We start from the raw sequence: 114,182 nt of genomic DNA, 5'->3' as shown, positions 1-114,182 counted from the left end.
AACCGCAATAGGAGTCGCAGGGCGCTCGCCAGGGACAAGGGAGGATATATGGCACATGTGCAGTTGAAGCTCGCCACCCGTACACAGATTCTGCTGGTGGTGGACGACCGCCCGGAAAACCTGGTGGCCATGCAAGCTCTGCTGGAAAACGGCGACTGGCAACTGCGCTGTGTCGATTCGGGCGAAACCGCCCTGCAGTGCATGCTCGAAGAGGACGTTGGCCTGGTGCTGCTGGATGTGCAGATGCCGCACATGGACGGCTTTGAAGTCGCCCGACTGATGCGCGGTAACCCGCGTACCCGCTACACCCCGATCATTTTTGTCTCCGCCATCGCGCAGACCCAGGATTCGGTAATCAAGGGCTACGCCACTGGTGCAGTGGATTTTATGCTCAAGCCGTTCGATCCCAGCGTATTGCGCCACAAGATTCACGCCCTGCTTGAGCATGAGCGCAACCGCAGCGAGCTGCTGCAACTGACCCAGCAACTGGACACCGCGCGAGCGTTCAACGCCTCGGTGCTGGATAACGCCGCCGAAGGCATCATGGTGGTGGGTGAGGATGGCCGCATCAATTTCGCTAACCCGGCCATGGCGCGCATGCTTGAGGGCTCGATCAGCGATCTGGAAGGCAGTGAAATGCTTTCCTATCTGGTCAGCCCGCAAGTCACCAGCGACTGGCGTCTCTCCGAGTTTTACCTGCAATGGCGGCGTGGCGAGGCTTATCGCTTGCACGATGCCAGCCTACGCACGCTGAACGGTGGGCAGGTGCCGGTGGCGCTGTCCTGTTCACCCTTGCCGCGCCTGCAGCACGCGATGGTGGTGATGGCCCTGGATATGTCGGTGGTGCGTCATCTGCATCAGCAGCTGGAGTCGCAAGCGATTACCGACGCCTTGACGGGCCTGCTCAACCGGCGCGGCTTTTATCAGGCGCTGGAGTCGGCGCTGTCGCGGATCAATCGCAGCGGTCAGCGCATGGCGGTGCTCTATCTCGATCTGGATGGCTTCAAGCGCATCAATGATTCACTCGGTCACGATGTTGGCGACCGCTTGCTCAAGTTGGTCGGCGAGCAGCTCAAGGCCAGCCTGCGCCCCTATGACAGCCTGGCGCGGATTGGCGGCGATGAATTCACCGCCCTGCTCGACAGCCTGGAACACCCGGAAGACGCCGCACGTATCGCGGAAAAACTGATCGAGCAGGTGTCGGTGCGGCATAACCTCGACGGCATCGAGGTGACTCTGGGTGCGAGTGTGGGCATTGCCTGTTTCCCCGAGTGCGGGCAAACCGTGGAAGGCTTGCTGCGCGCCGCTGACATGGCCATGTACGAGGCCAAGCGCACCGGTCGTCAGCAGTACCGCTTCTTCTCCCCGGAAATGAACGGCCGCGCACGCTCACGGTTGATGCTTGAGGAAAGCCTGCGCAACGCCATCGAGAATGATGATTTTGTGCTGGTCTACCAGCCGCAGATCTACCTGGAGAGCGGGCGCCTGCGCGGCTTCGAGGCCTTGCTGCGCTGGCAGCACCGGGTTGCCGGCACCGTGGCGCCGGGGGTTTTTATTCCGCTGCTGGAAGAAACCCGTCTGATCAACCGCCTGGGTAGCTGGATTTTCCAGGCCGGGATCGAGAAATGCCAACAGCTGAGCCAGCAGTACGGCGACGAGCTGGTGCTCAGCCTGAATGTCAGCCCGGTGCAGTTTGGTATGCCGCAGCTGGTTAATGACCTGCGCCGGGTGCTTGAAGAGCACCAGTTGAACCCTCGGCAGCTGGAGGTTGAAGTCACCGAAAGTGCGCTGATGCAGGACCTGGAAACCAGCCAGGAGCAGCTGCGCCAGCTGCGTCAACTGGGGGTGAAGATCGCCATCGATGACTTCGGCACCGGTTACTCGTCGCTGGCTTATCTGCGTCATTTCGAGCTGGATACGCTGAAGATCGACCGCCTGTTTATCTCCAATATGCTCGACTCGCCGCGTGATGCTGCTGTGGTCAGCACCATCATCGACCTGGGCCGCAACCTGGGCCTGGAAGTAATCGCCGAGGGCGTGGAAACCATGGCCCAGCGCGATTGGTTGGCGGCGCATAACTGCGCAATCATGCAGGGTTTTCTGGTTGCGCCGGGGCTAAGTGCCGAGCAGGTCAAAACCTTCCCCGCGCAGCTGGATTGGCACAATTTGCCGTCAGCCAATGAAAAACCCGCCAGTTAGGCGGGCTTGAGGTTGCGGCTCTAAATGTAAAAAATGCCGCTTGCCCGTAACAGGCAAGCGGCATTTTTATTACCTGAACAGTATTACGCTGGCTTGGCTGGGTAGCGCTGCTTTAGCTCATCGAGCTGCGCATCCTTATCCAGCCACAACTGGTTGACCCACTGCTGGAACTGCAGGCGATAGGCTTCGTCCTGATCGTAGTTGCCGCCAATAAACTCCTCGGGAATCTGCAGCTGATCGAAGCGCACCACCACCTGGTCAATCCGCCCGCACAGCAGGTCCCAGAACCCTGGGGTGCCCTGCGGGTAATGAATGGTGACGTTGACCAGACTGTGCAGCTGCTCGCCCATGGCATCCAGTACAAAGGCAATACCGCCGGCCTTGGGCTTGAGCAGGTGCTTAAACGGTGACTGTTGCTGCGCGTGCTTGGCCGGTGACAGGCGCGTGCCTTCGAGGAAGTTGAACACCGACACCGGGTTGGTCTTGTAGCGCTCGCAGGCCTTGCGCGTGGTGGCCAGGTCCTGACCGCGTTTTTCCGGGTGCTTGGCCAGGTATTCCTTGCTGAAGCGCTTCATGAAGGGAAATTCCAGCGCCCACCAGCACAGGCCAATCACCGGCACCCAGATCAGCTCGCGCTTGAGAAAGAACTTCAGAAAGGGCGCGCGGCGGTTGAGCTGGTATTGCAGCACCAGAATATCCACCCAGCTCTGGTGGTTGCTGGTCACCAGGTAGGAGTGCTGCTTGTCGAAGCCACTGAGACCCGCCACATCCCAGTGCGTGCGGCCGACCAGGTTCATCCAGAATTTGTTGATGGAAATCCAGGCTTCGGCACTCGTGTGCATCATAAAGCGCAGGATGCGCTGTACCGCCGGTATGGGCACGAGCAGTTTCACCAGGGCCAGGATAAACAGCGGCCAACACCAGAACAGGGTATTGAGTGCCAACGTCAGGCCAGCAAGCAGGCCGCGCAGTGGAGCAGGCAGGAAATGCAGCATTGGGGCAGGTGCCTCCAGAAAATGGGTCAGGCTGTTTATGGCCACTGCTGTGGTGCTTGAGCGGCCTGATCACCGACTTATCTACGCCTGCGGTTTTGTACCGCAGATCGGTCGGCGCACAGGTTAACGTCTGCACACCGAACTGCAACCCCCTCGAAACACTGGTTATCGCTGCGATTCGCGGATGTTTAGCGCTTTTGCGCGGCCAGGGCGACCTTGGGCCGGCCCTGGGTTGCGCATCACTACTGCGGCAGATTGGCTGCCTGGATCGCGGTCAGGGCGATGGTGTAGACAATGTCATCGACCAGCGCGCCGCGCGACAGGTCATTCACCGGCTTGCGCAGGCCCTGCAGCATCGGCCCGACGCTGACGCAATCGGCGCTGCGTTGTACCGCCTTGTAAGTGGTGTTGCCGGTGTTCAGGTCGGGGAAGATAAATACCGTGGCGCGGCCGGCAACCGGGCTGCCGGGGGCCTTCTGCCGGCCGACACTTTCAATCGCTGCCGCGTCATATTGCAGTGGGCCGTCGAGCAGCAACTGTGGGTCGAGGGCCTTGGCCAGACGGGTGGCCTCGCGAACTTTCTCGACTTCCTCGCCGCTGCCGGAATCACCGGTGGAGTAGCTGAGCATCGCCACCCGCGGAATGATGCCGAAAGCGCTGGCCGAGGCTGCGCTTTGCAGGGCGATTTCTGCCAGTTCCACCGCGCTCGGGTCGGGGTTTACCGCACAGTCGCCGTAGACCAGCACCTGGTCGGGCAGCAGCATAAAGAACACCGACGACACCAGTTTGTAGCCCGGCGCGGTTTTGATCAGTTGCAGGGCCGGGCGGATGGTGTTGGCGGTGGTGTTGATTGCCCCGGACACCAGCCCGTCGACTTCATCCAATGCAAGCATCATGGTGCCCAGCACCACGGTGTCTTCCAGTTGTGCGGCGGCCATCGGCGCGTTCAGCCCTTTGCCTTTGCGCAGCTCGACCATGGGCTCGACATAGCGCTCGCGAATCAGGTCCGGGTCGAGAATTTCCAGCCCTTCCGGCAGGTCGATGCCGTGGGCATGGGCCACTGCGTGAACGTCTTCCGGCTTGGCCAGCAGTACGCAGCGAGCGATGCCGCGCGCCTGGCAGATGGCGGCGGCCTGTACGGTGCGCGGTTCGCTGCCTTCGGGCAAGACGATGCGTTTGTTGGCAGCCTTGGCGCGTTGCACCAGTTGGTAGCGGAACGCCGGCGGCGACATGCGTAGCTCGCGCGGCGTGCCGCAGCGGGCGAATAACCATTCGTGGTCAATATGGCTGGCGACGAAGTCGGCGACCTTTTCCGCGCGCTCCTTGTCGTCGACCGGAATTTCCTTGTTCAGGCGGTTGAGGTTGGTCGCGGTGTCGTAGGAGCCAGTGCTCACCGTCATCACCGGCAAGCCGCCCTGCAGTGCACCACGGCACAACTCCATGATCCGTGGGTCGGGGGCAAAGTCGCTGCACAGCAGCAGACCGGCCAGCGGCATGCCATTCATCGCCGCCAGGCTGGCGGCGAGGATGATGTCGTCGCGGTCCCCCGGCGTCACCACCAGCGTGCCGGGCTTGAGCAGTTGCACGGTGTTGGCTACGGCGCGGGCGCAGAGCACGATCTTCAGCATGCGCCGCTGTTCGTAATCACCGGCATTCAGCACCCGTGCGCCGAGCAGGTCGGCGATGTCACGGGTGCGCGGCGCGTTCAGCTCGTCCTGCCAGGGGATGCAGCCGAGTAGACGGAAGTCATCGCCCTTGAGCAGCGGCGAAAGCTCTTTCAGGCGATTGGCGAAGGCGTCGATGCCATCGTCACTGCGCACTTTGTTGAGAATCACCCCGAGCACTTTTTCGTCTTTCGGCCCGCCAAACAGCTGGGCCTGGATCTCCACCCGGTCGCTCAATTCGCTGAGGCTTTCCTGTTCCGGCGCAGAGACCAGAATCACCTCGGCATCCACGCTCTTGGCCAGGTGGAAGTTGACCCGCGCGGCGTAGCTGGCCTGACGCGTGGGCACCATGCCTTCGACGATCACCACGTCTTTGCCTTCCGCAGCCTGCTGGTAGAGGCTGATGATTTCTTCCAGCAGCTCATCCAGTTGGCCGTCGCCGAGCATGCGCTCGACATGCGCCAGGGCCAGTGGTTCGGGTGAGTGCAGGCCATGGGTGCGGGCGATCAGCTCGCTGGAACGCTCCGGGCCCATGTCGCCCTGATGCGGCTGGGCGATGGGCTTGAAGAAGCCAACCTTGAGCCCGGCACGTTCCAGGGCGCCGACCAGGCCCAGGCTGATCGAGGTCAGGCCGACACCGAAACCGGTGGGGGCAATAAAAAAGGTGTGCATGCTGTCTCCAGGTGTAGGTTGGCGCTGGGCGCAGCGAAGCCCAGCGGGATGCTTTGGCTCAGGCTTCGAGTAGCGCCAGGGTGTCGAGGGCAATCTGGCGTTCTTCATTGGTCGGTACGACCAGCACACGCGGGTGCCCGTCGGCCTGGATCGGCCCGGCGCCGCCGCGTACGGTGCGCGCGTTGGCCTGCTCGTCGAGGGCCAGGTTGAGCAATTTCAGGTGGGCGATGGTCTTGCTGCGGATCAGCGCCGAGTTCTCGCCGATGCCGCCGGTAAAGACCAACCCGTCGAGTTGCGGCAGGGCGCAGCTCATCGCCGCCAGGGATTTGGCCAGGCGGTAGCAGAACACCTCGATGGCCAGGGTGGCGCCGGCATGGCCCTGTTCACGGGCCTGCTCCAGGGTACGCATGTCGTTGGACAGACCGGACAGGCCTTGCAGGCCACTGTCTTTATTCAACATCGCGTCGATCTGCTCCAGGCTCCAGCCCAGGGTGCGCGCCAGATGGCTGTGCAGATTGGGGTCGACATCGCCGCTGCGGGTGCCCATCACCACGCCTTCCAGTGGCGTCAGGCCCATGCTGGTGTCGCGGCTTTGCCCGTTGACGATGGCGCAGGTCGAGCAGCCGTTGCCCAGGTGCGCCACCAGCCAGCTGCTGGCATTCACCGGCAGACCGGCCATTTCCGCCGCGCGCTGGCTGACAAAGCGATGGCTGGTGCCATGAAAGCCATAACGGCGCACGCCATGCTCACGGTACAGGTCGTCGGGCAGGGCGTAGCGGTAGGCGTGTTCGGGCAGGGTCTGGTGAAATGCGGTGTCGAATACCGCCACCTGGGTCAGGGTCGGGAACAGCTTGATCGCCGCTTCGATACCCAGCAGGTTGGCCGGGTTATGCAGCGGTGCCAGCGGCGCCGTGGCGCGAATTGCGGCGAGGCTCAGCGCATCCAGGCGGCAGGCCGCGGTGAAGTGCTCGCCGCCATGCACCACGCGGTGACCGATGCCATGCAACTGGCCGCCAGCGGCTGTCTGCACCAGGGGCAACACCTGGGCGAGGGCGGCGCGGTGATCGGCATGGGGCAGGATCAGGCTGTCTTTGCTGTCGCCCTGTTGCCAGTGCACTTGTGCATCCGGGCTGCCCAGGCGCTCGGCCAGGCCACTGAGGATAAAGGCGTCTTGGTCTTCGTTGATCAGGGCAAACTTGATCGATGAACTGCCGCAGTTGATCACCAGAATATTGCGCGCGGGCATTTACCGCTCCTTGTTCAAATCTTGGTTCGGGCGCGCTGTCAGCGCCTCGCTTGCTGCATGTTCAGTTGCGCACCAGCCGCAGAGGAAAGGTTTTTCCAGCTGCGCCTGACGCTGCTGCGCATCCAGCACCCAGGCGCGATTCTGCCAGGGCGGCTGGTGGCGCAGGTGCTGAGTATGGCCGCAGGACAATACTGCCAGCCAATCGCCGTGCTCATCCTGACGAAAATCAAGCACGCGCACTGAGGCCGCGCTTGGCCGTCCGTCTGTGTCCGGTTCGCTTTCGCGCGTGCCCTTGGGTAAACTTGCCCGCTCTTTATTTCCAAGCAAAAGGTCTCGCCCCATGCTGATCGCCGCCAATAAGGCCGTCTCCATCGACTATACCCTGACTAACGATGCCGGTGAGGTGATCGACAGTTCCGCAGGCGGCGCGCCGCTGGCTTATCTGCACGGTGCCGGCAACATCATCGGTGGCCTGGAAAAAGCCCTGCTGGGCAAGCAGGTTGGCGACGAGCTGGACGTTGCCGTTGAGCCGGAAGACGCCTACGGCGAATACAGCGCCGAGCTGGTCGCCACCCTCAACCGTTCGATGTTCGAAGGCGTTGATGAACTGGAAATCGGCATGCAGTTCCACGCCTCCGGCCCGGACGGCGGCATGCAGATCGTCACCATCCGCGAACTGGAAGGCGACGACGTGATCGTTGATGGTAACCACCCATTGGCTGGCCAGCGCCTGCACTTCAAGGTCAAAGTTGTCAGCGTGCGTGATGCCAGCGAAGAAGAAGTCGCGCATGGCCATATCCATGGCGAAGGTGGTCATCATCATTGATGGTTTAGCCTTATGCGGTAGCCGCGAGTCGACTTATGGTCGTATCAACCGCTGGTTCGACTGCTAAGCTGCAACAGAAGAAAGGCGCCTTCAGATAGGCGCCTTTTTTATGACCCGCCATCCTTGGCGGTCACCCTGCGGGCCGTCGCGGTGCGACGTTAAAAATGGCTCCCGGCCATTTTTTGTCCGCTACACGTAACCTGTGTGTTCTCAAGGAGTTAGCCATGAGTGCCTTTCACGACCTCAACCTGCGTGCACTGGATGGCCAAGAGCTGCCGCTGGCACCCTTCAAGGGGCAGGTGGTGTTGGTGGTCAATGTGGCCTCCAAGTGTGGTCTGACGCCACAGTACGCCGGCCTGGAAAAGCTCTATCAGCAGTACAAGAGCCAGGGTTTCAGCGTGCTGGGCCTGCCATGCAACCAGTTTGCCGAGCAGGAGCCCGACAGCGAGGAAGCTATTCGCGAGTTTTGCAGCCTCAACTACGGCGTAACCTTCCCCTTGGGCAGCAAGCTTGAGGTGAATGGGCCTGAGCGTCATCCGCTGTACCGCCTGCTGGCAGGCGAGGGCGCCGAGTTTCCGGGTGATATCACCTGGAATTTCGAGAAATTTCTGGTTGGCCATGACGGCCGCGTGCTGGCGCGTTTCTCCCCGCGCACCACGCCGGATGATCCGAGCATCATCCAGGCTATCGAAAAGGCCCTCGGCTAAGGCCATTTGCGCCAAGGCTGCGGACTATCCACCGCAGCCGCTTGTTCAGCACGCGGCATCGCGGCTTAATCGGGCGATCTGCCGAGGATGCCCTGATGAGTCTGTTTCCCGCCGACCCCGTAATCTCTCCCGCCACCCCCGCCGCGCTGCGTCAGCTGATCGAGAGTCGCCGCGCGGTACGTCGCTTTACTGCTGAAGCGGTGCCCGATGAGGTGGTGCGTGATTGCCTGGAGCTGGCGGTGCTCGCGCCCAACTCCTGCAATCTGCAGCCCTGGAGCTTTCAGGTAATTCGCGACCCAGCGTTGTTGGCGCGGCTGCACCCGGTGTGCATGAGCCAGAACGCCGCCAAAGCGCCGCTGATCATTGCCGTGCTGGCGCGGCCGGATACCTGGAAACAGGCCTGTCAGAACATCATCGACTATTGGCCGGAGCCGCAAGTGCCGGCGCGGATTCGCAGCTTCTACAACAAAACCGCACCTTTTCAGTACAACCAGGGGCCGTTCGGCCTGCTTGGGTTGCTCAAACGCCAGCTGCTGCGCGTGGCGGCCTGGCGCAAGCCGCTGATGCGCGCGCCCAACAGCCGCGCGCAGATGCGCATCTGGGCGGTGAAATCCACGGCATTGGCAGCGCAAAACCTGATGCTGGCCTTCCAGAGCCATGGCTATGCCACCTGCCCAATGGAAGGCTTTGATGAAGTGCGCCTGCGCAAAACCCTGAGCATCCCGCGCCAGGCTTTACCGATCATGCTGCTGGCGGTGGGCAAACAGGATGAGAAGGGCGTGTATAACCCGCGTCTGCGCTTTCCGTTGGAGCAGCACGTTACGTGGTTGTGAGTCGCGCAACGTGTTGGGCTTCGTTGCGCTCAACGCCAACCTACGTCGGCACCCGCATTAGCCAGTGTTAGAGAACACCTGCCTTTTTCCAGGCCAGATAACTGCTCACCAGCTGCGGCCCTAATTCGCTGGGCCGCGCATCCAGCACCGGCACCTTGTTGGCAATCAGGCGTTCGTGCAGGCCGGCGCGGGCGTTCAGGTAGTCGAGGGTGCCGCAGTAATCCAGCGCGCTGGACAGGTCTTGCACCGGGGTGTGGCGCAGGGTATCCAGCACTTCTTCACGCAGGCTGGCGACCAGCACGCGGTGCTGGCGGCTCAGGCGTTTGACCGCGCCGAGCAGGGCCTGATCGTCTTCATCGCGCAGGTTGGTCACCAGCACCACCAGGGCGCGGCGACGCTGGCGGCTGAGCAGGTTTTCCACGGCGGCAGTGAAGTCCGCCGGTTGCTGGGTGCTGCGCAGGTCGTACAGCGCATTGAGCAGCACATTCAGCTGCGCCTGGCCTTTGACCGGAGCAAGGAAGCGGTTCTGCTCGCCGGCAAAGGTCGACAGGCCCACCGCATCGCCTTGGCGCAGCGCCACGTAGCTGAGCAGCAGGCAGGCGTTGAGGGCGTGATCGAAGTGCGACAGCTCGCCGTCCTGGCTGCGCATACGCCGGCCGCAATCGAGCAGGAAGATGATCTGTTGATCGCGTTCGTCTTGGTATTCGCGGGCAATCGGCGTGCGTTTGCGTGCAGTGGCCTTCCAGTCGATTTGCCGCAGGGTGTCGCCGTCGCGGAATTCGCGCAGTTGGTGGAATTCCTGACCCAGGCCGCGACGTTGCTGCTGGCGTACGCCAAGTTGACTGAGCCAGTCATCCACCGCCATCAACTGCGCGCCATATAGGCGGGCGAAGTCGGGGTAAACGCGGGTTTCCGCAGCCAGCGGCAAATATCGCCGGGCGCGCCACAAGCCCATGGGGCTGGGCAGGCTGACTTCGCACTGGGGGAAATGAAAATGCCCACGCAGCAACGGTCGCACGCGGTAACTGACCTGAGTCTGCTCGCCGGGATGCAGATCGACCTTGAGCGGCAGGTGCTCGAAGGCCATATCGCCGGGCAGATGGTCGAACACCTCCACCTGCAGCGCACGGAGGTAGCTGTGGTGCAGATTCAGCCGCACTTCGCTCCAGCGTCCCAGCGGCAGGTTGCCGGGTAGCTGGCGTTCGATGCGCGGCGAGGGCACTTGGCGCAGCAGCAGGGCGTCGACCAGAGACAAACCGAGCAGTACCAGCAGCAGGCCCCAGTAAATCGACGTGAAGCTGCGCGGCACGGCGATGGCCAGGGCGCTGCAGACGCCCAGCACAATGCCGAGGACGAACAGGCTGGCGAGCAGCGCCAGCAGCGCGCGCGAGGGTTTCATGCGGAGGCGCCTTTCAATGCGGGCTTTTGCCAAGTAGGGGTCATAGGCGCGGTGCCGGAACCTGGTCGAGCAGTTGTTGCAGCACCTGATCCACCGACAGGCCTTCGATATCCAGCTCCGGCGACAGCCGTACGCGGTGGCGCAGTACGGCCAGGGCGCAGCCCTTGATGTCATCCGGCAGCACGAAATCACCGCCGCGCAGCAGGGCACGGGCACGGCCGCAACGTACCAGGGCAATCGAAGCACGCGGTCCGGCGCCGATGGCCAGGCCTGGCCAGGTGCGGGTGGCGCGGGCGATGCGCACTGCGTAGTCGAGTACCTGCTCATCAATCGGCAGATCGCTGGCGATCTTCTGCAGAGCCAGTACGTCGCGAGCCTGCAACAGGGTGCGCAGCGGGGTGACTTCGAGCATGTCGGCTTTGCTCGAACGCGCCACCTGACGAACCATGTTCAGCTCTTCGCTCTGCTCGGGGTAATCCATGCGCAGCTTGAGCATAAAGCGGTCAAGCTCGGCTTCCGGCAGCGGGTAGGTGCCTTCCTGCTCGATCGGGTTCTGCGTGGCCAGCACCATAAAGGGCAGCGGCACATTCAGGGCGCGGCCTTCCAGGGTGACTTGGCGTTCCTGCATGACTTCCAGCAACGCGGCCTGGGTCTTGGCCGGGGCGCGGTTGATCTCGTCCGCCAGCAGCAGGTTGGTGAACACCGGACCCTTGCGCAGTTTGAACTGCTCACTCTGCAGGTCGTACACGGCGTGGCCGGTGACGTCGCTGGGCATCAGGTCTGGGGTGAACTGGATGCGCGAGAACTCACCGCCAAAGCAGCGCGCCAGCGCGCGCACCAGCAGGGTCTTGCCCAGGCCGGGCACGCCTTCGACCAGTACATGGCCACCGGCAATCAGGGCGCTGAGCACATCGTCGATCACCGTCGTCTGGCCGATCAGGGCTTTCTGCAATTCAGCGCGCAGCGCTTGAGCCAGCTGGCTGGCACGTTGGCGCTGAGCATTTGGATTGGCCGCTGCGGCTGCCGGGGCAGCTGGCGCTGGTGCCGCGACGGGTGCCTCGGTGACGGGCTCAGTGGTTACGGCAGCGGGTTCGATTGCGCTGTCCGGCTGTTCGGGGGTGTGTTCGCTCGTCATAGGGCATTCCTGAGGGTTTGCAGGTTGGCGACCTGGCGGGTGAAGTCGGCGGCGGGCAGTCGCTGCTTGGGCAACGGCCGCATGGCTTGGCTGATAACGCTGGAAGGTTGGCGGGTCAGGCGGCTAAGGATCTGCCACTGCTCGGCTACCGCGAGGCGTTCAAAACCGGGGTGACGGTGGCGCGCGCGGCGCTGGATATCCTGTTGCAAGCCTTGCAGCAGGCTGTACTGGCCGTTGTGGCGCAGGAGGAAGTCGGCGCTACCGCGCAGGTGCTCCTGCAATTGGCGGCGATTGCGGCTGGCGGGCAACAGCAGCGGGCCCTGGCGCATGCCCAGGTGCCACAGGCCGAATGCCAGCAACAGTGCCAGGGCGACCAACGCCTGTGGGAAGTGCTCGAGCAACAGGCTGAACAGGTCATCGCGGTCGGCGCGGTAGAGCAGGGTGACCTGGCTGTCCTGGGTCATGTACCAGAGCAGCCAGGCGTTGTCGTATTCGCCGATGCTTTGGTTTTGCCAGATCCAGCTGTCGCTGACCACGCTGATCAAACCATCGCCATGGTAGAGCTGCAGCAAGTGCGTGGCCGCATCGCTGTTGGCCCAGGCGTGGGCGCGGTTCTCGGCATCGTAGAGGTGGAAGTCAGTGTCGAAGTTGAAGTAGGCCGGTGCCTCTTCGTTTTCCAGGTAGAGCTGAGTCAGTTCCGGGTAGGCGTTCTCTTCGTCTGCAGCGGCCGGGGTTTCTTCATCCTGAATGGGCTCGGCTTGCTGCTCGGCGTCGTGCTCGCTCTCTGCAGATACCGCTTCATCCGTCGCTTCGCTGGCGTCCTCATCGAGTTCTTCGCTCTCGTATTGCTGGATGCCCAGGCTGTCGAGCAGCAGGTCGCCGCTTTTACCTTCTTCTTCATCCCACAACCGCTCGGCAACAAACAGCAGGTGGCCGCCCTTGGCGGCCCAGGCCAGCAGGCGCTCGGCCTGCTTGGGTGTCATGCGGTTACGGTCACCGAGCAGCAGCAGGGTGTGCCCGGCGCTCGGCAGATCCTTCATGACTTCCAGGCCATCTGCGCGTTGCACCTGCAGGCCTTGCTTGCGCAGGAAGTGCTCGGCGGCCAGGTAAGGATTGGCCCGAGCCTCGGGGGCAGGGCCATGTTCGAGCGTTTCTTGATAAGGCGTGAGCTTGCCCAGCAGGTAAATGCCGAGCAGGCCGAGCACCAACAGCAGGCCTGCACCGAGGAAAAACTGGATGCGCCGGTTCATGCTTTCGCCCCTTGCTCGAACAGGCGCCGCCAGGCATTACACAGGCCCTGTTTAAGCGCAGCCGGCGGTAGCCGATGGCCGTAGGCGAGGTTTTGCCAGTGACGGGTCAGGGCCTGACTGAAGTGGCTGAGGTTTTTCTGCTGCAACGCCTGCACCAGTTGCAGCACTTCGGCTTCGGTGTGCGAGCTTTTTAGCGGCAGGCGTTGTTCATGCAGCATGCGGCTGAGCAGGGCGCGGTAAAGCAAGCCAAGGGCGGCGCGCGGCTGTTCATCCCAGAGCCGTTCAACTTCACCGGGAATATCGGCAGGCAGGCTTTGCGGCGCCACTTCCAGACCGAACAGCTGCTCTGGCGGTTGGTATTTGCGCGCTTGCGGCAAGCGCAGGCGCCCGGCAAAGGTGCTCAACCAGTCGCGGTAACGCCACAGCAGCCAGGCGATCAGGCTGAACAGCGCGGCCCACAGCAGCACCTCGAAGAACAGTGCCACTGCGTCGACGCTTTTCCACAGTTCGGTGAGTTTGAAGAACTTTTCCAGCAGTTCGGCCAGGGCCTTGGCGTCTTCCTCGCTCGGCTCCTTGGGCTCTTCGCCGAGGCGCCAGCGGGTGACGGTTTCGCGGTGCTCGAAGGGCGGCTGGTCGAGCAGCTGGCCGATGCTCTGTTGCGCTTCTGCGCTGGTCAGCGGCTGTTTGAGCAGGCGCTCGGCCTCTGGCCCTATAGGGTCTTCAATCGGCAGCGGGCAGCTGTTTGCGGTCGCGGCGGCCATGGCGCTGTTAGGTGCCTGCATTAACAGCAGGCCGCAGCCTAGGAGCAGGGCATAAGCCACGCCGGTCAGACGCTGGCGCAAGCGGCGGAATACCAGTTCGATATCCCAGGCTTCCAGGGCGGTGCGGCGGTTCAGGTAGAGGGTGAAGCCGCAGGCGACGTAGATCGGCTCCCAGAGAATCAGCAGTAGGACGTAAATCAGGTTGGACAGGTGCTCCAGCCACAGCCACTCGCCCGAGGCGGCATTGATCAGGCTTTGCCAGGTCCAGTTCAGCTCGATTTGCGCCGGCAGCAGCATGTAGAACAGGCTGATGATGCCGAACCACAGCGCCATTTCCAGGTGCACGCCGACGATGGTGAGCCAGCTGGCGCCACCGGCATCGCGCTGGCCAAGGACGATCAGGCGTTGGCTGCGCGCCTTGCCGGACAGGCCTTCCAGCTGCATCACGGGCAGGTCGAAGCTGCGTGTGGGGCTCAGTCGGCGCCAGGTCAGGCTGGCCAGCAATTGCGGTTTGAGCAGCCCAGGCAGGGCTTTCAGCGCTTGTTTGAGGCTCGGCGTAGCGCCGAACAGGGCATGCGAGAGGATATACAGCGGCAGGCGTTCGTAAGCCGGTTTTAGCCACCAGAAAATCAGCAGGGCGATGCTGGGGTAATCCCACAGCAGCAGGCACAGCAGGGCAAAAATTGGCACCGTTACCAGCGCCCAGCTGGCCATCAGCAGGCCGGCGTGCTGCTTGGCCAATAACACGCCGAGGTCGACGGCCTCCCAGGCGCTGCGCGGGCGAATGGCGACGCTGGCATCAGTCAGGCGCATGCACACCTCGGCCAGCTAGCAGCAGGTAGCTCAGCACCAGCAACCAGAGCGCGGCGCCGACTGCGTATTTGATCGCGGGGCTTGCCAGGTCCATGGACGACCAGTAGGCCTCAATAAAGGCCGCCAGCAGCAGAAACACGATCACCCCGCCGATCAGTCGCACGCTGCTGCCGGCGGCTACCCGCAAGGCTTCGCCGCGTGGCAGGCGGCCGGGCACCAGCAGCGCCCAGCCGAGTTTCAGGCCGGCGGCACCGGCCAAAGCAATGGCGGTCAGCTCGAACGCGCCGTGGCCAACGACGAACGACCAGAAGGTTTCGCCATGGCCGATTTGCGTCAGGTGGCCGGCCACGGCGCCAATCATCAGGCCGTTGAACAGCAGGAAGAACAGGCTGCCCAGGCCAAACAGCAGGCCGCTGGCAAAGGTCTGAAAAGCGATGCCGATGTTGTTCATGATGTAGTAGCCGAACATCATCCAGTCATCGCCGGAGTCGCGTTCGCTGAAGCGGCCGATGCGTCTGGCGTCGGGGTCGTACATCTTTTCCATCTCGGCCACTTGGTCGGGCGCCATCACCCCGTAGACCAGGTCGGGGAAGTGATACACCAGCGTGCCCATCAGCAGCAGGCTACCGAAGAAGAGCAGGCTGGCGGCGACGACAAAGCGCCATTCGGCGCGGACCAGGCGCGGAAAGCCGGCGAGGATAAAGCCAAGCAATTGGCCGCCCAGCGGGCTGCGGTGGCGATAGAACTGCTGATGGCCGCGCATGGCCAGCAGCTGCAACTGCTCGATCAGGTGGCTGCTGTAGCCGCGGCTCTGTGCCAGGGCCAGGTGCTGGCACAGGCTGCGGTAGTCGGCGGCAAAGGCCTTGCACTGCTGGCTGTCGGCCTTGCCGCGCTCAAGCGCTTCGAGCTGCGTATTAAAGGCTTGCCAGTCGGCCTGGTGCTGGTTTTCAAACTGGCTCTGTTTCATGTCGACCCCAACAAACCACGGGCAATACCGTGGATCTGCTGCTCGGCCTGTTCGGCAGGTACCTGCAAAGGGTCGGCAAGAATGCTCGCCAGCTCCTGACGCCGTGCACTGGACAGGCTCTGCGCGCGCTCGGCAAAGCTGAGCAGGGCGCGCTGTTCACTCAGGCTCATGCTGAACGGCGCACGCAGCGCTTCGGCGTGCGGCAGTTCGGGGGCTGTTGGGGCGTTATCGCGGTAGACCACCAGGGTGCCGGCGGCGATATCGCCCAGGCGTTTGAACGCCGGGTGATTAAGGCAGCTAAGAATGCCCAAGGTGTAGCCAAACGGTAGGATGTCGACGAAGCGCAGCAGGTTGCGGGTCAGCGAGGCGGCCCAGCCAATCGGCGTGCCGTCGTCATGGATTACCCGCAGGCCCATCATCTGCTTGCCCGGTGAGCGGCCCTGGTTGAGCACCTCAAACAGCACCATGTACCACCAGGTCACCAGAAACAGCAAGATGGTGCCCAGGCCCATGCCGAACTGGCCGAGCAAGGCGAGCACGGCAAACAGTGCGCCGAGCAGCGCACCGCGAATCAGCAGGTCGATGCTGAAAGCCAGGGCGCGCGGCACTAAACCCGCCGGACGCAGGATCAGGTCGATGCCTTCCGGTGTTTCCACCTTATAGCGGGTATCCAGCAGCGGGCGAGCGGCGACTGAAGCAGGGGTTGGCGTGGGCGACATCGGCAGACTGCGTCGAGGAAAACCCGATGCTAGCCAGCAGCAGGCAGGGAAGCAACCGGCTCAGTGATCTGAACCGGCGCAGCGGGGCTATTTAGTGAGGGTTATTGCGGCGCGGGCAGTACGCCGAAGATGGTGCGGTAGAGCACGCCCATGGCGATAACAAACAGCGGAATGGTCCAGACCAGTCCAATCCCCAGTGGAATGGCGCTGATGGCGGTGATTAGACCGAGCAGCAGGAACAGGCCGAAGACCTTGAACCAGTGCTGGGTAATCGCTTTGCGCGAGGTTTCCAGGGCTTGCCACGGCGTCAGGCCGCGTTCAACCACCAACGGGATGGCCAACATATAGGCGATGGCCAGGTACAGGCCGGGAATGATCAGCAGGAACATACCAAGGTAGATCAGCAGCATGCTGATAATCGCGGTAATCACCAGCGGCACGGTGCGGCCGAAGTGGCTGAATATGTCATTGAAGCTGATCGGCTGGTCGGCGGCGCGACGGATGCCGATCATGTTGATCCCAGCCATAAAGGGATAGGCCAGGGCCGAGGCCAGAATGCCGATGACCAGTTCGGCCACTACCGCGAGCATCGGACTTTCACTGACTACGCCCAGCAGGCCGAAGAACCCGCCAATTAGAAAGGACGCTGCGAGCAGCACGGCGTAGAACACCAGAAAACCGCCGATGATGATGCCTTTGGTGCCTTTTACTCGCTGCCAGGCTTCGCTGAGCAGGTCGCTGATGTTGAAATCATAGCCACGGCTCAAGGCCTCTTCGATGCTGGGCACCTGGCTGTCGCGTGGTGCTTCGTGCAGTGCGCTGGCAGGGGCGGCGTAGGGATTGCTGGGGTTGGTGTCACTCATGGGGCGTCCTTGTACAGAGTGGTTATTCGAGATTCTCACTTTAGTCGTCGTCAGGACGCCCTACAAGGCACGGCCCCCACGTGGGGCGTGCGCTGGCGCAAGGTTCTGCGCTTATCTGCGTGATGCATACAGGGTGATAGACTGCCTGCGCCTCAGCATCAGGACATGACAGTGACTTCCAGCCTCTTTTGGTACGACTACGAAACCACCGGTATTGACCCGCGGCGCGACCGACCGCTGCAAGTCGCGGGGATTCGCACCGATGAAGAACTCAATGAAATTGCTGAGCCGCTGAATATCTACTGCCAGCCCAGCGACGACATCCTGCCGCATCCGGCAGCCTGTCTGGTGACCGGAATTACCCCGAGCACGCTGGCGCAGCATGGCCTGGATGAGGCCGAGTTTATGAGCCGTGTGCATGCCGAGCTGTCGCAGCCAGGTACCTGCGGGGTGGGCTACAACAGCTTGCGCTTCGATGATGAGGTGACGCGCTACAGCCTGTATCGCAACTTCTTCGATCCCTACGCCCGTGAATGGCAGGGCGGCAATAGCCGCTGGGACCTGATCGATCTGGTGCGTACGGCTTATGCGTTGCGCCCGGAAGGTATCGTCTGGCCGCAAGAAGAGGGTCGGGTGACGCTCAAGCTTGAGCGCCTGACCGCTGCCAATGGCATCGAGCATGGCCAGGCCCATGATGCGCTGTCCGATGTGCGGGCCACCATTGCCTTGGCGCGCTTGCTGCGCAGCAAGCAGCGCAAACTCTATGACTACCTGTATCAATTGCGCAGCAAACAGCGCGTACAAGACCAGATACGCTTGTTGCAGCCATTGGTGCATATTTCCGGGCGCTATGCCGGGGCGCGGCATTACCTGGCGGTGGTGTTGCCGTTGGCTTGGCATCCGCGTAACCGCAATGCGTTGATTGTCTGTGACCTGCAGGCCGATATCTCGCCACTGCTCAACGAGTCGGCTGAGACATTGCGCACGCGTCTGTATACCCGCCGTGATCAATTGGTCGAGGGTGAGTTGCCGGTGCCATTGAAGTTGCTGCATATCAATCGTTGCCCGGTTGTTGCACCGATGAATGTATTGCGCGCGGAAGATATTCAGCGTCTGCAACTCGACGTGCCGGCTTATCACGCGCAGGCCGAACAATTGCGCGGTAATCCTGGGCTGTGGCAGGACAAACTTGTCCAGGTGTATGCCGAGGAGCAGTTCGCCGCTAATCAAGACCCTGAGCAGCAGCTATATGATGGCTTTATTGGTGATCGTGATCGCCGGCTCTGCGAACAGGTGCGGCGTGCTGAGCCACAGCGTTTGGCCGAGGCGGCATGGCCATTTGATGATGGGCGTTTACCGGAGCTGTTGTTTCGCTACCGTGCGCGCAACTTTGCTGCGACGCTGAATGCTGAAGAGCAACAACGTTGGTGGGCATTCTGCCAACAGCGTTTGAGCCAGCCCGAATATGGTGCGCCGAACACGCTCGAACAATTCAGTCAGGCACTTACTGCGCTACTTCCAGATATTGGCGCGCAGCAGCAGGCTATTTTGCTGGAGTGGCGAGATTATGCAGAGCAGTTACGCCAGCGTTATACCCTGTAATACGTGGGGGAAAACGCCCAGTGCGCTGCTGAAACAGCACCCATAAAAAAACGCCAGCATTGCTGGCGTTTTTGCTTAAAGCGTGTGGCAGGCTTAGCCCAGCAGGGTTGCCCAGCCTTCAACGACGTCACCGCCCCACTTGGCTTTCCACTCTTTCAGAGTCTTGTGGTTGCCACCTTTGGTTTCGATAACTTCGCCAGTATTTGGGTTTTTGTACTGCTTAACTTTACGTGCGCGCTTGGTGCCAGTGGTTTTGGTAGCGCGGGTGGCTTTGCTGCCTTTGGCGTCTGGGTCGAGCATGGCAATAATGTCACGCAGCGACTTCTGGTATTCACCCATCAGTGCGCGCAGTTTGCCTTCAAATTCCAGTTCTTTTTTCAGTTTGTCGTCTTGCGACAGATTTTTCAGGCGGTCTTGCAGTTCTTTGATGGCTTCTTCGGTGGCGCGATATTCGTTGATCAACGACATGTTGGGATACCTGTATTCGGGATTGACGATTAAGTGATAGCAATAGTAGTCAGGCACTTTTCACAAGTAAACCGCTTTGTTGGTATTTTTTATGAATTGTATTGTTCAGTAACTTGTTGAGTGCCTGGTCTGTTGTACATGTCTAGTTATTCGCCAGTTATCGCTGCGCTGTTTGCGCTATTTACCTGGCGGCAACTGTTCGTTCTTGCGCTAGAGCTGCGTGGGCAAGCGCTGTTTGAGTACTGCAGTTTTCCCCGGCTGTGACTAGAATGGCCGACTTTATTTGAGTGCTGGAGCGGTTGATGCGTACTTTTCGATTGGTCATTGCCTGTCCAGACCGGGTCGGCATTGTGGCCAAGGTCAGTAACTTTCTGGCCACCTATAACGGTTGGATTACCGAAGCGAGCCATCACTCGGATAACCAGAGTGGTTGGTTCTTTATGCGTCACGAGATCCGCGCTGACTCGCTGCCCTTTGATCTGGATGGTTTCCGTCAGGCCTTTGCGCCGATTGCCCGTGAGTTCTCCATGGAGTGGCGGGTGACCGATTCGGCGGTGAAGAAACGCGTGGTTTTGATGGCCAGTCGCGAATCACACTGCCTGGCCGATTTGCTGCACCGCTGGCACAGCGACGAACTGGATTGCGATATCCCCTGCGTAATTTCCAATCACGACGACCTGCGCAGCATGGTCGAGTGGCATGCCATTCCGTACTTCCATGTACCGGTCAATTCGCAGGATAAACAGCCGGCATTTGATGAAGTGGCGCGTTTGGTGAAAGCCCATGCCGCTGACGTGATTGTGTTGGCGCGTTATATGCAAATTCTCCCTGCACCACTCTGCGCGGAGTTTTCCCAGCGGGTGATCAATATCCATCACAGCTTTCTGCCGTCGTTTGTCGGGGCCAAGCCGTATCACCAGGCGTCGCTGCGTGGGGTCAAGCTGATTGGTGCGACCTCGCACTACGTGACCGAGGAGCTGGATGCCGGGCCGATCATCGAACAGGACGTGGTGCGCGTCAGCCACCGCGACAGCATCGAAGAGATGGTGCGCCTGGGTAAGGATGTAGAGAAGATGGTGCTGTCGCGTGGTCTACGCTATCACTTAGAGGACCGAGTGCTGGTGCACGATAACAAGACGGTGGTGTTCGACTGAGGTGCACGTTGCGGTTCGGTTCAGTACAGAAAGAGGGATTTACTGATGCTCAAGTCAATCAAAGTACGTGATTACATGACCCGCAATCTGGTGACTTTTCGTCCTGAAATGAACCTGTTCACCGCCATCAATCGCTTGCTCGAACACCGTATTTCCGGTGCGCCGGTGGTCGATGGGCAAGGGCATCTGGTGGGCTTGTTGTCGGAAGGTGATTGCTTGCGCGGCATCCTCTCTGGGGCTTATTACGAGTCGGCGGGTGGCGATGTCAGCGCCTATATGACCACTGAGGTTGAAGTGATTTCGCCTGAGGCGGATATCATCGAAATCTCCGAGCGTTTTCTGCGCGGACGGCGTCGGCGTTTGCCGGTGGTTGAAGAGGGCCGCTTGATTGGGCAGGTCAGTCGCAGCGATGTGCTGCGTGCGGTCAAGGAGTTCGCCCAGCATGACGAAGGTCATCTGGCGCTTAACTGAAGCCCGGCGAAGAGCATTGGGGGTGTTATGACTGATCCGCTTGCGCGTGCAACATCCAGCGCGCCACCTGTGCTCGGGGAGGGCTGTACGCAGCGCTATGATCCGCAGGCGCTGACGCCTGAGGACGGTACCGAGTTTGCCGATGCCGCTGAGCTGTGGCGGCAGTTGCAGCAAGACCAACAGCCGCCAACAAGCAGCGATAAGCAGAAATAGAAACGGGGCGCTCAGTGAGCGCCCCGTTTGTTTGTATGGCCTGCCATCCATGGCGGCCACCCTTGCGGGCCGTCGCTACGCGACGTTAAAAATGGCTCCCAGCTTTTTTACGCAATTGTTAAATGCGGAAGCTGTCGACCAGTTGCTTGAGGCGGCTGGCCTGCTGCTCCAGATCACCACAGGCGCGCAGGGTGGCATTGAGATTTTCCACGCCTTCCTGGTTGAGGGTGTTGATCTCGGTGATGTCGACGTTAAGCGACTCGATCACCGAGGTCTGCTCCTCGGTGGCGGTGGCTACTGACTGGTTCATGCCGTCAATCTCGCCGATACGTTCAGTCACGCTGCTCAGGCGTGCGCCGGCCTGGTTGGCGATCTCCACACTTTCTTCGCTGTAGCGCTGGCTTTCGGTCATGGTGGTGACCGACTCGCGGGAACCGACTTGCAGCTCCTCGATCATCTTCTCGATCTCCTGCGCTGATTCCTGGGTGCGGTGGGCCAGGTTACGGACTTCATCGGCAACCACGGCGAAGCCACGGCCGGCCTCACCGGCGCGTGCTGCCTCGATGGCGGCGTTGAGTGCCAGCAGGTTGGTTTGCTGGGAGATGCTTTTGATCACCTCAAGAATCTGCCCGATGTTCACCGTCTTGCTGTTGAGGGTTTCGATATTGCTGCAGGAGGCGCTGATCTTGCCGGACAGCTCATTCATCGCCTGGATGGTTTTTTCCACCACCTGACGACCGTCTTCAGCCAGATGACGCGCATCAGAGGCCTGATTAGATGCGTCGGCGGCGTTGCGCGCGATCTCCTGAGCGGCGGCGCCGAGCTCGTTGATCGCCGCAGCCACGCTGTTGGTGCGGCTGGCCTGCTCGTCGGAGTTGATCATCGACGAATTGGAGGCGCCGACCACCAGTTTCGCCACTTCATTGACCTGGCTGGTGGCGGACGACACTTCGCGGATCGAGCTATGGATACGTTCGACAAACTGGTTGAACGCGCTGGCCAGGCGGCCGAACTCGTCATTGGACTGAATGGTTAGGCGCTTGGTCAGGTCACCTTCGCCCTGGGCGATGTCTTCCATGGCTTTACCCATTACATTCAGCGGTTGCATCAGCACGCTGATCAGCATGCTCAGCAACAGCATGATCAGCACCACGGCGATAATGGTGGCAACGATTGCCGAGGCGCGGAACTCGCTGAGCATCGAATAGGCCTTGGCCTTGTCGATGGACAGGCCGACGTGCCAGTTCACCGAGGGCAGGCCCTTGACCGGGGCAAAGGTGAGGATGCGGGTTTCGCCATTGAGCTCCGCTTCGCTGAACTCGCCGCTGATGCGTGGGGTGTTTTGCGGGTAGACCTCACTGAGGTTCTTCATCACCAGGGACTTGTCCGGGTGCACCAGAATCTTGCCGTCAGCGCTGATCAGAAAGGCATAACCCATGCCGGCAAAGTCCAGCGAGTTGATGATGTCGACCAGGGTGTTGAGGCTCAGGTCGCCACCGACCACCCCGGCCGCTTTGGCGGGCGTGGCGATGGTAATGATCAGTTCGCTGGTGGCAGCGTCGACATAGGGTTCGGTGAGGGTGCTACCGCCAGCGGCCATGGCGTCCTTGTACCAGGGGCGCTGGCGCGGGTCGTAACCATCGGGCATGTCGCTGTTCGGCCGCATGGTGAAGCTGCCGTCGGCGCTGCCCAGGTAGGTAAAGGCGAAGGTGGAGGCCAGCACCTTCTGCTCCAGCAGGCCGGTCAGGGCTTCGCCGGAAGAGTCACGGGCGACCGACTGGGCGACGTTTTCCACCAGCAGGATGCGCCCCGACAGCCAGTTGGAAATGTTGCTGGCGGTGACATTGCCCATTTCTTTTAGATAGTTTTGTAGATCATCGCGGATGGCGTTGCGTTGTAGGTAATCGTTGTACAGGGTGAACAGCGAGAATGCGGCAATCACCACCAATGAGGCGGCGAGCAGAATCTTGTGGCTGAACTTCAGGTTGTTGGTCATGGCTTCTTGCGTCCGGTAAGTTCTGGCATCAGTCTTGTGCTGATGTAAGGCAGCGGCTGCGCCGACAGTGCGGCGATGCTGATTATGTCGGCCTAGTAGCAGTAAAGCTTTAACCATGGAGATAACAAGATGGCGCAAACCGATCAGTTTGTTGTGGGGGCCGATCTGCAGGGGCTGCCGGTGGGGCAGGCATTGCGTCTGGCCAACCGGCACGGGCTGATTGCCGGTGCGACGGGCACTGGCAAAACGGTGACTCTGCAGCGTTTGATCGAAACCTTCAGCGATGCTGGCGTGGCGGTATTTGCCGCCGATGTGAAGGGTGATCTTTGCGGCCTGGGGGCTGCCGGTGCACCGCAAGGCAAAGTCGCCGAGCGCATCGCCAGCATGCCCTGGCTTAACCATCAGCCGACGGCCTACCCGGTAACTCTGTGGGATGTGCAGGGCAAGAGCGGCCACCCACTGCGCACCACGCTCAGTGAAATGGGGCCTTTGCTGCTCGGCGCGCTGCTGGAACTGACCGACAGCCAGCAAGCCGCGCTCTATGCTGCGTTCAAGGTGGCGGACCGAGAAGGTTTGCTGCTGCTCGACCTGAAAGATCTCAAGGCGCTGCTGGCGCATCTGAAAAGTCACCCCGAGGTGCTCGGCGAAGACAGTGCGTTGTTTACCGCCAACTCATCGCAAGCCTTATTGCGCAAATTGGCCGGCCTGGAGCAGCAGGGCGCCGAAGCGCTGTTTGGTGAGCCGGCGCTGCAGCTGGAAGACATTCTGCACCCGGACCGCGATGGTCGCGGGCGCATTCACCTGCTCGACGCCAGTCGCCTAGTACATGAAGCGCCGAAGGTCTACGCGACCTTCCTGCTTTGGCTGTTGGCCGAGTTGTTTGAGCAACTGCCGGAGCGCGGCGACGCCGACAAGCCGCTGCTGGCGCTGTTCTTCGACGAAGCGCACCTGTTGTTTGCCGGAACGCCGAAGGCCTTGCAGGAACGCTTGGAGCAGGTGGTGCGGTTGATCCGTTCGAAAGGCGTGGGGGTGTATTTCGTCACCCAATCGCCGGGCGACTTGCCGGATGATGTGCTCGCTCAGCTTGGCTTACGTATTCAACATGGCCTGCGTGCTTTTACCGCGAAAGAGCAAAAATCGCTGCGTGCGGTCGCCGAAGGCTTTCGCCCTAACCCGGCTATCGACACGTTAGCTGTACTGACTGAACTCGGTATTGGCGAGGCGCTGGTAGGCACTATGGAAGCTAAAGGTACGCCCGCCATGGTGCAGCGCGTGGCGGTTGCACCGCCGCAATCGCGCATCGGGCCACTGAGCGATGCTGAGCGAACGGCCTTGATCCAGCAGTCGCCTTTGCGGGGACGTTACGACAAACCAATTGATCGGGAGTCGGCTTACGAGTTGTTGACTGCCCGCGCCGAAAAGATCGCTGCCCAGCAGGCCGAGCAGAGTAAACCGAGCGTTGCTAGCAAAAAGGCTGAGGCCGGTAGCGGTATAGGTGGTGCGGCCGGTGAGTTGCTTGGCGGTCTTGCCAGTCAGGTGATGAAAACGGCCATGCGCCAGGCGGCCAATCAGATTGGTCGGCAACTGGTACGCGGTCTGTTGGGTTCGTTGATGGGCGGTAAGGGGCGCTGAGTCAGCGGCCATCCCGATCAGGGATGGCCGCGTGATCTGACATCAAGGTTGCGGGGCGTCAGCCAGAGGCCTCGTCTGCCTTGGTTTGCAGCTCTTTTTCGATTTTTACCAGCTCTTTTTCAAACGCTTGGTCGAGAAGGTTAGCCTTCTTGCGCCACGGCTTGCGCTCGGGGTCCGGTTGAGCGGCGTAGGTAATCACTTCCCCGCCGTATACATCCTTGTAACGCTGCGCCTGGCGCTCGAGTTCGGCGCGCAGTTCGTCTTTCGTCACGTAGTTACCCATGGTCTTGAACAGAATATTGGCTGGATGCCAGGCATATGACCTGGGCACCTGAGACGGCCAAACAGTTTTAGCTCACGCATTTATTGCGCGTGGCGAATAGTTTTAATGACTATTACCGCGCTGGAGTGCCCTTTAAGTGTGGATGACCTGAACGAATTGTCAGGTTTGTTAAAGGGCTAATTTAGGTTGCGCCCGGCAATTATGGCGAAGCCAAGTTAAATGTCCAGCCTGCTTAATTGGCAGGATGTAGACCGTAGCGTTGCACAATGGTTGCAGGCAGGCCGTTAGTGCGCAGCATGCCCGGCCCGCGATTGAATGCCTGAAACTGCACTGGGGTGACTTTCTCGCGGCCGCCGAAGTGGCATTGCAGAACAAAATGGCAAACATGGAGCACATGGTGCGCAGCGGCACGGGCGAATCCCTTAGTTGCGATAAGTTGTGGCTGATGCTGCCTCGATCTTGTTGCTGTAACTGTGTTGTAACGCAGCCCCTGCCGCCGCTGTTAAATGTTGGCTCAAGGTGTATTTTCCAGCGCGCGGCAACTGGCGCTGTAGTTCTGCTGGCAAGCGCTGGTAAATAGGCGCCGGGCCTGATTGGTGTCCAGCGGCACACCTTGCTCGCCGCGCAGGTAGAGGTTGCCGAGGATGTGCTGGGCCATCGGGTTGCCGCCGGCGGCGGACTGGTTGAGGTACTTGAGCATCTGTGGCGGGTTGTTGAAGTCTGGATTGTCGCGGCCGGTATACAGGTAGGCCAGGCTGACGGCGGCCATGGCGTGGCCTTTGTCGGCGGCGAGCTTCCACCAGTACTCGGCCTGTTTGAGGTCCTTGTGCGGCTTGCCGACGAAGTACAGGCTGCCGAGCTGGAACTGGCTGTCGAGGTCGCCACGGTTGGCCTGGCTGCGCAGGTTGGCCTCGGCGGCGCTGTTTTCGCGGGGCGCATCGGCTTGCTGGGTGGGCTGTTCGGTCTGGCTTTGTTCCGGTTGGCTGGCGCAGCCGGCCAGCAGCAGGCATGCGCAGAGCAGCAACAACAGTGGGCGGTGGCGTTGTGGCGCAATATTCATGCGGATTGCTGCTCCCTTGATATGGCGTTGAGCGTTAAGTCGAACCTGTAGCGGGTACACACAAGACTACAGGCATGCTGGCAAGTTGCGCGGCGGTCGAGCTGTCGGCAGCCCGGCGGGTTGCAGATTCCATATCAGTTTGTCGCCTGCAGCGTTTCGCCCGCGCGCCAGAGCTGCGATTCTTGCTCATCTTCGCGTCTCTCCATGCATCCAGGCCTTCGAGGTATCCATGCAGATCAGCTCCAACTTCGACAGCGGCAATATTGAGGTCATCGACGCCAGCAACCCGCAGCAGGTGCAGCTGGCGATTCGCCCCGATCTCAACAGTGGGCATTTCCAGTGGTTTCACTTCAAGGTCGAGGGCTTGCAGCCTGGGCAGCGTTACGGCTTCAGCCTGGTCAATGCCGGGCAGTCGTCTTACAAGAATGCCTGGAGCGGTTATAACGCGGTGGCGTCCTATGACCAGGTCAACTGGTTTCGGGTGCCCAGCCGTTTTGAGGATGGCGCGCTGAACTTCGACATCGAGCCGCAGCACGGGCAGGTTTGGTTCGCCTATTTCGAGCCCTACAGCCGTGAGCGCCATGCGCTTCTGATCGAGGATGCGCAGCGTCTGGCTGGCGCCGAGCTGTTTGCCACGGGTAAGAGCATCGAGGGCCGGCCTATCGAGTTGCTGCGCATCAGCCGCAACCCGCAGGCGCCGCGCACGATCTGGCTGATCGCTCAGCAGCATCCCGGCGAGCATATGGCCGAGTGGTTTATCCAGGGGCTGCTTGAGCGTCTGCAGCGGCGTGATGACGCCGAGCTGAATGCTCTACTGGAGCAGGCTGATCTGTATCTGGTGCCGAACATGAACCCGGACGGCGCCTTCCGGGGTCATCTGCGCACCAACGTCGCTGGGTGCGACCTTAACCGCGCCTGGCAGTCGGCTAGTGAGACGGACAGCCCTGAGGTGTATTTCGTCCAGCAGCAGATGCGCGCCGTGGGCGTCGATCTGTTTCTGGATATCCACGGCGACGAGGAAATTCCTCATGTGTTTGTCGCCGGCTGTGAAGGCAATCCCGGCTATAGCCCGCGCCTGCAACGTCTGGAAAACCAGTTCAAACAGTTGCTGATCGATAACGGCGCCGAGTTCCAGACCGCCTTCGGCTACACCCCCGATCAGTTTGGCCAGGCCAACACCAGTCTGGCCTGCAACGCCGTCGGCATGGAGTTCGATTGCCTGGCCTTTACCATCGAAATGCCGTTCAAGGATCACGACGATCGTCCCAATCCGCATACTGGCTGGAGCGGTGCGCGTTCGATGCAGCTGGGCAAGGATGTACTGAGCGTGGCCGCCGCCATGGTTGGGCAGCTGCGCGAGTAGCGGAGCGGTTAACGAGTAGCCCGGATGCAATCCGGGGATGGCCGAATGGCCACCACCGATGCCCCGGATTGCATCCGGGCTACGTGCGGAGTTTAGCCGCGGTAGTAGCGCTGCGGTACGAACGGGGTTTTGGCGACTTTCATCGCCACGCGCTTGCCGCGCACCATGGCCCATACCTCGGTATCCAGGGCGATATGGCTGTTCTGCACATAGCCCATGGCTACCGGGGCAGCCAGGGTCGGGCCGAAGCCGCCGCTGCATACGCTGCCGATCACGTTGCCATCGGCATCGACGATTTCCGCGCCTTCACGTACCGGTACACGCTCCTGGGGCAGCAGTCCGACGCGCTTGCTGGCAACGCCTTGCTGTTGCTGGGCGAAGATCCGCTCGGCACCGGGGAAGCCGCCAGCACGGGCGCCATCGGCGCGACGTGGCTTGGACATGGCCCACAGCAGGCTGGCTTCAATTGGTGTGGTGCTGCTGCTCATGTCGTGGCCATACAGGCACAGGCCGGCTTCTAGGCGCAGTGAGTCGCGCGCGCCGAGGCCGATGGCGGCCACTTCAGGCTCGGCCAGCAGGCTACGCGCCAGGGTTTCGGTGTGTTCGGCAGGGACTGAAATTTCGAAGCCGTCTTCGCCGGTGTAGCCGGAGCGGCTGACATAGCAGTCGACACCGAGCAGGCGCACGGGGGCGAACTGCATAAAGGTCATCTGCGCCACTTCTGGGGCCAGGCGCGCCAGCACGTCGACGGCTTTAGGGCCTTGCAACGCCAACAGTGCGCGCGCCTCGAACAGGCTTTCGATCTCACACTGGTTGCCAATATGCTTTTGCAGGTGGGCCAGGTCTTGGTCCTTGCAGGCGGCGTTTACCACCAAAAACAGGGTGTCGTTACCCAGGTTGGCGACCATCAGGTCGTCGAGAATGCCGCCCTGGTCATCGGTGAACATGGCGTAACGCTGCATGCCCACCGGCAGGTCGATGATGTCCACCGGCACCAGAGTTTCCAGGGCCTTGGCGGCAGCTGCACCGCGCAGGACGATCTGGCCCATATGGGATACGTCGAACAGGCCGGCGGCTTCGCGGGTGTGCAGGTGTTCCTTCATCACCCCGAGCGGGTACTGCACGGGCATGTCGTAGCCGGCGAACGGCACCATGCGCGCGCCCAGTTCGAGATGCAGGGCATGTAGCGGGGTTTTCGCCAGGGTTTCAGTGGTCATGCGGTTCTCCATAAATGTGGTGGGTGGGGTCTATATCGACCCCTCTCCCTAGCCCTCTCCCCAGATGGGCGAGGGGATGATTTCAGTGTGACGGTTCAGATCGCAGCAAGTCGCGAGCACGCCATGGCGAATCAGCACTCGACAATATTTACGGCCAGGCCGCCGCGGGCGGTTTCCTTGTACTTGTTGTTCATATCGGCGCCGGTCTGGCGCATGGTGCGGATCACCTTATCCAGCGAGACGAAATGCTGACCGTCGCCGCGCAGGGCCATGCGCGCGGCGTTGATCGCCTTCACCGAACCCATGGCGTTGCGCTCGATGCAGGGTACCTGCACCAGGCCGCCGATGGGGTCGCAAGTCAGGCCGAGGTTGTGTTCCATGCCGATCTCGGCGGCGTTTTCCACCTGGTTGACGCTGCCGCCAAGCACTTCGCACAGGGCGCCCGCAGCCATCGAACAGGCCACGCCGACCTCGCCCTGGCAGCCGACTTCGGCCCCGGAGATCGAGGCGTTTTCTTTATAGAGGATGCCGATGGCGGCGGCGGTGAGCAGAAAGCGCACCACGCCGTCGTCGTTGGAACTGGGGATAAAGCGGCTGTAGTAATGCAGCACCGCCGGCACGATACCGGCCGCGCCATTGGTCGGTGCGGTGACCACGCGGCCGCCGCTGGCGTTTTCCTCGTTCACCGCCAGGGCATAGAGGTTGACCCAGTCGAGCACACTCAAGGCGTCACGCAGGCTGGCTTCCGGGTGTTTGCACAGCTGCCGGTGCAGATCGGCGGCGCGGCGTTTGACCTTCAGGCCGCCGGGCATGATGCCCTCGTTGCGGCAGCCAGCCTCGACGCAATCCTGCATCACCTGCCAGATATGCAGCAGGCGCGCGCGGGTTTCGGCTTCCGGGCGCCAGGCGGCCTCGTTGGCCAGCATCACCTGGCTGATCGACAGCTTGTGCTCGGCGCAATGCGCCAGCAGTTGTTTGCCGGTGGTGAAGGGGTACTGCAATGGGGTGGTGTCTTCGACGATACGGTCGGCACCGGCGGCCTGTTCATCGACGACAAAGCCGCCGCCGACTGAGTAGTACTCGCGCGAGCGGATTTGCAAACCGGCGGCGTCAAAGGCGCGAAAGATCATGCCATTGGGGTGAAAGGGCAGCGGCTTGCGGATCATTGCCAGGTGCTGCTTTTCGACAAAACGGATGGGCTTTTCGCCGAGCAGCTTGAGTTCGCCGCTGCTGCGAATCATCGCCAGGCGGGCGTCGACGCTGTTGGTATCGACCGTATCGGGCTGCTCGCCCTCCAGGCCCAGCAGTACGGCTTTGTCGCTGCCATGGCCCTTGCCGGTGGCGCCGAGGGAGCCGTATAGCTCGACCTTGATGCTGTCGGTGCTGCTCAGTAAATCATCGCGGCGCAGGCCATCGGCGAAGCGCAGGGCGGCCAGCATCGGCCCTACGGTGTGTGAACTGGAAGGGCCGATGCCGATCTTGAAGAGGTCAAAAACGCTAAGTGACATGCTTGCTCCGACTGCGTGTTTTGCTGCCGCCCTTGTGGAGCGGCGATGATGCGGCGCGCTGGATAACCGCGCCGCGAGTGGCAAAAACTGCGTACCGTTCTAGTCAGCGTAGACCGGGAAGCTGGCGCATAGGTTCGCAACCTGACCACGAACGCGCTCGACCACGGCTGGATTGTCCAGCTCATCGAGGATGTCGCAGATCCAGCCGGCCAGGGTGCGGCACTCGCCTTGCTTGAAGCCGCGGGTGGTGACTGCCGGGGTGCCGATGCGGATGCCGGAGGTGACAAAGGGCGACTGCGGGTCATTCGGTACGGCGTTCTTGTTCACCGTGATATGCGCCGCGCCCAGGGCCGCGTCAGCGGCTTTGCCGGTGAGGCCCTGCTTGATCAGGCTGACCAGCATCAGGTGGTTGTCGGTGCCGCCGGAGACCACGTCATAGCCGCGCGCAACAAACACTTCGGCCATGGCCTGGGCGTTGTCGATGACCTGTTGCTGGTAGGTCTTGAAGCCTGGTTCCAGCGCCTCCTTGAAGCACACGGCCTTGGCCGCGATCACATGCATCAACGGGCCGCCCTGGCTGCCGGGGAACACGGCGGAGTTGAGCTTCTTCTCGATCTCTTCGTTGGCCTTGGCCAGGATCAAGCCACCACGCGGGCCGCGCAGGGTTTTGTGGGTGGTGGTGGTGACCACATCGGCAAACGGCAGCGGATTGGGATACAGGCCGGCGGCCACCAGGCCAGCAACGTGGGCCATATCGACAAACAGCAGCGCCCCGACCTGGTCGGCGATGGCGCGGAAGCGGGCGAAATCAAGGGTGCGCGAATAGGCGCTGAAGCCGGCGACGATCATCTTCGGCTTATGTTCGACGGCCAGGCGCTCCACCTTGGTGTAATCGATCAGGCCCTGTTCGTCGATGCCGTATTGCACCGCGTTGTACAGCTTGCCGGAGGACGACACCTTGGCGCCGTGGGTCAGGTGGCCGCCGTGGGCCAGGCTCATGCCGAGAATGGTATCGCCGGCATTGAGCAAGGCCAGGTACACCGCGCTGTTGGCGGAAGAGCCGGAGTGCGGCTGCACGTTGGCATAGTCAGCGCCGAACAGCTGCTTGGCGCGCTCGATGGCTAGGGCCTCGACCTTGTCGACATGCTCGCAACCGCCGTAGTAACGCTTGCCCGGATAGCCTTCGGCGTACTTGTTGGTCAGGCCGCTACCCTGGGCCTGCATCACGCGCTGGCTGCAATAGTTTTCCGAGGCAATCAGCTCGATATGGTCTTCCTGGCGCTGCTCTTCGGCGTTGATTGCGGCGAGCAGGGCGTCGTCAAAGCCTTGCAGTTGGTCGTGCTTGCTAAACATGGTGAGGCCCTCTGGTTTTTATATGAGGTGCAGCTAACCCGCCTCGGGTAGAGGTGAGTCGAAATTCTTGGGTAAACAAAAACGTAGGATGGGTTAGCGGCGTATGGCACTGAGCATGCCCACAACACCGCTGTTGAGCGCCGCGTAACCCATCGATGATGGCCAGCGGCGTGATGGGTATCGCTGCGCTCAACCCATCCTACGTTTACATCGCCTTAGGCTTCCTGATACGCCTCGATGGACGGGCAGGCGCAGATCAGGTTGCGGTCGCCGAACACGTTGTCGACGCGGCCGACCGGCGGCCAGTACTTGGCCTCGATCAGGCTGGCCACTGGGTACACGGCTTGTTCGCGGCTGTAGGCGTGAGTCCACTCGCCGACCAGTTCCAGGGCGGTGTGTGGGGCGTTTTTCAGCGGGTTGTCGTTGGCATCCAACTGGCCAGCTTCCACCGCACGAATCTCGTTGCGGATGGCGATCATGGCGTCGCAGAAGCGGTCCAGTTCTTCCTTGGATTCGCTTTCGGTCGGCTCGATCATCAGGGTGCCGGCGACCGGGAAGGACATGGTCGGGGCGTGGAAGCCGAAGTCGATCAGACGCTTGGCCACATCGTCAACGCTGATGCCGCTGCTGTCCTTGATTGGGCGGATATCCAGAATGCACTCGTGCGCCACCAGGCCGTTGCTGCCCGAATACAGCACGGGGTAGTGCTCTTCCAGGCGGCGGGCGATGTAGTTGGCGTTGAGGATGGCCATCTGCGAGGCGCGCTTGAGGCCTTCACCGCCCATCATGCTGATGTACATCCAGGTGATCGGCAGGATACTGGCGCTGCCGAACGGCGCGGCGCTGACCGCCCCGATCTTGCGGGCCATATGGCCGTGGCCAGGCAGGAACGGAATCAGGTGCGCTTTGACGCCAATCGGGCCAACGCCTGGGCCACCACCGCCGTGTGGGATGCAGAAGGTCTTGTGCAGGTTCAGGTGCGAGACGTCGCCGCCGAACTTGCCCGGGGCGCAGAGGCCGACCATGGCATTCATGTTGGCGCCGTCGATGTACACCTGGCCGCCGTTGTCATGAATGATCGCGCAGATTTCGCGGATGCCTTCCTCAAACACGCCGTGGGTCGAGGGGTAGGTGATCATCAGTGCAGCCAGACGATCCTTGTGCTCTTCGGCTTTGGCCTTGAGATCGGCGATATCGACGTTACCGCTGCTGTCGCATGCCGTTACCACCACGCGCATACCGGCCATGCTGGCGGTCGCCGGGTTGGTGCCGTGGGCCGACTGCGGGATCAGGCAGATATCGCGCTGATCATCGCCACGGCTCAGGTGGTAAGCACGGATAGCCAAGAGACCGGCGTACTCGCCCTGGGACCCGGCGTTCGGCTGCAGGGAAATGCCGTCATAGCCGGTGGCCGCGCAGAGCATGGCCTCCAGTTCGGTGGTCAGCTGGGTGTAACCCTGGCTCTGCTCGACCGGGGCGAAGGGGTGCAGGTTGCCGAACTCGGCCCAGGTCACCGGGATCATTTCGCTGGCGGCGTTGAGCTTCATGGTGCAGGAGCCCAGCGGGATCATGCTGCGGTCCAGCGCCAGGTCCTTGTCGGCCAGTTTGCGCAGGTAGCGCATCAGCTCGGTTTCGCTGTGGTAGCGGTTAAATACTGGGTGAGTGAGGATTTCGCTTTCGCGCAGCAGGCCTTTTGGCAGCTGAGCGATTACGCCAGCCGCCAGTTCAGCGAAGGCTGGAACAGCTTTGCCTTCGGCGAAGACCGCCAGCAGCGCTTCAACGGCGACTTGATCGGTGGTCTCGTCGAGGGACAGGCCCAGGCGCTCGCCATCGATTTCACGCAGGTTGATCCCGGCTTTGCGCGCCGCAGCGTGCAGGGCTGCCGTTTTGCCGCCGGTGGCCAGGGTCAGGGTGTCGAAGAAGAATTCCTGCTCAACGCTGTAACCCAGGGCGCGCAGGCCTTTGGCCAGGATTGCGGTGAACTGGTGTACGCGCTGGGCGATCTGGGTCAGGCCTTTCGGGCCGTGGTACACGGCGTACATGCTGGCGATGTTGGCCAGCAGCACCTGGGCGGTACAGATGTTACTGGTGGCCTTCTCGCGGCGGATATGTTGCTCGCGGGTCTGCATGGCCAGGCGCAGGGCCGGCTTGCCGAAGCGGTCAATGGACATGCCGACCAAGCGGCCCGGCATATCGCGCTTGAACGCATCGCGGGTAGCGAAATAGGCGGCATGCGGGCCACCGAAGCCCAGCGGCACACCAAAACGCTGCGCGCTGCCCAGGGCCACGTCGGCACCGAACTCGCCCGGCGCAGTGAGCAGGGTCAGGGCCAGCAAGTCAGCGGCGACGGCAACCAGGGCACCGGCGGCGTGGAAGCGCTCGACCAGTTCGCGGTAGTCGAAGATGTCGCCATTGCTCGCCGGGTACTGCAGCAGCGAACCGAAATAGGCGCTGGCATCGGTAATCGCGGCTTCGTCGCCGACCACGACTTCAATGCCCAGCGGCTCGGCACGGGTGCGCAGCACGTCGAGGGTTTGCGGGTGGCAATGCTGGGAGGCGAAGAAGGCGTTGCTGGCCTTGTTCTTCGACAGGCGCTTGCAGAAGGTCATGGCTTCGGCGGCGGCGGTGGCTTCATCCAGCAGCGAGGCGTTGGCGATCTGCATGCCGGTGAGGTCGCTGATCAGGGTCTGGAAGTTCAGCAAGGACTCCAGGCGGCCCTGGGAAATCTCTGGCTGGTACGGGGTGTAAGCGGTGTACCAGGCCGGGTTTTCCAGCAGGTTGCGCAGAATCGGGCTTGGTGTGTGGGTGCCGTAGTAGCCCTGACCGATAAAGGTCTTGAGCTGCTGGTTCTTGCCGGCGATGGTCTTGATCTTGGCCAGGGCGTCGGCTTCCGACAGGCCCGGCAGAGAGCCCAGCACGCTGGTGCCCTTGATGCTCTCGGGGATGACGTTATCGGTCAGCGCGTCGATGCTGGCGTAGCCGAGCAGTTCGAGCATGGCAGCAGTATCGGCGTCACGCGGGCCGATGTGGCGGGCGACAAATTCGTTCTGGGTGGTCAGCTTGGTCATCACACTCTCTCAGGCGTCAGCATTGGCGTTGAGCAGGCGCTCGTAGGCGGCCTGGTCGAGCAGGTCGGCTACCGCGCTGGCATTGGCCGGACGGAAACGGAAGAACCAGCCCTTGCCCAGGGGGTCTTCGTTGACCAGCTCAGGGCTGGATTCTAGCTCGCCATTGACCTCGACCACCTCACCGTCCAGCGGCATGGCGATATTGCTCGCAGCTTTTACCGATTCCAGCACGGCCACTTCGTCACCCTCGGCGTAGCGCTGGGCTTCCGGCAGCTGCACGAATACCACGTCACCCAGGGCTTCCTGGGCATAGGCGGTGATGCCCACGGTAACCAGACCATCGGCATCCTGACGCAGCCATTCGTGCTCAACGGTAAAACGCAATTCGCTCATGTGAACTCCTCAAGGGTGGTGACTCGCCCTTTCTGTTGGGGGCGATGTGCTGGGCGCGCGTGCCGGGCACGAGCGGAAGGTGGAAAGACCTTAGCAAGGTAGGTGCCATTGTTATTTTTATCAATAAAAACAACAACTTAAGTTGTTTTTATGTATTCGTCTTTGCCGCTTATGTAGCGATTTCGATACGCGCATGAACGATTCATCCATAAGGCACAGCGCAAAGGCTCTGGCGTCGCGGGCTGAACGCTTTGTGTCGCTTTCATTACGGTGTATCTAAATCGATACGATGTCTTGGTGGAGCCGGCGATCAGGTCCGGCCCAGCTGCCGTAGCGCTGCCTTCGTTGCAACACCAGCAGCGGCCAATTGCCTTGCCGAGCCGCCGTGGTCATTCACCCACCCTATAAAGCGCCATTGAAATGGTCCATGGGCCGGCGGGAGAGCGGCTTTCCAGAGGCGTATTCACTCTTTCGGCTGACAGGGCAAATACCTCTTTCGGGCGCTTATCCGCTGGCGGGGGGCTGGGTAGCGTGTGGGCCTCAACACGAAACCCGCTTTCCAGGAGAGCCGCATGAGAACAAGAACAAGACATGCCATCTTCCAGCCCAGCGTTTTGGCGATTGCCATTGCTGTTGGCTGTGTCGCGCCTGTCCAGGCTATTACATTCAATATTGGTGAGGTCGAAGCGCAGTTCGACTCATCGCTTTCTGTGGGAGCCAGTTGGAGCGTGCGTGGTGCCGATCCCGACTTTATCGGCACGCGCAACGGTGGCAAGGCGTCTTCTCAGACCAACGATGACGGCCGCCTGAATTTCAAGAAAGGTGAAACCTTTTCGAAGATATTCAAAGGTATTCACGACCTTGAATTGAAGTACGGCGATACCGGCGTGTTTATTCGCGGCAAGTATTGGTACGACTTCGAGACCAAGGACGAAAGCCGGCTGCTGTATGACATCGATGACCACAATCGCAAGACTGCGGCACAAGCCTCCGGTGCGGAAATGCTCGATGCCTTCATCTATCACAACTACAACCTGGGCAGCATGCCGGGCAGTGTGCGGGTCGGTAAGCAAGTGGTCAGCTGGGGTGAAAGTACCTTTATCGGTAACTCGATCAACTCGATCAACCCTGTGGATGCGGCAGCGTTCCGCCGCCCAGGTGCGGAGATCAAGGAGGGGCTGATTCCGGTCAACATGCTTTATGTATCGCAGAGCTTGACCGACACTATCAGCATGGAGGCGTTCTACCAGCTGGAGTGGGATCAGACCGTTATCGATAACTGCGGGACGTTCTTCGCGCCTAGCGATACGGCCGCCGATGGCTGTAATGACCGCCTGGTGGTAGCCGGGGCCGATGTTGCGCCGGACGCGTCAAACAACACCGGTGCGCCGGGCAATCCCGTCTTCATTCCTCGCGCGGGCGACCGTGATGCTCGTGACAGCGGTCAGTTCGGCGTTGCCTTGCGCTGGTTTGCCGAGTCGTTACATGACACTGAGTTCGGCCTGTACGCGATGAATTACCACAGCCGTACCCCGAGCGGCAGCATTATTGTCGGCACCGGGGCGCCACAGGCTGCCCGCTACTTTCTGGAGTACCCGGAAGATATCCGTCTGTATGGCGTAAGTTTCCAGACCAATATCGAAGGTACGGCGTTGTCGGGTGAACTCAGTTACCGGCCGAACATGCCGGTCGGCATTAACTCCACTGACATGACCTTTGCCTCCCTGCGCCAGGGTTTTTCACCGGTATTTACCAGCGGCCATGGGCGCAATGCGGTGGGTGAGGAAGTGGCCGGCTACGTGCGCAAGCCGGTGACCCAAGCGCAAGTATCGGCGGTGCAGTTTTTCGACCGAGTGCTGGGGGCCAGTCGCCTGACCCTGGTGGGCGAGGTGGGGTACAACCATGTCAGCGGTATTAATGATGATGTTGGTGAGCTGCGCTTCGGTCGCGATCCGGTCTATGGCATTGGTCAGCTCAACCCCAACACGACCTGTACTGCAGGGGTGAACGCCGCCAACCCAGATCAGTGTAATGACGATGGCTTCTTCACCAGCAGCTCCTGGGGCTACCGCCTGCGGGCTAGCGCCGAGTACAGCAACGTTTTCGCCGGGGTCAACCTGACGCCGAGCATTGCCTGGTCGCATGACGTCGATGGTTATGGCCCCAACTTCAGCGAGGGCAGTAAGGCGGTGAGCCTAGGCCTGAACGCTGACTACCAGAACACCTATAACGCCAGCCTCAGTTACACCGACTTCTTTGGTGGTGATTACAACACCAACGTCGACCGTGACTTTGTTGCCCTGAGCTTTGGTGTGAACTTCTGATCAACGCAGTGCAAAAGGATCCGTACACCATGAAAAACACAAGAATCCTGCAAACTGGTGCGCTGCTGCTGACGTTGTTAGCCAGCAGCGTGATGGCCGCAGTCTCTGAACAAGAAGCGGCTCAGTTGGGTACCAGCTTGACGCCGCTGGGCGGGGAAGTGGCCGGCAATGCTGATGGCAGTATCCCTGCCTGGGATGGCGGTCTGTCTACCAGTGCCGCGACTGTCGATGGCAAGGGGTTTCTCGCTGATCCGTATGCCAGTGAGCAGCCTCTGTTTACGATTACCGCGGCCAATGCCGAGCAGTACAAAGACAAGCTCTCAGCCGGTCAGATGGCCATGCTCAAACGGTACTCGGATAGCTACAAGATCCCGGTTTACCCCTCGCATCGAACCACCGCCGTGCCTGCAGCGATTGCCGATGCCGCCAAGGTCAGTGCGGTCAATACCACGCCCGTAGACGGTGGTAACGGCCTGCAGAACTTCAATGCCAGCCGTTACTACGCCTTTCCAATTCCCAAGACAGGCGTTGAGGTGATCTGGAACCACATCACCCGTTACCGGGGTGGTAACACCCGACGCGTGGTGACTCAGGCGACGCCGCAGACCAATGGCTCTTACAGCCTGGTTAAGTTCGAAGATGAAGTGGCCTTCCCGGCGGATATGCCCGATCTTGATCCGGCCAAGGGCAGCAATGTCTTGCTGTATTTCAAGCAGCGGGTAACCGCACCGTCGCGCCTGGCCGGTAACGTGCTGCTGGTCCACGAGACTATCGACCAGGTCAAGGAGCCGCGCCTGGCGTGGATTTACAACGCCGGTCAACGCCGCGTGCGCCGCGCTCCGCAGGTGGCCTACGATGGGCCGGGTACCGCCGCTGACGGCATGCGTACGGCCGATAACTTCGATATGTTCTCCGGGGCGCCTGATCGTTACGACTGGCAATTGGTCGGCAAGAAGGAAATGTACATCCCCTATAACAGCTACAAGCTTGATTCGCCGTCACTGAAGTACGACGACGTGCTTAAAGCCGGGCACATCAATCAGGACCTGACGCGCTACGAGCTGCACCGGGTTTGGGAAGTGGTTGCCACGCTGAAGAGCGGTGAGCGGCATATCTATGCCAAGCGCCACATGTATGTCGACGAGGACAGCTGGCAGATAGCGCTGGTTGATCATTACGATGGCCGTGGTCAGCTTTGGCGTGTTGCCGAAGGTCATGCGCAGCACTACTACAACCATCAAGTGCCGGGCTACACCCTTGAAGCGCTGTATGACCTGGTGGCTGGTCGTTATTTGGCCCTGGGTATGAAGAACGAAGAAAAATCGGCTTATAACTTCGGTTTCAAAGCTACGGCTGCAGACTACACGCCAGCCGCACTGCGCAGCTCCGGCGTTCGCTAGGCCAATAACCTGCACGTGTTACTCCGTGATTGGGCGGCCTTCTGGCCGCCTTTTTTATCGCCCGCCATCATCTGTGGTGATAGAACTGTGAGCCTTGGCCATTGCGGTTTAGCCTGCAATGATCCGGTTCCTGCAAGAACAATAAAACGAGCCGTCATGAACGCATTAGCGCCATTCTCGCTGAGCGCCGCAGCGTCTTCCTGTGGCAGCGTACAACGCCCGCCGCCTGGGCATATCTCCCGGCTATCCCTGCAGCAGCGCCTGCTCGCGCACGACTGCCGCCTGCGTTTGCTGGTCGGCCCGGCCGGCTTTGGCAAAACCGTGTTGTTGGCCGACTGTGCCCGCGAATGCCCGGCTAATTACCGCCTGCTCTGGCTGAACTGCGCTGCTGAAGGCCTGCATGCCGAGCAGCTGACTCAGCAGCTGGGCAAGCTGCTCGACTACCCCGCAGACCTCAGCAGTGGCGAGCTGCTGGCGACCCTGGCGCAGGAGTCGCGGCCGCTGTGGATCATGCTCAATGACTACCCGGCGCAACCGAATCACGCCCTCGATGACTTTCTCAATCAACTGCTGATGGTCACCCCGCCGGGCATTTGCTGGTGGCTGGGCAGCCGGCGGCGGCCGGCGTGTAACCTTTCGCGCCTGTTGCTGGAAGGCGAGCTGCTCGAACTGGGCGCCAGCGAGCTGGCCTTCAACGAAGCGGAGGTGCTGGCCTGGTTGCAGCAGTTGGACCCAACCCGCAGCGCCTGGGCGCACGATCTGCATGAATTGACTCAGGGCTGGCCGGCGGCCTTGCGCCTGCGTCTGCTGGCGGCGCAGGCCGAACCGACTGCGCTGAGCGCGCCGCAGGACGGCGAGCATGACCAACTGCTTGCCGAGTACGTCGAGCGCGAAGTGCTGCAAGGGCTGCCGGATGAACTGTTGCAGATGCTCCAGCAACTGGCGCAGTTGCCACGCTTTAACCTGGCGCTGTGCGACCATTTGTTTGGCGTGGGCGAGGGCGCGCAGTGGTTACGCGCGCTGATCGAGCGCGGCGTGTTTATCCAGGAGTTGGACGCAGCCAAGGGCTGGTACGTGCTGTTTCCGCCGCTGGCCCGGCTGCTGCAGCGGCAGGCCGCGAATCTGCCGCACAACGCCTTGCATGTGCATGCCAGCCAGTGGTTTGCCGGCCATGGCGATATTCGTGCGGCGGTGGAGCACGCCTTGCTGGCCGGGCAACCGGACGTGGCCGGCAGTTTTCTTGAGCGTTTTACTGAGGAGCAGGTGCTGCAGGGTCAGGACCTGGCACTGATTCTGCGCTGGCGCAGTGAGCTGCCGGACAGCCTGCTGTGCAGCACGCCGCGGCTGATTCTGCTCAACGCCTGGGTGTTGCTGCTGGTCGGTCGCCTGGATGAAGCACAGAGCTGTATTAACCAGCTGGCGCGCTTTCAGCCGCGCAGTGACGGTGCGCGGACTCGCGAGCTGTTCGCTCACTGGCAGGCCATCCAGGGCATCATCGCCTACGGCCGAGTCTGTGCCGTGGATGCCCGCAGCCATCTGCATGACGCCCTGCAGGGGCTGCCGCAAAGCGCGTGGGCGCAGGCGCTGCTGTGCCGTTCGGCGTTGACCCTGGTGGCCATTGGCGAAGGTCAGCTGGAGGTGGCGCAGAAGCTGAGTTTTGAAGCCTTGAAGCAGGCACGCCTGCATGGCAACCCGGTGTTTGAAGCCCTGCTGGAGCTGGACCACGCCCTGTTGCTGGAGACACGGGGTGAATTTGCCCGCGCCGAAGCGCTGCTGCAGCGGGTGCTGACGGCAACCGCGCCGACCGCCTTGCGCAACACGCCGGTACTGGCACGCCTTGAGCTACGCCTGGGTCGCCTGCAACTGCGCCAGGGCCGTGCGGATGCAGCGGCTACGCTGCTGCAATTCGGGCTTGAACATGCCCTCGCCTGCGGTGATCCGGGAGCGTTTCATGGCTACCTCGGCCTGGCCGAGTTGGCGATGGGGCAGGGCGATGTTGCCACTGCCTTTGCTCACTTGGCGCAAGCCGAACGGCAGATGCAGCGCCAGCGCGTCAGTGAAACCCTGTATCGCGGCACCCTGCTGCTGGCCAGCAGCCACCTGTGGGTTGCCCAGGGCCACCATGCGCGGGCGCGCGTCGCCGCAACGCGGGTATTGGGCTATGAACAGCGGGTTAAAGCGGTGCTGCCGACGCCAAACTTCCCCGAGCTGATTCCACGCTTTCAGGCGCTGCTGCTGCAGCTGGACCGCGCACAGGGTGAGGATGTGCGCGAGCCTCTGCACCAGTTGCTGGAGCAGGTGGCAGCCCAGGGGCGGCAGGCGTTGGTCAGCGAGTTGTGGCTGAACTATGCCGACGCCTGCGCAGCCTGTGGTGATAAAGCTGGCGCCGAGCAGGCCCGGCAGACCGGCCAGGCCTTGCAGCGGCGCTTGGGGTATCAGCGCCCGTGGTTTCGCGTGGCCAGCCAGGTTGATAACGCGGCGAATGCTGCGCCTGCCGCCAGCGCCAATGCCCTGAGCAGTCGCGAACTGGCGGTGCTCGGCTTGATCGCCCAGGGCCTGTCCAATCAGGAAGTGGCCGAGCAGTTGTTTATTTCCCTGCACACGGTCAAGACCCACGCCCGGCGGATCAACGGCAAGCTGGGCGTAGCGCGGCGTACTCAGGCGGTGGCCAAGGCCAAGGCGTTGGGATTTTTCTAGGCTATGTAGCCGCTATGTGTTGAGTCGTTCCGAGCAGCTATAAGATGCATGAGGCGCGGTAATACGTAGGGTGGGTTAGGCGCGAACCGGGATCAGACAAACACCACCGACTTTCAACGCGCCGTAACCCACCATGGCGGTCTACCGGCAAGCCGCAATGGTGGGTTACGCGGCGCTCGAATTGCGTGGCGTCCCCATAACCGCCCCCCGTGCCGCTAACCCACCCTACAAAAGCGGCCTGCAACACATAATGGACACATAGCCTTTTCTAATGCAGCGCTGGGCTGGCGCTGAGCAGGCGTAGGCGTTGGCTGAGTTGTAGATGCTGCGCCGGATCATCGCTGAGCAGCAGGGCGCATTGCAGATCGAAGCGTTCGCCCTGCGGACAATCAAGCACTTGATAAATCTCCGCGCGGGCCAGGTGGTCATGCAGGGTCGGCGTACCGAGCAACAGCACGCGCTCGGCATCGCGCAGCGCGGCGAGTGGGTCATCGTCCAGTTGATGCAGTTGTCGCAGGTTGCGCGACAGGCGCTGCAGCATGCTGCGCGCATCGCAGGGCTGCAGCTGGCTGGCGCTTAATTCGGCAGTCGGGCCCAGATGGCGCTGCAGCAGCTCGCGGCATTCGCGGGTATACAGGCGCCGGCCGCTGCACGGGTCGAGCAGATGATCGGCGCCCGGTACGCGCAGCAGAAAGTGCCCCGGAAAATTCACCCCCTGCAGCGGAATCGCCAAGCGCCTGGCCAGTTCCAGGGCGAGCAAAGCTAGGGAAAGTGGCTGGCCGCGACGGCGCAATAAAAGCTGATCCAGCAGCGCTGCCCTTGGCCGTAACGGGCGTTCGTCGTCTTCATGAAAGTCCATCTCACTCAGCCGGCGCAGCAGCGGTTGCGCCAGTTCCTGCAGCGGCAGGTTAGGCAAACCCTGACTGACCTGCTGCTGCAAAGCGTTCAGCCGTTGCAGCACCTCGACCGGTTGCAGCGTGGGCTGGTGCTCCACGGCAATCCACAGCGCCGCCTCGAACAACGCAGGCGGGTTTTGCTCCAGGCAGGCAAGGCAGGCGGCGCGTGGGGTCATAACAATCTCCCGATGTCTCTGGCTTTGTAGTCAAGCGCCGGGGCTTCGTCCAGTGGATTGTTGCGCGGGCGCCATGATGCAACTGACCACTGGGCGAGTGTCAGCAGCGCCACTGCCTATACTGAGTGGCAAATCAGTACGGGAGCCACAGCATGTTCGCCATGATGGAAACCGCCCGGCTGGAGTCGTTGCACTTCGCCGTGGACCCGCTGACTGGCCTGCAGGCCATTATCGCCATCCACAACAGTCGCTTGGGCCCTGCGCTGGGCGGCTGCCGTTACCTACCCTACGCCAACAGCCAAAGCGCGATTGAGGATTTGCTGCGCCTGGCCAAAGGCATGAGCTACAAGGCGGCGCTGGCCGGCCTGCAACAGGGCGGCGGCAAGGCGGTGATTATTCGTCCGGCGCATGTCGAGAATCGTGGCGCACTGTTTGAAGCTTTCGGGCGCTTTATCGAAACGCTGAACGGCCACTACATCACCGCCATGGACAGCGGCACCTCCAGTGTCGATATGGACTGCATCGCCCAGTACACCCAGCATGTCACCAGTACCACGGCCGAGGGTGACCCGTCCCCGCACACGGCGCTGGGGGTGTTCACCGGTATTCGCGCCACCGCCCTGGCGCGCCTTGGCAGTGACAACCTGGAAGGCTTGCGGGTGGCGATTCAGGGCCTGGGCAATGTCGGTTATGCGCTGGCCGAGCAACTGCATGCTGCGGGCGCCGAACTGCTGGTCAGCGATCTGGACCACGGCCGCGTGCAACTAGCGGTTGAACAACTTGGCGCGCGGCCGGTGGCCAGCGAGGCCTTGCTCGCCACTCCCTGCGACATCCTCGCGCCGTGCGGGCTGGGCGGCGTGCTGAACCACACAACAGTTGGCCAGCTGCGCTGCTCGGCGGTGGCGGGGGCGGCAAACAATCAGCTGGCCAGTGCCGATATCTCCGACAGCCTGCAGGCGCGGGGGATTCTCTATGCGCCGGATTATGTGATCAATGCCGGCGGCCTGATCTACGTGGCGCTGAAGCATCAGGGCGAATCGCTGCCGGCGATCACCGCGCACCTGACGCAGATCAGCCGACGACTGACCGAGATATTCGGCCATGCCCAGGCCGATAAGCGCTCGCCAGCGCGGGTTGCCGATGCGATTGCTGAGCGCTTGTTATATGGCTGAATGGGCGCTGAGAAGGGGCGGGCCCACCTCTGTGGGAGGGGCTTTAGCCGCGACATCAGCAATTAAAAGCTCGCCGCTAAAGCGCCTCCCACAGCGCAGTTGATATTGGCTAGAAACACAAAACCCCAGTCACTGACTGGGGTTTTGTTTATCGCTGCCGGGGTTACTCGGCAGCGGGTTCGCTCAGTTCACTCAAGGCATCCGGCTGGTTCTTGAACGCCTTGGCGAAGATGTCACGGTTCTTCGCCATATAAATCCCCAGCTCTTCACCCTGGGCTTCATTCAGCGATGGCACGGCTTTTTGCAGCACCTCGGTGAGCAGCTCGGCCAGTTCGAGCATTTTGTCATGACGGTCGGCTTCGGCTTTATCCATGAATAAACGCTCCAAATCCCGGCTGCTGCGGTACACCACTTCGACGGCCATTCATCACCTCTACGCCTTCACGCTGATAGGTTGCAATAAACTGTTTATTTGTACAGTGGTTGCGAGCATAAAGAACTCGCCTGCATTTGGCCAGCAGCAATTGCCATGCCGGCTAACACCATAGCCGATTCTTCAGGCTGCAACAGCCAGCCGCCAGCATGGCGCGGCGGTTGCAGGTGCTTTTTCGCCCGCCGCAAGCTTCTTCTACTGACACTGTTAGATGATGACGCGCGGTGCTGTCGTCATTTTCGATCTATTAGGAGCTTTTATGGGTAAACCAAACTGGGCCGAGCTGATGCGCGAGCGCATGCATGGGCTGGCGGAATCGCTGGGCAATCTGTTGATGGAGGCGTTCCACTACCTGGCGCTGTTCGCCATCGGCGCCATCACCGCCTGGGCCGCGATCATGGCTTTTCTTGGCATGCTGGAGAAGGGCCATATCACCGTCGATGACATCCTGTTGCTGTTTATCTACCTGGAATTGGCGGCGATGGTGGGGATCTATTTCAAGACCAACCACATGCCGATCCGCTTCATGATCTATGTGGCGATTACCGCGCTGACCCGCCTGATGATTTCCGACATTTCGCACAACCATAAACCCGACATGGGCGTGGTGATGGTCTCCGGGGCGATTCTGCTGCTGGCGCTGGCGATTTTTGTGGTGCGCTATGCCTCGTCACGCTTTCCTGCGGTGCAGGCCGATGGTCAACGGCGCCAACGCAATTCGGCCGATGATGCGGCTGAGAAAGACGATACCCAGAGTGATGATTGAAACCGACTCAATCGCTTAACGGCGCAAACAGCGCCTGCAGGTCGTCTTCGCTGAGCTGCAGCTGGGTCTGGCTGCCGCCTTCCAGTACGCCGCGGGCCAGGTTGGCTTTGGCCTGCTGCAGCTGCTGGATCTTCTCTTCGACGCTGCCACGGGCGATCAGCTTGTAGACGAACACCGGCTTATCCTGGCCGATGCGATAGGCGCGGTCGCTGGCCTGGGCTTCGGCGGCCGGGTTCCACCAGGGGTCGAAGTGGATCACGGTATCGGCCGCAGTCAGGTTCAGGCCCGAGCCACCGGCTTTCAGGCTGATCAGGAAGATCGGCAGTTCGCCAGCCTGGAACTGCTGCACCGGGGTGCGCCGGTCCTGGGTGCTGCCGGTGAGCTTGGCGTAGGGAATGTTGCGCGCCTTCAATTCGGCTTCGATCAGCGCCAGCATCGAGGTGAACTGCGAGAACAGCAGCACCCGCCGACCTTCGGCAAACAACTCTTCAAGCATTTCCAGCAGGCCGCTGAGCTTGCCGGAATCCGCGCTGGTCAGGCTGCTGTCGCCTTCATCGCCGAGCAGACGCAGGTCGCAGCAGGCCTGGCGCAGGCGCAGCAGCGCTTCGAGAATCACGATCTGGCTACGGGCCAAGCCTTGGCGGGCAATCTCTGCGCGGACCTTCTGGTCCATGGCCAGGCGCAGGGTTTCGTAGCGGTCGCGCTGCGCCGCGCTGAGTTCGACCCAGTGGGTGATTTCGGTTTTCGGCGGCAGCTCGCTGGCCACCTGCTCCTTGGTACGGCGCAGGATAAACGGCTTGATTCGCCCGGTCAGGTGGGTCAGGCGCTGCTGGTTGGCGTTCTTTTCAATCGGCGTGCGGTAGTCGCGGGTAAAACTCTTGCTGTCACCCAGCCAGCCAGGCATGAGGAAGTTGAACAGCGACCACAATTCGCCCAGGTGATTCTCCAGCGGCGTGCCGGTCAGGCACAGGCGTTGTCCGGCCTGCAGTTGTGAGGCAGCGACGGCGGCCTTGCTGCGTGGGTTCTTGATGTTCTGCGCTTCGTCGAGAATCAGCAGGCGGTAGCGGTAGGCGCTCAATGCCTTGAGATCGCGCGGCAGCAGGGCGTAGGTGGTAAGGATGATCTGCTGCTCGTCGATCTGCTTGAACAGCGCGCGGCGTTTCGGCCCGTGCAGCGCCAGCACCTTGAGCTGCGGGGTGAAGCGCGCGGCTTCATCCTGCCAGTTGGGAATCAGGCTGGTGGGCATAACGATCAGCGCCGGCTGCTGCAAACGCCCGGCGTTGAACTCGCAGAGGATATGGCCGAGGGTCTGTAGGGTTTTGCCCAGGCCCATGTCATCGGCCAGCAGGCCGCCGACTCCCAGCTCGGCCAACCCCTGCATCCAGGCCAGGCCTTGCAGCTGATAGGGCCGTAGCTCGGCTTGCAGGCCAGCAGGAGGCTGTAAGGTGGCGCTGTCCAGGCGCTGTAGGCGTTCGGCGAAGTCGCGCAGCTGGTCGCCGCCTTGCCAGCTGATTGCCGGCCCTTCTTGCAGGTGATTGAGGCGCGCGGCATCCAGACGTGACAGGCGCAGGCGCTGGTTGGATTCGCCCGGCTCGCGCACAAACAGCTCGCCCAGGGTCGCCAGCAGCGGTTTCAGTCGCGCCAGCGGCAGGGCCACGCGCTTGTGGTTGTGCGGCAGGCTGACCAGCAGCACCTCATCGTCATCGCGCTTGTTCAGCGCTTCGCCATTGAGCAGCCAGGGTGCGCGGCGGATGGCTTGCAGCAGAATCGGCAGCAGGCTGATGCGCTGGCCTTCGACCTCGATACCCAGCTCCAGGTCGAACCAGTTCTGCTCGGGGTCTTCTTCGACTTCGGCGTACCAGTCATCGACCGGTGTCAGGTTGAACTGGAAGTCCGGCTGCATGCGGATCTGCCAGCCTTCCTCGCGCAGCAGCGGCAATTGCTCACGGACAAACTGCAGCCAGGCGGCCTCGGTGGGTTGTTCGTAGGCTTCGCCGGCGCTTTCCGGTAGCGCTTCGCTCTGCCGTAGCGCCACTTGCAGGCCGGTCTGCTCCAGGCGCTTGCGCAGCTGGGTTTCAGCGCTGATGTCACGCACGATGCGCAGGCTGTGCTGGGCGCTCTGCTTGATCAGCAGGTCTTTGCCCTGTTTGCCAGATGCCAGGTGGCCCTGGTAATCGAAGGCCAATGCGGCGCGGTGCTGGGTTTGCTCCTGCATGCGGCCCTTGCGCGCATCAAAGTGCACGCGCACCAGGCTGCCGAGGCTCAACACCGGGGCCGGTTGCAGGTTGTCCAGGCACTCTTCGCGGGCCTGCGGGCTGCTGACGATCAGCGGCGAGAGGTCGACGCCTTGTTCCTGCTGGGTTTGCAGGGTAAGTAGGGCGCTGGCCACGTGTTTGCAGTTGAAGCCCACTGGGCAGCTGCAATGGCCGGTCACGCCCCAGCCCTGGCCGTAATGGTGCAGGGTGATGCGCTGTTGATAGGTTTGCGCACCGGAGCCACGGCAGCTGGCCAGCAGGGTGCTGTCCTTGAGGCTGAGCAGGCGGCTGCGGCCTTGCGCGGCATAACCCTGGCCGCGCTGCAGATCGCCCACGCCGAATTCCGCGCGCCAGTCTTCCTGGCGTAGATGCAGGATATCGAGGGCCATCAGTGGCACCGGGCAGGCGAGTGGATGAATCGTGGCATGGGCAGCTTTCTCGAAGGCAGCCGATGATTCTTGCACAGCCAGCGTGGGATTAGCAGGCTGTTTTCAGACACGGCGGGGCGCAAGCTGCGTTGCCTGATAGGCGGGTATGCGGCGGGCTGATGCTGCTTGGCGTGGGGTCAGGTGCGTTGCAGGGCGGCGCGGTATTGTCCCGGCGTGGTGCTGAAGGCCTGGCGGAAGCGGTTATTGAAATGGCTGGCGCTGGCAAAGCCGCAGGCCAGGGCCACTTCAGCCAATGCCAGCGTGCTGTGCTGCAGCAGCTGCTGGCCATGGCGCAGGCGCTGCGCCAGCACATAGCGATGTGGCGGCAGGCCGAAGCTGAGTTGGAACATCCGCGCGAAGTGGTATTCGGAGAGCGCGCATACGCTGGCCAACTGGCCCAGGCTAAGCGGCTGTTCCAGGTGGCTGTCGATAAATTCGCGCAGGCGCCGGCGCTGCACGGGAGCCAGGCCGCCGGTCAGACGCAGGCCTTCGCGACGGCCGACCTGAGACAGTAGGGCGTGATTGATCAGGCCATGGGCCAGGCTGCTGCTGAGCAGGCGTTCGGCCGGTTCCTGCCAATCCAGCTGGCTGAGCTGGCGAAAACGTTGAGCCTGCTGCGGGTCATCGATAAAAGTACCTTCGCGCAGTTCCAGTTCCCGTGGCTCACGGTCCAGCAGGTTGACGGCCGCCAGGGCGAATTGCTCCTGGCTGATATACAGGTGGGCCAGCTGGATTTCACCGTTGATCACCCACGCTGACTGGTGTCCGGCCGGCAGGATGCACAGCTTATCCGGTGCGCCTTTGTTGTGTGGGCTTTCGCGGCGGAAGGTGCCAGTACCGCCAGCCAGGTAGCAGGACAGCGTGTGATGGCTGGGCGCTTGGTAGTCGCGGGCATCATGGCGGTTGCTCCACACGGCCGCCGCCAGCCCGTCGCCCAACTCGGCGCTGCGGTGCAGGCGGGTGTTGGGCGAGCTGTGCATGCTCTGGAAAACCTGTAGGTGCTCAAGTTGCGACATAAATCCTCCGTCGCCCCATGCTACGCCTGGCCTGCCGGCGTGCCAGCCCCCGCAGGCAGAAAAGCGCAAGATTATGCAAGGCGCAGCTATTTGTAGCTGTCGAGAATTTCCAGGTAGCGCGGCTGTTGCTTGAGCGCGTTCAGGCTGTTCTGCAGACGGGTGAGCTGCACCGCGTCGGTGTCCAGGCTGAAGGCGTAATACATGGCGCTTTCCTTGAGCACATGCACCGGGGTGAAGTCGTGGCTGTGCATGTCCAGGTTGCGGATAAACCAGTAGGCGGTGGTTTCGTCGTAGGCCCACAGGTCGATGCGGCTGTTATGCAGCAGGTTGGCCAACTGGATCGCGCTGGCGGAAATCTGCAGCTGGTTGTCGCGGATGCCCAGACTGTTGAGCAGGTGATGGCCAACATCATCACGAATCACGCCGATGCGCTGCGTGCTGAGATCCGCCGGTTTTTTGATCTGTATCTGGCGATCCCTGCGTGCCAGCAGCACGATACGGCTGGGCATGATCGGCCCGACCCATTTGAACTGCGGTCCGCGCTCCTCGGTGCGGGTCATGGAAAATAGCAGCACCCCCGGGCCTTTGCGCGCCATCTGATAGCCGCGCGCCCAGGGCAACGAGCGAATATCCCGGCGCGCGATGGGCAGGCCGGCGCTGGCAGCCGCTTCCAGCAGAATATCCACGGTAATGCCGCGGGCGATGCCGCTTTCGGTGTAGTTGTAGGGCGGGAATTCTTCGGTGATGAAGTCCAGCGACTCCCACTTGGCTTCGGCATGCAACAGCGCAGGGCAGATCAGGCAGAGGGCAATAAACGCGAGCACGTGGCCAAGTCGAGCGGGCATGCGGCATACCTCAGGCTACAGGTACGGCCCGGTGACCCAGGCCGGATGCTGCTGGTGCATCCTGTATTGACGCTAGCCTGCCGGGCATAGGCTGTCGACTCACCGCATATACCGCTCTGGATGGTCATTTCCAGGCATGCGAGTGAATGGCTATTAACCGCCGGGATCGAGCCGTCAGCCCTGCGCGCGCTCGTACCAACCCTTGCTGTTATTGACCATGCGCACCAGCCAGAGCATCACCGGCACTTCGATCAGTACGCCGACCACCGTGGCCAGCGCCGCGCCGGAATTGAAGCCGTACAGCACGATGGCCACGGCTACGGCCAGTTCAAAGAAGTTCGATGCGCCGATCATCGCCGCCGGCCCGGCGATGTCGTGGCGCACCTTGAGTTGGCGGCACATCCAGTAACCCAGCGCAGCGATAAACAGGGTTTGCAGCAGAATCGGCACTGCCAGCATGGCGATGATCAATGGTTGCGCGACGATGGTCTGACCCTGGAAGGAGAACAGCAGCACCAGGGTGGCGAGCAAAGCGAGGATGGAGAACGGGCCGATACGCGAAAGCATCGCGGCTAGCGCTGCCTCACCCCGGCGCAGCAAACGGGCGCGGATAAATTGGGCGATGGCCAGGGGGATAACGATATACATCACCACCGACAGCAACAGGGTGTCCCACGGTACCGGGATCGATGACACGCCAAGCAGCAGGGCAACGATGGGCGCGAAGGCGAACACCATTACCAGGTCGTTGATCGCCACCTGGGTCAGGGTGAAGTTGGCGTTGCCCCTACACAGGTTGCTCCAGACAAACACCATGGCGGTGCAGGGCGCGGCGCCGAGTAGGATCAGCCCGGCCACGTAGCTGTCGATCTGCTCGGCCGGTAGCCAATCGGCGAACACATGGCGCAGAAACAGCCAGGCCATAAAGGCCATGGTGAACGGCTTGATCAGCCAGTTGATGCTCAGGGTCACGCCCAGGCCGGCGCGCTGCTGGTAGACCTCGCCGATGGCGCTGAAGTCGATCTTTATCAGCATGGGGATGATCATCACCCAGATCAGCAGCCCCACCGGGATATTCACCTGGGCGATTTCCAGCGCCCCTACAGCCTTGGCGGCCTCAGGCGCATACAGGCCGAGCAGGGTGCCGCCGATGATGCAGAGAAATACCCAGAGCGTCAGATAACGCTCGAACAGACCGAGCGGCGAGACGGCTGGGTGGGCTGCGGATTCGAGTGAGGTGGTCATGCGCAATTCCTTGAATATGCAGCGAGTCTAGCCAGGCTCGCTGCGCTCGGTATTGATCTGGGTCGGCCTGAGTCGGGATAAATATACGGTTTACAAGATATATGGTTAGCAATATATTCGCCAAATCGTATTTGTCGAGCATCACCCCATGAGCCAAAAGATTCGTGTGCTGTTTCTCTGTGTGGCCAATGCCGCCCGCTCGCAAATGGCTGAAGCCCTGTTACGCCATACCGACCCCGAAGGCTATGAGGTTTTTAGCGCCGGCACTCTGCCTGGTGAGGTTGACCCACGTGCGCGCCAGGCCCTGGAGCAGTTGGGCGTCAGCACGGAAGGCCTGCACAGCAAGGCGCTGGAGAGTTTCGATGGCCAGCAGTTCGATTACGTAATTACCCTGTGCGACAAGTCCGCCTTCGAGTGCAGCACCTTGCCCGGAGCGGGGGAGTACATCGCCTGGGACTTCGAGGACCCCGCCAGCAGCCAGCAGCAGAATGCCTACAAGCACTGCCTGCAGCAGATCCACGAGCGCATCAAGATGTTCGTACTGGTCAAGAGCAAGGCTCAGGCGCCGCTGCAGATGCTCGCGCCGGTGACCTTGTTCAAGTGCCTGGCCGATGACACCCGCGCGCGCATGACCCAGCTAATTGCCCAGGAAGGCGAGCTGTGCGTCTGTGAGCTGACCGCCGCTCTGCAGGAAAGCCAGCCGAAAATCTCCCGTCATTTAGCCCAGCTGCGCAGCAGCGGCCTGTTGCAGGACCGCCGCGCCGGGCAGCGGGTCTATTACCGCCTGCATCCGCAGTTGCCGGCCTGGGTCGGGCAGATCCTGACGCAAGTGCTCCAGGCTGACGATCCGCAACTGGCCGAGGATCGTTTGCGTCTGCACAGCATGCGTGATCGCCCGGACCGCGCCGCCCTGTGCGGCTGAGCCACCTTTATCAGAGATAGGCCATGACCTCCGAACTGCCGAATATCGACCCTGAACTGCTGGACATTCCTACGGCGGACACGCTGGCGCAGCCCAACGTGACCCATAAACCACGCATCCTGCTGCTGTACGGCTCCAACCGGGCGCGTTCCTACAGCCGCCTGCTGACCGAGGAAGCCGCACGTTTACTGGAGCAACTCGGTGCCGAAGCGCGGATCTTCAACCCCAGCGGTCTGCCGCTGCCGGACGACGCCCCCGAGGATCACCCCAAGGTGCAGGAGCTGCGTGAGCGGGTGCTGTGGAGCGAGGGCATGGTCTGGTGCTCGCCGGAGCGCCATGGCGCGATGACCGGGGTGTTCAAATCGCAGATCGACTGGGTTCCCCTGAGCATGGGCGCGGTGCGCCCGACCCAGGGCAAGACCCTGGCGCTGATGCAGGTTAGCGGCGGTTCGCAATCCTTTAATGCGCTAAACCAGATGCGCGTGCTGGGGCGCTGGATGCGCATGTTCACCATCCCCAATCAGTCTTCGGTGGCCAAGGCCTTCCTCGAATTTGACGACGCCGGGCGGATGAAGCCTTCGGCTTATTACGACCGCGTGGTCGACGTGATGGAGGAGCTGGTCAAGTTCACCCTGTTGCTGCGCGGCCAAACGGACTATCTGGTGGACCGTTATTCCGAGCGCAAGGAATCGGCTGAACAGCTCAGCAAGAGGGTTAATCAGGCATCCATTTAAGGCTCAAGCCTTCAACCCTCCACACGCATCCGGGCCGACTGCAGGTCGGCTATTGAGGTCAGCATGCTTAACACCATCGGGCTTTTCGCCCTCACGGCACTGGCCGAGATCATCGGCTGCTACCTGCCGTACCTGTGGCTCAAGCAGGGCAAAAGCATCTGGCTGCTGGTGCCGGCCGCCGCCGCCCTGGCGTTATTTGCCTGGCTGCTGACCCTGCACCCGACCGCCGCCGGGCGGGTGTATGCCGCTTACGGCGGGGTGTATGTGGCGATGGCGATTATCTGGCTATGGCTGGTGGACGGCATTCGCCCGAGCCATTGGGACCTGCTGGGCGCCGCTGTGGCCCTGCTCGGCATGGCGATCATTATGTTTGCGCCGCGTGGCACCTAACCACGTTCTAGAGGGAGTTTATTCATGGCTATCAAAGTAGGTATCAACGGTTTTGGTCGTATCGGTCGTCTGGCGCTGCGCGCTGCCTGGGGCTGGCCGGAGTTCGAGTTTGTGCAGATCAATGATCCGGCTGGCGACGCGCCGACCCACGCCCACCTGCTGAATTTCGACTCGGTGCATGGCCGCTGGAATAGCGAGGCGAGCAGCGAAGGCGAGTGCGTGCTGATCGACGGCAAACGTATCCAGGTCACGGCCAACAAGACTATCGCCGACACCGACTGGTCGGGCTGCGATCTGGTGATCGAGGCCAGCGGCAAAATGAAAACCGTCGCGGTGCTGCAGGCCTATCTCGACCAAGGCGTGAAACGCGTGGTGGTCTGCGCACCGGTGAAAGAGCCGGGCGCGCTGAATATCGTGATGGGCGTCAACCAGCAGCTATTCGACCCGGCGCAGCACCGCATCGTCACCGCGGCGTCCTGCACCACCAATTGTCTGGCCCCGGTGGTCAAGGTGATCCACGAAAATCTCGGTATTCGCCACGGCTCGATCACCACCATTCACGACCTGACCAACACCCAAAGCATTCTCGATACGCCGCATAAGGACCTGCGCCGGGCGCGGGCCAGTGGCATGAGCCTGATCCCCACCAGCACCGGTTCGGCCACGGCGATTGCTGAGATCTTCCCCGAGCTACGCGGCAAGCTGAATGGCCACGCCGTGCGCGTACCGCTGGCCAACGCCTCGCTGACCGATTGCGTATTTGAGGTGCAGCGCGCCACTACGGTGGAGGAGGTCAACGCACTGCTTAAAGCTGCCGCTGACGGTCCGCTCAAGGGCATCCTCGGTTATGAGGAACGTCCGCTGGTGTCCATCGACTACCGCACCGACCCGCGCTCTTCGATTATCGATGCGTTGTCGACCATGGTGGTCAACGGCACCCAGGTGAAGCTCTACGCCTGGTACGACAACGAATGGGGCTACGCCAACCGCGCGGTGGAGTTGGCGCGGATGGTGGGTTAACCACGGGTCTGTAGGAGCGGCGGGAACGCCTAGTTATTGGCCACGATGGATCTCTGGTGTTGCCATCGCGGGCAAGCCCGCTCCTACAAAAGCCTGTGGCGACATCCACCACTAACGTCGTGCGGCACAACAGGATTCTCCGATGCACGCCTTATCCCGCCTAGCCCCCGACGTGCGCCAATACCTGCTGGTAACCGGCAACTACTGGGCTTTTACCCTCACCGACGGCGCCTTGCGCATGTTGGTGGTGCTGCATTTTTACAGCCTGGGTTACACGCCGCTGCAGATCGCCGCGCTGTTTCTGTTCTATGAGATTTTCGGTGTGGTCACCAACCTGGTCGGCGGTTACCTGGGTGCGCGGCTGGGGCTTAATCGCACTATGAATATCGGCTTGGGCCTGCAAGTGGCGGCCTTGCTGATGCTCACCGTGCCGGCGGCCTGGCTGACGATTCCCTGGGTGATGGGCGCGCAGGCGCTGTCCGGTATCGCCAAAGACCTGAACAAGATGAGCGCCAAGAGCTCGATCAAGCTGCTGGTGCCGGACAGTCAGCAGGGCACGCTCTACAAGTGGGTGGCGATCCTGACCGGCTCGAAGAATGCGCTGAAGGGCGTGGGTTTCTTTATGGGTGGCGCGTTGCTGGCGCTGCTCGGGTTCACTGGCGCAGTGCTGGCCATGGCGGCGGTGCTGGCGCTGATCTGGCTGGCCAGCCTGTTGCTGCTGAAAAAGGATCTGGGCAAGGCGAAAGCCAAGCCAAAGTTTCGCGATATTTTGTCCAAGAGCCGGGCGATCAATATCCTGTCAGCCGCACGCTTGTTCTTATTCGGTGCCCGCGATGTGTGGTTTGTCGTTGCGCTGCCGGTGTATCTGTCCAGTGTGTTTGGTTGGGATTTCTGGATGGTCGGCGGCTTTCTCGCGGCCTGGGTGATCGGCTACGGCATGGTGCAGTCCTTCGCCCCGGCCATCACTGGCAAGGCCAGCGGCCAGTTACCGGATGGCCGCGCGGCATTCGCCTGGGCTGCCGTGCTGGCCGGGTTGCCCGCTGCAATTGCCCTGGGTCTGAACAGTGATTTACCAGCGCAGTGGATCTTGCTTGGCGGGCTGATGCTGTTCGGCGCGCTGTTTGCGGTGAACTCCTCGCTGCACAGCTACCTGATTGTCAGCTACGCCAAGGAAGATGGCGTGTCGCTGGATGTCGGCTTCTATTACATGTCCAACGCCGCCGGCCGGTTGATCGGCACGCTGCTGTCGGGCTGGGTGTATCAGGCCTATGGCTTGGAAGCCTGCTTGTGGGTGTCCTCGGGCTTTGTGCTGCTGGCGGCGTTGATCTCCATTGGGCTACCTCGGCATCGGCCTACCCAGCTCTTGTAGGAACGGTGGGGACGCCTAGTCCTTGCCCGCGAATCGACGTCACCCCAAAAGCATCGCGGACAAGTCCGCTCCTACAAGTATGTGGGCAAGACTTTAACGGGGGGCAGGCGCGGGCAATGTGTTGATGCGTTGTCAATTGCGCCACTCACCCAACCTACAAAAGCGCGCTGGGTAGTTAAAAAGCGCAAGTTTATGCAAGAGCGCCAGGCCTGATCAGGCGCAGACTCTCAACCATCTACCGGGAGTCTGTTGATGAACCTGTCGCTCTATCTGTTGACCGTACTGATCTGGGGCACCACCTGGATCGCCCTTAAGCTGCAACTGGGCGAAGTAGCGATTGCCGCGTCCATTGCCTACCGCTTTGCCCTGGCGGCTGCCGTGCTGTTCGCCGTGCTGCTGCTTAGCGGCCGCCTGCAGAAACTCGATAAGCGCGGTCAACTGATCTGCCTGGTGCAGGGGCTGTGTCTGTTCTGCATCAACTTTATGTGCTTCTACACCGCCAGCCAGTGGATACCGAGCGGCCTGGTGGCGGTGATCTTTTCCACTGCAACGCTGTGGAATGCAATCAACGCGCGGCTGTTCTTCAAGCAGAAGATCGCCGCCAATGTTCTGGCCGGTGGTGCGCTAGGGCTTGGCGGTCTGGCCTTGTTGTTCTGGCCTGAGTTGGCCGGGCAGGAGGCCAGCCACGAAACCCTGCTGGGCATCGGTCTGGCATTGATCGGCACCCTGTGTTTCTCAGCCGGCAATATGCTCTCCAGCCTGCAGCAGAAGGCCGGCCTCAAGCCGCTGACCACCAATGCCTGGGGCATGCTGTATGGCGCGTTGATGCTGGTGGCGATCTGTCTGGTCAGCGGCACGCCGTTCGGTTTCGAGTGGAATACTCGTTACGTCGGCACTCTGCTGTATCTGGCGATTCCCGGTTCGGTGATCGGCTTTACCGCTTACCTGACCCTGGTCGGACGCATGGGCCCGGAGCGCGCGGCCTACTGCACCGTACTGTTCCCGGTGGTGGCGCTGAATATCTCGGTGTTTGCCGAGGGCTATCAATGGACGGCGCCGGCGCTGTTCGGCCTGGTGCTGGTGATGCTGGGTAACGTGCTGGTGTTTCGTAAACCTAAAGCCATGCCAATGGCAGTGGTGCGTGAGGCGTAGGGTGGATGACGCTTTTATCATCCACCATGGGATCGCAAGCGGTGGACGGGTGAAGCGTCATCCACCCTACGAACGGCCCTGACCGCCAAGGGTTAACTCGGCCACTTCCAGGCCGGTTCATCGAGCATGCCCTGACCCTGAATCACGGTTTGCCCCAGCTTTTTTTCCAGGACGATGGCGTTGCACTCAGGGTGTTGCTCCAGGGTGGCGATCAGGCGGCTGGCATGTGACACCACCCAGACCTGGGTGCGTTGCGAGGCTGCGATAATCAGCCGGCCGAGGGCGGGCAGCAGGTCGGGGTGCAGGCTGGTTTCCGGCTCGTTCAGCACCATCAAGGATGGTGGTCTGGGCGTTAGCAGGGCGGCGACCAGCAGCAGATAACGCAGGGTGCCGTCCGACAGTTCGCTGGCTGATAAGGGCCGCAGCAATCCTTCTTGTTGCAACTCTACGGCAAAGCGTCCTCCGGTCTGCATATCGATGCGCAGCCGTGCGCCAGGGAACGCATCACTGATTGCCGCATCCAGCGCAGCCGGGTCACCGATTTCACGAATGGTCTGCAACGCCGCCGCCAGGTCACGGCCGTCGTGGTGCAGCACCGGGGTGCGGGTACCCAGTTGCGGCAGGCGCGCAGGCGCTTCGGCATCGCTGCGAAAGTGATCGTAGAAACGCCAACGGCGGATATGTTCGCGCAGCTGGAACACTTCCGGGCAGGCGGGGTCATTGCCGATCTGATCGAACAGGCTATCGAAACTCGGCAGATGCTGAGCCATCACCTGCCAGCTGCGCCCTTCCCGTATACGCACCATCGGCCCGGCGCGATCCACCAGCAGTGAGGCGGGGCGATAGCTGGCTCCGGCCCAGATGCATTCACGCTTGATCTCGGGGTCCAGCGCGAAGGCGGACAGACTTGGCTCCGGCAGCCCGAGGGAAATGGCATAGCTGAAGTCATCGCCAGCAAAACCCAGACGCAGACGCTTGGCCTCCTTGCGTGGGCCGCCTTGCACTGGCACCTCGCCGCTGAGCATGCGCCGGCTGATGGTTTCCGGTCCTGCCCAGAAGGTGGAGTCCAGCCCGCCTTCACGGGCCAGAGCATTGACCACGCCGCCCTGGGCGGTTTCCGCCAGCAGGCGCAGGGCGCGATAGAGATTCGACTTGCCGCTGCCATTGGCCCCGGTCACCAGGTTGAGCCTGCCCAATGGCAGCACCAGAGTGTTGATTGAGCGGTAGTTGGCGACGGCGAGGATGTGCAGCATACGATGTCGTCCTGACGGTTGAAGGGAAGAATTTTAGCCGGGTAACCGGGTAGGGTGGGTTAGGGGCGTTGACCTTGATCGGGTGGACGCCGCAGTAGTTGTGCGCCCCGTAACCCACCAGCTTTGGTTTATCCAATACCGCTTGGTGGGTTACGCGCCGCGTCTGTTCTTCTGTGCTTTTGGGATAACCTGGCATGGCGGCGCTAACCCACCCTACAAGGGCCTTGCGCTGCGACTTGGGTTCCAGGGTGGGGGAGCGTCATCCTCAAAACAAGCCCAACTGCCCACCAATCAACGTGGCGAAGTCGTCATCGACAAACGGCAGGATGGCATCGGCCACCGGCTGTAATTGGCGGGTCAGGTAGTGGTCGTAATCGATGGCGGCGTTACGTGCTTCCAGCGGTTGCGGGCCGGCGGTGGTTATTACGTAACTGATCCAGCCGCCGCGTTGGTATTGCAGCGGCCGGCCGTGGGCGGCGTTGTATTCGTCGGCCAGGCGCGCGGCGCGCACATGCGGCGGCACGTTGCGTTCGTAGTCGGTGAGTGTGCGACGCAGGCGCTTGCGGTAGACCAGCAGCTCATCCAGCTCGCCATTCAGGGTGCGTTCGACATAGTCGCGGATATACCCCTGGTAGGGCTGGTTGAGGAAAATCCGTTCATACAGCTCGCGCTGAAACTGCTGAGCCAGCGGCGACCAATCGCTGCGTACGGTTTCCAGGCCTTTGTAGACCATTTCGTGGCTGCCGTCGGCGCGGCTGATCATCCCGGCATAGCGCTTTTTGCTGCCTTCTTCGGCACCGCGAATAGTCGGCATCAGAAAGCGGCTGTAGTGGGTTTCGTATTGCAGTTCCAGGGCGCTGCTCAGGCCGTACTCGCTCTGTAGATGTTCAGCCCACCAGGCATTGACCTTGGCCACCAGAGCGCGGCCGATCTGCGCTGCATCGGCTTCGTCATGCAGGCGTTGCAGCCAGACAAAGGTGGAGTCGGTGTCGCCGTAGATCACCGCGTAGCCTTCGGCCTCGATCAGCGCACGGGTGCGGGCCATGATTTCGTGGCCGCGCAGGGTGATGGAGGAGGCCAGGCGGGTGTCGAAGAAGCGGCAACCGCTGGAACCGAGCACGCCGTAGAAGGCGTTCATGATGATCTTCAGCGCCTGCGACAGTGGCGCGTTGTGCTCGCGTTTGGCGGCTTCGCGGCCCTGCCACACGCGTTCGACAATCGCTGGCAGGCAATGCTCGCTGCGCGAGAAGCGTGCGCCGCGAAAGCCCGGCACCGAGTGGACGTCATCCGGCTGGCGCAGGCCTTCGATCAGTCCCACCGGGTCGATTAGAAAGCTGCGGATAATCGACGGATACAGGCTCTTGTAGTCGAGCACCAGTACCGACTCGTATAGCCCTGGCTGCGAGTCCATGACAAAACCGCCGGGGCTGGCCTGCGGCGGGTTGTCACCGAGGTTCGGCGCAACAAAACCGCGACGGTGCATCAGCGGCATATACAGATGCTCGAAGGCCGCCACCGAGCCGCCGTTACGGTCGGCGGGCAGGCCGGTAACGGTGGCGCGCTCCAAGAGGAAGTCGAGGATGCCGGTCTTGCCGAAGATGCGCGTCACCAGCTCGCAGTCGCGCAGGTTGTAGCGCGCCAGGGCGGGTTTGTCCTCGCGGAACATGCGGTCGATTTCGTCCATGCGCTGGTAGGGCGTGGAAATATCCTTACCTTCGCCGAGCAGGGTTTGCGCAACGTTTTCCAGGCTGAACGAGGGGAAGCTCCAGGTCGCCGAGCGCAGCGTTTCGATGCCGTCGATAATCAAGCGGCCCGCTGCATCGGCGAAGAAGTGGCCGTTGCCGCTGCCATGCTCGCGCCACTGCATCTCACTGCCATCGCGGCCCAGACGCAGCGGGATGGCCAGGCGGCGAGCGTGTTCGTGCAGCACGCGCAGGTCGAATTGCACCAGGTTCCAGCCGATAAGAGCATCTGGATCATGTTCGGCCATCCACTGATTCAGGCGTTCGAGCAACTGTTCACGGCTGACGCAGTACTCCAGCTGAAAATCTATCTCTGGCGGCTGTTCCGGCGCGCGGCCGAGCATATACACGTTGCGCTGGCCGCAGCCTTCGATGGCAATCGAGTACAGCTCGCCGAAGGCATTGGTTTCGATATCCAGCGATGCCAGCTTGAGCGTTGGGCGGTAATCCGCGCAGGGTTTGATCTGCGCGTCCAGCAGCAGGGGCGGGTTAGCTGCATCAGGCGTGCCGGCGAACAGCACCGGCGCGGTGATAAAGCGCTCCATCAGGTAGCGCTCTGGCGGGCGCACATCGGCCTCGTACACCGTTACGCCAGCGCGGCGCAGGCGTTTGTCGAGCTCGATCAACTGGCGATGCTGCTGGCAATACAGGCCCAGCACCGGGCGTTGCTGAAAGTCCTTGAGCGCCAGCGGGCGCAGCTCAACGCCGCTTTCATTGGCCAATAGCGCCTCGGCCTGGGCGCGTTGCTCGGCCGGGATAAACGCCACCGAGGGTTGCAGCGGCAAGCGGATATGGCGCGGGCCGTGGTCGGTGGCCAGCCAGAACTCCACCTGCGTCCCGGCCGGCGTATCACGCCAGTGTCGGGTCAGCAGAAAGCCCTGTTGTAAGTCCACCGCGCCATTCTCGACTGAATTTGATCAGCCAATTCTACGCGGGCTTTTGTCTGTATGCCCATACAGTAATTGGGTGGCTGCTCAGCGGGCACAGACAGCAGGGTCTGTTCCCGTTTCATTCGCGAGGCGCGTTGCTGCGAGAAATGGCCCCCGATTAGGCGCAGGACGCAGGTAATGGTGTTCCCTTGGCAAGTCCTGCAACAACAGCGGGGGCCATTTCCCGCGCAACCCTACGGGCCGGGCCTGCTTTTGCGCGATGCAGCGTTTCTCGTCGCTTATTTGGAACAACCAAACCGCGCTCCTCGTGCCTTGCCTCGCGCAAAAGCAGGCTCCGGCGCGCCCGCGAATGAAACGGGAACAGACCCTCATTTAAGAGTAAAATGCCCGGCTTGATTGACTGCCCCGATGCCCACGCCATGTCCCTGCCCAAGCACCACCTCGAACTGCTCAGCCCCGCGCGCGATACCGCCATTGCCAAGGAAGCCATCCTGCATGGCGCCGATGCGGTGTATATCGGCGGGCCCGGCTTTGGCGCGCGGCACAACGCCAGCAACAGCGTGGCGGATATTGCCGAGCTGGTGCAGTTCGCCCATCTGTTCCATGCGCGGGTGTTTGTCACCCTCAACACCATCCTGCATGAGGATGAGCTGGAGCCTGCGCGGCAGATGATCTGGCAGCTCTACGAGGCCGGGATTGATGCGCTGATCGTGCAGGACATGGGTGTGATGGAGATGGACCTGCCGCCCATCGAGATTCACGCCAGCACCCAGTGCGACATCCGCACCCTGGAGAAAGCCCGTTTCCTCGACAAAGCTGGCTTCTCGCAGCTGGTGTTGGCCCGTGAGCTGAACCTGGAAGAGATCAGCACTATCTGCAAGAACGTCGATTCGGCGGTCGAGTTCTTTATCCACGGCGCGCTGTGCGTGGCGTTCTCCGGGCAGTGCAACATCTCCCACGCGCAGAACGGGCGCAGCGCCAACCGTGGCGACTGCTCCCAGGCCTGCCGCCTGCCGTACACCTTGAAAGATGATCAGGGCCGCGTGGTAGCGTTTGATAAGCACCTGTTGTCGATGAAGGACAACAACCAGACCGACAACCTGATCTACCTGGTGGATGCCGGCGTGCGCTCGTTCAAGATTGAAGGGCGCTACAAAGACATGAGTTACGTGAAGAACATCACCGCGCATTACCGCCGCGAGCTGGATGCGATTCTCGAACAGCGTCCGCACCTGGCTCGCGCGGCCAGCGGTCGCACCGAGCACTTCTTCACCCCGGATACTGACAAGACCTTCCACCGTGGCAGCACCGACTACTTCGTGACGGATCGCAAAGTGGATATCGGCGCGTTCGATTCGCCAACCTTCACCGGGCTTTCTGTGGGTTATGTCGAGAAAGTCGGCAAGCGCGATCTGATCGCCGTCACCGACGCGCCGTTGTCCAATGGCGATGGTTTGAACGTGCTGATCAAGCGCGAAGTGGTGGGTTTTCGCAGCAACATCTGCGAACTGAAAGGCGAGTTCGACGAAGACGGCGAGAAGCGCTACCGCTACCGCGTCGAGCCCAACGAAATGCCCGAGGCCATGCACCGCGTGCGCCCGCAACACCCGCTCAATCGCAACCTCGATCACAACTGGCAACAGGCTCTACAGAAAACCTCGGCCGAGCGTCGCGTCGCGGTTAGCTGGCAAGTGGCGTTGCACGGTGATCAGTTGCAGCTGAGCGTGAGCAGCGAAGAGGGCGTAGTCGCCAAGGTCAGCCTGAATGGGCCGTTCGCCGCCGCCAAGGATGCCGAGCAATCGCGCGAACAACTGGCCGATACCTTGAGCAAGCTGGGTACCACGATGTACTACAGCACGGGCGTGCAGATCGACTGTGAGGCCGTGCCGTTTATTCCCGGCTCGCAGCTCAAGAGCTTGCGTCGCGAAGCCATTGAAGCGCTGACCCAGGCCCGCGTCGCGGTGCATCCACGTGGTGGGCGCAAGCCGGTTAGCGTGCCTGCGCCGGTGTACCCAGAGTCGCACCTGACGTTTCTCGCCAACGTCTACAACGACAAGGCTCGCACCTTCTACAAGCGCTATGGCGTGCAGCTGATCGACGCGGCCTACGAGGCCCATGAAGAAGCCGGTGAAGTGCCGGTGATGATCACCAAACACTGCCTGCGCTTCTCCTTCAACCTGTGTCCGAAACAGGCCAAAGGCGTCACCGGCGTGCGCACCAAAGTCTCGGATATGCAGCTGATTCATCAGGACGAAGTGCTGACCCTGAAATTCGACTGCAAGCCTTGCGAGATGCACATCATCGGCAAAATGAAGGGCCATATCCTGCATCAGCCACAGCCGGGTAGCGCCCAGACTCAAAGCGGCGCAGTGGGCTATATCACCCCGGAAGATTTGCTGAAAACCATCAAGCGCTAGGCTGGAGCGGTACTCAACCCATCCTACGGGCTGCCCGGCGGTAAAGAACAAGCCTAGACAGGCTTTGGTCTATACATGTACGGTATCGCGTACATGTATAGAGGGTATTTCAATGGACGCCATCAGCTACACCACCGTGCGCGCCAACCTGGCGCAGACCATGGATCGCGTGTGCGAAGACCACGAACCGTTGATCATTACCCGCAACCGGCAGCAGTCGGTGGTGATGATCTCGCTTGAGGATTACAAGGCCCTGGAGGAAACCGCCTACCTGCTGCGCGCGCCGAAGAATGCCAAGCGCCTGCTTGAGGCAATCGCCAGCCTGGAAAGTGGCCAAGGCCAGGAGCGGAGCCTGGCGCAGTGAGGCTGATCTTTGCCGAGCAGGCCTGGGAGGACTACCTCCACTGGCAGGATAGCGACAAGAAGATCCTTAAACGCATCAACGCCCTGATCAAGGAAGTAGTGCGCAGCCCCTTTGCCGGCACCGGCAAACCGGAGGCACTCAAGCACGCCCTGGCGGGCTATTGGTCGCGGCGTATCAATGACGAGCATCGGATGGTTTACAGGGTAGAGGGCGATGCGCTGTTGATTGCGCAGCTGCGTTATCACTACTGATACTTACCTGTCACGTGCTTTGCATGATGGGTATCGCGCTGCTCAACCTGCGCGGCCCGACCCATCCTTGGGCTGACAAGAGGGTAGCCCGGATGCAATCCGGGATGCTTTATCGATACCCGCGCTGTTCCCCGGATTTCATCCGGGCTAGGGAGTCCCTTGGCGGTGTTAGGGGGGCGGTGTTTACGGGCTGTTGCGGTAGAGCTTGGCGAGAAACAGCCAGGCCATCAGCGGATAACAAAAATAATGCAGGGCAAAGATCAGTAAACCCATCGGGCTGGGATCGTCCTGCAGCGCCATCATTGCCAATAAACCCAGATAGAGCAGGGCCAGGATGCCGCCGTAGAGTGCGAGCAGACGGCGGCGTTCGCCTTGCAGGGGCGCGCGGCGGTTGCGCCAGGAGAACCACAGGGTCATGCCGGCGGCCACCAATGCGGCGATCAGCACTGTGGTAAACAGACCGCCGAGTTTGACGAAGGTGCGCAGCAGCAGGTTGAGCACGACAACCGCCACCACGCCGCCAAGGGCCAGGCGGGTAACCGCGACGCTGCTGGGGCTGGGCTCGCGCATGGGCCTGTACTCCTAGAGGCTGCGGTTAAGGCCGAAGCGTTTCTTTAATACAGCTTCGAGCAGACGTTTGGGCACCAGGGCCGCGAGCAGCGGCATGCTGCGACTGCCGTTGCCCAAGCGAATCAGATTAGGACGGCGTTTGCGCTGCACCGCCGCCAGCAGATTGCGGGCGAAGTGGCTGGTGGGGGTGGGGTTGTCTTGTGAGGCGTTGGCGCGGGCGCGGATGCCCTCGCGGATCGGCCACCAGGGCGAGGCTTCGTCGATCAGTTGTTCGGCTTGCTGGCTGGCATTGGCACCGAAGCTGGAGGCAATCGCGCCGGGCTGTACTTCCATTACCTCGATGGCGAAGGGCGCCAGCTCCAGACGCAGGGCGTCGGTCAGCGCATGCACGGCGGCTTTGGAGGCGCAGTAGGCGCCGGCAAACGGGGTGACCAGTACGCCGGAGACGCTGCCGATATTCACCACCAGGCCTTTGTTCTGCCGCAGCAGCGGGAACAGTGCGCGGGTTACGCCGATCAGCGAGAACACGTTGGTTTCAAACTGTTTGCGCATGGCCTCAACACCGCCATCGAGCAGCGGCCCCATAGCCCCGTAACCGGCGTTATTAATCAGCACGTCGAGGCCGCCGATTTCAGCTTTCAGGCGTTCGGCCAACTGACCCAGGCCCAAGCCATCGTTGACGTCCAACTGCACGGCGTTAAAGCCGGCTTCGCTCAGTGCTGTGAGGTCCTCAGCTTTGCGCGCCGTGGCCCAGACCTGATAACCGGCCTGCTGGAATACCTCGGCCAGGGCGCGACCAATGCCGCTGGAACATCCGGTGATCAGTACGCTGGGCTGGGTCATGCAGCTTTCCTTGTTGTTTTCATGGGGCAACGCTCAACGGCTGAAGCTGCCTTGCAGGCGCTCGGCGCGAAACTTCAGGGTGCTGGCACGGTAGCCGCTGCGCAGGGTGGGCAGTGGCAGGCAGCTTTGCCATTCGGCGCCCGGTAGCAGTTCACCCGGGCCGCTGTAGCGTGGGGTTTCATACAGACGCTCGGCCAGATTGACCCTGTCACCAGGTCGGTAGGCGGCTATTTGCCATTGCAGTTCAAGTAGAGCCGCTTCACTGCCGTTTTTCAGGTTGAGGGCCAGCGGGCGATCCGCCGGGCAACTGTCGGGGGCATAGTCGAGGCGTAATTCGAGGTACGCCAGGTGGCGATTCTCACGGCTTTCCTGCCAGAGCACCCAGCTGGTGACCAGGCCCAGGCCTATCAGCGCGGCGAGGGAAACCGGTAGCGCCTTGCTCGGGTAGCGGATCAACAGGATCAGCCAGCTCAATACCAGGATTGCGCCAAATAGCATGGGGGAAAATGGCCTTGGTCGATAAACAGGCGTTCATCCTACACAAGGCCGGGCGGTGGGGTACATGCTTTGACCCGCCAGCCCATGTTCAGGGCTGGCGGTTATGCGTCAACCTGCGGCGAGGCTGAGGGTTGGGGTTTGGCTGCGGCCATAGACATCATCCAGGCGCTGGATGTCGTCTTCACCCAGGTAGCTGCCCGATTGCACTTCGATGATTTCCAGGGGGATTTTGCCGGGGTTGCTCAGGCGGTGCACCGAGGTCATGGGGATGTAGGTGGACTGGTTTTCGGTGAGCAGGAACACCTTGTCATCACAGGTCACCTCGGCCGTGCCAGAAACCACGATCCAATGCTCGGCGCGGTGGTGGTGCATCTGCAGGGAGAGGGTGGCGCCGGGGTTGACCGTGATGTGCTTGACCTGGAAACGCCCGCCCATGTCCACCGAGTCATAGGAGCCCCACGGGCGATAGACCTGGCAGTGGTTCTGGGTTTCGCTGCGGCCGTCGGCATCGAGCTGGTTGACCATGGCCTTGACGTCCTGCACGCGGTCCTTGTGCACGATCATGGTGGCGTCTTTGGTTTCTACCACCACGATGTCTTGCACGCCGATCACCGAGACCAGCTTGCCGTTGCCGTGCACCAGGCAGTTGTGGCTGTCGTGTATCACCACATCGCCGGACAGCACGTTGCCGTGCTGATCCTTGGGGTGTACGTCCCAGATTGAGGACCAGCTGCCGACATCGTTCCAGCCAGCATCCAGCGGCACCACACAGGCACGGGTGGTTTTTTCCATCACCGTGTAGTCGATGGAGTTGTCCGGGCAGCAGGCGAAGGTGGCGGCATCGATGGTCACCTGGCTGCCGTCGATCTGGCTGCGCTCGAGCGCCAGCAGGCAGGTGTCGTAGATGTCGGCATCGTGCTTTTTCAGCTCTTCGAGGTAACGGCTGGCGCGGAACAGGAACATGCCGCTGTTCCAGTAGTAGTCGCCGCTGGCAACGAACTGGCGGGCACGATCCTCATCGGGTTTTTCGACGAATTGCGCAACGCGAATGATGCCCTCGGGCAAGGCCGGGTCCGCGACGGACTTGATATAGCCGTAGCCGGTTTCCGGGCGGCTGGCGGGGATGCCGAACAGCACCATTTCGCCTTTCTCCGCCGCCCGGCTGGCGAGTTGCAGCGCCGTCTGGAAGGCCTGCTGATCGCTCAGTACATGGTCGGCGGGGAGGATCAGCAGCAGCTCATCGCGGCCCTCGGCGAGCAACTGCATGGCGGCGATGGCCACAGCTGGCGCGGTGTTGCGGCCAAAGGGTTCCAGCAGAATGGTCTGGGTTTCCAGATGTTGGCTGTTGAGCTGCTCCTGCACGATAAAGCGGTGCTCCAGATTGCACACCAGCACCGGCGCTTGCATGCCCGGGAAGCGCAAACGCTTGATGGTTTGCTGGAACAGCGTGTCGCTGCCGGTAAGGGCGAGAAACTGCTTGGGATACTGTTTGCGCGAGAGCGGCCAAAGTCGCGAACCGCTACCGCCGGAGAGAATTACTGGAATCATTGCATGTACTCCTAAAGCACTTTTGGTTTGGTAGGTCTGCCGGCCAAGGCCGGATCTGCCCTGTTACCCAGGCTGTCGTACGGCGCTGGGGGATCACTCCAAAACGTCTGCCACTGCAGGCGCTGCTTTGCTGTGCTGGTCATCGCCAGCACTTGTACTTGTCAGGCTATTCAGTCGGTTTTTGCCGGGCGCTTGACCCACACCGGTGAGAGCGCCTTGCCGCTGCCGGTGATGTACAGGCACACCACTTCGCCACGGGCCAGGGTGACGGGCTTGAGGTCGCTGACTTTGCGCTCGCCGTCGAACAGCGCCAGGCTGATCTTGACCGGGTTGACTTCGCGCTGGCCGTTGGCGTCCGGCGCTACGGCGTCGACCACTGGCTTGCCGTCGGCAGTTTTCAGGCTGAGGGTGCTGTCCGAGAGGTTCTGCACCCGCAGCAACGCCTTGCGCTTGTTATTGAAGGGCGCCTCGGCCACCAGTTTGGGCGGCTCGCCGACCTGGCTGACCAGGGTGTAGAAATGCTCGGCTTCGAGCTTTACCGGCAGGCTGTTGCTGCCGACCTGGGCGCTGTAGCTGCCGGCCGGAAGAAAGCTGAAGTCACTGGAGGCCAGTGGCGCAATGTCGTTCAGCTCGGTGTTGCCGACGCTGAAGTTCTGCTCGCTGTTGCTGGCGTTGTAGCCGCGAATAAAGGTCGAGCCCTTGGGCGCGTTGGGTGCGTACAGGCCGCCTTCGCCAGCGCTGGCAGTGAGGCTGGATAGGCTCAGTGCGAGCGTGCAGGCATAGAGCATCCAGCGGTTTGAGGTTGATCTGTGCATGGGTAGAACTCCCTGTGGGTGAGTTAACAAAGCGGTACGCAGTACCGTGGTTGCGGCGCCAGGCTTTAATGCCTGTCGCTGGCGGCTAGGCGGCGGTTGCCGCTGGGGTGTTTGAGGGCGCTTAGCCACTGCGCGTCGAAGGCGCTGAGGTCGTTGCTCATGGGCAGGTAACGCTCGGGAAATTCCCAGATCACCAGCTGCGGCGGGGCGTCCTGCAGTTCATCGCTTTGCAGGTACTTGAGCATCGGCACCAGCGGGCCTTGGCCGTCTTCGGCGTGGTTGCTGAGGTCGCGTTGCAGGTGCTGGCGCAGCGCCCCGGCAAAATTCCACGCGGGGTTGGCGCTGTAGCTGGTGCCAACCAGGGCCACCGGCATCTCGCTGTCGCTGAACAGCGCATCGGCCCCCGCCGCCTGCTTGGCGGCCTGGGTTGCGTTGCGGCGCAGCTGATCGGGGGGGGGCAGCAGGTGGCCGAACAGCGGCTCCAGCGGCAGAAAGCGGGTGAGGTCGCCCTTGTAGGGTTTTGCCGGGCTGGCCTGGGTGACAAACACCTGCGGCTCGCCCGCCAAGCTGATGGCGCTCTTGAGCGTGCTGCTCAGTTGCTGGGCAACCAGGTCTGCGCCGGCCGGCGTCCAGTGGGTATCGGTACGCAGGAACATGGCGCCGCTGGCTTTACCGGCCTGCAAGGTGCTGAGCAGGTCCGGCGCGGCAATCTCGGCGTCGCGCAGCTCATTGAGGAAGCGTTGGTAAAGCCCCTGGCGCAGGCTACTGGTCGGGTTGTCACCGACAAATTCCGGGTACAGCCGCGACTTGCTCGGCACGATGGCCAGCAACAGCATCACGTCGTGCTGCGCCAGCTCATCGCGTACCCCTTTGATCAGCGCCAGGTTCTCGCGCACCTGCTGCGCGCCGTCGACTTCTGGTTTGAACTCTTCACTGGAGTACAGCCAGCCCTGCTCGCCAATCTGCACGCCGGGTCGACCTTCATTGAACAGCAGGTAGTCCAGGCCGGCCCACAGGCTGGTGCCAAGGGTCTTGAGGGGGAAGTGCTCGTCGTAATGGCTTTCGAAGGTCTTCGCCAGGCCACCGTCGATGATGCTGAATTGCTTGGGCAGCTGATAGCTCAGTACCCCGCGTATGGACCAGGCAAACAACAGGCCCAGCACGCTGATAAACAGCGCGATATAGAGTGTGCGTAACGGGCGCGTCATGGTTGGCCTCCTCAAAACTGGAAGTACAGAAACGGCGAGTAGCTCTGCGCCGAGAGCTTGAGTACCGAGGCGCAAAACAACAGCAGCAAGGCGCCACGCATCAGGTAACGGGGCAGGGCGATACTCGCGCTGGCTGGTGCCAGCAGCAGGGCACCGCTGCTGGGAAATAGCGCGTCGCCAGCGCTTTGCGCGCGCTGTCGGTAGAACTGGCGCAGGCCGCAGAAGGCCATCACCGCGTAGGCCAGCAGCAGGGTGGCGATCTGCAGGTCGCTGATGCTGGCGCGGTTCAGTTCACTCAGGGCCCAGCCCTGACTGGTGAACATCGCCGGGTTGAACAGTGCGCTGTACATACGCCAGGCCACGTCGAGGTTCTCGGCGCGGAAGATCACCCAGCCGAGCATCACCAGGAGGAAGGTGAACAGCCATTTCAGCGGGTTGATCAGCGTGGGGGCGGCGTTTACTCCCAGCGCGCGCTCGATGGCCAGCCACATGCCGTGCCACGCGCCCCAGAGCAGGAACGTCCAGTTGGCGCCGTGCCAGAAACCGCCCAGTAGCATGGTCAGAAACAGGTTGCGGTAGGTGTTGAAGGTGCCGCCACGGTTGCCGCCCAGCGGCACGTAGAGGTAGTCGCGCAGCCAGGTGGACAGGCTGATATGCCAGCGCCGCCAGAACTCGGTGATCGACTGGCTGATATAGGGCTGGTTGAAGTTTTCCATAAAGCGGAAACCCATCATCAGACCCAGGCCGATGGCCATGTCGCTGTAGCCGGAGAAGTCGAAATACAGCTGCGCGGTGTAGGCCAGCATGCCCAGCCAGGCGTCCCCGGTGCTGGGGTTCTGCAGGGCGAAGATATGGTCAACCAGCGGCGCCAGGCTGTCGGCGATAAACACCTTCTTGACGAAGCCCTGCATAAAGCGCGTGGCGCCTTCACTGAATTTGTCGAGGCTGTGGCTGCGGTCGGTGAACTGCTCGGCCAGGTCCTTGTAGCGCAGCACGGGCCCGGCAATCAGCTGCGGGAACAGGGCGATAAAGGCGGCGAAATTGATCAGATTTTCTGTGGGCTTGGTGTCGCCGCGGTACACGTCGATCAGGTAGCTGAGCGACTGGAAGATATAGAAGGAAATACCGATCGGCAGGATCACATGGGTCAGCAGGAACGGCTCGAAGCCGGCACCCTCGAGCACCTTGTTGATGTTCGCCACGCCGAAGTTGGCGTACTTGAAGTAGCCCAGGGTCGCCAGGTTGCCGACGATCCCCCAGAGCACCCAGCGCTGCGCCGCCTTGGACCTGACACCCGCCTGATAAATGCGCAGGCCGAAGATGTAGTTCCACAGGGTGACCGCGACGAACAGCAGGAGGAAATCCACCCGCCACCAGGCGTAGAAGGCGTAGCTGCCGATCAGGATCAGCAGGTTGCGATAGCGATTACTGCTCAGGTAATACAGGCCGAGAAAGATCGGCAGAAACAGGAACAGGAATACGTTGGATGAAAACACCATCCGTAGATCTCCGTTGAGTAGCCACTCTTCCGGGGCTCGCAAGCCCCCCTTTCCCCCCGCGAGCAGGAGGTTTGTTTCACCCTGTCACCGGACGGGTTTACAGACGTAGCAGCGCCTGGGCTAAACGCTCAGCCCAGGGCGCGAATCAACTGCCCTTGGCGTGCTTGCGCTCGAATACCTGGCTGACGTTGCCGCCGAGGCGGAAGGTGTTGAACGGGCCCATCTTCTGCTGCAGCGCCTGGGTGTCTGCCGAGCAGCTATAGAGCACGCAATAGGGCGCGAGCCAGGCGTACTTGTTGGGTTTTTTCAGGTCGTCCATGTCCTGTTTGTCGCCGGTCTTGCTAGCGAATGCGTCCGGGTCATCCACCCCGTTCAGTACCCGTTCGGCCAGGCGCTGCAGTGCGCCGTGGTTCTCCGCGCGTAGATCGACGCCGTTGGCTTGGGCGAAGGCGGCGATCATCACCAGCGGCGGCAGGCTGTAGTTGTGGTAGGCCAGGGCGCGCTGGCTGCGTTTCAGCTCGTTGGGCAGGTAGCCGTCGGCATCGACTTGGTTGGCACCGATGCGAAACTGCGCCACGGCCCAGTCGAACAGGTCGCGGCGATCGGTGGCGATGGCAGTGGCCATCACCGACCAGGCCGACCAGTAGCTGTGGTTGTTGATTTTCTTCAGCGGCAGATCGCTCCAGTCCTGCACGGTGTGCTCGGCCAGCGTGCTGAACCAGGCTTCGATGCGCTGGGTTTGTTGCGCATAAGCGGCCAGTGGCTGCGAAGCTGAAAACTTCAGACGCAGGTAGGCCGAGGCCAGGCTGCCCAGCGCCCATTTGCGCACCGATTTGCCGGTGTGGTTGTACTCGTTGCTGAGCAGGGCGTCGGCTTCTGCCCAGTCGTTCAGCCACTGCAGCGCGCATTCAAGCTGCGCAGGTTGGCCATCGCGCAGGTACTGCATGATCAGCCGATTGACCCCGCGTTCCATCTCGGTGATGGCGGCGGTCCTGCTACGAAAGGCCTTTTCCGAGTCGAGATTGAGGGTGGCGCGGGCCTTGCCAGAGCCTTCGTATTTGCTGCGAAACACCAGCTTGTCGGTGTAGGGCGGCGGCGTTGCCGGGCAGGCTTGGGCCTTTTTCTCGGTAACCGGCACGGGTGCGTAGTAGCCCGGCGGCGGCACCAGGCTGGCGGCGAACAGCGCTTGGCTGCATAGAGCCGCGCCGAGCAGGCAGGGTGCGAGGAACCAGCGGGTGCGAGGCATCAAACCTCCTGGGCGGTTCATTGCGCGCGCGCCGTAAGGGCTTTGTCGTCAGCGCTGGGGCGCTTGCACAGCGTGGCCTCGACGCTGAGATTGGCCGGCATGTTTTCTGGGCTGTGAATGTCCAGGGCGAGCAGGTTGAGGTCGGCCCAGTCGGCGTCGTTGCGTAGTTCGAAGACGTAGCGGCCGTCGGTGGGCGCGCGGTCGCTCTGTTCCAGCTTGAAGTTTTCGCGCCGCCCGGTGAGGTACCAGAGGGTGGCCTGGGCCTGATGCACGCTGGGGTCGCTGAAGGTCAGGTCGATCTGGTAATCGCCGCCGCGCAGATCCTGCAGTTGGCTGTTTTCGCCGTTGACCAGCACCTGGTTGGCGCCGGGCTTGAGGGTGACCTTATTCTTCATCACTGCCTTGCGGCCCGCACAACCGTTGTCCACCAGTGGCACGGCCTGGCGGTAGAAGCTTTGCTGCGCCAGGTCGTAATGGGTGGCGAATTCCCAGAGCAGAATCTGCGGCGGGTTGTCGTGAAATTCCTGGCTGGTCATGTACTGCAGCAGGGCGCTGTCGAAGCCGCCGCCACTGACCGAGCGGTTAAGCACTTCGGCGCCGCTGTGCTGTTGCAGAAAACCGGCGAAGTTGTAGGCCGGGCCGCTGTTGCTGGTGCCGACCAGGGCAATCTGCGGGTCGGCTTCGTCGCCGAACAGGCTGTCGCTGTCGGCCTCACCCTGCATGGTGGTCTCGAAGCGCGGCACGTATTCGGTGGCGTAGCTGGTGCCGCAGAAATGGGCGGCGGTCTTGTGCAGGGTGCCGGCCTTGGGTAACAGGCCGGTGATATTGCTTGCAAACTGCTGCTGGGGGATCTCGTCGAATGCGGGAATTTCCTTGAGCGTCTCGGCCACCAGTTTGGCGGTGCGCTCGGCTCCGGCGGGCGTCCAGTGGTGGTCGGCCTTGAAGTAGTAGTCGGTGTCCACGCCCTGTTCGTCAAACAGCGGCGACAGGTCGGTGGTCCAGATTCCGGCCTGGCGGAAGCCTTCGATGGCCTTGAGGTAGTTCTGCTTGGCCAGCTCGAAATTGAACTTGGCTTTTTCCTCGGCGGTGAGCTTTTCGCGGTTTACCAGGCCGCGAGTCGGTTGATAGACGATCAGCAATTCCACGCCTTTGCGCTTGAGCGCATCGCGCAGGCGCTTGAACTCTCGGTAGCCGGCGGGCGTGGTGCCAAAGTCGGTGCGCAGGTCGTAACGGCTGCGAAACAGCCAGTCACCTTCGCCCTGCACCAGGGCGGTGAAAAAACTCAGGTATTTGCTGTTGTACTGGCTGGGGTCCTGGGCAGCGGGGCACAGCGGGCCGACCCGCTGCACCTGATACTGCGGTTCGGCCTGCGCGCCAGCGGCGACACCCAGCAGGGTGCAGGCGAGGGCCAGTTGGCGGAATTTGAAAGGCTGTGTGTTCACGTTGTCGTTCCTCAATCCTGGAGTTCGGCCTGGCTTTCCACGGGGTCGATCAGCACGGCCAGTTGGCGGCGCACCATCAGGTCGAGGATTTCTTCCTGCTTTTCACCGAGGATGCCGCTGAAACTGATGCCGATGCTTTTGCTCGGCGCGAGCATTTCCACGCGGTACAGCTCAACCGATAACGGCGAGTCGATGGACAGCGGGCCGGAACCGTTGGCCGCGAGGGTGCCGCCGACCACGATCATCGAGACCTCGGTGTCGAAGGGGTCGAGCTGGATATTGCGGTCGGTGTCGGAGAGGTCCTTGATATGCCCGTACACCCCGCTCAGGCCGTTGGCGGCGGCGACGTTCTCGTACAGGCGGATATTCAGGCTGTTGCGCAGGCGAATGCCGTGGCGGGCATTGTTCAGAACCTGGTTGCCCCACAGCAGGTTGTCCGAACTTTCATAGAGGGTGATGCCGTCCGCATGGTTGCCGTACACCTGGTTGTAGGCCACCAGGTTGTTCACGCTGTTACGGTCGATCACGATGCCGGAGAGCTTGTTGTCGTAGCTCTTGTTATTGAAGATCCAGCTGTTGTCGACCTCGCGGGAGATGATGATGCCGTGCTTCTTCTGGGTGCCGTGCACGCTGTTCTCGGCGATGATCAGGCCGTGGGAGCGGTCGTGCGGGTCGATGCCGTAGACGATGTTGTCGCGGTAGGTGTTGCCCTTGATCACCACGTTCTCGGCTTCATAGCAGTAGAAGCCGTACCAGTGGTCGACGAACTCCGAATCGATCAACCAGCCAGTCGGCTCCGGGCGTTTCAGGCGGGCCTGCATGCCTGGGGTGTACTGGGTGATGCTGACGCCGTAGGACTTGCTGGTGTTGTAGCCCAGGCTGGTGAAGACACTGGCGGCGATATACAGCTCGCTGCCGCCCCAGGACACCAGAAAGGGGCGGAACTCATCGGCGCTGCGAAAGCTCGCCGGGGCGTTGTCCGCTTCACGCCAGGCGGTGAGTTTGGTTTCGGTGAAAAACAGCTGGCCGTCATTGACCATAAAGCTGCCGCGCTCCTGGGACAGGCGCAGCTCCTGGGTGTCTTTGCCCACGTGCAGGGTCGCGCCCTGGGCCACCACGATGGGCAGGCGTGCCAGGTAGACGCCCGGTTCAACTTCGCTGAACTGACTGTCCGGCAGGCTGCGCGCCAGATCCTTGGGCGTCACGTAGCCGCCTTCGATAAAGATCGCATGGGGCATGCCGTTCTGCCGTGCGACCCACTCGCGTATGCGCTCGTTGCCGCCGATAAAGTCCTTCAGCGCATCCTGCTGCAGCATGCGCCGCACCACTACCTTGCCGCCTGGTGTGCGCTTGATCTTGGCTTCGACGGCAGCGGTGGTATAGCCGCTGAGGTCGGGCAGTTGCGGCGGGTCCAGGTGCAGCTCGGCGATGGGTGCGCTGGTTACCGTGTAGTTCTGCGTCGGTTTGACTTGTTTCTGCGCTTCGCCGGCCGCTGCCGTGGCTATCCAGGGCGCGGCCGGCTGCAGCGCGCCGAGCAGCAGGCCGCTGCACAGCAGGGCAATGCCGATGGCGCGTTTGAGTGTGCTAGGGCGTGGCGTCATGGCGCGGGGTCCTTAGAATTTCCAGATAACATCGATAAAGGCCCGATGCATAAGCGAGTCGGTGTCGCTGCCGTAGGCATCGCCAGGCTTGAATACGCCACCACGCAAACGCACCAGGGCTGCGGGCTCGTCGATGGCTTCGCTCATCGCTGCAGGCAGCAGGCCTTGTTTGAAGTACTTGGTGACGACCAGATCAAGCTCCTGGCCGAGTGCCTTCTCACCGTCCACCAGGGCTACCTGCGGGGCAGGGCTGAGATCGGCGAATGGATCATCGAAACGCGCGTTGATACCGCTGCGGCCGATCTGCTGGTGCGCATCGACGCGCCAGAAGTGGTGGTAGACCAGACTGGCGTCGTAGTCGTCGGCCAGCTGCCAGGAGCCGAACAGGGTGGCGGCCTGCAGGTTGCTCAGCTCGCCCCGGAAGGCCTCGCCGAAGCGCTGCACACTGCTGCGGGTGCCAGTGAAGGTGGAGCGGTTGCTGTGCAGGCCGGTCTGCCGATAGTTGTCGTTACCACTGCCGTCGGCATCGCCGCCGCCGCTGCCACGAGCGTAGGCCGCACCAATCTGCCAATTGGGATCAAGGCGCAGACGCAGGCCCAGGTCAGTGGCCCAGGCGTTGAGGTTGGTACTGTTCTGAGCGCCGGCAACGCTGTCATCCAGGCTGTTGTTGAGGCTGTTGTTGAGGCTGTTACGTTCGCCCGTCAGCGAGGTGAGGCTGGCCCAGTAGTTGAGGCGCTGCTGGTTGCGAAAGTTGTACGCATCGCTGTGCGCGTGCAGGCCCAGCCAGGTGAGGTTGCCGTTGGCGCGTTTGTCCAGGGCGTCGATGGGCTGATTGGGGTCGGCCAGCGCGCCGTCGTCGCGTGAGTGATGCGCGCGAAAACCGAGCCAGTGCCCTGGCTGCCACTGTGCGGCGATATCGCCGTACAGGTGCAGGCGGTCTTCGTCTTCCGGGGCCAGTTCGTCGAGGTCGCTGCGGTACTCACTGAAGCGTTGGGCGGCGCCCAGGCTGGCCTGCAGCAGGGTGGTGTCGAAGCTCCAGTTCAGCGCTTCGATATTGCTGTCGCGCCATTGCCCGTCGTCGTTGTGCAGGCGTTGGCGACCCAGGCGCAGGTGTTCGCCGGGGTAATCGGTGAGGCCGGCGTAGTCGACCCAGAATTCGCGCAGTGCCAGGTAGTTCTTCTTGCGGGTGCGGCCATCGGTCTGGGCGGACTCCGGCTGGTCTGCGGACGACTCCAGGGTATCGGTCTGGATGATGTCGCTGGCCACCACCGCCTGGCCCATGGCGAAGGCGCTCCAGTCACCCCGTTGGGCGCGCAGCCAGGGACGCAGGTCGAGGGCGATGCCGTTAGCGTCGCCGCCGCCGCGGGTGCCGAGGTCGCGGTCTTCTTCCGATTGCGCGGTGATCTTGATGTCGGTGCCAAAATGCATGGCGTCCATCTGCACGGCCCAGGCCTGGCTGCTGCAGAGCATGGATAGACCAAGGCCGAGGCTGATCGGGTTGAGTTGCAGCAAGGCACGGCGCTTCATGGGTTGTGCGCCTGCAGAGTGGCTTGATCCTGCCAGGCCGTGCCGCGCAGTTGGCGCTCATCGGCGAGCAATTGCGCGGCCTTGATGCGCTCGCTGGGGCTCAGCTGCTGTTCGCTGCTGCGCGCCAGTTCGCTGGCCTGCGGGGTGTTCTTCGGTAGGGCCAGCTGGCTGAAGACAAAGGCATTGACCGGGTCTGGCTGGATGCCTTTGCCCTGCGAATACATCTGCGCGAGGGCGAAGTCGGCGTTGATCTGGCCATTGCGCGCGGCGCTGAGCAGGTGATCGAGGGCCTGTTGCGGGTAGATGTCGCCGAGATAGCCGCGCAGGTAGATCTGGCCGAGAAAGTAGTTGGCGCTGGGTTCGCTGGGGGCGGCCTTGCGCAGGTGCTCTTCGGCTTTCTGCGGGTCTTGCGGCAGCAGCTTGCCTTCGTAGTACAGGCGCCCGAGCAGCAGTTCGGCGCGTGGCAGGGCGGCGGCGCGGCCTTGTTCGAGGTAACCGAGCATCTGCTCGATATCACCCAGGGCCGGGTAGTCGTAAAGCAGTCGCGCCAGGCTCACCCAGGCCGCGGGATAGTTCGGCGCAATGGCTTCGAGCATGGTCTGCGCCTGGCTTTCGTCCGGCTTGCCGAGTTCGGCGTCGGCCAGCACCTGGGCCACGGCATCCACCCGTTGCGCGGGGATCGCCGCGCTGTGGTAGGCGGCCATCAGGCGTTGAATCAGGGCTTTCTGCTGTTTGGTTTTGCCTTGCTTCTGGTACACGGTGGCCAGCTCGACATAGCAGACATCGGCCTGGCTGATCAGGCCCTGGCAGATCTGTTCGATCTCATCCAGGTGCTGGTCGTAGTTGCCCTGGCTGCGGTACAGCAGGATCTGCGCCAGATCGGCCTGGGTATGGCCTTGTTGGCGCCAGGTAGTGAGGCGTTGTTGTACGTTCATGTCGGGATAATCCTGTGGGAATTGCAGGTACAGCATCACCAGCGGCAGCAGGCTGCCGGGTTCTCCCGCAGCGAAGGCCTGCTCCAGTAATTGCGCGGCTTCGCGGCGTTCGGCAGGGCTGTAGGCGGGTTTGCGGGCGAGCAATTTGCCTAGCCGCGCCTGTGCCCGTGGCGAGCCGTCGAGGGCGCTGCGGTAGGTCTGCTCGGCTTGCTCCAGGCCTTCTGCGGAGCCGCTGGCCAGTTGCAGATCGGCCAGGCCGATTTGCGCGTCGACATAGCCCAGCTCGGCCAGCTGGCGGAAATGCTGCTCGGCGGTGGCGTGGTCGCCCTGCTTCAGCGCTGCCACGGCCAGGCGCTGGTCAGGCAGGTTGGCGCAGGCGCTCAGGCCCAGCGCCAGGGTGAGGGTGAGCAGAGGCGTGGCCAGCGGACGGGCGTTGAGGTTCGACATGCGCCTGCTCCTCAGAGACCAGCCGCCAGGGCTTTGTCGATCATCCAGTCGAACGACGGGCCGCGGTCGAGCAGCACTTCCACCGGTTGCCCAGCGAGGTTGCTGCTCAGGATCTGCTCGGGTTCGATCACCACGCGGATATCCGCTGCCAGGCCACCTTCATGCAGGCTGCTGCTGACGATCTTGCCGTAGCGCGGGGCATCGTCACCGGCGACCATAAAGCTGGCGCGGCTGCCGATGCGGGCCTGGGCAAAGTTGCGGTAAGGGAAGCTCGCCAGCACCGTGGCGCGGGTGTTTTGTGGCACCAGTTCGAAGATCACATCGCCCTTGCTGGCGAACTGGCCGTCGGCCACCAGCTGACGTGCCACCTTGCAGTCGCAGGGGCTGGTCAGGGTGCCTTTGATCTGTTTGCCGAACAGGGTTTCGATGTTCGCCGGGCTGAGTTGCTCGTCGCTCAGGTGGCCTTTGAGCATCTCCAGCATGCTGGCGGAAAATGAGGCAATCGGTGCGCCTTTGGCCACGCTGCCATCTGCGCCGATCAGGCTCTGCACCGTGCCTTCGCGCGGCATGGTGACTTGCAGGCTAGGTACGTTGACCAGGGCTGACTGGGCATGCGTGACGAAGTACAGACCGTACACCGACTTGAAGATAAACCCGAAGGCCGCCAGGCCCACCAGCAAGATCGCCAGGCTGAACGTCACGGCCTTGAGGCGGCCGAGTACGCTCATGGCGGTGCCACTGTTGGCCTGCTTGCGCGCCTTGGTGAAGTTGTCGCGCTGCAAGGTACTCAGCAGGTCGCCGGCGCTGACCAGCTCACCGCCCAGGTAGGCGCTGATCAGGTGGCGCAGGGTGGCCTGTTCGCGTGGTTTGAGGTTGTGCAGCTGGCAGCCGATGCGTTTGCTGTCGCTATCCACCGAGCGCACCTGGAATTCGATGTCGATACCCAGGTTGAAGCTGTCGAGCTTGAATTGCAGGCGGCCTTTGTGGAAATCACCGATCTGCATCGCCTGCTGGTTGTCGATCACGCTGAAACCACCTGCCGAGATATCGCAGAGCTGTAACTCGGTACGCTCGCGGCTCTTGTTCAGGTAGTGCACCTGGGCCGGGATCTTCACCCGGGCATGTTGGCGCTGGGCTTCGGACTCATGCACCACGTTGACGTTGACGGCTGTATTCATGCTTGCAAATTCCTGTTCAAAAGGGTCGCGCTCGTCACACCAGCACCAGCAGGGTGGCGACGAATAGGCTGGCGGCAGAGAAGGTCATGGCCCGCGAGGACCAGGTGTTGAACCAGCGCTGAAAACTCACCAGGCCGCGATCGAGCTTGGTGTTCTGGCGGGTCCAGGACTGCTGGTCGAGACGGAAGAACACGTAGATCTTCACCAGCGCGCCGACGATCTGGTTGTAATAGAGAATCAGTGGGTAGGCCGGGCCGATGTGGTGCCCGGTGACGCTCAACAGCAGGGTCAGAATCAGCCGGGTCAGGCCGATCCACAGCAGGTAAGCCAGGAAGAAACCGAGGCCATATTTGAGGCTGGCGATGATCGCCACGCTCAGGCCGAGCAGGCTGGTCCACATCGACACGCGCTGGTCGAACAGCACCAGGCTGGTGAAGCCACCCAGGCGTTTCATGCCAAGACGCAGGGCGCGGGCGTTCTGTCGCAGGTTGTTGCCGTACCAGCGGAACATCAGTTTGCGGCTGGCCTTGATAAAGCTCTTTTCCGGCGGGTGCTCGACCGTGTTGATCGCCGCATCCGGCACGTAGAAGGTGTCGTAGCCCAGGCGCATCAGGCTGTACCAGCTGGACTTGTCATCGCCGGTGAGGAACTGGAAGCGCCCCAGACGCCAGTGGTCGAGGTGATCGCTTTCCACATCGGCGATAAACGCCGGGTCAGTCACCACTTCGGCGCGGAATACTGACATGCGCCCGGTCATGGTCAGCACGCGTTTGCTCAGGGCCATCGAACACATGTTCAGGTGGCGCTGGGCGAAGCGCAGCTTGTGCCATTCGCTCATCACATAGCTGCCGCGCACCTCGCAGAACTCATTGGTGGTGAGGCCGCCGACATTGGGGAACAACTTGAACCAGGGCACGGTTTTGCGCACCACCCCTTCGCCGAGCACGGTGTCGCCATCGATCACCGCTACTACCGCATCGGCATCCGGCATCTGCCGGGAGATGGCGCGAAAGCCATAGGCCAGGCCATCCCGTTTGCCGGTGCCGGGAATGCGTACGAAGTCCAGGGAGACATGTTCCGGTGGCTGCATCTGCGCCCAGAGGTTCTTCACCAGTAGCTCGTCGGAGAGCTCAACGATGGAGCAGACCAGGGTTGTCGGGTAGCCGCAGTCAATCGCTTCGCGAATCACCGAGCGGTACACCTGGGCAGTAGTCAGGGCATCGATGCGAAAGCTGGTGACCAGCAGAAACACCTGGGACGGGTCGGCAGCTTTGCCGAGCTTGGCCACCTGGCGCCGGTAGTAAGGAAACACCAGATAGAGAAACAGCATGCCGCGCACGAAATGCACGGCACCCATGGAATAACGCCAGATGCCAACCGCGCCGATCAACAGCAGGTAGTCGCGCGACTCGGGGTCGAACACGCTCCTGGGCAATGCCAGCGCCAGCAGCATCAGCAGTGATAAGTAGAACAGCCAGCCAGCGGCCTGGTTGAGGCCGCTTTTCAGCGTGTGGGTTTGCATAAACATATCCATCGTCTGTGCCAGATAGCCCTGGTCGGCGCTTGGCCGCCCAGGGCTTGCCTCAGCTCACAAGCTGCAGGGGTTACCAGCAGATGCCTTCGCTGCCGGCACGCGATGCCGTCGGCATAAAGCCCACCAGGTCGACCACGTGTTTGCCGTGCAAGGCCTGCTGCGCCAGTGGGGCAAAGTGCATGTCGCTGTTGCCCAGGACGATGATGTCGGCGCCGTCCACCACGGCATCGAAGTCACTGCTCAGCAGTGAGGAAACGTGGGGGATCTTCGACTCGATGTAGTCCTTGTTCGCCCCGTAGACGCGGGCGTACTCGACGTTGCGGTCGAAGATGCTCAGGTCATACCCCTTGCCGATCAGCATTTCCGCCAGCTCCACCAGCGGGCTTTCACGCAGGTCATCGGTGCCGGCCTTGAAGCTCAGGCCGAGCAGGGCCACCTTGCGTTTGTCGTAGCTGGCGATGATGTCGAAGGCGTTCTGCACCTGGATGGCGTTGCTGCGCATCAGCGAGCCAATCAGCGGTGCCTCGACATCCATGGCCCCGGCGCGGTAGGACAGGGCGCGCACGTCCTTGGGCAGGCATGAGCCGCCAAAGGCGAAGCCGGGTTTCATGTAGTACTTGGAGAGGTTGAGCTTGTGGTCCTGGCAGATCACGTCCATCACATCGCGGCCATCGACGCCGGCCGCCTTGGCGATATTGCCGATTTCGTTGGCGAAGGTGACCTTGGTGGCGTGCCAGACGTTGCAGGTGTACTTGATCATCTCGGCGACATCGATGCTCTTGCGGATGATCGGCGCATCCAGCTCGCTGTAGATGCTTTCCAGCAGGTCACCGGAGGCCTGATCCAACTCACCGATAACCGTCATGGGCGGGAAATCGTAATCCTTGATCGCGGTGCTCTCGCGCAGGAACTCCGGGTTTACCGCCAGGCCGAAGTCGACCCCGGCCTGCTTGCCTGAGCACTCCTGCAGAATCGGTAGGACTACGTTTTTGGCAGTGCCGGGTAGTACCGTGCTGCGTACCACCACGGTGTGGCGCTCGGTTTTGCCGCGCATGGCCAGGCCAATTTCACGGCACACGCCTTCGATGTAATTGAGCTCCAGGTCGCCGTTTTTCTTGCTCGGCGTGCCCACGCAGATAAACGACACGTCGCTGTTAAGCACCGCATCGATCACATCAGTGGTGCCGCGCAAATTCCCCGAAGCCAGCCCCTGTTGCAGCAGTTCTTCCAGGCCGGGTTCGACGATTGGCGATTTGCCATTGTTTATTAGATCAATCTTGCTGGCGGATACATCCACGCCAATCACCTGATGGCCGCGTGCCGATAAACAACCGGCACAAACTGCCCCGACATAACCTAAACCGAAGATGCTAATTCGCATCGCATTCACCTCGTCCATTTATTGCGTAATTAATTAGTGGCGACTTGCCACGGTTATTCGTTAGTTCGGCACGCACAGGTGCGTGAACTAATACAGGCATAAAAGTTGGTTGGTAGCGTGGCGCTACCGGAGCCGGGCTTTGTATGTAGCACGCCCGTTCTATATGTCTGGCCAGTGGCGCGATAGGCTCTGGCGTGAGGCTTACTAGTGAGTCATCGAGAAGTTGATAGTTCCATCTGGTATTTGTCCGTAACTTTCTTTGGGGTGAGTTTCTGCGCCGGATATAGATCCGGTATTAATCGCAGATATAGTCACGCGGAAAGTTGCATGAAGAAAAACATCGTGTCGCTATGAGTCCGATGTTTTTCTGATGGTTCCTACCGTCCGTCATCTTTTGCAATGAAATGAGAACTGCTTGGTAGTTGTACTTTGATGGCACTTTGCAACTGTCTGGCGGAGTAATTCGCGCGGTGTATATGGGTGCTAGAAAGTTCAATGGTGAAGTTGAACTTTAATAAAACTGACTGTTTGAATAGGTACTGAACGGCGCGGGAAATAGCGGGGAGCGGGCCGTTGGCGCGGCCCGCAGGGGAGGGCGGGGTTCAGTCCTGGGGATGATCGCGGAGGAAAACCAGGGTGCCGGTTTTCGAGTTTTCCGCCGAGTAGCGGTAGCCCTCATAGGTGAAATCCTTGAGGCCGGCCGGATCGGTCAGGCGCTCCTTGATCACATAGCGTGCCATCAGGCCGCGGGCTTTTTTCGCGTAGAAGCTGATGATCTTGTACTGACCGTTCTTCAGATCCTTGAACTCGGTGTCGATGATCCGCGCATTCAGCGCCTTGCGTTTCACCGCGCTGAAGTACTCGTTGGACGCCAGGTTGAGCAGCACATCGTCGCCCTGAGCGGCCAGCGCCTCATTCAACCAGCCGCTGATGCGCTCACCCCAGAAGTCATAGAGGTTATTGCCGCGCGGGTTGGCCAGCTTGGTGCCCATTTCCAGGCGGTAGGGCTGCATCAGGTCGAGCGGGCGCAGCACGCCGTACAGGCCGGAAAGCATACGCAGGTGGGTTTGGGCAAAGTCGAAGTCCTTTTCGCTGAAATCCTCGGCGTTAAGCCCGGTGTACACGTCGCCCTTGAACGCCAGCAGCGCTTGCTTGGCGTTGGACGGGTTGAACGGTCGCTCCCAGCTACCGAAACGCGCGGCGTTAAGGCCCGCGAGCTTGTCCGACAGATGCATCAGCTCGGCGATCTGCGCCGGGCTGAAGTCGCGCAGCTGCTGGATCAGGTCCTGGGCGTGGTCGAGGTGTTCGGGCTGGGTAAAGCGCGGGGTCGCAGGTGGCGTCTCGTAATCGAGGGTCTTGGCCGGGGAAATCACCATCAACATAAGCTGTGCTCCTGAAAGTCTGCGGCGATTTTAGGCCGAGCGGTGGTCGAGGCTCTAGCTATTATGCCGATGGATTGTTTTGTGACCTGCTGGATGTAGGAGCGGGCCATGCCCGCGATGCAGCTTGTAGCCCGGATAAGCCCTGGCGCAATCCGGGAAATACACCGCCTGCAGCACCGTGCCCCGGACTGCGCTGCGCTTGTTCGGGCTACTCCTCATCAGCGGGCTCCTACTGATCGTCCGGGCTAGGCGCTTGACCCAGGGGCCGCCACGGGGTTGTAGTCTGCCCAGGTCGAATCCTCCAAGGAGCTGTCATGACCGCTTGCAATCATTCGCGCTGGGAGCCATCCCACGACTATCGCCCGCTGGAAACCACCGCTGAACGTCAGGCCTGGCGCGTTGCCGCGCTGACCGGGGTGACCATGTTGGTGGAAATTGTCGCCGGCTATGCGTTCAACTCCATGGCCCTGCTCGCCGACGGTTGGCACATGGCCTCGCATATGCTCGCCATCGGCCTGACGGCGCTGGCCTACCTGTTGGCGCGACGCTATGCCAACGACCCACGCTTTGCTTTTGGCACCTGGAAGGTTGAGGTGCTGGCGGGGTTTGCCAGTTCACTGATGTTGCTGGTGGTGGTGGCGATGCTGGCGTTCGAGTCGTTCTGGCGTTTGTTGCAGCCCCAGGTGATTGCCTTCGAGATGGCGCTGTGGGTGGCGGTGGTTGGCCTGTTGGTCAACCTGGTCTCCGCCTGGCTGCTGCGCGATAGCCATGACCACGGACATGCCCATGGGCAGGGCCATAGCCACGCTGGCGCGCATGATCATGTCGATCACGATCACGATCACGATCACGATCACGCAGCGCCAGCGACAGGTAAGGACCTTAATCGCCATGCCGCCTTTATCCATGTGCTGGCCGATGCGCTGACCTCGGTGGCGGCCATTGTCGCCTTGCTCGGTGGCTTGCTGCTGGGCTGGGATTGGCTCGATCCGCTGATGGGCGTGATCGGTGCGCTAATCATCGCGGTGTGGGCCAAGGGCCTGTTGATCGAAACCGGCAAGGTGCTGCTCGATCGCGAGATGGACAGCCCGGTGGTCGAGCGTGTGCGCAGTGCCTTGGCCCAGGAGGCAGACACCGAACTGGCGGACCTGCACCTATGGCGTGTCGGTCGAGCGCAGTTCGCCTGCATCGTCAGCGTGGTAACCCATGGTGACGGCTCGGCGGATCGCTACAAGGCGCGGCTGGCGGGGATTGCGGAGCTGGTGCATGTGACCGTGGAGGTCAATCGCTGTGCCGATGAGCACGGGGCGGTGCGCGGCTGAAAGGTAAAAATATGTCGGCTCGAACGCCGGTGGGACTTCCGACTTTAACGGCGACCGCGCAGTGCGCCAAGCGCTATTTGTCGCTCCGATAAATAAACCTGAAAAACTCAAAAAATACGTTTTTCTGTCATCTTTTTTGGAGTATCTAAAAGGCAAGACCGCCGAACCCTGCAGACAGGTGGCGGCCATTGGCCCTCACCTTTTTGCAGCCTTCTCAGCCCCGGCACTGAGGAGTCGACGGCCCCTCCGCGGCGCAGATTCGCCCCTGCGTTGCTTGGCTACTACAAGAAGGTGACCGAGTATGGATGACCACGGACGCTCCAAGCCCACCGCCCCAACCCTGTACGCCCTCGACACCAATGTGCTGATCCACGACCCCAACGCGCTGCTGAATTTTCAGGAGCACCACGTTGCCATTCCCATGACCGTACTGGAGGAACTGGACAAGCTTAAAACCGGCAAACAGGGCGTGGCCGCCGAGTGCCGCCAGGCCATCCGTCTGATTGACAAGATTCTCGGCAGCGCCAACCCGGAGGAAGTGGAACACGGCGTCGCCATCCAGCGTGACAAGAGCGGCCCGTGCGGCTTCCTGTCGATTCTTATGAGCAAGAGCGCCACCCCGGTCACCTGGCTGCCGGAAGACCTCAACGACAACAAGATCATCAACCAGCTGGTCGAGCTGAAGTCCCGCCGCCCCGGCCTCAACGTGGTGCTGGTGACCAAAGACATCAACATGCGCCTGAAGGCGCGCGCCTGTGGCATCGATTCCGAGGATTACCACACCGACCAACTGGTCGACGACGTGTCCTTGCTGTCGCAGGGCTACCACAACATGGACGGCTCCTTCTGGGACCGCGTGAACAAGGTGGAAACCCGTCAGGATCACGGCCGTACCTGGCACCGCGTGCAACTCACCGACAACCTGCCGGCGGTGCACGTTAACGAGTTCATCATCGACGAGCAGGGCTTTGTCGGCTGGATCAAGGGCATCAAGCACGGCGAACTGCTGATTCTCGACATGCACCAGGAGCCCTTGATGCACCAGGAAGCCTGGGGCCTGCGGCCACGGGATATCTATCAGTCACTGGCGCTGTTTGCCTTGCTCGATCCGGACATCCACCTGGTCAACCTATCCGGCGCGGCCGGTTCCGGTAAAACCATCCTGGCCCTGGCGGCGGCCATCGAACAGACCATGGTCAGTAAGCGATACCGCAGGATTATCGCCACCCGCAGCGTGCAGGGGCTGGATCAGGAGATCGGTTTTCTGCCCGGCACCGAAGCCGAGAAGATGGAGCCTTGGCTCGGCGCGATCACCGACAACCTCGAAGCCCTGCATATGGACGACGAGAACACCCATGGCAGCGTCGACTACATCCTGCAAAAGGTCCCGCTGCAGTTCAAATCCCTCAACTACATCCGTGGCCGCAGCTTTCAGCAGAGCCTGATCCTGATCGACGAATGCCAGAACCTTACCCCGCACCAGATGAAAACCATCATCACCCGTGCCGGCAGCGGTTCCAAAGTGGTGTGCCTGGGTAACCTGGCGCAGATCGATACCCCTTACCTATCGGCGCCCAGCTCGGGCCTGACCTACCTAACGGAGCGCTTCAAAGACTTCGAGCATGGCGTGCACATCACCCTGCAGGGTGTGCCGCGCTCGATCCTTGCCGAGTACGCCGAAACCCATATGTAACCCTCACTCACGCTCGCCCAGCAGGCAGTTATGCCTGCTGGGCCGGGTGTCGCCGTAACCTCTCGTCTGAATCCCCTGGCATTCACAGGTGCCGAAACCTGACCCCTGGGTTTACAATCGCCGGACACTTGCCTGGAGCCTGTCCGTGTTAACCCATCTCGATTCCCAAGGCCGCGCCAACATGGTCGACGTCAGCGACAAAGCTCAGACCGTCCGTGAAGCCGTGGCCGAAGCCTTGGTGCGTATGCGCCCAGAAACCCTGCAGATGATTGCCCAGGGCGATCACCCCAAGGGCGATGTGTTCGCCGTGGCACGTATCGCCGGCATTCAGGCAGCGAAGAAAACCAGCGACCTGATTCCGCTGTGCCACCCGCTGATGCTCACCAGCGTCAAGGTTGAGCTGACGCCTGAAGGGGCGGATGCCGTGCGCATCACCGCGCGCTGCAAGCTGACTGGGCAGACTGGCGTGGAGATGGAAGCCCTGACCGCCGCCAGCGTCGCCGCGCTGACCATCTACGACATGTGCAAGGCAGTAGATCGCGGCATGGTGATTGAGAGCGTGCGCCTGCTGGAGAAGGTCGGCGGCAAGAGTGGGCACTTCAAGGCCGAGGACGAAGCATGATCCGCGTGCAGTATTTCGCCCGTTACCGCGAAGCCCTCGGCCTGGATGGCGAGCAGCTTAGCGGCGAGTTCACCAGCCTTGATCAGCTACGCCAACACCTGCTGAGTCGCGGTGGGGTGTGGGATGTGTTGGCCGAGCAGAACCTGATGTGCGCGCGCAATCAGGAACTGTGCAGCCTGGATGAGCCGTTGACCGCTGGCGACGAAGTGGCGTTTTTTCCCACTGTGACCGGCGGTTGAACGCGTTGTGGTTTGTAGGATGGGTTGAGCGCAGCGATACCCATGCCACCAGTTGGACTCGTGGTGGGTTACGCGGCGCACGGATTGCTCGGTCGTTTTGCCCGCTTGGCTTTGCGCCGCTAACCCACCCTACGCCCCTCCCACAGAGAGCATTTGCATGAGCATCCGCGTCCAGTCGCAACCCTTCGATCCGGGCGTTGAGCTCAACGCCCTGCACGCCGCCAACCTGGGTATTGGCGCGGTGGTCAGCTTCGTTGGCTATGTGCGTGACTTCAACGAAGGGCGCGAAGTCGGCGGCATGTTTCTCGAACACTTCCCCGGCATGACCGAAAAGGCCCTAGGCAAGATTGCCGAGGAAGCCGCCCAGCGCTGGCCGTTGCTGGGGATCGAGATCATCCACCGTATCGGCCGCCTGGAACCGGGCGAGCCAATCGTGTTTGTCGGCACCACCAGCGCCCACCGTCAGGCAGCCTTCGATGCCTGCAACTTCGTGATGGACTACCTGAAAACCCGCGCGCCGTTCTGGAAGAAGGAAGACACCGCCGAAGGCCCGCGCTGGGTTGAAGGGCGTTGCTCCGATCAGGCTGCTGCCGAGCGCTGGAAACAACAACCTTAAGCACATTGTGCCTATGTCGCCTGCGCTGATCCTTCAGTCGCAGCGATGACTGTTGCCCGGTTGACGGCTTGTACATATAAGTCCAGTATGGAATTTAAAGTATAAATCGAGACTGGCATATGACCCGTCCACGCGTGCTACCCAGCCATCGTTTTTCGCTCAGGTGCAAACCTGACGCGCCTTTCTTCTGTCTTGCAGCAACCGTCGTTGTCCGCTCTTCCTGCGCAGCAATGCCAGGTGGCGTGGGCCTGTCCCTCCCTCAGCAGGAATCCACAGCATGAAGAAAATCGTCCTGGCGGGCGGCATCGCCCTGAGTCTGATCGCCTCCAGTCTGTTCGCCGCAGACAAACCCTTGCGCCTGGGTATCGAGGCCGCCTATCCGCCATTCGCCTACAAAGAAGCCAGCGGGCAGATTGCCGGTTTTGATGTGGATATCGGCAACGCTTTGTGCGCCGAAATGAAGACCGACTGCCAGTGGGTCGAGCAGGAGTTCGATGGCCTGATCCCCTCGCTCAAGGTGAAGAAAGTCGACGCCATTCTGTCGTCCATGACCATCACTGATGAGCGGCGCAAGTCGGTGGACTTTACCGGCAAGTACTACTACAGCCCGGCGCGTCTGGTGATGAAGGCCGGTAGCGAGGTTGCCGCCGATTTCAGCAACCTCAAGGGCAAGCGCATCGGCGTGCAGCGTTCGAGCACCACCGACCGCTTCGCCAGCGAAGTGCTGGCCGCGCAAGGGGTTGAAGTGGTGCGCTACAGCTCGCAGAACGAGATCTACCTGGACCTGATTTCCGCGCGTCTGGACGGCACCCTGGCCGACGCCATTCCGGTGGATGAAGGCTTTCTGAAAACCGACAACGGCAAGGGCTTCGCCTTCGTCGGCCCGGCGTTTACCGACCCGAAATACTTCGGTGAAGGCGCCGGCATCGCCGTGCGCAAGGGCGACGCGCAACTGCTCGGCAAGCTCAACGACGCCATTCAGGCGATTCGCGCCAGCGGTGAGTACCAGAAGATTCAGGCCAAGTACTTCACCTTCGATATCTACGGCGACTGAGCCGTACAGCGATGAAAAAAAACCGCGTGCTGGCGCGGTTTTCTAGTTAGGCGCAGCCACCTTCACGCAGTTACGGCCGTCTTGTTTGGCGCTGTACAGCGCGCGGTCACTGGCCACATAGAGGCTTTCGTATGTACCTGGCTGGCCGGCGTCCAGATAGCTCATGCCGATGCTTACGGTGACTGCAACGTCTTTACCGTCCACCTCCTGTAACTGCGTCGCCACCAGCTGGCGCAGCTTCTCGGCGATCTGTAGCCCCTGCTCGCGGTCGCAGTTCACCAGCAATAACATGAACTCCTCACCACCCAGGCGTGCCAGGCTGTCGAGGCCTCGTACCTGGCTGGAAAGTAGCGTAGCGATGCGCTTGATAACCACATCGCCCAGCGGATGACCGAAGCGGTCGTTGACGGTCTTGAAATGATCGAGATCAAGCAGCAGCAAACACAATGGTTGCTGAGTGCGCTGACAACGCAGCAATTCACGCTCGACGATGGCATTAAACGCGCGGCGATTGAGCAGGCCGCTCAGTGGGTCGTGTTCGGCAAGGTAACTGAGCTTGCGGTTCTGCTCTTCAAGTAGCTGTGCCTGGTCCTGTAGTCGCTGTTTCTGGGTGTTGATCTGTATGAAGTTGCGCCATTGCAGCCAGGCCAACAGCAGGCCAATGGAACAACTGGATAGACCATTGACTTGATTGCTCAACAAGACCGCTGGGGTGCTCTGGGTTTGTTGGATGCCAAATAGAAACAGTGCCAGGGTCAGGCCAAACAACCAAAGGGCGGAAAGTGGGCGGTGCAAAAAAACCAGCGCCGTCAAGCTACACCCCACCAGTAGCGGGGTGATACTGCTGGTGACTAATTGATCGATAGCGCTAATCAGGGCGGCGAAACTCAGCGTGCCGAGTACCGCTACGCTGACGCTGATCTGACGGAGCCGGATTAACTCCGGCCGGGGGGCTAGATACCAGGCAATGCACGCCAACGTCCCGAAGAACACCAGCATGCCGGTGTGCGCGGCAAGAATGCCCTGACGCCATAAGGCTTCATTCGCTGACTCGGGTTGTCGTTGCCAGAACAACCAGATGTGCATCAGGTTGAGGGGGGGAATCCAGGGCGCAGCAAGGCGCAGGCGCCGTATGTTTTGCTCAAGCAACTCTGGCGCAAAGGCTCGGTTCTTTTCAGCAATGCTTTGCCAGTCAATACGCCACGCTCGCAATACCCATAACTCCTATAACGGTATCAGTGCAGGGCCGAGTGAACCCGATCCGTGTTGACAGACGTTACACAAGTTCAGCCTGCCGGGCGACTGAGTTATCCCGGCAGGCTGCGGGCACGCTAGGGCAAGCTTTACAGCAGCCCCAGCTCCATTGCCGTGCGATCCACCGCGCGCTTGGTTTTTTCCACCAACTCATCCAGCTCCGTGCGCCCAGCCACCAGGGCCGGAGCCATGATCATGCGGCCCTGGGTGGAGCGGATAATCAGCCCTTCCTCGAAGCCGATGGTGCGGCAGCGCCAGGCGATGTCGCTTTCATTGGTGAAGCGTTTGCGGCTGCTCTTGTCCTCGGCAAATTGCAGGGCGGCGACCAGGCCCGTACCTTGGATATCGCCGACCAGCGGGTGATTACCAAATACTTCGCGCAGGCACTGCTGCAGATACGGCCCAGTCTCGTTCTTGACCTGGCTGACGATGCCTTCATCACGCAGCGCCTTGATATTGGCCAGTGCCACGGCGGCCGCCACCGGGTGGCCCGAGTAGGTCAGGCCATGGGCGAATACGCCGCCTTGCTCCACCAGCACCTCGGCGATGCGCTTGGAGAGCACCAGGCCTCCCATGGGCACATAGCCCGAGGTCAGGCCCTTGGCAATCGACAGGGTGTCCGGTTGGAAACCGAAGTGTTCGTGCGCGAACCATTCGCCGGTGCGGCCAAAGCCACCGATGACTTCGTCGGCACACAGCAGCACGTCGTACTGACGGCAGATGCGCTGAATTTCCGGCCAGTAACTTTCCGGCGGGAAGATCATGCCGCCGGCGCCCTGGAAGGGTTCGGCGATAAACCCGGCAACGTTATCCGCGCCCAGTTCGAGAATTTTCTCTTCCAACTGCAAGGCGCAGCGGCGGCCGAATTCGGCTGGGGTCAGTTCGCCGCCATTGGCGTACCAGTAGGGTTCGTCGATATGCGCGATATCCGGCAGCATGCCGCCCATCTCGTGCATAAATCTCATCCCGCCCAGGGCGGTACTGGCCAGGGTTGAGCCGTGGTAACCGTTCCAGCGGCCGATCATCACCTTCTTCTGCGGTTTGCCGAGAATCTGCCAGTAGCGGCGCACGGTGCGGATCAGCACCTCGTTGGCCTCGGAGCCGGAGTTGGTGTAGATGGCGTGGCTGTAATGGGCGGGCAGCAGGCTGAACAGGGTTTCCGACAGCTCGACCACGGCCGGGTGGGTGGTGTGGAAGAACATGTTGTAGTACGACAGCTGCTCCATCTGCTTGCTGGCAGCGGCGACCAGGTCCTTGCGGCCGTAGCCGAGGTTGGTGCACCACAGCCCGGACATACCGTCCAGATAGCGCTTACCGTCGTTATCCCAGAGGTACAGGCCCTCGCCGCGCACCATCACGCGTGGCCCTTCGGCATTCAGCGCTTTCTGGTCAAGAAAGGCGTGGATATGGTGGGCGGCATCCAGCGCCTGGTAGTCCTGAGTCTGGCGGTTGGGGGTGTTTGGGACTGTCATTTTCAGCAACCTCGGTGATTACCTGTGGTGTTCGAGTAAGCCGGAGGCACGCCCCCGGGGGGACTTCATTTGCGTGCCAGCACCTTATCGATGGGCTCCGGGGTGAACAGGGGTTTGCGCATCACCAGTTTGATCCACAGTACGGCGATCACCGATACCAGGCCGAGTACCGCACCGGCGCTGTAGAAGATCGACGCAGTCATCTCCGGGGTGGGCGACACGTAGTAGATCGATACCAGCATACCGGCGATGCCGAGGATCTGCGGCAGCGGGTAGAAGGGCGTCTTGAACGGGCGGGCCAGATCAGGATAGCGACGGCGCAGGGCAATCACATCCAGGTGGCAGATGATGTAGGCCAGCAACCAGGCCACGGCCGCAGCCAGCAGCAACAGGCCAATAGAGGCAGGGTCATCACCCATGAAGATCACCGGCAAGCCGGTAATCATGGCGACGAACAGCACCGCGACCCAAGGCGCCTGGTACTTCTTGCTGAGCAGCTTGAACTGCGGGAAGGCCTGGCCGTTAACCGCCATGCCATAGAGCATGCGCGGAATGGCTGCCAGCGAAGTGTTGACCGTACTGCAGGTGGCGGTGATGGCGGCGATTACCAGAAACAGCTTGCCGGCCTCGCCAAACAGCGCGGTGGCGAACAGGTAGTGCGGCAGTGTCGAACTGGCCAATTGCTCCTGTGGCACATAGAGCAGGGCGCCGATGGAGTAGAGGGCGATGGTGATAAAGATGATCGTCACGCCCAGAATCATCGACCAAGGGATATTGCGCTTCGGGTTACGCGACTCTTCGACTAGCGGGCAGACGAACTCGGCGCCGACAAAGCCCCAGATGGCCAGTGCTACCAAGGTCATCACGCTGGCGCCCATTGGGTTCCAGTCGCTGGTGATGGATGTGCTCAGCGCCGGTTCACTGCCACTGCCGGTTACCGCCGCCAGGCCCAGGGCCAACAGCACGATGACCATGATCAGCGCCAGGGCCGACTGCAGACGGGCGAAGATGTCGATGCCGAGCAGATTAAGTAGGGTAAATACCACCAGTACGCCATAGGCGATCAGCATGTGGGGGAAGGCGCCGGGATAGACCTCATTGATGATCAGATCGAGCAGCAGCAATTCCGCTGACAGGGCGAACATCGCCACCACCACATAGCCCGAGAAGGTCGCCAGAATGGCCGGGAACTGCCCCAAGGCCACTTCGGTGTAGCTGCTCAGGCTGCCTGCGCGAGGAATCATCAGCGCCAGTTCGGCGAACGACACCACGTAAGTCAGCGCCAGGACGAAAGCCAGTGCCAAGGGAATCAGAAAGCCCAGGCCGGCGATGCCCGCGCCTTGCAGCATCAGCACCATCACGCCTTGGGACACCACCAGACCTATGGCCACGGCGAGCAGGGCGGTCATGCCCAGGCTGGGTTTGTGTTTGCGCGCGACTGCGCTTGCGTGAGCCAGGCCAACGGGGGCCGTAAGGCTGATTTCGGGGTCGTGCATGGGCGTTCTCCTGCAATCTTGTTGTTGTGTCAGGTGAATCACACGCGGCAGGGGCCGCAGTTGTTTGCTGCGCTTTCAGGCGCACAGCTGCCCGTTGCGCTCAAAGCAGCGCAGTTGTTTGTGGTTTTTGAGGGCGCCGTTATCGGCTGCGCATTAACTGCGCAGCTGGAACCAGGTGGTTTTCATCAGGCTGTACTTGTCGAAGGCATGCAGCGACAGATCGCGGCCAAAACCTGATTGCTTACAGCCACCAAACGGCACGCAAACATCCAGAGCGTCCACGGTATTCACTGACACGGTGCCGGCGCGCAGCCGTTTGGCCACGCGATGAGCACGGTGCAGGTTGTCGGTCCACAGCGAGGCGGCCAGGCCGTACTGGCTGTCGTTGGCCAGGCGCACGGCCTCGTCCTCACTGTCGAACGGGATAACCGCCAGCACCGGGCCGAATACTTCCTCGCGGGCCAACTGCATAGCCGGGCTGACGTTGGTGAAGATGGTTGGCTGGATAAAGCTGTCCGAGCCGTTGAAGCTCAGGCGCTGACCGCCGCACGCCAGGGTCGCGCCCTGGCTCTGCGCCCGGTCAATAAAGCCCATGATGCGTTCGGCCTGGCGCGCATCGACGATGGCACCGGCGTGGCTGGCTGGGTTGAGCGGATCGCCGGGTTGCCACTGCTGCGCCTTGGCGATCAGACGTTGGACGAATTCATCATGAATCGAGCGCTCGACCAGCAGGCGCGAGTTGGCCGAACAGACTTCGCCCTGGTTGAAAAAGATCGCAAAGGCGGCTTTTTCTGCCGCCAGGTCCAAATCCTGGCAGTCGGCGAATACCAGGTTGGCGCTCTTGCCGCCGCACTCCAGCCACACCTGCTTGAGGTTGGACTGCGCCGCATAGGCCATAAAGTATTTGCCCACCTCGGTGGAGCCGGTAAAGGCCAGGCAGTCCACGTCCATGTGCAGGCCCAGGGCCTTGCCGGCCGTTTCGCCCAGGCCCGGCACTACGTTCAGCACGCCGGCCGGCAAGCCAGCTTCCAGGGCCAGCTGGCCCAGGCGCAGGGCGGAGAAGGGCGACTGTTCGGCAGGTTTCAATACCACCGAGTTGCCCACAGCCAGGGCCGGCGCGAGCTTCCAGGCGGCCAGGTCCAGGGGGAAGTTCCACGGCACCACGGCACCGATCACGCCCAGCGGTTCGCGGGTGATGGTGGCCAGGGCGTCGCTGGCGGTCGGCGCCACTTCGTCATAGCGCTTGTCCAGGGCTTCGGCGTACCAGCTGAACACCTGGGCGGCGCCAGGCACGTCGATGGTGTAGGCGTCCATCACCGGCTTACCCATATTCAGCGAGTCGAGCAGGGCCAGCTCTTCGCGGTTGGCCAGGATCAATTCGGCCAAACGCAGCAATACCTGCTTGCGCTCGCGCGGTGCCATGCGCGCCCAGGGGCCGTGCTCGAAAGCCTGGCGGGCGCTGGCCACGGCGGCATCGACATCGGCTGCATCACAGGCGGCTACATGGGCCAGCAATTGGTTGGTGGCCGGATTGATCGACGCGAAGGTCGCGCCGCTCTGCGCTGAGCGCAACTGGCCGTCGATCAGGGCCTGGGTGATAAAGCCTTGCGCGGCGGCGCGCTTGTGCCAATCGCTATGGTCCAACATCGCCTTTATCCTCATTCCTGGGCCGCTAGCGGCATACCGGGGCCGTAAACGGCTGGTCGGGTGCCGTGAGCGGCATGCCTGATGCCGTGAACGGCTTCTTGTGGTTGTTGAGGGTGATGGTGGCGCAGGTCGGGCAGAAGGAAAATTAGTAAATTTATACTCGCAGCCTATTAAAAAACTGGGCAGCCCCAGTGTCGGGCCTGGGGTATGTTGGCTGCATAAAATCAGTACAAGACGGCCAGCAAGCCGCTATTAAGGAGGTACCGCATGGCCGCCTATACCCTGCGTCAGCTCAAGTATTTCGTCACCACCGTGGAGTGCGGAAGCGTCGCCGAGGCCTCGCGCAAGCTGTATATCGCCCAGCCATCGATTTCCACGGCGATCAAAGGCCTTGAGGAGAGCTTCGGCCTGCAGCTGTTTATCCGCCACCACGCCCAGGGCGTATCCCTGACCCCCGGCGGCGCGCGCTTCTACAAGAAGGCCCAGGAACTGATCCGCATGGCCCGCGAGTTCGAGCAGAACGCCCTGGCCGATAACGATGTGGTAGCCGGGCAGATCGACATCGGCTGCTTCGAAACCGTGGCGCCGCTGTATCTGCCGCGACTGATCGCCGGCTTTAATTCGCTCTATCCGGGCGTGGAAATCCGCATCCGCGATGGCGAACAGCAGGAGCTGATCCAGGGCCTGACCGCCGGGCGCTTCGACCTGGCCATCCTCTACGACCATGACCTCGATGCGACCATCGTCAGCGAACCGCTGATGACCCCGCAGAAACCCTACGCCCTGCTGCCCGAAGGCCACCGCTTTACCGGTCAGGCCCAGGTGTCACTGCGCGATCTATGCCTGGAGCCGATGATCCTGCTCGACGTGCAACCGAGCCGTACCTACTTCGTCAGCCTGTTCGAAGAGCTGGGCCTTGCGCCCAATATCGTTTTCAGCTCGCCGTCCATCGAGATGGTACGCGGCATGGTCGGCCAGGGCTTCGGCTTCTCCCTGCTGGTGACCCGCCCGCACTCGGAATGTACCTACGATGGCAAGAAGGTGCTGACCGTGGATATCAGCGAACCCGTAGCCAGCTCCGGCCTGGCTGCCGCCTGGCTCAAACGCGCACCGCTGACCAAGCCTGCGCAGTTGTTTGTTGAGTTCTGTAAGGCGCAGTTGGGGGCGGGAAGTGGTGCTGAGGCAGTCGCTAGACTGCAGGGCTGAGCCTGACATGCCGATTGCCCTCAGATTATTCGATGAGGCCTGCGGATTAGAGGCCAACCGTCACTTCGCGCAACTCATCGCCGTCACGCAGAACAAAAATGGCGCTCAAATCCTTGGCTTTGGCCAACTGCGCGCCGCGTTCCACACCGAGCACCATCAGTGCGGTTGCCCAGGCGTCGGCGTACATGCAACTGGTGCACAGCACCGACACCGAGGCGAGGTCAGAGAGCAGCGGGGCAGCGGTGTATGGGTTCATGGTGTGAGAAAACACCTGGCCGTTATGCTCACGCCAGTGGCGGTAGTCGCCGGAGGTGGCGATGGCGGTGTTGCTCAGTGCCAGCGAGCCAAGCACTTCGCGTTGGCCTTTGCGGGGTTTTTCCAGGGCGACTGACCACTCGCTGCCGTCGGCCTTTACGCCGCTGACGCGCATCTCGCCATCGATGCTAACCAGGTAGGACGTGATGCCGTGGCGCGCCAGGCAGCGGGCCATCTGGTCGACGGCAAAGCCTTTGGCGATGCCGTTAAGGTCCAGGGTGATGGGCGCATGTTTGCGTACCCGAGCGTTGTCCGCGTCGACTTCCAATACATCCCGCGCGGCGGGTTGCTTGTCCGGCCAGGTGTTGAGTGGCGCGTGTGGGCCAAAGCCGCACGCGCTGACCAGCGCGCCGACGCCAATCTCGAACGCACCTTCGGACTCGGCACTGATGCGCAATGCGCTGCTCAGCACCCACAGCAGTTCATCGGGCACGCTCAGCCATTGGCCGCAGTTGGCTGCGTTGAGTTGCATCAGCTCGGACTCGGGCTTCCAAGTCGACATTTGCTGGTCAACCTGATCGACCGCCTGTTGCAGCTCGCTGCTGATCACGCTCAGGTCGAGCCCGGCCGGTGCATACAGCACAGCGCTCCAGCGGGTGCCCATGGTGGCGCCACTCAGGTTGTGGCGCTGCGCTGCGTTGATCTCAGTAGACATCTTCACGGTAGCGTCCTTGTTGGCGGAGTTGTTCGATGTTCAAGCCGAGTTGCTGCAACAAGGGTTCCAGCACGTTGCGCACCCCGGCGGCCATGTCGCGGGAGCCGCACACCAACACCTGCGCGCCCTGTTGCAACAGCGCCGCCAGTTTGTCGGCGTCCTGCAGGAGACGGTCCTGCACATACATCGGCTTAGCCGCCTGGGAGAATGCCAGGCCCAGTTGGCTCAGGCGTCCGTCAGCCAGGTATTCATTCAGTTGCGTTTCATAGAGAAAGTCCGATTGCGCGCTGCGGCCACCCCAGTAAAGGTGCAGTGGACGCTGATGGGCATTCTTGCGGACAAAGCCAATCAACGGCGCCAGCCCAGTGCCGGCACCCACCAGAATCAGCGGATGCTGGCCGGCAGTCGGGCGAAACTCGGGGTGCGCCTGGATAACCCCTTCAATACAGTCACCCACCTGCAGGCTATGCAGCAGGCTTGAGCACAGGCCGTCAGGTTGTTTACGCACGCAGATTTCCAGCACGCCATCTTCATCGCCGCTGGCAATCGAGTAGAAGCGTGGCGGCAGATCAATACCCGGACGGATGGCCAGCAAGTCGCCGGGTGCAAAGCGACTGTTGCTGGTGGGCGATACGGTAAAGCGCAAAACGGCGGCCGGTGACGCGCTGCCTTCGCCGTAAAGCTCGCGGCTCAGCAACTGCAACTGTTGTGAGGTCTCGCAGCTGGCGTGCGCAGTGAAGTGCAGGGCAACGTCGAGTTCCTGACCAAGCCGCTGCGCCCACTGGTTGAGCTCGCCCAATGCGTTGCGGTCGATGCGCTGCAAGGGCAGCAACGTCGCTAAGCCCTGTTGCTGCAGGCATTGCTCGACGTGTTCGGCATAACCGCAGAAGTGCTGAAACTGCGAATCACCAAAGCCCAGCACTGCGACTTGCAGCGTTGGGTTTAGCTCACTGCGCTGCAAACGCCCGAGAAACGCCTTGGCCGAATCGGGAGCCTGGCCATCGCCATAAGTCGAGGTGAGTAGCAGCAGTTGGCTGGCTTGGCGGTAGTGCGGTTGCAGCTGATTCATGCTGGCGCAGTGCACCCGCAGGCCCTGGCTCTGCAATTGCTCATGCAACTGCCGGGCATAGCTCCAAGTAGCCCCGCCCTGACTGCCAACCAGCAGAATGATCTGCGCTTGATCGGCCGGCGTGTTATCAGACCGTGCACCCGCCAGACGCTTGCGCCGCGCCCAGGAGAGCAGGCCGAAACCGCTGAGAAATAACACGGCCAGGCTGGAGCCGCTGAGCATCAGCGTCCAGAGTGGCGAATGCGCGCCGGTGTGCAGTTCGTAGATGTTCTCGTACAGGCGCGTGGCAAAACCGTGCCGCTGATAGCTGATCCATTGCCCGGTGCTGGCATTGACGAAGCCTTCACCCGCCGCCGTACGCACGGTGTAGAAATTGGCATCCGGGTCGCTGGGGAACTCCAGTTCGCGCAAGTCTTGCAGGTCCAGGTTGCGCAGGGCAGCAAGGCTGTTCAACTCGGCCGCCGGTGCCGAGTAACTGGCTTCTGGGTAGGCCGGTGAGGCGTCTTGGCCATCGTTGATCCAGCCCTGGCTGATGGCCGCCAAATACAGTCCACTCAGGGCGAGAATCGCCAGGGCCGGCAGCGTCCAGCGGGCCACAACCATATGCCAGTGAATCAACCCGCTGCTGGCTGGAATAGGCCGCACCAGGCGGCCCCAACCACCGAGTCGGCGTGCTAACAGCCAAGCGCCAGTGACCACCAGTATCAGCATGGCCAGCGCCGCCAGGCCACTGAACCAGCGGCCCGACTCGCCGAGCAGCAACTCGCGGTGCAGGTTGCGCGTCCAGGCCAGTAGGGCGGAAGGCTGGTAGGGCGAGATAACCGAGCCAGTGAGCGGATCAACCACCACAGTGCTGTTCTCGTTCGCCGTGCTGAGCGTGACGCGCAGCTCACCACTGGGTGCCCGTTCGATGCGCTCGATACCTTGCACCTGGCCGGCAATACGCGCGGCAACGTCGGCGACATTCTGCTCCGCTGCTGGTGCAGACTGTAGGTGTTCAACCAGGGTGCTGCTGGACAACACCAGCCCCGTGGCTGCCGAGATCATCAGCAAGACGCCAAGGAGCAAGCTGAGTACCACGTGGGTGCGTTGCAGCATGAGCGGGCTCCTGGGTTAAAACTGGTAGCTGAAGGTGTTGACGTAGCCTGTTGTGCTGCCGCTGACCGGTGTGGGCTGTTGTGTGAGCGGCACTTTGATCTCGGCGCGATTGTCCTGCTTGTTCTCGACGGCGCTGTCGATGCGGATTTCGTAGCCGGCATCAATCAGCGCATCCTCCAGTTCAACCGCCACCTTCAAGGTTTGCCCGCTGCCAACGCTGGCACCGGTGAGGCCGTCGTATTCGGCAGGCTTGTTACCGTCACGCACCCAGTCACGCAGGTGCTTGTAGTACTTGGCCTTCTTGCCAGAGACCCACAGCGTGCGTTGGTAATTGCCCTGCGCATCGGTGACATAGAACGCCAGGTAGGCATCGTTGCCGCGATACTCTTTCAAGCTGGTTTGCAGGGTGATTTCGCGGGCCTGGCCCAGCGCGGGCAGCGCCGCCAAACCGGCTAAAGCGAGGGTGAGAGTGGTCTTGTTCATCTGAACCTCCGTAGGCAATGGCGCAACCTTAGCCCCCAAATCTGAAGCCAAGCTGAAGGACAGAAACCTTGCACTTAATGAGGACTTAAGACTGTTCTGAAACAGCGTTTCGACTGGCGTCAGCTTGTTCTTTTCTTAGCCAGACATTAGCAATGCTGCGCCGGCCGCTAGCCAACGGCTAACCGCTGATGCATACCCCCGAAAGGCCCGTTATTACTCGCCTTCGATATGTTTCGTCGGGTTGATATACAAGGTCAGGGCAAATTGCCATGATGCCGAAATCTATAGTGAGCACCCTTGTGTGCGTTGGAGGTTTCAATGGTCGGGCACCCCGCGAATTCAGCCTGCTACCTGGCACTGGCTTTTTCCATGCTGGGTCTCAGCGGCTGCGCCTCCGATGGTGGCCTGGGGGAGTTGGCGGTTATGGCGGCGATGGTTGCCCCCATTCCAGGGGATGCCAGTGCGCTGCTTACAACGGCAGCTGTTGCAGGTGGAGCCGTCGCGCTGGTTTCGGCCAGCTCGACAGAGTCGACGCCTGGCGCAGTGCCTGTGCCGGGGCAAGCAGCGGCATACAAGCCGGACCTGCAGATGCTGGTGACCCGCGAAACGCCTGAGCGTTATCGCCCGCGTACCTGCGAGTACATCGAAATGGCGTTGATTGAAGTGCCTGGCTATGTCGGCAGTACCGAGCCTTTGCTGCAGCAAGCGGGTGAGGCGCGCAAGGTGGCGGCCAGCCAGGTCTGGTATGAAAAGGGCTGTACCCAGGCAAATCTGCCGCGCGGGATCATTGGTGTGCATATGGATACGGTTGACGCTGTCAGTGCCGCTCGGATTGCGGCACCGACGATGGGTGTGTTGATCGATCGCACCGGGCCAGGCAGCGGTGCGCAAAACGCCGGAATCCTCAGTGGTGACATTGTCGTGGCAGTCAATGATCAGCCGATCGCAGATTCTATCGACTTTCGTTTGGCTGTTGCCAAGGCGCCCATCGGCACCAGCGTCAACCTCAAATACTGGCGTGCACACAATTTCTATACCGTCCCTGTGTTCGTGGCCTCGTCGGGTAATCCACCTCCTGTACTGCCGCTGGCGGTGCGCAGTAGCGCCACGCCGCTCAAGGCCACTTCCGCCTCGTTGCAGGGTATGAGTCTAGGCGTGGTGACGCCGTCTTACGCCAAAGCTGTGGGCCTTGCCTCGGCGCAAGGTGCCTGGGTGACGAACACCGTCAAGGGCAGTGTTGCTGATCAGGCGGGTATCAAGCCGCTTGATGTGATTGTCGAAGTCAGCGGTCAGGAAGTGGCTACCGCTCAGGATGTTGCGGATATCTCCTCGCGCATGCGTGTCGGCTACAAGGCCACCGTCAGCGTCTGGCGCAACCAGGCTAAACGCGACGTGCAAATGGTGCTGCGCAATGAGTGATCACACCGCACTGGTTCTGCGTTTAGCGGCACTGACGGTTGCTTCGGCAGCGCTCTCCGGTTGTGTCATGCATGCCGCCCATGCGGTGCTTTCGCCTGCTATGAACGCGGCGATGGAGGCCTCGCTGACGCCAGAAGCGGTAGGCATTACCACCTCTACCTGGCGCGGTAAAAGCTGCAGCAACCTGGAGGAAAGCCACGCCTATATGCTTGATGTGCAGCAGAAGTCCGCTGCCACGGGTGATACGAGCATGGCCAAGACCCATGGCTGGCAATTGGATGCGATCAACCAGGTACGCCGCGAGCAGGGCTGCTTTGGCGGCCCTGCTACGGTGCCGGCATCTGGGCAGGTAACGGCCTATGGCTACTGTTTCTCAGGGTCGGAAACGGTCAATTACCTGACCCCAGTGTTTACCTATCGCGACTTTTATTCCGACGGCGGCGCGGCTGAGACCGCTGCGTTCCACGCGATGTTGCGTTCGACCTACGGAGCTGCGGAAGGCTATGGTGGTTGTCTGATGGAAGACAGCCCAGCCAAGGCTGCCGCCGCAATCGAGCGCCATGCTAGTGTCACCAGATTACAAATGAACTGGGACACAGTGCGCGTGCCCTGGACACCTCCGCCGATTGAAAAGGCCGCCAAGCTGGCCGCGCGAGCAGCAGCGGCACCGGCCAGCGCTTTGCCTGCTGCGGCTAATGTCGCTAGCAGCAGTGTCGAGGCCACGGATCTCGGCTTGACCCTGGAAAGTCCGAGCCCGGAATTGGTCAGTGCCCTTGGCCTGAAAAGCCCCGCAGGTGCTTGGGTGGTTAGCGTTGCGCCTGGCAGCCCCGCGGCAAACGCTGGCCTCAAGTCGATGGACGTGATCCTCGATGTGTCTGGCCAGGAAGTGCGTGGGCCGATTGATGTGCAGTCGATCACCAGCCGCCTGCGCAGTGGCTACCGCGCGCCACTGGGGGTATGGCGTGATCGAGCGCAGCAGGAACTCGCATTGGCCATTCCGACGCGCGCTACGCCGGTTGCGGTTGCTGCCGTTGTTCGGTCGCCGGCAGTGGCAGTGACGACTCCGGTGATTGCCGAGCCTGCTGCCGCGCCGCAGGGCAATACCTTCTGCCATGCCTATATCTATGTGGTGAAGAAACCCGGCGGATTGCAATCAGCGATCTTCCAGAGCGCCAGTCCGCAGATAACCTCGGCCGGTATGATGGCTACGCTGTCTGCGTTTGTTAGCACAGTCAGGCAGCAGCAACCTCAGGCTTGGCGGCCGTTCAGTTTCCCTGACGTACAGTGCAGCCCACCATCCGGATACTGCTTCGCCAATGCGCAAAAGGCGTTGTTCAAGCCTGATCAGATGGCGGGCCAGTTCTGCTTCGCTACTCGGGCGGAGGCGCAGACGCATTACGAGGAGTTCAATTCGGTGAAGCCGGTTTATGAAACGCTGGAGTGGACGCCTTAGGCGCTTTCCTTTAGCCACTGCGCCAGGCGCATCAGCATCTGGCCGGCGAACCTAGCCAAGAGTGAATACACTATGCGCCCGACTATCCCGGGCCATTACTATGGCTGCCTCGAACAAGGAACGCGCCTTTATGGCTTCCCCAGATAAACAGCAAAAACGTGCCCAGCGGGCCAAAGGCAAGGCCAAGCAAAACCGTTCGGGCAAGGCCAAAGCCACTGTCGTACATCCGCTGCTGGCTAATCCGCTGATCAACGAGCCGTTCGATGATGTCGAAATCGACCTGAGCACCTTCGACTTCAAGGATATCGAAGAGCACGGCTTCGACCCGGCGCACTTCGATGATCTGTTCCAGACGATGAAAATCGGCGAAGGCATCAGCCTGCTGGCGATGTGTCTGGTGTTCCTGCAATACCCGGTGTTGGAGCTGGTGGTCGCGGAGGAAGCGGAAGACGCGGCCACCGACTTTATGATGGGGCTGCTGATCGTCTATCGCGGGATCTTCCACGATGAAGACGAAGACACCGCAGTGGAGTGGATTGGCAGCGAGGCCTTCCAGCATGCCTACAACGAAGCCTCGATGATCCTGCAGAAGAAGAACGCGCGCGGCACCCCAGGCGCCCGCGCATAGGCGCGGGACTTGTTTAGCGTTAACCGTGCAATGTTGTCGCCTTGAAGATCGGTTCGCTACTCAGTATTCGAATCCCGTCCGGGCCGCTGTCCAGCAGGCGGCGCTCGCTATCGGCGATTAGGAGTTCAAGGTCGTAACCGGCGTTGGCGAGACACTGCGCCATTTCCTGCACGGCCTCCTGCGCCCAGGGGGCGGCGGAGTCGAAATGCCCCAGCAACCTGGCGCCTCTACGCACCACAAGTCGGTATCTGTTCATCCTGCGTTCTCAATAGCGGAGTGTTGCTCTGTGCTGCAGCGCTACTCGGTGATAAATGCTCGGTGGCGATAACTGAGGCTGCTGGCAAGCTTCGGCCAGCAGCCCAGGATTCAGAATGCGCAGTAACTTCCCGCCAGTTCGATACGGCCGAAACTGGCATTGGGGTCGAGCGGGGTGATGGCCAGCAATTGGTCGAGGCGCACTTCGAACTGGTCGTTATCGTTTTGCAGCACGAGAAACTCTTCCTTGCTCGGCGCCGTGCGCGTGGTCAGCGCCCTGGCCGCGAAGCTCGGCCCATCGAGCAGTTCGATCTGCAGACCGTAACGGTGCATACAGGCGATCTCCAGGTAGTCGTGCAAATCGCAGTTCAGGGGCTGATACGCGTTCATGGTGGGTCTCCTAGCAGCCTTGCAGCGGGATGATGTAGTAGCCCTGCCCGGTGACGGCAGCGGCGATTTCGGGGTGGGCCGGTTCGCTGTGGCAGAACTGGCAGCGGCTCTGTTCGATGTCGGCATCCTGCACGCCGCGCTCACTCATCCAGTCACGGGCGTACTGGGTGGCGCGAGTCTGGTCGTTACCTTCGATCAGTACATCGAAGTGCAGATAACGGCCGTCGCGGGTGCGCACATGGGTGTCGAATACATTTACGTTCATCACTGATCCTCCTTCCAGGTAGCCGGCAGCGCAAAGGGTGAGAATGCGCGAGGCTCTTTACTTCAAGTCGTCGATGGAAGCACCGAAGTTCAGGTGCAGCACCTGGCCTTCGTAGACAAACGCAGGCACCGACTTGACCCCGGCCAGCTCGGCCTCGCTGACGCGCTGTGGCTGTTCGCCAAGGTGAACCACCTCGACCTTGAGTGCTGGGGCCAGCAGGTTGAGCAGGGTCTGTTCGGCCGAAATACAGACAGGGCAGCCGGCGTGATAGAAGCGTGCGGTGGTCATTTCGAGTCTCCTTAAGTTAATTTGGTATCGATTCGATACTTGCGCAAAGGTTACGCTTGATCTTGCCTTTGTCAATATGGTTTTTGATCGATACTATGTGTCGACAGGAGTGATATATGACCGGCACAACCCTTTTCGATCTGCTTGAACGGCTCTCCAGCCTCAGCCGCATCTGGTTCCGCCAGCACCCGCTGCTGGCCGAGTTGCAACCCATCCAGTTGAGCGCGCTGATGTACCTGGCGCGTTGCAACCACTACTCCAATACGCCGCTGGGGGTGACCGACTACCTGGGCCTGACGAAGGGCACGGTGTCGCAGTCGCTCAAGGCGCTGGAGGCCAAGGAGCTGATCGTCAAAGTTCAGGATGCGCGCGATAAACGCAGCGTTCACCTGCAGCTGACCGATGCCGCCCGAGAGCTGCTGCAAGCATTGCTGCCGCCGGCTTTTCTCGCCGAGGGTGAGGCGCGCATGGCTGAGCGCGGCGCACAGTTGCAGGCGCTGCTGGGCGAGTTGCTCTGCGAGGTGCAGCGCAGCGCGGATGTGCCAAGCTTTGGTCTGTGCCGCAGTTGTCGCTTTCATCAGCTGGTCGATGATCTGCCGTTCTGTGGCTTGACTCAGGAACCCCTGGCGCCGTGCGATGCGGCGCTGATCTGTCGCGAACATCAAGCCCCCGAGGTCGCCGCATGAGCCTGCCCAGTATTCGTCTCGACGCGCTGCTTACCGGTCGCGTGCAGCCGTTCACCCGGCCTGGCTCGCGCAGCGCCATCGACAAACAGCCGCAACACGGCCCCTTGGCGGTGACCCCGCTCGGCCTGGGTGGTGACGAGCAGGGCGATCTGCGCGTGCATGGTGGGGTGGAGAAAGCCATTCATCATTATCCGTATGAGCATTACGCCGCCTGGGCCGCCGAATTGGGTGCGCATCCGCTGCTGATGCAGCTGGGGGCCTTTGGCGAAAACTTCAGCAGCAGCGGCTGGACGGAACATGACGTCTGTCTCGGCGACCGCATTCGCGTGGGTACGGCGCTGCTGGAGGTGTCGCAGGGGCGTATGCCGTGCTGGAAGCTCAGCGACCGCTTCGGTGTGGCCGATCTGGCCCTGCGTGTGCAGCAGTCCGGACGCACCGGCTGGTACTACCGGGTGCTGGAGGAGGGCGTGGTCAGCGCCGGCGACAGCCTGCAGCTGGTCGAGCGGCAGTTCGCCGACTGGTCGCTGACCCGTTTGTCTGCAGTGCTGTTCGACAAACGGGTGGAGAGCGAGCTGTTGCGTGAATGCCTGGCCCTGCCATTGGTGCCGTCGTGGCGGCGCACCCTGGAGCGGCGCCTGGAGAAAGGCCTGATCGAGGACTGGGCCCCCCGCCTGCAAGGCAAAGACGCGGCCGAATAACGCAGCATTATCCTTTGGTCGTAAGTGCAGCAGATGCGAATGCTTCTACACTGGATTTGCGCGTTGATCTACGGCTGTCCAGTACCGGCGTAGGGCGCTTTTCTGGGGGCGATATGAGCCGGCTGATCTGCGCCGACTTCGACGAGTTCGAAGAGGCTTTGTACGGGGTCGAGGGGCATTACGTGCTGCGTTCGCGGCAGCAGCGCGACTGGCGTCTGCGCGTCGTCGAACTGGACGGCGTGGCCCTGATGTTCGGCCGTGAGGGCGCTGGCACCGTTTACAGCGGTGTTGGCCTGCCGGGTTTCTTCAATATCTTCCTGCCGCTGAGCCGCCACGAGTGCACCGTGCTGGGTGGTCAGCGCCTGGACCGGCGGCTGATCGGCTGGATGGTGCCCGAGGCAATGTTCCATATCGACGCCAGCCAACCGGCGAGCTGGATGACCGTGGCCATGTCCTGCGAACTGGTATTGCGTTGGGCGCAGCAGCATGAAGACGAATTCGATTCGTCGATTCTTACGCGCAATCTGATCTGCCGGGCCCAGCATGACTTGGCACCGCTGGTCTGGCTGGCGCTGCGCCTGCTGCGTATCGATCATTGCGCACCGCAGGAGCTGCATGCTCCGGCGGCCGAGAACGCAGCGCGCAACGAGCTGATGGCGCTGGTGTTCCGCAGCCTGCTGCCGGTGACTCCCGCATCGCGTAACCCGTCCGCCCAGCCCAGCCATCAGCAGATTCTGCGGCGGGCCCTGGAGCTGCTGGACGTTATGCCGGATGCTCCGTTGCATATCGTCGACCTGTGTCTGGCCTGCAGCACCTCGGAGCGCACGCTGCGCAACCTGTTTACCCGCTACCTGGGCATGAGCCCGCACCGCTACCTGATGCAGCACCGCTTGCATGCGATTCGCCGGGCCATTTTGCGCGCGGCGCCGGGGGAGACCATCACCGATATCTGTGCGCGCTTTGGCGTGTGGGATTTCGGCCGTTTCGCCGGCCTCTACCGCAGCTACTTTGGCGAATTGCCGTCGCATTCGCTGCGCAGCCGGCGGCCTGTGCCACAGGCTTTGTCGATCAGTCACCGTTGACCCCACGCTGCAAGGTAGCGCTAGGGTATTCGCCGAATAGCGCGTGGTAATCCGCCGCCATGCGGCCGCAGTCGGTGTAGCCGAAACGTTGAGCGACCTCTGCAACGCTGGCGTGGCTCTGGTCGGTCACAGCCAAAGCGGCGCGTAGCAGATGCAGGCGGCGCAGACGTAAGTAACGCGCCGGAGCCATACCCAGAGTGGCGACGAAAGCGCTGCGCAGGGTGCGTTCGCTAACTCCTACTGCGCGGCATAACTCAGCCAGGCGAGGCGTACGGCCGCTAGTGATCGGTAGCAGCTGCAGCACCTGGCTTAGCAGGCTTTCGTAAGTGGCTTGGCGAGCACGCTGGCGCGGCGTGGTGCGTAGTGACATGGCGGCGTCCTGGCCTTGGGTGATGGCGCCAGGCTGCGCCGAGCCGCGCGCTGGCGATACGTAAAACAGGCAAATCGTACGCGTTGAGCAGCTTTGCCGATTTTACGTATCGGCTACTGCTGAATACCGCCAGCATCCGACCATCGCTCGCCACCCGCTGCCCCGCATTCGGCGCCCTGACGAGCCCCCAGAAGCGTTCGAGCATCATCGACGCGAGTGGAGGCTATATGAGTCTGTCGAAGCGCAGTATGGGCATCCTCTTTCTGGTTCTGGCCGGCGCATCCGCCTGTGGGTGGGCCGAGGCCCAGGGGCCGCAGTTACTGGAGGTCGAGCCGTTTGTCGAGCTGCCAGCCGGTGTGCGCTATCCGGAAGGGCTCGCCGTTAATCCGCACAACGGCGAAATCTACGTCGGCACCTTCGATGCCCGGCAACCCGCCAGCACCCGCAATAACCAGTTGTTGCGTTATGCGGCGGCCGGCCGGCTGCTGGCGCAACGTGCGTTTGCCGCGACGCCGCTGACCGGTCTGGGTTATGCAGACGGGCAGATTTACATCCTCAATTTTGGCGCGGGCAAGCTGCAACGCATCGCGGCCGAATTTGCTGCAGACACCCCAGTCGAGGACCTGCTCGACTTCCCGCAACTGAAGCCAGCCGCACCGGCAGCGCGCACAGTCGCCAACCCGGATGGCAGCCAGGATCAGATCCACTTCGGCTCCAGCGGCATGCCCGCACCCAACGGTCTGGTATTTGCCGGCAATGGTGATCTCTACGTTTCCGACTCCTTCCAGGGCGCGCTGTATCGCATCGCCAATACCACGCGGTGTAAGCCCTGCGCGCTAGAGGTGCTGTCGCGCGATCCGCTATTGGCCACGGCGGGTTCTCTGCCCTTCGGTGCCAACGGCCTGGCCTTCAACGCCGACGAAAGTCAGCTGTATATCAATAACGCCGGTGACGGTCGCCTGCTGCGTATGCGCCTGCCGAACGGTGAGGTGCAGGTGCTGGCAGAGAGCCTGCCGGGGGCCGACGGTTTGTTATTTCACGACGGCCTGTTGTGGCTGCTGGCCAATCAGATCGACCAACTGCTGGGGCTCGACGAGCAGGGCTTGATTCGCGTACGTGCGGGCGGCTTTCAGGGCATCGCCAGCAACGGTGCGCCGCGTGACCTGCCATTGACGCCTGCCGAGGGCGATGAGTGGGAGGAACGGGTGAGCACCTGGAACCTGATGCGCGTGCGCCTGCCGCCGCCAACCAAGGGAGAGTCCGCCAATGCCGCACAACCTTGAGCAACCTTTGAATAAAGGCCGTCGCCGACTGCTGTTCGGCTCGGCCGTGCTGGCCACAACGATGTTGTTACCCCTAGGCGGTTGTGTGCGCGGCAGTGGCTTCGCAGCAACCCGTCCGCAACCTGAGAATGGAGAGCGCAAGACCATGGGCACTATTACCACTCGCGACGGCACCGAGATTTATTACAAGGACTGGGGCACAGGCCCGGTTGTGGTCCTCAGCCACGGCTGGCCACTCAACTCCGATAGCTGGGAGGCGCAGATGTTCTTCCTGGCCAGCAACGGTTACCGGGTGATCGCCCACGATCGTCGTGGCCATGGTCGCTCCAGCCAACCCTGGCATGGCAATGAGATGGACACCTACGCCGATGATCTGGCCCAGTTGCTCGATCATCTGGATGTACGCGGCGCTGCGCTGTTTGGCTTTTCCACCGGCGGCGGTGAGGTGGCGCGTTACATCGGCAAGCACGGCACGGCGCGGGTGGCCAAGGCTGGACTGATCTCGGCGGTTCCGCCACTGATGGTGCAGACCGAGGCCAATCCAGGCGGCCTGCCGCTTTCGGTGTTCGACGGCATCCGCGCCGCTTCAATCGCCGACCGTTCGCAGCTGTACAAGGACGTCGCCAGTGGCCCGTTCTTTGGCTACAACCGCCCCGGCGCCAAACCCTCCCAGGGCGTGATCGACGCCTTCTGGATGCAGGGCATGCTGGCCGGGCACAAGAACGCCTACGACTGCATCAAGGCCTTCTCCGAAACCGATTTCACTGAAGACCTGAAGAAGTTCTCTATTCCCACGCTGATCCTGCATGGCGACGACGACCAGATCGTTCCCGTGGATGCCGCTGCACGGGCCTCGGCCAAGCTGGTGCCGCACGCCAAGCTGGTGATCTACCCCGGTGCGCCGCATGGCATTACCGATACCCACAAGGAACAACTCAGTGCCGACATGTTGGCCTTTCTGCGCAGCTAAGCGGCCGGTTTACACCTATTGAGAGGACAGACACATGAGCAGCAAAACAGCTTTGATCGTGGTGGATATCCAGAACGACTACTTCCCAGGCGGCCTGTGGACCCTGAGCAAGGTCGAGGCGGCTGCCGCGAAGGCGGCACAGGTGATCGCCGCATTTCGCCAGCGTGGCGATCTGGTGGTGCATATCCGCCATGAGTTCACCAGTGCCGACGCGCCGTTCTTCCGCCCTGGCAGTGAGGGGGCGCAGCTGCACCCCAGCGTCATCAATCTGCCTAACGAGCCGGTGGTGCTCAAGCACTACATCAACTCCTTCCGTGAAACCGAGCTCAAGGCCGTACTGGATCGGCATGCCATCGAGGCCGTCGTGGTGGTGGGCAATATGAGCCATATGTGTGTGGACGGCATCACCCGCGCCGCCGTGGATTTCGGCTACGCCACCACGGTGCTGCACGACTCCTGCGCCACCCTCGACCTGGAGTTCAACGGCGTGAAAGTTCCCGCCGAGCACGTCCATGCGGCCTTTATGGCGGCGCTTAGCTTCGGCTACGCGCCGGTGATTTCCACGGCTGAGTATCTGCAAAAGCTCTAGGAGACCTTATGATACACAGGACGGCTATCGCCTTGGCAGCGCTGCTGGTCAGCCCTGCCTGGGCGCATGAGGCAGGTGGTATCCATAGCGAGAAAAGTACCCAGGTCGAAGCGGCCTTCGACCTGGTGCATACCCATGTGTTCAAGGACGGCAGCGACCTGGTGTTCGAGCAACTGGTCGACGGCCAGGCCGGCAGTCGTTTGCCCACAGCCAAGGGCAGCTTTGCCGGTGCCGAGGTCTACAGCTATGTCTGGCCGACCAGCCTGAACAGCGGCGCGGTCGGCTTCGAAGACGACTCGGGCATCCTCGCCCTGGCGCTGACCTCGCATCCGGATTTCGATGACACGCCGCAGCTCGATGAGAACGGCGACGGCGACAAGGCCAACGACGGCGGCCTGTGGCACTCGCATTGGGTTGTACTGACCAAGGAACCCAGTTGCGGCCCCAGCGGCCTCAAGGTGCGCGACATTCCCGAAGGTGCCAAGCCCAAGCTGCCGCCTACCTGGCCCGGCGTGCCGATCTACATCGACTCGCCCGGCTACGACCTCAGCGTGAAAAACGATGCCGCGCAGATTCGCGTACCGCTGTCTGCGGTCGGCTTTCCCGCCAGCTTCAACTACGACGGGGTGACCGCCGCGCTGCAGGTCAATGCCAATCTGCACGACCCGCTGTTGTGCGTTTCCAGCGTTTGGGATGTGGCCTCCGGCGACCTGTCGCTGCCGGCAACCTGGAAGTCCATGGACTAAATCATTTCGCGAAGCTGCCTCTGGCCATCATCGCCGCTGGCTGTCTAGCTCAACCGTTTGAGGAGCACCTGTCGTGTCGAAGAACAAACTGACCCATGCCACCGGTGCGCCGGTGGTCGACAATCTCAATATCCAAACCGCCGGGCCGCGTGGGCCAGCGCTGCTGCAGGATATCTGGTTGATCGAAAAACTCGCGCATTTTGACCGTGAGGTGATCCCCGAGCGGCGCATGCATGCCAAGGGCGCTGGCGCTTACGGCACCTTCACGGTGACGGGCGACATCAGCCGCTACAGCCGCGCCAATCTGTTTGCCCACATCGGCAAGCAGACGCCGCTGTTTGTGCGTTTCTCCACTGTGGCGGGGGAGCGCGGTGCGGCCGATGCCGAACGTGATATCCGCGGTTTTGCCGTGAAGTTCTACACCGATGAGGGCAACTGGGACCTGGTTGGCAATAACACTCCGGTGTTCTTTTTTCGCGATCCGATGCGCTTCCCCGATCTCAATCATGCGGTCAAACGTGATCCGCGCAGCGGCCTGCGCAGTGCCAGCAATAACTGGGATTTCTGGAGCCTGCTGCCCGAGGCGCTGCACCAGGTCACCATCACCATGAGCGAGCGCGGTATTCCGCGCAGCTATCGGCATATGCACGGTTTCGGCAGCCATACCTTCAGCCTGCTCAACGTTGATAACCAGCGGGTCTGGGTCAAGTTTCACCTGCGTTGCCAGCAGGGCATCGAGAACCTCAGCGATGCCGAGGCCGGCGCGCTGATCGGCGGAGATCGCGAAAGCCATCTGCGCGATCTCTATCAGAGCATCGAACATGGCGACTTTCCGCGCTGGACTCTGTGCATTCAGGTGATGAGCGAAGAACAGGCGCAGCGTCATCCGCATAATCCGTTCGACCTGACCAAGGTCTGGCCGCATGGCGACTTTCCGTTAATCGAGGTCGGCGTGCTGGAGCTGAACCGCAACCCGGACAACCACTTTGCCGAAGTGGAGCAGGCGGCTTTTTCGCCGGCCAACATCGTCCCCGGTATCGGTTTTTCGCCGGACAAGATGCTCCAGGCGCGGCTGTTTTCCTACGGCGACGCCCAGCGCTATCGGCTGGGTGTGAACTTCAATCAGATCCCGGTCAACGCCCCGCGCTGCCCTTATCACAGCTACCACCGCGACGGCGCCATGCGCACCGATGGCAACCAGGGCTCGACCATCGCCCATTACCCCAATAGCCAGGGCATCTGGGAGGATCAGCAGGAACTGCGCGAGCCGCCGCTGCCGCTCGACGGCAGTGCGACCAACTGGGATCACCGCATCGACGAGGATCATTACCAGCAACCTGGCGACTTGTTCCGCCTGATGAGCCCGGCGCAACAGCAGGCGCTATTCGATAACACGGCCAGAGCGCTCGGTGATGCGGCTGACGCGATCAAGCAGCGGCATATCGGCAACTGCAGCAAGGCCGATCCGGCCTACGGCGCTGGCGTGGCGCAGGCGCTTGAGCGGCTGCGTTAAAGCTGAAGAGTCTTTGATTTGGAGCGAGTAATCATGAGCCTTTCCAATTCCGCCAGCTCAGTAGCCAATCAGTTCGTCGAGGTCGGCGGCCGCCGTCTGGCGTATCGCGTAATCGGCGAGGGCACACCGCTGGTGCTGTGCCTGCGCTTCAGGGGCGTCATGGACGATTGGGACCCTGCCTTTCTCGATGCGCTCGCCGCGCGGGGCTTGCGGGTTTATATCTTCGACTACAGCGGGCTGGGTTGGTCCACGGGCCAGCCGAGCTATGACCCAGGTTCATTGGCCAAGGACGCCATCGAGCTGATCGGCGCGCTGCAGCTGGGCAGGGTGGTGCTGGGTGGTTGGTCAATCGGCGGCGTGGCGGCGCAACTGGTGTTGTTGCAAGCGCCGCAACTGCTCAGCCATCTGCTGCTGATTGCCACCACACCGCCCGGCCACCTGGTCAAAACCGGCGAGCCACAGTTCTACCAGCTGGCCGCTCGCGACAATGATTTCGAGGATTTCGTCAGCCTGTTTTTCGAGCCGACCTCGGCGAGCAGTCGCGAGGCGGCGTCGCGTTCGGCCGAGCGTATTGCCCAACGCAGTGAAGGGCGCTGCACGCCGGTGCCTTATGCCTGGGCCGCGCAGTCCCTGGGCGACGGGCCGCGCAACCCGATGTTTCCGCTGCAGGCGGCGCTGGATGCGCTCAAGCAAACGCAAACCCCGGTGCTGCACGTGGGCGGCGACCACGACATCGTTTTCCCCGTGGAGAACTGGTACGCGCTCAATCGCACCTTGCCCACCCTGCAGCTGCTGACCTTGCCCAGCACCGGGCATGGCCCGCAGTCGCAATATCCCGAGGCCAGTGCTGCGTATATCGCGGCGTTTATTTCAGGGGAGCGCGCTGCTGATCAGGCCTAGGCACTTTCCTGCAGCCAATCGGCCAAACGTGCCAACAGCGCATCGCAGCCATCGAGCTGCTGCTGGCTGACAAACTCATCCGGCTTATGGCCCTGCTCCATGCTGCCGGGGCCGCAGACCATGGTGGGGATGCCGACTTGGTGGAACAGGCCGCCTTCGGTGCCGAAGGCAACGGTGCTGTATTCTCGGCTGCCGCTAAGTAGCGCCAGCAGTTCGGCCGCTTCGCTATGCGGATCGGTGGCCAGGCCGGGGTAGGCCGACAGTGGCTGGAAGTCGATGGCGCTGGCGCTGCTGCGTTGACGCATCTGTGGCAGCAGTTCCGTTTCGGCGTAGGCGCGCAGTTCATCGGCGACCTGTTGCGGATCATCGCTGGGCAGGGCGCGTACCTCGAAGTCGAACTGGCAGTCGGCGGGGACGATATTCAGCGCGCGCCCGCCGCTGATCAGCCCGGTTTGCACCGTGGAGTAGGGCGGATCGAAGCGCGCATCCTGACGTTCGACTGCGCTCAAACGCTGGCCGATTTCACCGAGCCGATTGATCAGTTTGGCGGCGTATTCGATGGCATTCACCCCCTGAGGTGCATAGGCCGAGTGGCACGCCGCGCCCTGTACCTGGCAGCGCATGGCCAGCTTGCCTTTATGGCCAAGCACCGGTTTGAGTTCAGTGGGTTCGCCAATTACGCACAGCACGGGTTTGTTGGGGCGCTGCTGCAGGTCGGCGAGCAGCGAACGCACGCCCAGGCAGCCGACTTCTTCGTCATAGGAAAACGCCAGATGCACTGGCAGGCGCAGCGGCAGGGCGAGAAAGCGCGGCACGGCGGCCAGTACGCAGGCGATAAAACCCTTCATATCGGCAGTGCCACGGCCATACAGCTTGCCGTCGCGTTCGCTCAGCTCGAAGGGCGGTAGCGTCCAGGCCTGGCCATCCACCGGCACCACGTCACTGTGCCCGGACAGCAGTACGCCGCCACGGTCTAGCGGGCCGATGGTGGCGTACAGATTGGCCTTGCTGCGCTGCGCGTTGTAGTCGATCTCGCAGGCCACGCCGAGCTTGTTGAGGTAGTCGAGAACGAACTCAATCAGCGCCAGGTTGGAGTCGCGGCTGACGGTGGGGAAGGCCACGAGTTCGGCGAGCAGGTCGCGGCTGCTGGGATTACTCATCGCCGGGTACGCCGTAGCTGGGGGCGCGGGTTGGATCGAGGGCGCGGATTACATAGTCCTGCATCTGCGGCCGGTAGGCCTGCCAGAGGCTGTCCAACTGGCCAGTCGGGTTGTCATCGGCCCAGTCCACACGCAGGTCGATCAGCGGCCAGGTGAGGTCGTCCACCACCTTAAGCGCCGCCGAATGCACCGGCCCGGCTTCGCCACCGGCCGCCATGGCTGCGTGCATGGCCGCGAGCAGGCGGTCGGCCAGCAGCCCTTGGCTGTGCTCGAAGGCGTCGATCATGGCGGCGATCACTGCGGGCGATGCCAGCAGGTTGCCGGCCGCCACGCATTGCTCGCCGGCCAGGGCGTTGTGCAGGCCCAGCGCTTCGCTGCCGGAAAACAGTGCGCTGCGGCCCTGGCTGTCGAGCAGCGCGACCTGGCGATACTGGCTGTAGCCGTTGCGACTGAGCGCCTGGTCCAGCGCCGCCGCCGGTTCCAGCCCGGCTTCCAAGGCATCGAGAATCTGCGGGCCGAGGGCCGGCAGGGTGATGTTCTGGCTGGCCACCGCGCCAACCCCGGCGCGCAGCCAGGGGCAGCGGGCGCCAACGGCAATGCTCGAT

100 protein-coding genes and 2 pseudogenes (1 of these 102 only partly in view) are annotated in these 114,182 nt (G+C 61.8%); 44 read left to right on the top strand and 58 right to left on the bottom strand.

The window, feature by feature from the left end; genetic code table 11:
* Positions 1-48: 48 nt before the first annotated feature.
* Positions 49-2,199 carry an EAL domain-containing protein gene (locus tag Q8M42_RS20360; protein ID WP_304863120.1) on the top strand — a complete coding sequence of 717 codons (2,151 nt, stop codon included), beginning with the start codon at positions 49-51 and terminating at the stop codon, positions 2,197-2,199.
* An 83-nt stretch (positions 2,200-2,282) separates the two neighbouring features.
* Here the strand turns inward: Q8M42_RS20360 and Q8M42_RS20355 are convergent, their stop codons facing one another.
* From Q8M42_RS20355 to Q8M42_RS20340, 4 genes are all read right to left on the bottom strand, one after another.
* On the bottom strand, positions 2,283-3,194 hold the full coding sequence (locus Q8M42_RS20355; RefSeq protein ID WP_304863118.1) for an acyltransferase: 912 nt from the start codon (positions 3,192-3,194) through the stop codon (positions 2,283-2,285).
* 242 nt (positions 3,195-3,436) lie between these two features.
* The gene (gene pta / locus Q8M42_RS20350; RefSeq protein WP_304863116.1) at positions 3,437-5,530 is read right to left on the bottom strand and encodes a phosphate acetyltransferase; all 2,094 of its coding nucleotides are present in this window, start codon (positions 5,528-5,530) and stop codon (positions 3,437-3,439) included.
* Positions 5,531-5,588: 58 nt separating this feature from the next.
* Positions 5,589-6,776 carry an acetate kinase gene (locus Q8M42_RS20345; protein ID WP_304863115.1) on the bottom strand — a complete coding sequence of 396 codons (1,188 nt, stop codon included), beginning with the start codon at positions 6,774-6,776 and terminating at the stop codon, positions 5,589-5,591.
* Complete coding sequence (locus tag Q8M42_RS20340) at positions 6,777-7,148, bottom strand: DUF3565 domain-containing protein (RefSeq protein ID WP_304863113.1); 372 nt, start codon at positions 7,146-7,148, stop codon at positions 6,777-6,779.
* Here Q8M42_RS20340 and Q8M42_RS20335 point away from each other — a divergent pair.
* The 3 genes from Q8M42_RS20335 to Q8M42_RS20325 all read left to right on the top strand — a co-directional run bounded on the left by Q8M42_RS20335 (position 7,117) and on the right by Q8M42_RS20325 (position 9,142).
* The gene (locus Q8M42_RS20335) at positions 7,117-7,602 is read left to right on the top strand and encodes a peptidylprolyl isomerase (protein ID WP_304863111.1); all 486 of its coding nucleotides are present in this window, start codon (positions 7,117-7,119) and stop codon (positions 7,600-7,602) included. The two genes, Q8M42_RS20340 and Q8M42_RS20335, sit on opposite strands and share 32 nt — an antisense overlap.
* Positions 7,603-7,826: 224 nt before the next feature.
* Positions 7,827-8,309 carry a glutathione peroxidase gene (locus Q8M42_RS20330; RefSeq protein ID WP_304863110.1) on the top strand — a complete coding sequence of 161 codons (483 nt, stop codon included), beginning with the start codon at positions 7,827-7,829 and terminating at the stop codon, positions 8,307-8,309.
* Between the two features lie 95 nt (positions 8,310-8,404).
* Positions 8,405-9,142 carry a nitroreductase family protein gene (locus tag Q8M42_RS20325; RefSeq protein ID WP_304863107.1) on the top strand — a complete coding sequence of 246 codons (738 nt, stop codon included), beginning with the start codon at positions 8,405-8,407 and terminating at the stop codon, positions 9,140-9,142.
* A 67-nt stretch (positions 9,143-9,209) separates the two neighbouring features.
* Here Q8M42_RS20325 and Q8M42_RS20320 read toward each other — a convergent pair whose 3' ends face one another.
* From Q8M42_RS20320 to Q8M42_RS20290, 7 genes are all read right to left on the bottom strand, one after another.
* A complete protein-coding gene (locus Q8M42_RS20320) occupies positions 9,210-10,541 on the bottom strand; it encodes a DUF58 domain-containing protein (protein ID WP_304863105.1) in 1,332 nt (443 codons plus the stop codon).
* A 40-nt stretch (positions 10,542-10,581) separates the two neighbouring features.
* Positions 10,582-11,676, bottom strand: a complete 1,095-nt coding sequence (locus Q8M42_RS20315; protein WP_304863103.1) for a MoxR family ATPase — start codon at positions 11,674-11,676, stop codon at positions 10,582-10,584.
* Positions 11,673-12,926: a DUF4350 domain-containing protein gene (locus tag Q8M42_RS20310; RefSeq protein ID WP_304863101.1), complete on the bottom strand. Its 1,254-nt coding sequence runs from the start codon at positions 12,924-12,926 to the stop codon at positions 11,673-11,675. The genes Q8M42_RS20315 and Q8M42_RS20310 overlap by 4 nt, the downstream gene beginning before the upstream one ends.
* Positions 12,923-14,500: a DUF4129 domain-containing protein gene (locus Q8M42_RS20305; RefSeq protein WP_304863099.1), complete on the bottom strand. Its 1,578-nt coding sequence runs from the start codon at positions 14,498-14,500 to the stop codon at positions 12,923-12,925. Before Q8M42_RS20305 ends, Q8M42_RS20310 begins: the two co-directional genes overlap by 4 nt.
* The gene (locus tag Q8M42_RS20300; protein ID WP_304863097.1) at positions 14,487-15,467 is read right to left on the bottom strand and encodes a stage II sporulation protein M; all 981 of its coding nucleotides are present in this window, start codon (positions 15,465-15,467) and stop codon (positions 14,487-14,489) included. The genes Q8M42_RS20305 and Q8M42_RS20300 overlap by 14 nt, the downstream gene beginning before the upstream one ends.
* The gene (locus Q8M42_RS20295) at positions 15,464-16,186 is read right to left on the bottom strand and encodes an RDD family protein (protein ID WP_304863095.1); all 723 of its coding nucleotides are present in this window, start codon (positions 16,184-16,186) and stop codon (positions 15,464-15,466) included. The genes Q8M42_RS20300 and Q8M42_RS20295 overlap by 4 nt, the downstream gene beginning before the upstream one ends.
* Positions 16,187-16,287: 101 nt before the next feature.
* Positions 16,288-17,049 carry a hypothetical protein gene (locus tag Q8M42_RS20290; RefSeq protein ID WP_304863093.1) on the bottom strand — a complete coding sequence of 254 codons (762 nt, stop codon included), beginning with the start codon at positions 17,047-17,049 and terminating at the stop codon, positions 16,288-16,290.
* A 171-nt stretch (positions 17,050-17,220) separates the two neighbouring features.
* Between Q8M42_RS20290 and sbcB the strand changes: the two genes are divergently transcribed.
* Positions 17,221-18,651 carry an exodeoxyribonuclease I gene (gene sbcB, locus Q8M42_RS20285; protein ID WP_304863090.1) on the top strand — a complete coding sequence of 477 codons (1,431 nt, stop codon included), beginning with the start codon at positions 17,221-17,223 and terminating at the stop codon, positions 18,649-18,651.
* Positions 18,652-18,744: 93 nt separating this feature from the next.
* Here the strand turns inward: sbcB and mvaT are convergent, their stop codons facing one another.
* Positions 18,745-19,119, bottom strand: coding sequence for a histone-like nucleoid-structuring protein MvaT (mvaT, locus tag Q8M42_RS20280; protein ID WP_275960868.1), 375 nt, complete (start codon positions 19,117-19,119; stop codon positions 18,745-18,747).
* Positions 19,120-19,421: 302 nt separating this feature from the next.
* Here mvaT and purU point away from each other — a divergent pair, with 302 nt between their 5' ends.
* Genes purU through Q8M42_RS20265 form a run of 3 tightly spaced genes read left to right on the top strand, consistent with a single transcriptional unit; the run spans position 19,422 to position 20,957 of the window.
* Positions 19,422-20,273 carry a formyltetrahydrofolate deformylase gene (gene purU / locus Q8M42_RS20275; RefSeq protein ID WP_304863086.1) on the top strand — a complete coding sequence of 284 codons (852 nt, stop codon included), beginning with the start codon at positions 19,422-19,424 and terminating at the stop codon, positions 20,271-20,273.
* Between the two features lie 45 nt (positions 20,274-20,318).
* Entirely contained in the window at positions 20,319-20,744 is a 426-nt protein-coding gene (locus Q8M42_RS20270) for a CBS domain-containing protein (protein ID WP_160013327.1), read from the top strand.
* Positions 20,745-20,771: 27 nt separating this feature from the next.
* The gene (locus tag Q8M42_RS20265; protein WP_304863082.1) at positions 20,772-20,957 is read left to right on the top strand and encodes a hypothetical protein; all 186 of its coding nucleotides are present in this window, start codon (positions 20,772-20,774) and stop codon (positions 20,955-20,957) included.
* A 118-nt stretch (positions 20,958-21,075) separates the two neighbouring features.
* Here the strand turns inward: Q8M42_RS20265 and Q8M42_RS20260 are convergent, their stop codons facing one another.
* Positions 21,076-22,953, bottom strand: coding sequence for a methyl-accepting chemotaxis protein (locus Q8M42_RS20260; RefSeq protein ID WP_304863079.1), 1,878 nt, complete (start codon positions 22,951-22,953; stop codon positions 21,076-21,078).
* 129 nt (positions 22,954-23,082) lie between these two features.
* On the opposite strand from Q8M42_RS20260, the gene Q8M42_RS20255 reads away from it, so the two are divergent.
* A complete protein-coding gene (locus Q8M42_RS20255) occupies positions 23,083-24,585 on the top strand; it encodes a helicase HerA-like domain-containing protein (protein ID WP_304863076.1) in 1,503 nt (500 codons plus the stop codon).
* A gap of 58 nt (positions 24,586-24,643) precedes the next feature.
* On the opposite strand, the gene Q8M42_RS20250 is transcribed toward Q8M42_RS20255, so the two are convergent.
* Together Q8M42_RS20250 and Q8M42_RS20245 are read right to left on the bottom strand one after the other, a co-directional pair.
* Positions 24,644-24,856: a hypothetical protein gene (locus Q8M42_RS20250; RefSeq protein WP_304863260.1), complete on the bottom strand. Its 213-nt coding sequence runs from the start codon at positions 24,854-24,856 to the stop codon at positions 24,644-24,646.
* Between the two features lie 526 nt (positions 24,857-25,382).
* A complete protein-coding gene (locus tag Q8M42_RS20245; RefSeq protein WP_304863073.1) occupies positions 25,383-25,928 on the bottom strand; it encodes a tetratricopeptide repeat protein in 546 nt (181 codons plus the stop codon).
* Between the two features lie 229 nt (positions 25,929-26,157).
* Between Q8M42_RS20245 and Q8M42_RS20240 the strand changes: the two genes are divergently transcribed.
* Positions 26,158-27,291, top strand: coding sequence for a M14-type cytosolic carboxypeptidase (locus Q8M42_RS20240; RefSeq protein ID WP_304863071.1), 1,134 nt, complete (start codon positions 26,158-26,160; stop codon positions 27,289-27,291).
* Between the two features lie 92 nt (positions 27,292-27,383).
* On the opposite strand, the gene gcvT is transcribed toward Q8M42_RS20240, so the two are convergent.
* The 5 genes from gcvT to gcvH form a co-directional block, all read right to left on the bottom strand.
* Positions 27,384-28,508: a glycine cleavage system aminomethyltransferase GcvT gene (gcvT, locus tag Q8M42_RS20235; protein ID WP_304863069.1), complete on the bottom strand. Its 1,125-nt coding sequence runs from the start codon at positions 28,506-28,508 to the stop codon at positions 27,384-27,386.
* A gap of 131 nt (positions 28,509-28,639) precedes the next feature.
* The gene (locus Q8M42_RS20230; protein WP_304863067.1) at positions 28,640-30,016 is read right to left on the bottom strand and encodes an L-serine ammonia-lyase; all 1,377 of its coding nucleotides are present in this window, start codon (positions 30,014-30,016) and stop codon (positions 28,640-28,642) included.
* A gap of 99 nt (positions 30,017-30,115) precedes the next feature.
* Positions 30,116-31,369, bottom strand: a complete 1,254-nt coding sequence (glyA, locus tag Q8M42_RS20225; RefSeq protein WP_304863065.1) for a serine hydroxymethyltransferase — start codon at positions 31,367-31,369, stop codon at positions 30,116-30,118.
* Positions 31,370-31,584: 215 nt separating this feature from the next.
* Positions 31,585-34,437 (bottom strand): aminomethyl-transferring glycine dehydrogenase, encoded by a 2,853-nt coding sequence (gcvP, locus tag Q8M42_RS20220; RefSeq protein WP_304863063.1) that lies wholly within the window; start codon positions 34,435-34,437, stop codon positions 31,585-31,587.
* 9 nt (positions 34,438-34,446) lie between these two features.
* A complete protein-coding gene (gene gcvH / locus Q8M42_RS20215) occupies positions 34,447-34,830 on the bottom strand; it encodes a glycine cleavage system protein GcvH (protein ID WP_274088175.1) in 384 nt (127 codons plus the stop codon).
* Between the two features lie 572 nt (positions 34,831-35,402).
* Here gcvH and Q8M42_RS20210 point away from each other — a divergent pair.
* The 4 genes and pseudogenes from Q8M42_RS20210 to Q8M42_RS21065 all read left to right on the top strand — a co-directional run.
* A complete protein-coding gene (locus tag Q8M42_RS20210; protein ID WP_304863060.1) occupies positions 35,403-37,154 on the top strand; it encodes a DUF1302 domain-containing protein in 1,752 nt (583 codons plus the stop codon).
* A 29-nt stretch (positions 37,155-37,183) separates the two neighbouring features.
* On the top strand, positions 37,184-38,554 hold the full coding sequence (locus Q8M42_RS20205; RefSeq protein WP_304863058.1) for a DUF1329 domain-containing protein: 1,371 nt from the start codon (positions 37,184-37,186) through the stop codon (positions 38,552-38,554).
* Between the two features lie 156 nt (positions 38,555-38,710).
* Positions 38,711-40,939 (top strand): annotated as a pseudogene (locus Q8M42_RS20200) (helix-turn-helix transcriptional regulator); the annotation flags it as partial.
* A gap of 102 nt (positions 40,940-41,041) precedes the next feature.
* Positions 41,042-41,251: pseudogene (locus tag Q8M42_RS21065) on the top strand (response regulator transcription factor); the annotation flags it as partial.
* Between the two features lie 268 nt (positions 41,252-41,519).
* On the opposite strand, the gene Q8M42_RS20195 reads toward Q8M42_RS21065, so the two are convergent.
* Complete coding sequence (locus Q8M42_RS20195) at positions 41,520-42,323, bottom strand: transglutaminase family protein (RefSeq protein WP_304863054.1); 804 nt, start codon at positions 42,321-42,323, stop codon at positions 41,520-41,522.
* Positions 42,324-42,475: 152 nt separating this feature from the next.
* Here Q8M42_RS20195 and Q8M42_RS20190 point away from each other — a divergent pair, with 152 nt between their 5' ends.
* Positions 42,476-43,495: a Glu/Leu/Phe/Val dehydrogenase dimerization domain-containing protein gene (locus tag Q8M42_RS20190; RefSeq protein ID WP_304863052.1), complete on the top strand. Its 1,020-nt coding sequence runs from the start codon at positions 42,476-42,478 to the stop codon at positions 43,493-43,495.
* A gap of 163 nt (positions 43,496-43,658) precedes the next feature.
* On the opposite strand, the gene Q8M42_RS20185 is transcribed toward Q8M42_RS20190, so the two are convergent.
* On the bottom strand, positions 43,659-43,919 hold the full coding sequence (locus tag Q8M42_RS20185) for a YebG family protein (RefSeq protein WP_275960906.1): 261 nt from the start codon (positions 43,917-43,919) through the stop codon (positions 43,659-43,661).
* Between the two features lie 268 nt (positions 43,920-44,187).
* On the opposite strand from Q8M42_RS20185, the gene Q8M42_RS20180 reads away from it, so the two are divergent.
* Positions 44,188-44,694, top strand: a complete 507-nt coding sequence (locus tag Q8M42_RS20180) for a phosphate-starvation-inducible protein PsiE (protein WP_305285476.1) — start codon at positions 44,188-44,190, stop codon at positions 44,692-44,694.
* Between the two features lie 7 nt (positions 44,695-44,701).
* On the opposite strand, the gene Q8M42_RS20175 is transcribed toward Q8M42_RS20180, so the two are convergent.
* The 4 genes from Q8M42_RS20175 to arsB all read right to left on the bottom strand — a co-directional run bounded on the left by Q8M42_RS20175 (position 44,702) and on the right by arsB (position 50,483).
* On the bottom strand, positions 44,702-47,338 hold the full coding sequence (locus tag Q8M42_RS20175) for a DEAD/DEAH box helicase (protein ID WP_304864879.1): 2,637 nt from the start codon (positions 47,336-47,338) through the stop codon (positions 44,702-44,704).
* Between the two features lie 176 nt (positions 47,339-47,514).
* Positions 47,515-48,393 (bottom strand): helix-turn-helix domain-containing protein, encoded by an 879-nt coding sequence (locus Q8M42_RS20170; protein ID WP_304864877.1) that lies wholly within the window; start codon positions 48,391-48,393, stop codon positions 47,515-47,517.
* 86 nt (positions 48,394-48,479) lie between these two features.
* Entirely contained in the window at positions 48,480-49,238 is a 759-nt protein-coding gene (locus tag Q8M42_RS20165; RefSeq protein WP_304864875.1) for an ABC transporter substrate-binding protein, read from the bottom strand.
* A gap of 174 nt (positions 49,239-49,412) precedes the next feature.
* Complete coding sequence (gene arsB / locus Q8M42_RS20160) at positions 49,413-50,483, bottom strand: ACR3 family arsenite efflux transporter (RefSeq protein ID WP_304864873.1); 1,071 nt, start codon at positions 50,481-50,483, stop codon at positions 49,413-49,415.
* Between the two features lie 148 nt (positions 50,484-50,631).
* Between arsB and Q8M42_RS20155 the strand changes: the two genes are divergently transcribed.
* The 6 genes from Q8M42_RS20155 to Q8M42_RS20130 all read left to right on the top strand — a co-directional run bounded on the left by Q8M42_RS20155 (position 50,632) and on the right by Q8M42_RS20130 (position 56,070).
* Complete coding sequence (locus tag Q8M42_RS20155) at positions 50,632-51,405, top strand: metalloregulator ArsR/SmtB family transcription factor (protein WP_304864871.1); 774 nt, start codon at positions 50,632-50,634, stop codon at positions 51,403-51,405.
* A 23-nt stretch (positions 51,406-51,428) separates the two neighbouring features.
* The gene (arsH, locus tag Q8M42_RS20150) at positions 51,429-52,139 is read left to right on the top strand and encodes an arsenical resistance protein ArsH (protein WP_304864869.1); all 711 of its coding nucleotides are present in this window, start codon (positions 51,429-51,431) and stop codon (positions 52,137-52,139) included.
* A gap of 63 nt (positions 52,140-52,202) precedes the next feature.
* Entirely contained in the window at positions 52,203-52,529 is a 327-nt protein-coding gene (locus Q8M42_RS20145; protein ID WP_304864867.1) for a YnfA family protein, read from the top strand.
* 24 nt (positions 52,530-52,553) lie between these two features.
* Positions 52,554-53,549: an ArsJ-associated glyceraldehyde-3-phosphate dehydrogenase gene (locus tag Q8M42_RS20140; protein WP_304864865.1), complete on the top strand. Its 996-nt coding sequence runs from the start codon at positions 52,554-52,556 to the stop codon at positions 53,547-53,549.
* Between the two features lie 142 nt (positions 53,550-53,691).
* Positions 53,692-54,918 carry an organoarsenical effux MFS transporter ArsJ gene (arsJ, locus tag Q8M42_RS20135; RefSeq protein WP_304864863.1) on the top strand — a complete coding sequence of 409 codons (1,227 nt, stop codon included), beginning with the start codon at positions 53,692-53,694 and terminating at the stop codon, positions 54,916-54,918.
* Between the two features lie 252 nt (positions 54,919-55,170).
* A complete protein-coding gene (locus Q8M42_RS20130; protein WP_304864861.1) occupies positions 55,171-56,070 on the top strand; it encodes a DMT family transporter in 900 nt (299 codons plus the stop codon).
* 92 nt (positions 56,071-56,162) lie between these two features.
* Here Q8M42_RS20130 and Q8M42_RS20125 read toward each other — a convergent pair whose 3' ends face one another.
* Together Q8M42_RS20125 and Q8M42_RS20120 are read right to left on the bottom strand one after the other, a co-directional pair.
* On the bottom strand, positions 56,163-57,323 hold the full coding sequence (locus Q8M42_RS20125; protein WP_304864859.1) for an AAA family ATPase: 1,161 nt from the start codon (positions 57,321-57,323) through the stop codon (positions 56,163-56,165).
* A 265-nt stretch (positions 57,324-57,588) separates the two neighbouring features.
* Positions 57,589-59,958 (bottom strand): DNA polymerase II, encoded by a 2,370-nt coding sequence (locus Q8M42_RS20120; RefSeq protein WP_304864857.1) that lies wholly within the window; start codon positions 59,956-59,958, stop codon positions 57,589-57,591.
* Between the two features lie 416 nt (positions 59,959-60,374).
* Here Q8M42_RS20120 and Q8M42_RS20115 point away from each other — a divergent pair, with 416 nt between their 5' ends.
* From Q8M42_RS20115 to Q8M42_RS20105, 3 genes are all read left to right on the top strand, one after another.
* Positions 60,375-62,372: a U32 family peptidase gene (locus Q8M42_RS20115; protein ID WP_304864915.1), complete on the top strand. Its 1,998-nt coding sequence runs from the start codon at positions 60,375-60,377 to the stop codon at positions 62,370-62,372.
* A gap of 112 nt (positions 62,373-62,484) precedes the next feature.
* Positions 62,485-62,736 (top strand): type II toxin-antitoxin system Phd/YefM family antitoxin, encoded by a 252-nt coding sequence (locus Q8M42_RS20110; protein WP_304864855.1) that lies wholly within the window; start codon positions 62,485-62,487, stop codon positions 62,734-62,736.
* The gene (locus tag Q8M42_RS20105; protein ID WP_304864853.1) at positions 62,733-62,987 is read left to right on the top strand and encodes a Txe/YoeB family addiction module toxin; all 255 of its coding nucleotides are present in this window, start codon (positions 62,733-62,735) and stop codon (positions 62,985-62,987) included. Before Q8M42_RS20110 ends, Q8M42_RS20105 begins: the two co-directional genes overlap by 4 nt.
* A gap of 183 nt (positions 62,988-63,170) precedes the next feature.
* On the opposite strand, the gene Q8M42_RS20100 is transcribed toward Q8M42_RS20105, so the two are convergent.
* The 16 genes from Q8M42_RS20100 to yaaA form a co-directional block, all read right to left on the bottom strand.
* Positions 63,171-63,557: a hypothetical protein gene (locus Q8M42_RS20100; RefSeq protein ID WP_304864851.1), complete on the bottom strand. Its 387-nt coding sequence runs from the start codon at positions 63,555-63,557 to the stop codon at positions 63,171-63,173.
* Between the two features lie 12 nt (positions 63,558-63,569).
* Entirely contained in the window at positions 63,570-64,400 is an 831-nt protein-coding gene (locus Q8M42_RS20095) for an SDR family oxidoreductase (protein WP_304864849.1), read from the bottom strand.
* 33 nt (positions 64,401-64,433) lie between these two features.
* Positions 64,434-64,898: a multidrug transporter gene (locus tag Q8M42_RS20090; RefSeq protein ID WP_304864847.1), complete on the bottom strand. Its 465-nt coding sequence runs from the start codon at positions 64,896-64,898 to the stop codon at positions 64,434-64,436.
* 108 nt (positions 64,899-65,006) lie between these two features.
* Positions 65,007-66,446: a mannose-1-phosphate guanylyltransferase/mannose-6-phosphate isomerase gene (locus tag Q8M42_RS20085; protein WP_304864845.1), complete on the bottom strand. Its 1,440-nt coding sequence runs from the start codon at positions 66,444-66,446 to the stop codon at positions 65,007-65,009.
* Between the two features lie 170 nt (positions 66,447-66,616).
* Positions 66,617-67,261 (bottom strand): alginate O-acetyltransferase AlgF, encoded by a 645-nt coding sequence (locus Q8M42_RS20080; RefSeq protein WP_304864843.1) that lies wholly within the window; start codon positions 67,259-67,261, stop codon positions 66,617-66,619.
* A 65-nt stretch (positions 67,262-67,326) separates the two neighbouring features.
* Positions 67,327-68,469 carry an alginate O-acetyltransferase gene (locus Q8M42_RS20075; protein WP_304864841.1) on the bottom strand — a complete coding sequence of 381 codons (1,143 nt, stop codon included), beginning with the start codon at positions 68,467-68,469 and terminating at the stop codon, positions 67,327-67,329.
* Positions 68,470-68,480: 11 nt separating this feature from the next.
* On the bottom strand, positions 68,481-69,968 hold the full coding sequence (locus Q8M42_RS20070; RefSeq protein WP_304864839.1) for an MBOAT family protein: 1,488 nt from the start codon (positions 69,966-69,968) through the stop codon (positions 68,481-68,483).
* Positions 69,969-70,113: 145 nt separating this feature from the next.
* Complete coding sequence (locus Q8M42_RS20065; protein ID WP_304864837.1) at positions 70,114-71,214, bottom strand: mannuronate-specific alginate lyase; 1,101 nt, start codon at positions 71,212-71,214, stop codon at positions 70,114-70,116.
* A 17-nt stretch (positions 71,215-71,231) separates the two neighbouring features.
* Positions 71,232-72,656, bottom strand: coding sequence for an alginate O-acetyltransferase (locus tag Q8M42_RS20060; protein ID WP_304864835.1), 1,425 nt, complete (start codon positions 72,654-72,656; stop codon positions 71,232-71,234).
* A gap of 11 nt (positions 72,657-72,667) precedes the next feature.
* Positions 72,668-74,257, bottom strand: coding sequence for a mannuronan 5-epimerase AlgG (gene algG, locus Q8M42_RS20055; protein ID WP_304864833.1), 1,590 nt, complete (start codon positions 74,255-74,257; stop codon positions 72,668-72,670).
* Between the two features lie 12 nt (positions 74,258-74,269).
* Positions 74,270-75,766, bottom strand: coding sequence for an alginate export family protein (locus Q8M42_RS20050; protein ID WP_304864913.1), 1,497 nt, complete (start codon positions 75,764-75,766; stop codon positions 74,270-74,272).
* A 14-nt stretch (positions 75,767-75,780) separates the two neighbouring features.
* A complete protein-coding gene (algK, locus tag Q8M42_RS20045; RefSeq protein WP_304864831.1) occupies positions 75,781-77,166 on the bottom strand; it encodes an alginate biosynthesis TPR repeat lipoprotein AlgK in 1,386 nt (461 codons plus the stop codon).
* Positions 77,167-77,177: 11 nt separating this feature from the next.
* Complete coding sequence (locus Q8M42_RS20040) at positions 77,178-78,344, bottom strand: alginate biosynthesis protein Alg44 (RefSeq protein WP_304864829.1); 1,167 nt, start codon at positions 78,342-78,344, stop codon at positions 77,178-77,180.
* Between the two features lie 34 nt (positions 78,345-78,378).
* On the bottom strand, positions 78,379-79,866 hold the full coding sequence (gene alg8, locus Q8M42_RS20035; RefSeq protein WP_304864827.1) for a mannuronan synthase: 1,488 nt from the start codon (positions 79,864-79,866) through the stop codon (positions 78,379-78,381).
* Positions 79,867-79,948: 82 nt separating this feature from the next.
* Positions 79,949-81,259, bottom strand: a complete 1,311-nt coding sequence (locus Q8M42_RS20030; protein ID WP_304864825.1) for a nucleotide sugar dehydrogenase — start codon at positions 81,257-81,259, stop codon at positions 79,949-79,951.
* A gap of 602 nt (positions 81,260-81,861) precedes the next feature.
* A complete protein-coding gene (gene yaaA / locus Q8M42_RS20025) occupies positions 81,862-82,641 on the bottom strand; it encodes a peroxide stress protein YaaA (protein WP_304864823.1) in 780 nt (259 codons plus the stop codon).
* 314 nt (positions 82,642-82,955) lie between these two features.
* On the opposite strand from yaaA, the gene dmeF reads away from it, so the two are divergent.
* From dmeF to Q8M42_RS19995, 6 genes are all read left to right on the top strand, one after another.
* On the top strand, positions 82,956-83,963 hold the full coding sequence (dmeF, locus tag Q8M42_RS20020) for a CDF family Co(II)/Ni(II) efflux transporter DmeF (RefSeq protein ID WP_305285463.1): 1,008 nt from the start codon (positions 82,956-82,958) through the stop codon (positions 83,961-83,963).
* 301 nt (positions 83,964-84,264) lie between these two features.
* A complete protein-coding gene (locus Q8M42_RS20015) occupies positions 84,265-85,656 on the top strand; it encodes a PhoH family protein (protein ID WP_275960946.1) in 1,392 nt (463 codons plus the stop codon).
* 145 nt (positions 85,657-85,801) lie between these two features.
* Positions 85,802-86,278, top strand: coding sequence for a cyclic pyranopterin monophosphate synthase MoaC (moaC, locus tag Q8M42_RS20010; RefSeq protein ID WP_275960947.1), 477 nt, complete (start codon positions 85,802-85,804; stop codon positions 86,276-86,278).
* Positions 86,275-86,517: a MoaD/ThiS family protein gene (locus Q8M42_RS20005; RefSeq protein ID WP_304864818.1), complete on the top strand. Its 243-nt coding sequence runs from the start codon at positions 86,275-86,277 to the stop codon at positions 86,515-86,517. The genes moaC and Q8M42_RS20005 overlap by 4 nt, the downstream gene beginning before the upstream one ends.
* 157 nt (positions 86,518-86,674) lie before the next feature.
* Positions 86,675-87,133, top strand: a complete 459-nt coding sequence (moaE, locus tag Q8M42_RS20000) for a molybdopterin synthase catalytic subunit MoaE (RefSeq protein ID WP_304864816.1) — start codon at positions 86,675-86,677, stop codon at positions 87,131-87,133.
* Positions 87,134-87,410: 277 nt separating this feature from the next.
* Positions 87,411-88,187: an ABC transporter substrate-binding protein gene (locus Q8M42_RS19995; protein ID WP_304864814.1), complete on the top strand. Its 777-nt coding sequence runs from the start codon at positions 87,411-87,413 to the stop codon at positions 88,185-88,187.
* 42 nt (positions 88,188-88,229) lie between these two features.
* Here the strand turns inward: Q8M42_RS19995 and Q8M42_RS19990 are convergent, their stop codons facing one another.
* From Q8M42_RS19990 to Q8M42_RS19975, 4 genes are all read right to left on the bottom strand, one after another.
* A complete protein-coding gene (locus Q8M42_RS19990) occupies positions 88,230-89,273 on the bottom strand; it encodes a GGDEF domain-containing protein (protein ID WP_305285457.1) in 1,044 nt (347 codons plus the stop codon).
* Between the two features lie 257 nt (positions 89,274-89,530).
* Positions 89,531-90,913 carry an aspartate aminotransferase family protein gene (locus Q8M42_RS19985; RefSeq protein ID WP_304864810.1) on the bottom strand — a complete coding sequence of 461 codons (1,383 nt, stop codon included), beginning with the start codon at positions 90,911-90,913 and terminating at the stop codon, positions 89,531-89,533.
* 65 nt (positions 90,914-90,978) lie between these two features.
* Positions 90,979-92,322 (bottom strand): APC family permease, encoded by a 1,344-nt coding sequence (locus Q8M42_RS19980; protein ID WP_304864911.1) that lies wholly within the window; start codon positions 92,320-92,322, stop codon positions 90,979-90,981.
* 240 nt (positions 92,323-92,562) lie between these two features.
* Positions 92,563-94,056: an aldehyde dehydrogenase gene (locus tag Q8M42_RS19975; RefSeq protein WP_304864808.1), complete on the bottom strand. Its 1,494-nt coding sequence runs from the start codon at positions 94,054-94,056 to the stop codon at positions 92,563-92,565.
* A gap of 267 nt (positions 94,057-94,323) precedes the next feature.
* On the opposite strand from Q8M42_RS19975, the gene Q8M42_RS19970 reads away from it, so the two are divergent.
* On the top strand, positions 94,324-95,262 hold the full coding sequence (locus Q8M42_RS19970; protein ID WP_304864806.1) for a LysR family transcriptional regulator: 939 nt from the start codon (positions 94,324-94,326) through the stop codon (positions 95,260-95,262).
* Positions 95,263-95,308: 46 nt separating this feature from the next.
* Here Q8M42_RS19970 and Q8M42_RS19965 read toward each other — a convergent pair whose 3' ends face one another.
* Genes Q8M42_RS19965 through Q8M42_RS19955 form a run of 3 tightly spaced genes read right to left on the bottom strand, consistent with a single transcriptional unit; the run spans position 95,309 to position 98,882 of the window.
* A complete protein-coding gene (locus Q8M42_RS19965) occupies positions 95,309-96,232 on the bottom strand; it encodes an FAD:protein FMN transferase (protein WP_304864909.1) in 924 nt (307 codons plus the stop codon).
* Positions 96,222-98,399, bottom strand: coding sequence for a PepSY-associated TM helix domain-containing protein (locus Q8M42_RS19960; protein WP_304864804.1), 2,178 nt, complete (start codon positions 98,397-98,399; stop codon positions 96,222-96,224). The genes Q8M42_RS19965 and Q8M42_RS19960 overlap by 11 nt, the downstream gene beginning before the upstream one ends.
* Before the next feature lie 15 nt (positions 98,400-98,414).
* Entirely contained in the window at positions 98,415-98,882 is a 468-nt protein-coding gene (locus Q8M42_RS19955; RefSeq protein WP_304864802.1) for a DUF2271 domain-containing protein, read from the bottom strand.
* A gap of 369 nt (positions 98,883-99,251) precedes the next feature.
* Between Q8M42_RS19955 and Q8M42_RS19950 the strand changes: the two genes are divergently transcribed.
* The 3 genes from Q8M42_RS19950 (at position 99,252) to Q8M42_RS19940 (ending at position 102,382) form a co-directional block, all read left to right on the top strand.
* Positions 99,252-100,301: a PDZ domain-containing protein gene (locus tag Q8M42_RS19950; protein WP_304864800.1), complete on the top strand. Its 1,050-nt coding sequence runs from the start codon at positions 99,252-99,254 to the stop codon at positions 100,299-100,301.
* A complete protein-coding gene (locus tag Q8M42_RS19945; RefSeq protein WP_304864798.1) occupies positions 100,294-101,754 on the top strand; it encodes a S1C family serine protease in 1,461 nt (486 codons plus the stop codon). Before Q8M42_RS19950 ends, Q8M42_RS19945 begins: the two co-directional genes overlap by 8 nt.
* Before the next feature lie 130 nt (positions 101,755-101,884).
* Positions 101,885-102,382, top strand: coding sequence for a hypothetical protein (locus Q8M42_RS19940; protein ID WP_304864796.1), 498 nt, complete (start codon positions 101,885-101,887; stop codon positions 102,380-102,382).
* Between the two features lie 19 nt (positions 102,383-102,401).
* On the opposite strand, the gene Q8M42_RS19935 is transcribed toward Q8M42_RS19940, so the two are convergent.
* The 4 genes from Q8M42_RS19935 to Q8M42_RS19920 form a co-directional block, all read right to left on the bottom strand.
* Complete coding sequence (locus tag Q8M42_RS19935; protein ID WP_304864795.1) at positions 102,402-102,638, bottom strand: cytoplasmic protein; 237 nt, start codon at positions 102,636-102,638, stop codon at positions 102,402-102,404.
* Between the two features lie 110 nt (positions 102,639-102,748).
* Entirely contained in the window at positions 102,749-103,027 is a 279-nt protein-coding gene (locus tag Q8M42_RS19930; protein WP_304864793.1) for a Rho-binding antiterminator, read from the bottom strand.
* Between the two features lie 10 nt (positions 103,028-103,037).
* Positions 103,038-103,292, bottom strand: a complete 255-nt coding sequence (locus Q8M42_RS19925; protein WP_304864791.1) for a DUF2024 family protein — start codon at positions 103,290-103,292, stop codon at positions 103,038-103,040.
* Between the two features lie 57 nt (positions 103,293-103,349).
* Positions 103,350-103,580 carry a thioredoxin family protein gene (locus Q8M42_RS19920; protein WP_304864789.1) on the bottom strand — a complete coding sequence of 77 codons (231 nt, stop codon included), beginning with the start codon at positions 103,578-103,580 and terminating at the stop codon, positions 103,350-103,352.
* 116 nt (positions 103,581-103,696) lie between these two features.
* On the opposite strand from Q8M42_RS19920, the gene Q8M42_RS19915 reads away from it, so the two are divergent.
* The 3 genes from Q8M42_RS19915 (at position 103,697) to Q8M42_RS19905 (ending at position 106,046) form a co-directional block, all read left to right on the top strand.
* Entirely contained in the window at positions 103,697-104,266 is a 570-nt protein-coding gene (locus tag Q8M42_RS19915) for a MarR family winged helix-turn-helix transcriptional regulator (RefSeq protein WP_304864787.1), read from the top strand.
* Positions 104,263-104,964 carry an MOSC domain-containing protein gene (locus tag Q8M42_RS19910; RefSeq protein WP_304864786.1) on the top strand — a complete coding sequence of 234 codons (702 nt, stop codon included), beginning with the start codon at positions 104,263-104,265 and terminating at the stop codon, positions 104,962-104,964. Before Q8M42_RS19915 ends, Q8M42_RS19910 begins: the two co-directional genes overlap by 4 nt.
* Positions 104,965-105,077: 113 nt before the next feature.
* Complete coding sequence (locus Q8M42_RS19905) at positions 105,078-106,046, top strand: helix-turn-helix domain-containing protein (RefSeq protein ID WP_304864784.1); 969 nt, start codon at positions 105,078-105,080, stop codon at positions 106,044-106,046.
* Here Q8M42_RS19905 and Q8M42_RS19900 read toward each other — a convergent pair.
* Positions 106,033-106,416, bottom strand: coding sequence for a helix-turn-helix domain-containing protein (locus Q8M42_RS19900; protein WP_304864782.1), 384 nt, complete (start codon positions 106,414-106,416; stop codon positions 106,033-106,035). The two genes, Q8M42_RS19905 and Q8M42_RS19900, sit on opposite strands and share 14 nt — an antisense overlap.
* Before the next feature lie 227 nt (positions 106,417-106,643).
* Between Q8M42_RS19900 and Q8M42_RS19895 the strand changes: the two genes are divergently transcribed.
* From Q8M42_RS19895 to Q8M42_RS19870, 6 genes are all read left to right on the top strand, one after another.
* On the top strand, positions 106,644-107,699 hold the full coding sequence (locus Q8M42_RS19895) for an SMP-30/gluconolactonase/LRE family protein (protein WP_304864780.1): 1,056 nt from the start codon (positions 106,644-106,646) through the stop codon (positions 107,697-107,699).
* Between the two features lie 145 nt (positions 107,700-107,844).
* On the top strand, positions 107,845-108,669 hold the full coding sequence (locus Q8M42_RS19890) for an alpha/beta fold hydrolase (protein ID WP_304864908.1): 825 nt from the start codon (positions 107,845-107,847) through the stop codon (positions 108,667-108,669).
* Positions 108,670-108,703: 34 nt separating this feature from the next.
* On the top strand, positions 108,704-109,258 hold the full coding sequence (locus Q8M42_RS19885; protein WP_304864778.1) for a cysteine hydrolase family protein: 555 nt from the start codon (positions 108,704-108,706) through the stop codon (positions 109,256-109,258).
* Between the two features lie 8 nt (positions 109,259-109,266).
* The gene (locus tag Q8M42_RS19880) at positions 109,267-110,004 is read left to right on the top strand and encodes a hypothetical protein (RefSeq protein ID WP_304864776.1); all 738 of its coding nucleotides are present in this window, start codon (positions 109,267-109,269) and stop codon (positions 110,002-110,004) included.
* 73 nt (positions 110,005-110,077) lie between these two features.
* Complete coding sequence (locus tag Q8M42_RS19875) at positions 110,078-111,517, top strand: catalase (protein ID WP_304864774.1); 1,440 nt, start codon at positions 110,078-110,080, stop codon at positions 111,515-111,517.
* Between the two features lie 33 nt (positions 111,518-111,550).
* Positions 111,551-112,417, top strand: a complete 867-nt coding sequence (locus Q8M42_RS19870) for an alpha/beta fold hydrolase (protein WP_304864772.1) — start codon at positions 111,551-111,553, stop codon at positions 112,415-112,417.
* On the opposite strand, the gene argE is transcribed toward Q8M42_RS19870, so the two are convergent.
* Positions 112,414-113,577, bottom strand: coding sequence for an acetylornithine deacetylase (argE, locus tag Q8M42_RS19865; protein ID WP_304864770.1), 1,164 nt, complete (start codon positions 113,575-113,577; stop codon positions 112,414-112,416). The genes Q8M42_RS19870 and argE overlap by 4 nt on opposite strands.
* Positions 113,570-114,182, bottom strand: the 3' portion of a protein-coding gene (locus Q8M42_RS19860) for a DUF1028 domain-containing protein (RefSeq protein ID WP_304864768.1). 62 nt of this gene lie beyond the right edge of the window; only the last 613 of its 675 coding nucleotides appear in the window; its start codon lies off the right edge, out of view — the gene reads right to left on this strand; the stop codon is at positions 113,570-113,572. The genes argE and Q8M42_RS19860 overlap by 8 nt, the downstream gene beginning before the upstream one ends.

It is taken from the genome of Pseudomonas sp. (assembly GCF_030684895.1).
Taxonomy (GTDB): domain Bacteria; phylum Pseudomonadota; class Gammaproteobacteria; order Pseudomonadales; family Pseudomonadaceae; genus Aquipseudomonas.
Note: the sequence above shows the minus strand (reverse complement) of the source record. Positions and strands in the feature narration are given on the sequence as shown.

Coding starts and splice junctions, on each gene's coding strand:
- Q8M42_RS19940 (WP_304864796.1), top strand. CDS start 101,885: ATGGCTTCCCCAGATAAACAGCAAAAACGTGCCCAGCGGGCCAAAGGC.
- Q8M42_RS20195 (WP_304863054.1), bottom strand. CDS start 42,323: ATGACCCCACGCGCCGCCTGCCTTGCCTGCCTGGAGCAAAACCCGCCT.
- gcvT (WP_304863069.1), bottom strand. CDS start 28,508: ATGACCACTGAAACCCTGGCGAAAACCCCGCTACATGCCCTGCATCTC.
- Q8M42_RS20305 (WP_304863099.1), bottom strand. CDS start 14,500: ATGCGCCTGACTGATGCCAGCGTCGCCATTCGCCCGCGCAGCGCCTGG.
- Q8M42_RS20100 (WP_304864851.1), bottom strand. CDS start 63,557: ATGCGCGAGCCCAGCCCCAGCAGCGTCGCGGTTACCCGCCTGGCCCTT.
- Q8M42_RS19975 (WP_304864808.1), bottom strand. CDS start 94,056: ATGTTGGACCATAGCGATTGGCACAAGCGCGCCGCCGCGCAAGGCTTT.
- Q8M42_RS20295 (WP_304863095.1), bottom strand. CDS start 16,186: ATGTCGCCCACGCCAACCCCTGCTTCAGTCGCCGCTCGCCCGCTGCTG.
- Q8M42_RS20335 (WP_304863111.1), top strand. CDS start 7,117: ATGCTGATCGCCGCCAATAAGGCCGTCTCCATCGACTATACCCTGACT.
- Q8M42_RS20310 (WP_304863101.1), bottom strand. CDS start 12,926: ATGAACCGGCGCATCCAGTTTTTCCTCGGTGCAGGCCTGCTGTTGGTG.
- gcvH (WP_274088175.1), bottom strand. CDS start 34,830: ATGAGCGAATTGCGTTTTACCGTTGAGCACGAATGGCTGCGTCAGGAT.
- Q8M42_RS20185 (WP_275960906.1), bottom strand. CDS start 43,919: ATGGCCGTCGAAGTGGTGTACCGCAGCAGCCGGGATTTGGAGCGTTTA.
- Q8M42_RS19885 (WP_304864778.1), top strand. CDS start 108,704: ATGAGCAGCAAAACAGCTTTGATCGTGGTGGATATCCAGAACGACTAC.
- Q8M42_RS20355 (WP_304863118.1), bottom strand. CDS start 3,194: ATGCTGCATTTCCTGCCTGCTCCACTGCGCGGCCTGCTTGCTGGCCTG.
- Q8M42_RS20085 (WP_304864845.1), bottom strand. CDS start 66,446: ATGATTCCAGTAATTCTCTCCGGCGGTAGCGGTTCGCGACTTTGGCCG.
- Q8M42_RS20110 (WP_304864855.1), top strand. CDS start 62,485: ATGGACGCCATCAGCTACACCACCGTGCGCGCCAACCTGGCGCAGACC.
- Q8M42_RS20005 (WP_304864818.1), top strand. CDS start 86,275: ATGATCCGCGTGCAGTATTTCGCCCGTTACCGCGAAGCCCTCGGCCTG.
- purU (WP_304863086.1), top strand. CDS start 19,422: ATGCGTACTTTTCGATTGGTCATTGCCTGTCCAGACCGGGTCGGCATT.
- Q8M42_RS20090 (WP_304864847.1), bottom strand. CDS start 64,898: ATGCTATTTGGCGCAATCCTGGTATTGAGCTGGCTGATCCTGTTGATC.
- argE (WP_304864770.1), bottom strand. CDS start 113,577: ATGAGTAATCCCAGCAGCCGCGACCTGCTCGCCGAACTCGTGGCCTTC.
- Q8M42_RS20170 (WP_304864877.1), bottom strand. CDS start 48,393: ATGTCGCAACTTGAGCACCTACAGGTTTTCCAGAGCATGCACAGCTCG.
- Q8M42_RS19990 (WP_305285457.1), bottom strand. CDS start 89,273: ATGCACATCTGGTTGTTCTGGCAACGACAACCCGAGTCAGCGAATGAA.
- Q8M42_RS20320 (WP_304863105.1), bottom strand. CDS start 10,541: ATGAAACCCTCGCGCGCGCTGCTGGCGCTGCTCGCCAGCCTGTTCGTC.
- Q8M42_RS19880 (WP_304864776.1), top strand. CDS start 109,267: ATGATACACAGGACGGCTATCGCCTTGGCAGCGCTGCTGGTCAGCCCT.
- Q8M42_RS19945 (WP_304864798.1), top strand. CDS start 100,294: ATGAGTGATCACACCGCACTGGTTCTGCGTTTAGCGGCACTGACGGTT.
- Q8M42_RS19925 (WP_304864791.1), bottom strand. CDS start 103,292: ATGAACGTAAATGTATTCGACACCCATGTGCGCACCCGCGACGGCCGT.
- arsH (WP_304864869.1), top strand. CDS start 51,429: ATGACCTCCGAACTGCCGAATATCGACCCTGAACTGCTGGACATTCCT.
- arsJ (WP_304864863.1), top strand. CDS start 53,692: ATGCACGCCTTATCCCGCCTAGCCCCCGACGTGCGCCAATACCTGCTG.
- Q8M42_RS19955 (WP_304864802.1), bottom strand. CDS start 98,882: ATGAACAAGACCACTCTCACCCTCGCTTTAGCCGGTTTGGCGGCGCTG.
- Q8M42_RS20315 (WP_304863103.1), bottom strand. CDS start 11,676: ATGACGAGCGAACACACCCCCGAACAGCCGGACAGCGCAATCGAACCC.
- Q8M42_RS19905 (WP_304864784.1), top strand. CDS start 105,078: ATGAGCCGGCTGATCTGCGCCGACTTCGACGAGTTCGAAGAGGCTTTG.
- Q8M42_RS19960 (WP_304864804.1), bottom strand. CDS start 98,399: ATGCTGCAACGCACCCACGTGGTACTCAGCTTGCTCCTTGGCGTCTTG.
- Q8M42_RS20140 (WP_304864865.1), top strand. CDS start 52,554: ATGGCTATCAAAGTAGGTATCAACGGTTTTGGTCGTATCGGTCGTCTG.
- Q8M42_RS20115 (WP_304864915.1), top strand. CDS start 60,375: ATGTCCCTGCCCAAGCACCACCTCGAACTGCTCAGCCCCGCGCGCGAT.
- dmeF (WP_305285463.1), top strand. CDS start 82,956: ATGACCGCTTGCAATCATTCGCGCTGGGAGCCATCCCACGACTATCGC.
- gcvP (WP_304863063.1), bottom strand. CDS start 34,437: ATGACCAAGCTGACCACCCAGAACGAATTTGTCGCCCGCCACATCGGC.
- Q8M42_RS20270 (WP_160013327.1), top strand. CDS start 20,319: ATGCTCAAGTCAATCAAAGTACGTGATTACATGACCCGCAATCTGGTG.
- glyA (WP_304863065.1), bottom strand. CDS start 31,369: ATGTTTAGCAAGCACGACCAACTGCAAGGCTTTGACGACGCCCTGCTC.
- Q8M42_RS20030 (WP_304864825.1), bottom strand. CDS start 81,259: ATGCGAATTAGCATCTTCGGTTTAGGTTATGTCGGGGCAGTTTGTGCC.
- Q8M42_RS19970 (WP_304864806.1), top strand. CDS start 94,324: ATGGCCGCCTATACCCTGCGTCAGCTCAAGTATTTCGTCACCACCGTG.
- Q8M42_RS19980 (WP_304864911.1), bottom strand. CDS start 92,322: ATGACCGCCCTGCTCGCCGTGGCCATAGGTCTGGTGGTGTCCCAAGGC.
- Q8M42_RS20360 (WP_304863120.1), top strand. CDS start 49: ATGGCACATGTGCAGTTGAAGCTCGCCACCCGTACACAGATTCTGCTG.
- Q8M42_RS20230 (WP_304863067.1), bottom strand. CDS start 30,016: ATGTCACTTAGCGTTTTTGACCTCTTCAAGATCGGCATCGGCCCTTCC.
- moaE (WP_304864816.1), top strand. CDS start 86,675: ATGAGCATCCGCGTCCAGTCGCAACCCTTCGATCCGGGCGTTGAGCTC.
- Q8M42_RS20340 (WP_304863113.1), bottom strand. CDS start 7,148: ATGGAGACGGCCTTATTGGCGGCGATCAGCATGGGGCGAGACCTTTTG.
- Q8M42_RS19900 (WP_304864782.1), bottom strand. CDS start 106,416: ATGTCACTACGCACCACGCCGCGCCAGCGTGCTCGCCAAGCCACTTAC.
- Q8M42_RS19965 (WP_304864909.1), bottom strand. CDS start 96,232: ATGTCTACTGAGATCAACGCAGCGCAGCGCCACAACCTGAGTGGCGCC.
- Q8M42_RS20265 (WP_304863082.1), top strand. CDS start 20,772: ATGACTGATCCGCTTGCGCGTGCAACATCCAGCGCGCCACCTGTGCTC.
- Q8M42_RS20345 (WP_304863115.1), bottom strand. CDS start 6,776: ATGCCCGCGCGCAATATTCTGGTGATCAACTGCGGCAGTTCATCGATC.
- Q8M42_RS19910 (WP_304864786.1), top strand. CDS start 104,263: ATGAGCCTGCCCAGTATTCGTCTCGACGCGCTGCTTACCGGTCGCGTG.
- Q8M42_RS20180 (WP_305285476.1), top strand. CDS start 44,188: ATGGGTAAACCAAACTGGGCCGAGCTGATGCGCGAGCGCATGCATGGG.
- yaaA (WP_304864823.1), bottom strand. CDS start 82,641: ATGTTGATGGTGATTTCCCCGGCCAAGACCCTCGATTACGAGACGCCA.
- Q8M42_RS20125 (WP_304864859.1), bottom strand. CDS start 57,323: ATGCTGCACATCCTCGCCGTCGCCAACTACCGCTCAATCAACACTCTG.
- alg8 (WP_304864827.1), bottom strand. CDS start 79,866: ATGCAAACCCACACGCTGAAAAGCGGCCTCAACCAGGCCGCTGGCTGG.
- Q8M42_RS20145 (WP_304864867.1), top strand. CDS start 52,203: ATGCTTAACACCATCGGGCTTTTCGCCCTCACGGCACTGGCCGAGATC.
- Q8M42_RS20290 (WP_304863093.1), bottom strand. CDS start 17,049: ATGAGTGACACCAACCCCAGCAATCCCTACGCCGCCCCTGCCAGCGCA.
- Q8M42_RS20065 (WP_304864837.1), bottom strand. CDS start 71,214: ATGCCTCGCACCCGCTGGTTCCTCGCACCCTGCCTGCTCGGCGCGGCT.
- Q8M42_RS19995 (WP_304864814.1), top strand. CDS start 87,411: ATGAAGAAAATCGTCCTGGCGGGCGGCATCGCCCTGAGTCTGATCGCC.
- Q8M42_RS20260 (WP_304863079.1), bottom strand. CDS start 22,953: ATGACCAACAACCTGAAGTTCAGCCACAAGATTCTGCTCGCCGCCTCA.
- Q8M42_RS20210 (WP_304863060.1), top strand. CDS start 35,403: ATGAGAACAAGAACAAGACATGCCATCTTCCAGCCCAGCGTTTTGGCG.
- Q8M42_RS20300 (WP_304863097.1), bottom strand. CDS start 15,467: ATGAAACAGAGCCAGTTTGAAAACCAGCACCAGGCCGACTGGCAAGCC.
- pta (WP_304863116.1), bottom strand. CDS start 5,530: ATGCACACCTTTTTTATTGCCCCCACCGGTTTCGGTGTCGGCCTGACC.
- Q8M42_RS20070 (WP_304864839.1), bottom strand. CDS start 69,968: ATGGTGTTTTCATCCAACGTATTCCTGTTCCTGTTTCTGCCGATCTTT.
- Q8M42_RS20190 (WP_304863052.1), top strand. CDS start 42,476: ATGTTCGCCATGATGGAAACCGCCCGGCTGGAGTCGTTGCACTTCGCC.
- algG (WP_304864833.1), bottom strand. CDS start 74,257: ATGACGCCACGCCCTAGCACACTCAAACGCGCCATCGGCATTGCCCTG.
- arsB (WP_304864873.1), bottom strand. CDS start 50,483: ATGACCACCTCACTCGAATCCGCAGCCCACCCAGCCGTCTCGCCGCTC.
- Q8M42_RS20130 (WP_304864861.1), top strand. CDS start 55,171: ATGAACCTGTCGCTCTATCTGTTGACCGTACTGATCTGGGGCACCACC.
- Q8M42_RS20240 (WP_304863071.1), top strand. CDS start 26,158: ATGCAGATCAGCTCCAACTTCGACAGCGGCAATATTGAGGTCATCGAC.
- Q8M42_RS20245 (WP_304863073.1), bottom strand. CDS start 25,928: ATGAATATTGCGCCACAACGCCACCGCCCACTGTTGTTGCTGCTCTGC.
- Q8M42_RS20175 (WP_304864879.1), bottom strand. CDS start 47,338: ATGGCCCTCGATATCCTGCATCTACGCCAGGAAGACTGGCGCGCGGAA.
- Q8M42_RS19890 (WP_304864908.1), top strand. CDS start 107,845: ATGGGCACTATTACCACTCGCGACGGCACCGAGATTTATTACAAGGAC.
- Q8M42_RS20330 (WP_304863110.1), top strand. CDS start 7,827: ATGAGTGCCTTTCACGACCTCAACCTGCGTGCACTGGATGGCCAAGAG.
- Q8M42_RS19915 (WP_304864787.1), top strand. CDS start 103,697: ATGACCGGCACAACCCTTTTCGATCTGCTTGAACGGCTCTCCAGCCTC.
- Q8M42_RS20080 (WP_304864843.1), bottom strand. CDS start 67,261: ATGCACAGATCAACCTCAAACCGCTGGATGCTCTATGCCTGCACGCTC.
- Q8M42_RS19895 (WP_304864780.1), top strand. CDS start 106,644: ATGAGTCTGTCGAAGCGCAGTATGGGCATCCTCTTTCTGGTTCTGGCC.
- Q8M42_RS20015 (WP_275960946.1), top strand. CDS start 84,265: ATGGATGACCACGGACGCTCCAAGCCCACCGCCCCAACCCTGTACGCC.
- Q8M42_RS20095 (WP_304864849.1), bottom strand. CDS start 64,400: ATGACCCAGCCCAGCGTACTGATCACCGGATGTTCCAGCGGCATTGGT.
- Q8M42_RS20155 (WP_304864871.1), top strand. CDS start 50,632: ATGAGCCAAAAGATTCGTGTGCTGTTTCTCTGTGTGGCCAATGCCGCC.
- Q8M42_RS19950 (WP_304864800.1), top strand. CDS start 99,252: ATGCTGGGTCTCAGCGGCTGCGCCTCCGATGGTGGCCTGGGGGAGTTG.
- Q8M42_RS19920 (WP_304864789.1), bottom strand. CDS start 103,580: ATGACCACCGCACGCTTCTATCACGCCGGCTGCCCTGTCTGTATTTCG.
- mvaT (WP_275960868.1), bottom strand. CDS start 19,119: ATGTCGTTGATCAACGAATATCGCGCCACCGAAGAAGCCATCAAAGAA.
- Q8M42_RS20075 (WP_304864841.1), bottom strand. CDS start 68,469: ATGACGCGCCCGTTACGCACACTCTATATCGCGCTGTTTATCAGCGTG.
- Q8M42_RS20165 (WP_304864875.1), bottom strand. CDS start 49,238: ATGCCCGCTCGACTTGGCCACGTGCTCGCGTTTATTGCCCTCTGCCTG.
- algK (WP_304864831.1), bottom strand. CDS start 77,166: ATGTCGAACCTCAACGCCCGTCCGCTGGCCACGCCTCTGCTCACCCTC.
- Q8M42_RS19930 (WP_304864793.1), bottom strand. CDS start 103,027: ATGAACGCGTATCAGCCCCTGAACTGCGATTTGCACGACTACCTGGAG.
- Q8M42_RS20040 (WP_304864829.1), bottom strand. CDS start 78,344: ATGAATACAGCCGTCAACGTCAACGTGGTGCATGAGTCCGAAGCCCAG.
- Q8M42_RS20255 (WP_304863076.1), top strand. CDS start 23,083: ATGGCGCAAACCGATCAGTTTGTTGTGGGGGCCGATCTGCAGGGGCTG.
- Q8M42_RS19935 (WP_304864795.1), bottom strand. CDS start 102,638: ATGAACAGATACCGACTTGTGGTGCGTAGAGGCGCCAGGTTGCTGGGG.
- Q8M42_RS19870 (WP_304864772.1), top strand. CDS start 111,551: ATGAGCCTTTCCAATTCCGCCAGCTCAGTAGCCAATCAGTTCGTCGAG.
- Q8M42_RS19985 (WP_304864810.1), bottom strand. CDS start 90,913: ATGACAGTCCCAAACACCCCCAACCGCCAGACTCAGGACTACCAGGCG.
- Q8M42_RS20205 (WP_304863058.1), top strand. CDS start 37,184: ATGAAAAACACAAGAATCCTGCAAACTGGTGCGCTGCTGCTGACGTTG.
- Q8M42_RS20325 (WP_304863107.1), top strand. CDS start 8,405: ATGAGTCTGTTTCCCGCCGACCCCGTAATCTCTCCCGCCACCCCCGCC.